109 protein-coding genes, 2 tRNA genes and 1 pseudogene (1 of these 112 cut by a window edge) are annotated in these 115,343 nt (G+C 34.8%); 68 read left to right on the top strand and 44 right to left on the bottom strand.

Annotated elements, in window-relative coordinates; all coding sequences use genetic code 11:
* The 3 genes from ICJ83_RS02580 to ICJ83_RS02570 form a co-directional block, all read right to left on the bottom strand.
* On the bottom strand, positions 1-1,221 hold the start of the coding sequence (locus ICJ83_RS02580; protein ID WP_188228788.1) for a CusA/CzcA family heavy metal efflux RND transporter. It extends 3,096 nt beyond the left edge of the window; the window shows 1,221 of its 4,317 coding nt (coding positions 1-1,221); the start codon lies at positions 1,219-1,221; its stop codon lies off the left edge, out of view.
* Between the two features lie 82 nt (positions 1,222-1,303).
* Positions 1,304-1,696, bottom strand: coding sequence for a hypothetical protein (locus tag ICJ83_RS02575; protein ID WP_188228787.1), 393 nt, complete (start codon positions 1,694-1,696; stop codon positions 1,304-1,306).
* 51 nt (positions 1,697-1,747) lie between these two features.
* Complete coding sequence (locus ICJ83_RS02570; RefSeq protein ID WP_188228786.1) at positions 1,748-5,182, bottom strand: hypothetical protein; 3,435 nt, start codon at positions 5,180-5,182, stop codon at positions 1,748-1,750.
* Between the two features lie 181 nt (positions 5,183-5,363).
* On the opposite strand from ICJ83_RS02570, the gene ICJ83_RS02565 reads away from it, so the two are divergent.
* The 4 genes from ICJ83_RS02565 (at position 5,364) to ypfJ (ending at position 9,296) form a co-directional block, all read left to right on the top strand.
* Positions 5,364-6,125 (top strand): exodeoxyribonuclease III, encoded by a 762-nt coding sequence (locus ICJ83_RS02565; RefSeq protein WP_188228785.1) that lies wholly within the window; start codon positions 5,364-5,366, stop codon positions 6,123-6,125.
* Between the two features lie 30 nt (positions 6,126-6,155).
* Entirely contained in the window at positions 6,156-7,115 is a 960-nt protein-coding gene (locus tag ICJ83_RS02560; RefSeq protein ID WP_188228784.1) for an OmpA family protein, read from the top strand.
* A gap of 113 nt (positions 7,116-7,228) precedes the next feature.
* Positions 7,229-8,269 carry an NADP(H)-dependent aldo-keto reductase gene (locus tag ICJ83_RS02555; protein ID WP_188228783.1) on the top strand — a complete coding sequence of 347 codons (1,041 nt, stop codon included), beginning with the start codon at positions 7,229-7,231 and terminating at the stop codon, positions 8,267-8,269.
* Positions 8,270-8,402: 133 nt separating this feature from the next.
* The gene (gene ypfJ, locus ICJ83_RS02550) at positions 8,403-9,296 is read left to right on the top strand and encodes a KPN_02809 family neutral zinc metallopeptidase (RefSeq protein ID WP_188228782.1); all 894 of its coding nucleotides are present in this window, start codon (positions 8,403-8,405) and stop codon (positions 9,294-9,296) included.
* A gap of 7 nt (positions 9,297-9,303) precedes the next feature.
* Here the strand turns inward: ypfJ and ICJ83_RS02545 are convergent, their stop codons facing one another.
* The 6 genes and pseudogenes from ICJ83_RS02545 to ICJ83_RS02520 all read right to left on the bottom strand — a co-directional run.
* Entirely contained in the window at positions 9,304-10,566 is a 1,263-nt protein-coding gene (locus ICJ83_RS02545) for an NAD(P)/FAD-dependent oxidoreductase (protein WP_188228781.1), read from the bottom strand.
* A 174-nt stretch (positions 10,567-10,740) separates the two neighbouring features.
* The gene (locus ICJ83_RS02540; protein ID WP_188228780.1) at positions 10,741-12,177 is read right to left on the bottom strand and encodes a sulfatase-like hydrolase/transferase; all 1,437 of its coding nucleotides are present in this window, start codon (positions 12,175-12,177) and stop codon (positions 10,741-10,743) included.
* 9 nt (positions 12,178-12,186) lie between these two features.
* Positions 12,187-13,611 carry a sulfatase gene (locus ICJ83_RS02535; protein ID WP_188228779.1) on the bottom strand — a complete coding sequence of 475 codons (1,425 nt, stop codon included), beginning with the start codon at positions 13,609-13,611 and terminating at the stop codon, positions 12,187-12,189.
* A gap of 361 nt (positions 13,612-13,972) precedes the next feature.
* Positions 13,973-16,027 (bottom strand): alpha-galactosidase, encoded by a 2,055-nt coding sequence (locus ICJ83_RS02530; RefSeq protein WP_188228778.1) that lies wholly within the window; start codon positions 16,025-16,027, stop codon positions 13,973-13,975.
* 277 nt (positions 16,028-16,304) lie between these two features.
* Entirely contained in the window at positions 16,305-17,852 is a 1,548-nt protein-coding gene (locus tag ICJ83_RS02525; protein WP_188228777.1) for an Rne/Rng family ribonuclease, read from the bottom strand.
* 418 nt (positions 17,853-18,270) lie between these two features.
* A pseudogene (locus ICJ83_RS02520) lies at positions 18,271-18,570 on the bottom strand (HU family DNA-binding protein); the annotation flags it as partial.
* A 128-nt stretch (positions 18,571-18,698) separates the two neighbouring features.
* Here ICJ83_RS02520 and mutY point away from each other — a divergent pair.
* The 4 genes from mutY (at position 18,699) to gldD (ending at position 22,233) form a co-directional block, all read left to right on the top strand.
* Entirely contained in the window at positions 18,699-19,736 is a 1,038-nt protein-coding gene (gene mutY / locus ICJ83_RS02515; protein WP_188228775.1) for an A/G-specific adenine glycosylase, read from the top strand.
* A gap of 112 nt (positions 19,737-19,848) precedes the next feature.
* Positions 19,849-20,301 (top strand): single-stranded DNA-binding protein, encoded by a 453-nt coding sequence (locus ICJ83_RS02510; RefSeq protein WP_188228774.1) that lies wholly within the window; start codon positions 19,849-19,851, stop codon positions 20,299-20,301.
* 44 nt (positions 20,302-20,345) lie between these two features.
* Positions 20,346-21,659 carry a gliding motility-associated protein GldE gene (locus ICJ83_RS02505; RefSeq protein ID WP_188228773.1) on the top strand — a complete coding sequence of 438 codons (1,314 nt, stop codon included), beginning with the start codon at positions 20,346-20,348 and terminating at the stop codon, positions 21,657-21,659.
* The gene (gldD, locus tag ICJ83_RS02500; RefSeq protein WP_188228772.1) at positions 21,649-22,233 is read left to right on the top strand and encodes a gliding motility lipoprotein GldD; all 585 of its coding nucleotides are present in this window, start codon (positions 21,649-21,651) and stop codon (positions 22,231-22,233) included. The genes ICJ83_RS02505 and gldD overlap by 11 nt, the downstream gene beginning before the upstream one ends.
* A 57-nt stretch (positions 22,234-22,290) precedes the next feature.
* Here the strand turns inward: gldD and ICJ83_RS02495 are convergent, their stop codons facing one another.
* Complete coding sequence (locus ICJ83_RS02495) at positions 22,291-22,776, bottom strand: heavy-metal-associated domain-containing protein (RefSeq protein WP_188228771.1); 486 nt, start codon at positions 22,774-22,776, stop codon at positions 22,291-22,293.
* Positions 22,777-22,877: 101 nt separating this feature from the next.
* Here ICJ83_RS02495 and ICJ83_RS02490 point away from each other — a divergent pair, with 101 nt between their 5' ends.
* The 7 genes from ICJ83_RS02490 (at position 22,878) to ICJ83_RS02460 (ending at position 29,703) form a co-directional block, all read left to right on the top strand.
* The gene (locus tag ICJ83_RS02490; RefSeq protein ID WP_188228770.1) at positions 22,878-23,753 is read left to right on the top strand and encodes a DMT family transporter; all 876 of its coding nucleotides are present in this window, start codon (positions 22,878-22,880) and stop codon (positions 23,751-23,753) included.
* 89 nt (positions 23,754-23,842) lie between these two features.
* A complete protein-coding gene (locus tag ICJ83_RS02485; RefSeq protein ID WP_188228769.1) occupies positions 23,843-24,283 on the top strand; it encodes a DUF4199 domain-containing protein in 441 nt (146 codons plus the stop codon).
* 98 nt (positions 24,284-24,381) lie between these two features.
* Positions 24,382-24,879, top strand: a complete 498-nt coding sequence (gene rplU, locus ICJ83_RS02480; RefSeq protein WP_188228768.1) for a 50S ribosomal protein L21 — start codon at positions 24,382-24,384, stop codon at positions 24,877-24,879.
* Positions 24,880-24,902: 23 nt separating this feature from the next.
* Entirely contained in the window at positions 24,903-25,163 is a 261-nt protein-coding gene (gene rpmA, locus ICJ83_RS02475) for a 50S ribosomal protein L27 (RefSeq protein ID WP_188228767.1), read from the top strand.
* Positions 25,164-25,441: 278 nt separating this feature from the next.
* On the top strand, positions 25,442-28,282 hold the full coding sequence (locus ICJ83_RS02470; protein ID WP_188228766.1) for a TonB-dependent receptor: 2,841 nt from the start codon (positions 25,442-25,444) through the stop codon (positions 28,280-28,282).
* A gap of 15 nt (positions 28,283-28,297) precedes the next feature.
* Positions 28,298-29,317 (top strand): phytase, encoded by a 1,020-nt coding sequence (locus ICJ83_RS02465; protein ID WP_188228765.1) that lies wholly within the window; start codon positions 28,298-28,300, stop codon positions 29,315-29,317.
* 110 nt (positions 29,318-29,427) lie between these two features.
* The gene (locus tag ICJ83_RS02460) at positions 29,428-29,703 is read left to right on the top strand and encodes a hypothetical protein (protein WP_188228764.1); all 276 of its coding nucleotides are present in this window, start codon (positions 29,428-29,430) and stop codon (positions 29,701-29,703) included.
* Between the two features lie 239 nt (positions 29,704-29,942).
* Here the strand turns inward: ICJ83_RS02460 and ahcY are convergent, their stop codons facing one another.
* Entirely contained in the window at positions 29,943-31,259 is a 1,317-nt protein-coding gene (gene ahcY, locus ICJ83_RS02455; RefSeq protein WP_188228763.1) for an adenosylhomocysteinase, read from the bottom strand.
* Between the two features lie 126 nt (positions 31,260-31,385).
* Between ahcY and ICJ83_RS02450 the strand changes: the two genes are divergently transcribed.
* Both ICJ83_RS02450 and ICJ83_RS02445 read left to right on the top strand, forming a co-directional pair.
* On the top strand, positions 31,386-32,012 hold the full coding sequence (locus ICJ83_RS02450; RefSeq protein ID WP_188228762.1) for a 4'-phosphopantetheinyl transferase family protein: 627 nt from the start codon (positions 31,386-31,388) through the stop codon (positions 32,010-32,012).
* Positions 32,013-32,738 (top strand): geranylgeranylglyceryl/heptaprenylglyceryl phosphate synthase, encoded by a 726-nt coding sequence (locus ICJ83_RS02445; protein WP_188228761.1) that lies wholly within the window; start codon positions 32,013-32,015, stop codon positions 32,736-32,738.
* Here ICJ83_RS02445 and ICJ83_RS02440 read toward each other — a convergent pair whose 3' ends face one another.
* The gene (locus ICJ83_RS02440) at positions 32,739-34,541 is read right to left on the bottom strand and encodes a rhamnogalacturonan lyase (protein WP_188228760.1); all 1,803 of its coding nucleotides are present in this window, start codon (positions 34,539-34,541) and stop codon (positions 32,739-32,741) included.
* Between the two features lie 284 nt (positions 34,542-34,825).
* On the opposite strand from ICJ83_RS02440, the gene ICJ83_RS02435 reads away from it, so the two are divergent.
* The 6 genes from ICJ83_RS02435 (at position 34,826) to ICJ83_RS02410 (ending at position 40,711) form a co-directional block, all read left to right on the top strand.
* The gene (locus tag ICJ83_RS02435) at positions 34,826-35,086 is read left to right on the top strand and encodes a thiamine-binding protein (RefSeq protein ID WP_188228759.1); all 261 of its coding nucleotides are present in this window, start codon (positions 34,826-34,828) and stop codon (positions 35,084-35,086) included.
* Positions 35,070-35,702, top strand: coding sequence for a nicotinamide riboside transporter PnuC (gene pnuC, locus ICJ83_RS02430; protein WP_188228758.1), 633 nt, complete (start codon positions 35,070-35,072; stop codon positions 35,700-35,702). Before ICJ83_RS02435 ends, pnuC begins: the two co-directional genes overlap by 17 nt.
* The gene (locus ICJ83_RS02425) at positions 35,663-36,229 is read left to right on the top strand and encodes an AAA family ATPase (protein ID WP_188228757.1); all 567 of its coding nucleotides are present in this window, start codon (positions 35,663-35,665) and stop codon (positions 36,227-36,229) included. Before pnuC ends, ICJ83_RS02425 begins: the two co-directional genes overlap by 40 nt.
* A complete protein-coding gene (locus tag ICJ83_RS02420) occupies positions 36,230-37,783 on the top strand; it encodes a DUF4301 family protein (protein ID WP_223154570.1) in 1,554 nt (517 codons plus the stop codon).
* Positions 37,783-37,935 (top strand): peptide chain release factor-like protein, encoded by a 153-nt coding sequence (locus ICJ83_RS17080; RefSeq protein ID WP_317173248.1) that lies wholly within the window; start codon positions 37,783-37,785, stop codon positions 37,933-37,935. The genes ICJ83_RS02420 and ICJ83_RS17080 overlap by 1 nt, the downstream gene beginning before the upstream one ends.
* Before the next feature lie 520 nt (positions 37,936-38,455).
* A complete protein-coding gene (locus tag ICJ83_RS02410) occupies positions 38,456-40,711 on the top strand; it encodes a TonB-dependent receptor (RefSeq protein WP_188228756.1) in 2,256 nt (751 codons plus the stop codon).
* Between the two features lie 157 nt (positions 40,712-40,868).
* On the opposite strand, the gene ICJ83_RS02405 is transcribed toward ICJ83_RS02410, so the two are convergent.
* Positions 40,869-41,303 carry a hypothetical protein gene (locus ICJ83_RS02405; protein ID WP_188228755.1) on the bottom strand — a complete coding sequence of 145 codons (435 nt, stop codon included), beginning with the start codon at positions 41,301-41,303 and terminating at the stop codon, positions 40,869-40,871.
* A gap of 157 nt (positions 41,304-41,460) precedes the next feature.
* Between ICJ83_RS02405 and greA the strand changes: the two genes are divergently transcribed.
* Both greA and ICJ83_RS02395 read left to right on the top strand, forming a co-directional pair.
* Entirely contained in the window at positions 41,461-41,934 is a 474-nt protein-coding gene (gene greA, locus ICJ83_RS02400; RefSeq protein WP_188228754.1) for a transcription elongation factor GreA, read from the top strand.
* A gap of 159 nt (positions 41,935-42,093) precedes the next feature.
* Positions 42,094-42,483, top strand: coding sequence for an HIT family protein (locus tag ICJ83_RS02395; RefSeq protein ID WP_188228753.1), 390 nt, complete (start codon positions 42,094-42,096; stop codon positions 42,481-42,483).
* Here the strand turns inward: ICJ83_RS02395 and ICJ83_RS02390 are convergent, their stop codons facing one another.
* Both ICJ83_RS02390 and ICJ83_RS02385 read right to left on the bottom strand, forming a co-directional pair.
* Positions 42,484-42,831, bottom strand: coding sequence for a hypothetical protein (locus tag ICJ83_RS02390; RefSeq protein WP_188228752.1), 348 nt, complete (start codon positions 42,829-42,831; stop codon positions 42,484-42,486). It abuts the gene before it with no gap.
* Positions 42,832-42,834: 3 nt separating this feature from the next.
* Complete coding sequence (locus ICJ83_RS02385) at positions 42,835-43,986, bottom strand: sensor histidine kinase (RefSeq protein ID WP_188228751.1); 1,152 nt, start codon at positions 43,984-43,986, stop codon at positions 42,835-42,837.
* A 116-nt stretch (positions 43,987-44,102) separates the two neighbouring features.
* Here ICJ83_RS02385 and ICJ83_RS02380 point away from each other — a divergent pair, with 116 nt between their 5' ends.
* The 3 genes from ICJ83_RS02380 (at position 44,103) to aat (ending at position 46,071) form a co-directional block, all read left to right on the top strand.
* Positions 44,103-44,972 carry a flavin reductase family protein gene (locus ICJ83_RS02380; RefSeq protein ID WP_188228750.1) on the top strand — a complete coding sequence of 290 codons (870 nt, stop codon included), beginning with the start codon at positions 44,103-44,105 and terminating at the stop codon, positions 44,970-44,972.
* Between the two features lie 34 nt (positions 44,973-45,006).
* Entirely contained in the window at positions 45,007-45,381 is a 375-nt protein-coding gene (locus ICJ83_RS02375; RefSeq protein WP_188228749.1) for a DUF3127 domain-containing protein, read from the top strand.
* Between the two features lie 66 nt (positions 45,382-45,447).
* A complete protein-coding gene (gene aat, locus ICJ83_RS02370; RefSeq protein WP_188228748.1) occupies positions 45,448-46,071 on the top strand; it encodes a leucyl/phenylalanyl-tRNA--protein transferase in 624 nt (207 codons plus the stop codon).
* On the opposite strand, the gene ICJ83_RS02365 is transcribed toward aat, so the two are convergent.
* On the bottom strand, positions 46,066-46,746 hold the full coding sequence (locus tag ICJ83_RS02365; RefSeq protein ID WP_188228747.1) for a DUF2490 domain-containing protein: 681 nt from the start codon (positions 46,744-46,746) through the stop codon (positions 46,066-46,068). The two genes, aat and ICJ83_RS02365, sit on opposite strands and share 6 nt — an antisense overlap.
* A 126-nt stretch (positions 46,747-46,872) precedes the next feature.
* Positions 46,873-47,439, bottom strand: a complete 567-nt coding sequence (locus ICJ83_RS02360; protein ID WP_188228746.1) for a DNA-3-methyladenine glycosylase I — start codon at positions 47,437-47,439, stop codon at positions 46,873-46,875.
* 93 nt (positions 47,440-47,532) lie between these two features.
* Between ICJ83_RS02360 and ICJ83_RS02355 the strand changes: the two genes are divergently transcribed.
* A complete protein-coding gene (locus ICJ83_RS02355) occupies positions 47,533-48,150 on the top strand; it encodes a thioredoxin family protein (protein WP_188228745.1) in 618 nt (205 codons plus the stop codon).
* Here the strand turns inward: ICJ83_RS02355 and ICJ83_RS02350 are convergent.
* The 3 genes from ICJ83_RS02350 to ICJ83_RS02340 are packed head-to-tail and all read right to left on the bottom strand — an operon-like array spanning position 48,134 to position 50,404.
* Positions 48,134-48,859 (bottom strand): hypothetical protein, encoded by a 726-nt coding sequence (locus ICJ83_RS02350; RefSeq protein WP_223154569.1) that lies wholly within the window; start codon positions 48,857-48,859, stop codon positions 48,134-48,136. The genes ICJ83_RS02355 and ICJ83_RS02350 overlap by 17 nt on opposite strands.
* Before the next feature lie 44 nt (positions 48,860-48,903).
* The gene (gene truB / locus ICJ83_RS02345) at positions 48,904-49,605 is read right to left on the bottom strand and encodes a tRNA pseudouridine(55) synthase TruB (protein ID WP_188228744.1); all 702 of its coding nucleotides are present in this window, start codon (positions 49,603-49,605) and stop codon (positions 48,904-48,906) included.
* A 1-nt stretch (position 49,606) separates the two neighbouring features.
* Entirely contained in the window at positions 49,607-50,404 is a 798-nt protein-coding gene (locus ICJ83_RS02340; RefSeq protein ID WP_188228743.1) for an undecaprenyl-diphosphate phosphatase, read from the bottom strand.
* 80 nt (positions 50,405-50,484) lie between these two features.
* Between ICJ83_RS02340 and ICJ83_RS02335 the strand changes: the two genes are divergently transcribed.
* On the top strand, positions 50,485-51,612 hold the full coding sequence (locus ICJ83_RS02335) for a glycerate kinase (RefSeq protein ID WP_188228742.1): 1,128 nt from the start codon (positions 50,485-50,487) through the stop codon (positions 51,610-51,612).
* Here ICJ83_RS02335 and ICJ83_RS02330 read toward each other — a convergent pair whose 3' ends face one another.
* Positions 51,613-51,864: a DUF3098 domain-containing protein gene (locus ICJ83_RS02330; RefSeq protein ID WP_188228741.1), complete on the bottom strand. Its 252-nt coding sequence runs from the start codon at positions 51,862-51,864 to the stop codon at positions 51,613-51,615.
* A gap of 70 nt (positions 51,865-51,934) precedes the next feature.
* Positions 51,935-52,813, bottom strand: coding sequence for a cell division protein FtsX (locus ICJ83_RS02325; RefSeq protein WP_188228740.1), 879 nt, complete (start codon positions 52,811-52,813; stop codon positions 51,935-51,937).
* Positions 52,814-53,053: 240 nt separating this feature from the next.
* Between ICJ83_RS02325 and ICJ83_RS02320 the strand changes: the two genes are divergently transcribed.
* The gene (locus ICJ83_RS02320) at positions 53,054-53,647 is read left to right on the top strand and encodes a porin family protein (RefSeq protein WP_188228739.1); all 594 of its coding nucleotides are present in this window, start codon (positions 53,054-53,056) and stop codon (positions 53,645-53,647) included.
* 30 nt (positions 53,648-53,677) lie between these two features.
* Here the strand turns inward: ICJ83_RS02320 and ICJ83_RS02315 are convergent, their stop codons facing one another.
* Complete coding sequence (locus ICJ83_RS02315) at positions 53,678-54,592, bottom strand: DMT family transporter (protein WP_188228738.1); 915 nt, start codon at positions 54,590-54,592, stop codon at positions 53,678-53,680.
* Positions 54,593-54,760: 168 nt separating this feature from the next.
* On the opposite strand from ICJ83_RS02315, the gene leuS reads away from it, so the two are divergent.
* The 6 genes from leuS to ICJ83_RS02285 all read left to right on the top strand — a co-directional run bounded on the left by leuS (position 54,761) and on the right by ICJ83_RS02285 (position 63,367).
* Positions 54,761-57,574, top strand: a complete 2,814-nt coding sequence (leuS, locus tag ICJ83_RS02310) for a leucine--tRNA ligase (protein WP_188228737.1) — start codon at positions 54,761-54,763, stop codon at positions 57,572-57,574.
* 290 nt (positions 57,575-57,864) lie between these two features.
* Complete coding sequence (ald, locus tag ICJ83_RS02305; protein ID WP_188228736.1) at positions 57,865-58,965, top strand: alanine dehydrogenase; 1,101 nt, start codon at positions 57,865-57,867, stop codon at positions 58,963-58,965.
* Positions 58,966-59,115: 150 nt separating this feature from the next.
* Positions 59,116-59,814: a zinc metallopeptidase gene (locus ICJ83_RS02300; RefSeq protein ID WP_188228735.1), complete on the top strand. Its 699-nt coding sequence runs from the start codon at positions 59,116-59,118 to the stop codon at positions 59,812-59,814.
* A 103-nt stretch (positions 59,815-59,917) separates the two neighbouring features.
* Entirely contained in the window at positions 59,918-60,622 is a 705-nt protein-coding gene (locus ICJ83_RS02295; protein WP_188228734.1) for a Bax inhibitor-1/YccA family protein, read from the top strand.
* Positions 60,623-60,739: 117 nt separating this feature from the next.
* Positions 60,740-62,509 carry a MutS-related protein gene (locus ICJ83_RS02290; protein WP_188228733.1) on the top strand — a complete coding sequence of 590 codons (1,770 nt, stop codon included), beginning with the start codon at positions 60,740-60,742 and terminating at the stop codon, positions 62,507-62,509.
* A 78-nt stretch (positions 62,510-62,587) separates the two neighbouring features.
* Entirely contained in the window at positions 62,588-63,367 is a 780-nt protein-coding gene (locus ICJ83_RS02285; RefSeq protein ID WP_188228732.1) for an amidohydrolase, read from the top strand.
* On the opposite strand, the gene ICJ83_RS02280 is transcribed toward ICJ83_RS02285, so the two are convergent.
* Both ICJ83_RS02280 and ICJ83_RS02275 read right to left on the bottom strand, forming a co-directional pair.
* Entirely contained in the window at positions 63,354-64,961 is a 1,608-nt protein-coding gene (locus ICJ83_RS02280; RefSeq protein ID WP_188228731.1) for an Ig-like domain-containing protein, read from the bottom strand. The two genes, ICJ83_RS02285 and ICJ83_RS02280, sit on opposite strands and share 14 nt — an antisense overlap.
* 59 nt (positions 64,962-65,020) lie before the next feature.
* Positions 65,021-65,698, bottom strand: coding sequence for a ComF family protein (locus ICJ83_RS02275; RefSeq protein WP_188228730.1), 678 nt, complete (start codon positions 65,696-65,698; stop codon positions 65,021-65,023).
* A 110-nt stretch (positions 65,699-65,808) separates the two neighbouring features.
* On the opposite strand from ICJ83_RS02275, the gene ICJ83_RS02270 reads away from it, so the two are divergent.
* Positions 65,809-67,353 (top strand): glycine--tRNA ligase, encoded by a 1,545-nt coding sequence (locus ICJ83_RS02270; protein ID WP_188228729.1) that lies wholly within the window; start codon positions 65,809-65,811, stop codon positions 67,351-67,353.
* Between the two features lie 57 nt (positions 67,354-67,410).
* Here ICJ83_RS02270 and ICJ83_RS02265 read toward each other — a convergent pair whose 3' ends face one another.
* Together ICJ83_RS02265 and ICJ83_RS02260 are read right to left on the bottom strand one after the other, a co-directional pair.
* Entirely contained in the window at positions 67,411-67,875 is a 465-nt protein-coding gene (locus ICJ83_RS02265) for an Lrp/AsnC family transcriptional regulator (RefSeq protein WP_188228728.1), read from the bottom strand.
* A 71-nt stretch (positions 67,876-67,946) separates the two neighbouring features.
* Positions 67,947-69,311 carry a saccharopine dehydrogenase family protein gene (locus tag ICJ83_RS02260; protein ID WP_188228727.1) on the bottom strand — a complete coding sequence of 455 codons (1,365 nt, stop codon included), beginning with the start codon at positions 69,309-69,311 and terminating at the stop codon, positions 67,947-67,949.
* Positions 69,312-69,370: 59 nt separating this feature from the next.
* Between ICJ83_RS02260 and ICJ83_RS02255 the strand changes: the two genes are divergently transcribed.
* Together ICJ83_RS02255 and pckA are read left to right on the top strand one after the other, a co-directional pair.
* Complete coding sequence (locus tag ICJ83_RS02255) at positions 69,371-69,757, top strand: DUF423 domain-containing protein (protein ID WP_188228726.1); 387 nt, start codon at positions 69,371-69,373, stop codon at positions 69,755-69,757.
* A gap of 73 nt (positions 69,758-69,830) precedes the next feature.
* Positions 69,831-71,447, top strand: a complete 1,617-nt coding sequence (gene pckA / locus ICJ83_RS02250) for a phosphoenolpyruvate carboxykinase (ATP) (protein ID WP_188228725.1) — start codon at positions 69,831-69,833, stop codon at positions 71,445-71,447.
* Positions 71,448-71,527: 80 nt separating this feature from the next.
* Here the strand turns inward: pckA and ICJ83_RS02245 are convergent, their stop codons facing one another.
* Positions 71,528-72,277, bottom strand: a complete 750-nt coding sequence (locus ICJ83_RS02245; protein ID WP_188228724.1) for a uroporphyrinogen-III synthase — start codon at positions 72,275-72,277, stop codon at positions 71,528-71,530.
* Positions 72,278-72,297: 20 nt separating this feature from the next.
* Positions 72,298-72,945, bottom strand: a complete 648-nt coding sequence (locus ICJ83_RS02240; RefSeq protein WP_188228723.1) for a DUF4271 domain-containing protein — start codon at positions 72,943-72,945, stop codon at positions 72,298-72,300.
* A gap of 123 nt (positions 72,946-73,068) precedes the next feature.
* Here ICJ83_RS02240 and ICJ83_RS02235 point away from each other — a divergent pair, with 123 nt between their 5' ends.
* The 3 genes from ICJ83_RS02235 to ICJ83_RS02225 are packed head-to-tail and all read left to right on the top strand — an operon-like array spanning position 73,069 to position 75,651.
* Positions 73,069-73,791, top strand: a complete 723-nt coding sequence (locus ICJ83_RS02235; RefSeq protein ID WP_188228722.1) for a polyprenol monophosphomannose synthase — start codon at positions 73,069-73,071, stop codon at positions 73,789-73,791.
* 13 nt (positions 73,792-73,804) lie between these two features.
* A complete protein-coding gene (locus ICJ83_RS02230) occupies positions 73,805-75,145 on the top strand; it encodes a dihydroorotase (RefSeq protein WP_188228721.1) in 1,341 nt (446 codons plus the stop codon).
* The gene (locus ICJ83_RS02225; protein ID WP_188228720.1) at positions 75,145-75,651 is read left to right on the top strand and encodes a DUF4296 domain-containing protein; all 507 of its coding nucleotides are present in this window, start codon (positions 75,145-75,147) and stop codon (positions 75,649-75,651) included. The genes ICJ83_RS02230 and ICJ83_RS02225 overlap by 1 nt, the downstream gene beginning before the upstream one ends.
* Here the strand turns inward: ICJ83_RS02225 and ICJ83_RS02220 are convergent.
* Positions 75,614-76,621: an NAD-dependent epimerase/dehydratase family protein gene (locus ICJ83_RS02220; RefSeq protein ID WP_188228719.1), complete on the bottom strand. Its 1,008-nt coding sequence runs from the start codon at positions 76,619-76,621 to the stop codon at positions 75,614-75,616. The two genes, ICJ83_RS02225 and ICJ83_RS02220, sit on opposite strands and share 38 nt — an antisense overlap.
* 88 nt (positions 76,622-76,709) lie before the next feature.
* Here ICJ83_RS02220 and tyrS point away from each other — a divergent pair, with 88 nt between their 5' ends.
* Entirely contained in the window at positions 76,710-78,005 is a 1,296-nt protein-coding gene (gene tyrS / locus ICJ83_RS02215; protein WP_188228718.1) for a tyrosine--tRNA ligase, read from the top strand.
* Positions 78,006-78,126: 121 nt separating this feature from the next.
* Here tyrS and ICJ83_RS02210 read toward each other — a convergent pair whose 3' ends face one another.
* The 3 genes from ICJ83_RS02210 to ICJ83_RS02200 all read right to left on the bottom strand — a co-directional run bounded on the left by ICJ83_RS02210 (position 78,127) and on the right by ICJ83_RS02200 (position 80,532).
* Complete coding sequence (locus ICJ83_RS02210; RefSeq protein ID WP_188228717.1) at positions 78,127-79,107, bottom strand: LuxE/PaaK family acyltransferase; 981 nt, start codon at positions 79,105-79,107, stop codon at positions 78,127-78,129.
* Positions 79,108-79,188: 81 nt separating this feature from the next.
* Positions 79,189-80,106 (bottom strand): T9SS type A sorting domain-containing protein, encoded by a 918-nt coding sequence (locus ICJ83_RS02205; RefSeq protein WP_188228716.1) that lies wholly within the window; start codon positions 80,104-80,106, stop codon positions 79,189-79,191.
* A gap of 84 nt (positions 80,107-80,190) precedes the next feature.
* Positions 80,191-80,532 (bottom strand): T9SS type A sorting domain-containing protein, encoded by a 342-nt coding sequence (locus ICJ83_RS02200; protein WP_188228715.1) that lies wholly within the window; start codon positions 80,530-80,532, stop codon positions 80,191-80,193.
* 206 nt (positions 80,533-80,738) lie between these two features.
* Between ICJ83_RS02200 and ICJ83_RS02195 the strand changes: the two genes are divergently transcribed.
* Both ICJ83_RS02195 and ICJ83_RS02190 read left to right on the top strand, forming a co-directional pair.
* Complete coding sequence (locus ICJ83_RS02195) at positions 80,739-81,419, top strand: response regulator transcription factor (RefSeq protein ID WP_188228714.1); 681 nt, start codon at positions 80,739-80,741, stop codon at positions 81,417-81,419.
* A complete protein-coding gene (locus tag ICJ83_RS02190) occupies positions 81,419-82,462 on the top strand; it encodes a sensor histidine kinase (RefSeq protein ID WP_188228713.1) in 1,044 nt (347 codons plus the stop codon). Before ICJ83_RS02195 ends, ICJ83_RS02190 begins: the two co-directional genes overlap by 1 nt.
* On the opposite strand, the gene ICJ83_RS02185 is transcribed toward ICJ83_RS02190, so the two are convergent.
* Positions 82,436-83,491 carry a glycosyltransferase gene (locus ICJ83_RS02185; RefSeq protein ID WP_188228712.1) on the bottom strand — a complete coding sequence of 352 codons (1,056 nt, stop codon included), beginning with the start codon at positions 83,489-83,491 and terminating at the stop codon, positions 82,436-82,438. The two genes, ICJ83_RS02190 and ICJ83_RS02185, sit on opposite strands and share 27 nt — an antisense overlap.
* A gap of 112 nt (positions 83,492-83,603) precedes the next feature.
* Between ICJ83_RS02185 and trmB the strand changes: the two genes are divergently transcribed.
* The 3 genes from trmB to ICJ83_RS02170 are packed head-to-tail and all read left to right on the top strand — an operon-like array spanning position 83,604 to position 85,241.
* Entirely contained in the window at positions 83,604-84,278 is a 675-nt protein-coding gene (gene trmB, locus ICJ83_RS02180; protein WP_188228711.1) for a tRNA (guanosine(46)-N7)-methyltransferase TrmB, read from the top strand.
* A gap of 2 nt (positions 84,279-84,280) precedes the next feature.
* Complete coding sequence (locus ICJ83_RS02175; protein WP_188228710.1) at positions 84,281-84,910, top strand: LysE family translocator; 630 nt, start codon at positions 84,281-84,283, stop codon at positions 84,908-84,910.
* Position 84,911: 1 nt separating this feature from the next.
* Positions 84,912-85,241, top strand: coding sequence for an MGMT family protein (locus ICJ83_RS02170; RefSeq protein ID WP_188228709.1), 330 nt, complete (start codon positions 84,912-84,914; stop codon positions 85,239-85,241).
* A 15-nt stretch (positions 85,242-85,256) separates the two neighbouring features.
* Here ICJ83_RS02170 and ICJ83_RS02165 read toward each other — a convergent pair whose 3' ends face one another.
* Complete coding sequence (locus ICJ83_RS02165; RefSeq protein WP_188228708.1) at positions 85,257-86,090, bottom strand: hypothetical protein; 834 nt, start codon at positions 86,088-86,090, stop codon at positions 85,257-85,259.
* 149 nt (positions 86,091-86,239) lie between these two features.
* On the opposite strand from ICJ83_RS02165, the gene ICJ83_RS02160 reads away from it, so the two are divergent.
* From ICJ83_RS02160 to ICJ83_RS02140, 5 genes are all read left to right on the top strand, one after another.
* Entirely contained in the window at positions 86,240-87,379 is a 1,140-nt protein-coding gene (locus ICJ83_RS02160) for an Mrp/NBP35 family ATP-binding protein (RefSeq protein ID WP_188228707.1), read from the top strand.
* Positions 87,380-87,625 carry a NifU family protein gene (locus ICJ83_RS02155; RefSeq protein WP_188228706.1) on the top strand — a complete coding sequence of 82 codons (246 nt, stop codon included), beginning with the start codon at positions 87,380-87,382 and terminating at the stop codon, positions 87,623-87,625.
* A 192-nt stretch (positions 87,626-87,817) separates the two neighbouring features.
* Positions 87,818-88,147: a 2Fe-2S iron-sulfur cluster-binding family protein gene (locus tag ICJ83_RS02150; RefSeq protein WP_188228705.1), complete on the top strand. Its 330-nt coding sequence runs from the start codon at positions 87,818-87,820 to the stop codon at positions 88,145-88,147.
* Positions 88,148-88,184: 37 nt separating this feature from the next.
* On the top strand, positions 88,185-88,490 hold the full coding sequence (locus ICJ83_RS02145) for a hypothetical protein (RefSeq protein ID WP_223154568.1): 306 nt from the start codon (positions 88,185-88,187) through the stop codon (positions 88,488-88,490).
* Positions 88,491-88,578: 88 nt separating this feature from the next.
* Positions 88,579-89,085: a ferritin gene (locus tag ICJ83_RS02140; protein WP_188228704.1), complete on the top strand. Its 507-nt coding sequence runs from the start codon at positions 88,579-88,581 to the stop codon at positions 89,083-89,085.
* A gap of 61 nt (positions 89,086-89,146) precedes the next feature.
* On the opposite strand, the gene ICJ83_RS02135 is transcribed toward ICJ83_RS02140, so the two are convergent.
* The 4 genes from ICJ83_RS02135 to ICJ83_RS02120 form a co-directional block, all read right to left on the bottom strand.
* Positions 89,147-89,728, bottom strand: a complete 582-nt coding sequence (locus ICJ83_RS02135; RefSeq protein WP_188228703.1) for a c-type cytochrome — start codon at positions 89,726-89,728, stop codon at positions 89,147-89,149.
* Between the two features lie 99 nt (positions 89,729-89,827).
* Positions 89,828-90,721 (bottom strand): metallophosphoesterase family protein, encoded by an 894-nt coding sequence (locus ICJ83_RS02130; RefSeq protein ID WP_188228702.1) that lies wholly within the window; start codon positions 90,719-90,721, stop codon positions 89,828-89,830.
* 34 nt (positions 90,722-90,755) lie between these two features.
* On the bottom strand, positions 90,756-91,505 hold the full coding sequence (locus tag ICJ83_RS02125) for a GDSL-type esterase/lipase family protein (protein WP_188228701.1): 750 nt from the start codon (positions 91,503-91,505) through the stop codon (positions 90,756-90,758).
* 66 nt (positions 91,506-91,571) lie between these two features.
* Complete coding sequence (locus ICJ83_RS02120; RefSeq protein WP_188228700.1) at positions 91,572-92,750, bottom strand: acyl-CoA dehydrogenase family protein; 1,179 nt, start codon at positions 92,748-92,750, stop codon at positions 91,572-91,574.
* 195 nt (positions 92,751-92,945) lie between these two features.
* Here ICJ83_RS02120 and ICJ83_RS02115 point away from each other — a divergent pair, with 195 nt between their 5' ends.
* From ICJ83_RS02115 to ICJ83_RS02100, 4 genes are read left to right on the top strand one after another with little or no spacing between them, the layout of a single operon-like run.
* Positions 92,946-95,633, top strand: coding sequence for a DUF1553 domain-containing protein (locus ICJ83_RS02115; RefSeq protein ID WP_188228699.1), 2,688 nt, complete (start codon positions 92,946-92,948; stop codon positions 95,631-95,633).
* Positions 95,634-95,637: 4 nt separating this feature from the next.
* The gene (locus ICJ83_RS02110; RefSeq protein ID WP_188228698.1) at positions 95,638-97,107 is read left to right on the top strand and encodes a DUF1501 domain-containing protein; all 1,470 of its coding nucleotides are present in this window, start codon (positions 95,638-95,640) and stop codon (positions 97,105-97,107) included.
* Positions 97,108-97,116: 9 nt separating this feature from the next.
* The gene (locus tag ICJ83_RS02105; RefSeq protein WP_188228697.1) at positions 97,117-98,031 is read left to right on the top strand and encodes a sugar phosphate isomerase/epimerase family protein; all 915 of its coding nucleotides are present in this window, start codon (positions 97,117-97,119) and stop codon (positions 98,029-98,031) included.
* 24 nt (positions 98,032-98,055) lie between these two features.
* A complete protein-coding gene (locus ICJ83_RS02100; RefSeq protein ID WP_188228696.1) occupies positions 98,056-99,435 on the top strand; it encodes a DUF2231 domain-containing protein in 1,380 nt (459 codons plus the stop codon).
* Position 99,436: 1 nt separating this feature from the next.
* On the opposite strand, the gene ICJ83_RS02095 is transcribed toward ICJ83_RS02100, so the two are convergent.
* On the bottom strand, positions 99,437-100,162 hold the full coding sequence (locus ICJ83_RS02095; RefSeq protein WP_188228695.1) for a tRNA1(Val) (adenine(37)-N6)-methyltransferase: 726 nt from the start codon (positions 100,160-100,162) through the stop codon (positions 99,437-99,439).
* Between the two features lie 182 nt (positions 100,163-100,344).
* Here ICJ83_RS02095 and ICJ83_RS02090 point away from each other — a divergent pair, with 182 nt between their 5' ends.
* Positions 100,345-100,791, top strand: coding sequence for a DUF2383 domain-containing protein (locus ICJ83_RS02090; RefSeq protein ID WP_188228694.1), 447 nt, complete (start codon positions 100,345-100,347; stop codon positions 100,789-100,791).
* A 72-nt stretch (positions 100,792-100,863) separates the two neighbouring features.
* Here the strand turns inward: ICJ83_RS02090 and rimM are convergent, their stop codons facing one another.
* The 3 genes from rimM to ICJ83_RS02075 all read right to left on the bottom strand — a co-directional run bounded on the left by rimM (position 100,864) and on the right by ICJ83_RS02075 (position 103,245).
* Positions 100,864-101,388, bottom strand: coding sequence for a ribosome maturation factor RimM (gene rimM / locus ICJ83_RS02085; protein ID WP_188228693.1), 525 nt, complete (start codon positions 101,386-101,388; stop codon positions 100,864-100,866).
* A 164-nt stretch (positions 101,389-101,552) separates the two neighbouring features.
* On the bottom strand, positions 101,553-102,059 hold the full coding sequence (locus tag ICJ83_RS02080) for a 30S ribosomal protein S16 (protein ID WP_188228692.1): 507 nt from the start codon (positions 102,057-102,059) through the stop codon (positions 101,553-101,555).
* A gap of 118 nt (positions 102,060-102,177) precedes the next feature.
* Positions 102,178-103,245: a lactonase family protein gene (locus ICJ83_RS02075; RefSeq protein ID WP_188228691.1), complete on the bottom strand. Its 1,068-nt coding sequence runs from the start codon at positions 103,243-103,245 to the stop codon at positions 102,178-102,180.
* 193 nt (positions 103,246-103,438) lie between these two features.
* Between ICJ83_RS02075 and dnaE the strand changes: the two genes are divergently transcribed.
* The 7 genes from dnaE to ICJ83_RS02040 all read left to right on the top strand — a co-directional run bounded on the left by dnaE (position 103,439) and on the right by ICJ83_RS02040 (position 113,873).
* Complete coding sequence (dnaE, locus tag ICJ83_RS02070) at positions 103,439-107,827, top strand: DNA polymerase III subunit alpha (protein ID WP_188228690.1); 4,389 nt, start codon at positions 103,439-103,441, stop codon at positions 107,825-107,827.
* Between the two features lie 95 nt (positions 107,828-107,922).
* Positions 107,923-108,777 carry a hypothetical protein gene (locus ICJ83_RS02065; protein WP_188228689.1) on the top strand — a complete coding sequence of 285 codons (855 nt, stop codon included), beginning with the start codon at positions 107,923-107,925 and terminating at the stop codon, positions 108,775-108,777.
* Between the two features lie 219 nt (positions 108,778-108,996).
* On the top strand, positions 108,997-109,314 hold the full coding sequence (gene trxA, locus ICJ83_RS02060) for a thioredoxin (protein ID WP_188228688.1): 318 nt from the start codon (positions 108,997-108,999) through the stop codon (positions 109,312-109,314).
* Between the two features lie 96 nt (positions 109,315-109,410).
* Positions 109,411-110,340, top strand: coding sequence for a DUF58 domain-containing protein (locus ICJ83_RS02055; protein ID WP_188228687.1), 930 nt, complete (start codon positions 109,411-109,413; stop codon positions 110,338-110,340).
* 79 nt (positions 110,341-110,419) lie between these two features.
* Positions 110,420-110,493: transfer RNA gene (locus ICJ83_RS02050), tRNA-Asp, on the top strand.
* Positions 110,494-110,719: 226 nt separating this feature from the next.
* Positions 110,720-110,857 (top strand): hypothetical protein, encoded by a 138-nt coding sequence (locus ICJ83_RS02045; protein ID WP_188228686.1) that lies wholly within the window; start codon positions 110,720-110,722, stop codon positions 110,855-110,857.
* Positions 110,858-111,170: 313 nt separating this feature from the next.
* Positions 111,171-113,873 carry a T9SS type B sorting domain-containing protein gene (locus ICJ83_RS02040; protein WP_188228685.1) on the top strand — a complete coding sequence of 901 codons (2,703 nt, stop codon included), beginning with the start codon at positions 111,171-111,173 and terminating at the stop codon, positions 113,871-113,873.
* Here the strand turns inward: ICJ83_RS02040 and ICJ83_RS02035 are convergent.
* Complete coding sequence (locus tag ICJ83_RS02035) at positions 113,870-114,214, bottom strand: hypothetical protein (protein WP_188228684.1); 345 nt, start codon at positions 114,212-114,214, stop codon at positions 113,870-113,872. The genes ICJ83_RS02040 and ICJ83_RS02035 overlap by 4 nt on opposite strands.
* 141 nt (positions 114,215-114,355) lie before the next feature.
* On the opposite strand from ICJ83_RS02035, the gene ICJ83_RS02030 reads away from it, so the two are divergent.
* Together ICJ83_RS02030 and ICJ83_RS02025 are read left to right on the top strand one after the other, a co-directional pair.
* Positions 114,356-115,135, top strand: a complete 780-nt coding sequence (locus tag ICJ83_RS02030) for an SOS response-associated peptidase (RefSeq protein WP_223154567.1) — start codon at positions 114,356-114,358, stop codon at positions 115,133-115,135.
* Positions 115,136-115,265: 130 nt separating this feature from the next.
* A tRNA-Asp gene (locus ICJ83_RS02025) sits at positions 115,266-115,339 on the top strand.
* The last annotated feature ends 4 nt before the right edge of the window (positions 115,340-115,343 follow it).

Below are 115,343 nucleotides of genomic sequence, written 5' to 3'. Positions count from 1 at the left end.
CGCACCATCTATAATAATACCGAAATCTATGGCGCCTAAACTCATTAAATTGGCATCGATTCCGAAAATATTCATTAGCGAAATAGCAAATAATAAGCACAAAGGAATAACGGATGCGACTACTAGTCCGGAACGAAGATTACCTAATAGTAGTACCACTACAAATATGACGATGAGTGAACCTAAAATTAAGTTTTCGGCAATGGTAAAAGTGGTTTTGCCTATAAGTTCACTACGTTCTAAAAATTCATTAATGTATACGCCTTCAGGAAGTGTAGTTTGTATTGAAGCTATACGCTCTTTTACCGCTTCAATAACTTGTTTTGAATTGCCTCCTTTTAGCATCATCACCTGCCCCAGAACTTTTTCGCCTTCACCATTTCCGGTTATAGCTCCAAATCGTGTAGCACTACCATAATTTACCTGGGCAATGTTTTTTATATAAATGGGAACACCAACGTTTTTTACAACAATATTTTCGATATCGGCAATGGAATTAATTAAACCTTCACCTCTAATAAAGTAAGCCTTGTTAGTTTTCTCAATATATCCACCACCCGAAATACTATTGTTTTTTTCTAAGGCATTAAAAATATCGAGGTAGCTAATATTCATAGCTTTTAACTTTTCTGGATTTATGGCTACTTCATATTGTTTTAAGTAACCCCCCCAGGTGTTAATTTCTACAACACCGGGAATACCGGAAAGCTGGCGTTTTACAATCCAATCTTGTATGGTTCTTAAATCGGTTGTACTGTATTTGTCTTTAAACTCTGGTTTTACATCCAAAATATATTGATGTATTTCGCCCAAACCAGTTGTAATGGGTCCCATTTCTGGTGATCCAAAGCCTTTTGGTATTTTTTCGGATGCCGATTTTATTTTCTCGGCAATTAACTGGCGCGGCAAATAAGTACCCATAGCGTCATTGAATACAATTGTAACTACCGATAAACCAAATTTTGAAACCGACCGTATTTCTTCAACACCAGGTAAATTGGCCATTTCCAGTTCTATAGGGTATGTAATAAATTGTTCAACATCTTGAGTAGATAAGTTGCGTGTTGTGGTTATAACCTGCACCTGATTATTAGTAATGTCGGGCACTGCTCCAATAGAAATTTGGGTTAATGAGAACAGACCAAAACCGAATATAAATACGGTAAAAAGTATAACGATTAGCTTATTTTTTAAGCTAAATTTTATAATGTTTTCTAACATAATTTGCTTTAATCAAAATAATTAATGAGGCTATTTTAAAACATTTAAATTTTAAAATAGTTAAGAAAAAATCGAGAAAAAACTAAGCAAATTTTGGCGGTTGAAAAACTGAAGGTTTTTCGAATATAGAAACCGATTCTTTATAGAAGAAATTAACCGGGCTTTCAATAACCTCGGTGTTTTTGATGTTATATGAAAACTGTTGTGTGAGTATTAGTGGCGAGTTTAAATGGCATAACACATGATGATGCTCTTTAAAAGGTAATTTTTTATGCTCGTCAGGTTTATCGTCGTGATTGGCAGCAGTATTGCCATAATGCTCTGCTATGAATTGAAAAAAATTATCGCCATGAACTTGCTTATGGTATTGGGCATGTTCTATTAGTGCATCGAATTTTAATAGGTCATTAAAATTGATATCGATACTCTGTAAAAGAATCAAAAATGAAAATAATATGACGGTTAACCTACTCATAATTAATTACAATACTACAAAAAAATATAAGTAAAAGGTGTTAATTTCAGTTTAAAAGTAGGCTTTTAGTTGTATCGTGCCAGTATGAATAACGTTGCTGGTTTCTGTTTTTCGGCCATAATAACTCAGGTTTAAGTCTAAAAATGTTGTTAACTTTTTTTGAGCCAATAAACTCCATGTGAAGTTTTTACCAGGTTGTAAACCCTCCAGCATCTGATATGCTACAGGCGTGTTTGCGTTACCATTAAAAGCGTTTGAAAAGTAATTGAATTCTCCAATAATTGAGCTTTTATTTGTGTTAGCAAATGTGAAAGATGTACCGTATTTCGATTGCTTTAAGGCTTCAAAATTTCCAATTGTATTCTCCTTATTTGCATATTGGTAGTAGATATCAAACCTTGAGTTGTCGTTAAATAAATACGATATTTTTGGACTTAATCTTGTTTCGTTAAAATTGTAATTTTTACTGAGAAAATTTTCACTTAAACTTTCATTATTTTCAAAGTCAGATTGTAAATTAATAAGCCAGCTTTCAACAATTTTATGATTAAAATTTAATTGATGGCTTTTAAGGGCATTTTCGATAAATCCGGTAGAAAGTAGATTTCGAGATCGGTTTGATAAAAACGTATACGATGTGGTGTAACGTTGTTTACCGCGATTAAAGAATAAAATATTTCTAAAATTAAGTTGAAGCCCAAGTTGATTACTTTCATTAGTTTCAAATGGATTTAAATTAAAGCCATGACCTTCGCGTTTTAACTTTCGGTCTATTAAATAGCTGGTTTGATTATAAAAATGAGACCATAATTTATTTAATCCGCTATCGCTTTGCGACCATTGTGCCGGGTTAATGGTTAATGTCTGACTTATGCGGTTTTGATGTGTTTTGATATATACCCGATTAGGTAATAAAACACGAATGTATTTTCCTTGATCCTGAAATTGAGCAATTTCAAATTCTTCAAGTTCTTGAATGCCATTACCGTTGTAGTCTATCCACGTATAACTTCCTTGTCCAGGTTCTACTTCTACATACGTAAAATCTTGCTGAGGTAAAGTTCCAGAATTAGTTTCAAAAAGAGTGTTCCAATGAATGAGTTGTTTAAATAGTTTTTGACTGAATTGTAGTCTTGAGTTTATAGAGTTTTCATCGGAAATGTTGAGGTCTATGTTTTTTAAGGTGCGGTAATTAGCATATAAAGCAAGCGTGGTATTTTTATTTTGTACTAAACGGGTGTCTAAATATATGGTATTAGATGTGTTTACTTTTTGAATTTCATTATTTCTAATACTATCATTTATTCGGTGTTTAAAGCCTATTTCTGTAAAAATCTTTGTGCTATCGCCCACACCGAAAAAAAGTTCGTAGGATTTAAATTTCTGACTTAAGGGCGTTAGTGAGTCGGTTGTAATGTTACGTTGCTCATTATCTTCAATGGCTAATTTAGTGCCTAACCAACTTTTTCTCATGTTGTAAGTTATGCGATTAAACGACCTTAAAAATGTGGAGGCATTCTGTGTAGAATTTGCGTCTAAATAACTGGAATTGGAATATATACTTAATTTTCCTAGCAATAAATCGGTGTTAATTAAATGCCGGTTACCATTAAAAAAGCCGTTGTAACCCAAATGTTCAAACTTATAACTAAGGTTTCCTTTTTCGGGGTGGTAGGTGTTTATTCCGGTACTCAATAAATTCTGATTATTATAATCGCTAAGAACAGGTTGACCATTTAAAGAGCCTAAGTTCCAATCGCGATTAAATTCGGCGTTGTACAAACGTTGAATTGTATTAAAGTTTTTTTGAATGAAATCGCCATCTGCAAACACATTTATATTCCATAGGCTATCTGTTTTTATAATGTTTTGGGTAATTTTTAGTTTTCCTGCAATGCCATCATTATTGTTGTCGTCCAGATTTGAAAATAGATTTAAATCTTTCTTGCTGACTGCTAATTCAAAAGCCATATGAGTTTTTTCAGTAGGTGTGAAGCTACCATTCACTACTGCTATTTGTAGTTTAGTCGGTGCTATTAATTGAACAACAGGCGCATAATTTCCCTGAGGAACACCAAGTTGAGGTTCTATGTATTCGTAAATATTACTTATAGCGTTAGAGTTGCTCAGGATATAATTACCCTGGTTTGGGCCGACTTGCGAAAATGTTACACGGTATAATTGGTCGTCGGGATTATTTGAGAATACAAAAGCTTCAACCCCGTTAATGAATTCTTTTTTATACAAAATACGGTTTTCATTATAGCTTTCCTGTATTTCCGATGGAGCAACCATAGCGTTTCGGTTATCGCCAGCCTGCGATAAAATTTGTACCTGTTCTTCTGAAAGGTTTTGTTGTAAAGGCTGATTTTTAGCATCGTTTTCAGAATAGACCGAAACACCGATTTTTAGTTTTTTGCTTTCAAAACGTCCGCCTCCATAAGCGACTAAGCGTGAATAATTACGTTCGCTGTATTGATAATCGACAGTAATACGCATTTCTGAAGTTATCGGATAAGTAGAGTTAAAAATGATTTCGCCAGCGTTATAATCTATAATGTAGTCTTCTTTTTCTCCGCGTTTTAAGGGGCTTCCGTTTACATAAACGGTTTCACTTCCGGATACGATTAGTACAAATAATTCTCCATTTTGCCCCTGTAATTTATAAGGGCCTTGGTTCCCTTCCTGAGCTGTAAATTGACTTCTGGTAAACTGTCCGCGAACCAAAGCTCCCGATGCGAATAGATTCGTTTTTTTGTTTTCTTCGCCTAAGTTTGCCCGCACTAATAAACCTTGTACTCGTTTTGAAAAGTTAGCAAAATATGAGTTATTATTTTCTAAGTCGATATCACCGGCACGTACATTCCAGGTGTCACTAAACAATTCAATAAAAATCTGATCAAATTCATCTAGGCGCTGACTGTAGCCACTTTCTTGTAACGGAATATTGGCATCCTGTATGGAGGCACGAAGTGTTATTTTTTCATTTAGTTTTCCTGATATCTGTAAATCCAATTCGCTATTAAGTACCGAATTTTGGTTATTGCCAACCGTTACGCCTCTGGATATACTCCCCGAGGTTGTTAAGCCATCGAAAGGCGTGTAGTTATTGGAAGTATTGGGTTGCTTTAGTTGATAAAGCGTTTGCACATTATTCGTGTTATCAACAATAATGGATTCATCTAATTGCTTATAGGTTTTAGTTAAAAATTCGGGAAAGTTTAGATAATTTATAACAATCGAATCGTGTGCTATACTTTTTTTGAAATACAACATCGCTTTGCTAAAATCCACCGTATAATATGTAGAGTCAATTACGGTATTGTTTAAGGTATTAATTGAAAAATAATTAGAATTAATACTCACCGAATCAATTGCAATAGTATCGCTTACAGCAACCGTCTTTTGTCGGTAATTAGAGGTTTGTTCTTGAGCCACAACCCAAAAACTAATAAAAAACAAAAAAAGGAAAACTGTAAATTTCATTTGATACTTAAACCGTAAAACGTTTAAAATATTTTGTAAATAGTTTTTGTTAAATGAACTGCAAAAATGTAGTGTAAAAGTAACGCATTATTTAATTTAGCAGAAATTAGATGCACTTATTAGCTTTATTATCACCATATTTAGATGCAAATAAGTGGTTTGTAAAACTTTAAATAAAAAAATGAAAATAATATCCTATAACGTAAACGGTATTCGAGCAGCAATTAATAAAGGTTTCTTAGACTGGTTAAAAGGGGCGAATCCCGACGTTATTTGTCTACAGGAAATTAAAGCTTTAAAGGAGCAATTGGATGTTTCGCTTTTTGAAGACCTAGGCTATAAATACCATTATTGGTTTAGCGCACAAAAAAAAGGCTATAGCGGTGTTGCTATTTTAAGTAAAATTGAACCGAATCATGTCGAGTATGGCACGGGAATTGATTCCATGGATGCCGAAGGTAGAAACTTAAGAGCCGATTTCGATGGTCTTTCGGTAATGAGCTTGTATTTGCCTTCAGGAACAAATGATGCGCGATTAGATCATAAATTTGAGTATATGGATATGTTTCAAGACTATATCAATACCTTAAAAAAGGAGATTCCTAATTTAATCATTTGTGGAGATTATAATATTTGTCATGAAGAAATTGATATTCATAACCCTAAAGGATTAAGCAAAGTATCGGGATTCTTGCCAGCAGAGCGCGAATGGATTGGAGGTTTTATTGATAGCGGCTTTATCGATTCGTATAGGTATTTAAATAAAGAACCCGATAATTATACATGGTGGAGTTATCGTGCTAATGCCAGAGCAAATAATAAGGGTTGGCGATTGGATTATGCCATGGTAGCAAAACCATTACAAGAAAAAATAAAAAGAGCCGTTATACTAAAAGAGGCCGTTCATAGCGATCATTGTCCTATTTTAGTTGAAATCGAATAACAACAAACAAAACCCAAAGAGAATTGTAACATGATTAAAAAATTTGTTTTAGCCACACTAAGCTTGTCGTTTTTAGTGTCGTGTGTATCACCTCAGGTGTATAAGGATTTAGAAAAAAAATACGACAGTTTAAAAAAGGAAAACCGTAAACTACTTTTAGACAACGAAACACTTCTCGACGACAAAACTATTTGTCAAAATGAACTTAAAAAGTTAAAAGATTCGTATGCTAGTGCAACCGAGCAGCGCGATCGTTTACAAAGTGATTATAATGCAGCACAGGCCAATTTAGAAAACTTACAGGCTTCATACAAAGCCTTAGAGCAAAACAGTTCTAAAGCCATTGCCGAAAATTCTCAAAAAAACCGTGAATTATTAGCCGAGCTCGATGCCAAGGAGCAAGCCTTAAATGCCGAAATAGCGCGTTTGGCAAAATTAAGAACAGAGTTGGAAGAACGTTCGGAGCGCGTGGTAGAATTGGAACGACTTATTGCTGAAAAAGAAGAAGCAATGACCATTTTAAAAGAAACCATTTCGAAAGCATTAACCGATTTTGAAGGTAAAGGTTTAACCGTAGAACAGCGCGAAGGCAAGGTATATGTGTCTATGGAAAATAAACTTTTATTCAATTCAGGAAGCTGGGCTGTAGGTGCCGAAGGACGCCGTGCTGTACAGCAATTAGGCAGTGTACTAGGGCAAAACCCAGATATAGCCGTTTTAATTGAAGGACATACCGATAATGTGCCTTATTCAGGGAATGGACCACTGATAGATAACTGGGATTTATCCACAAAACGTGCAACAGCCATTGTAAATATTTTAGAAGAAAACGACGATATTTACCCTGATAATTTAACCGCAGCAGGTCGTGGAGAATTTGCTCCAGTAGCAAGTAATGAAACACCAGAAGGGCGTGCCAAAAATCGCAGGATAGAGGTCATTTTAACACCGAAATTAGATGAGTTAACTAAGCTTTTAAACGAAGAGTAGAACGGTACCAAATTAAATCGTAAAATATTAACATCCTTTTAAACCTTTCAGTTAATCTAAAATTGAAAGGTTTTTTATCTTTAACACTTAATTCTTCAAGAAACATATAAGTCATGAAATATACAACCATACCAAAAACCGATATAAAAGTTAGTAAAATTTGTCTGGGCACCATGACCTGGGGTAATCAAAATACCGAGGCCGAAGGTCATGCTCAAATGGATTATGCTTTGGAACAGGGCGTTAATTTTTTCGATACTGCCGAGATGTATCCTGTTCCCGCAAGTCCAGAAAGTCAGGGAGAAACGAGTAGAATTATTGGGTCGTGGTTTAAAAAAACAGGGAATCGTGACAAGGTTATTTTAGCTAGTAAAATAGTTGGAAGACCAAGTGATTATACAGCGCATATAAGAACATCTGGATTGCAAAGTGAATCTATTGCGGAAGCTGTAGATGCCGAATTAAAACGTTTGCAAACCGATTATATCGATATTTATCAAATTCATTGGCCAGAGCGTGAAACAAATACCTTTGGTAAACGCGATTATGTTCATAATCCTGATGATGAATGGAACGATAATTTTAACGAAGTACTCCATAAAATGGAGGAACAAATTAAAGCAGGAAAAGTAAGACATATCGGAATCTCAAATGAAAAAGCCTGGGGAACCATGCGATTTCTCGAAGAATCTAAAACTCATAGCCTACCACGAATGAGAACCATTCAAAACGCTTATTCGTTACTTAATCGAACCTACGAAGGGGATTTGGCAGAGATTTCCATGCGGGAGCAAATAGGTTTGCTAGCATACTCGCCAATGGCATTTGGTGTACTTTCGGGTAAATACATAAAAGGAACAGCAGCAGACAATGCCCGATTAAAATTATTTCCAAGGTTTGCACGTTACAGTAGTGAGCAATGTACTGAGGCTACAAAGCAATATTTAAAAATTGCTGAAAATAATAATATGACTTTAGCACAAATGAGTTTGGCGTTTGTAAATCAGCAACCGTTTGTAACAAGTAATATTATTGGAGCTACGACAATGGAACAATTAAAGGAAAACATCGATTCTGTAAATCTAAATTTAAGTACTGAAGTATTAGATGAAATTAATAAGGTTCATGAAATTATTCCAAATCCTTCAGTATAGTTCTAGTTAAAAGTCATTAGGTTTCGTTAAAAGGAACTTGATTTTGAAAATATCTGCCTCCTCATTAAATTGAATTATAGGAAATATATGTAAATTGCTATTCCTATTACATATATAATTAAATACTATAAGTATGAAATGGCAAGGAAGAAGAAAAAGTTCTAATGTTGATGACCGAAGAGGACAGGGGAGTTCCGGAGGAGGTAGAGGATTTAATCCTTTGTTAATAGGCCCTCTTATTAAACTGTTATTTTCGAAAGTCGGACTTTTTATAGTCGGAGGTTTTTTAGTCATTTCATTTTTAATGGGAAAAAACCCATTAAGTCTCATAGGGCAGCTTTTTGGTGGAGGTATGCCAATGGAATCTTCTGCGCCATATCAACCGAGTGCAGAAGACGAGGAATTGGCTCAATTCAGTGCAACCATTTTGGCTAATACCGAAGACGTTTGGAATGAATTATTGGATAATTACAGAGAGCCGACCTTAGTTCTTTTTACAGGTTCTGTGTCTTCTGCCTGCGGTAATGCATCTAGCGCAACAGGGCCTTTTTATTGTCCGGGTGATGAAAAACTATATATCGATTTAAGTTTTTTTGATGATATGGAACGTCGTTTAAATGCTCCCGGAGATTTTGCCCAAGCCTATGTAATTGCCCATGAGGTGGGGCACCATATTCAAAAAATTATGGGAATTACCGATAAAATGAACCGTCTTCGAAGTCAATTAAGCGAAACCGAATATAATAAGTATTCGGTACGTTTAGAGCTGCAAGCCGATTTTTTAGCCGGCGTATGGGCACACCACTCGCAGGAAATGACCAAAATGATGGAATCCGGAGATTTAGAGGAAGCTTTAAACGCAGCAAATGCTATTGGCGACGACCGCTTACAAAAGAATTCAACAGGACGCGTGGTTCCAGATTCTTTTACTCATGGCACTTCTGCACAGCGAATGCGTTGGTTTAAAAAAGGTTTTGATACAGGCGATTTGGCTCAGGGCGATACTTTTAGTACTAACAATTTATAGTTAGTATTTAAACCTCCTTGCCTTTAAGCATTTTATTCCAGTACAGATACGGAAGTATGTATTTTTTTAGAATCCATAAACGCCAGGATTCTTTATCGGAATTCGAGATAAGCATTAATTTGAGTTTGGGGTCAGGAATAAAATTGCTGTTGTAATCGAATTCCGCTAATACCATTTTTCCATATCCTGTAACCAAAGGGCATGAGGAGTAACCGTTGTATTTATTGTCTCCAATTACTTGACTATCTAAAAGGCGTGAAATATTTTCTACAACAATCGGTACTTGTTTTCGGATAGCAGCTCCTGTTTTAGCTGTTGGTAACCCAGCAACATCACCTAATCCAAATATATTAGTAAAAGTATTGTGTTGCAATGTGCCGTGATCTACATCAAGCCATCCAGCTTCATTCGCGAGTTCACTTTCTTTAATGAATTTAGGAGCGGTTTGTGGTGGAGCCAGATGAAGCATTTCAAAAGGCATTTCAATGGTAGCATTTTCTTTAACTTTTTCATTTAAAGGGCTGCCCTCATTAGAAGCAAATGAATTGGAGTCTGGTGCTATATTTTTAAATGTAATAATACGATTATCGCCGTCAATTTTTATAGGAGCATAAAATGGTTTGAAATGAATATCATAACGCTTAATAACTTCTAATAAAGTTTTAGCAATAGGTTTTACACCAAAAATTACCGACCCAGGCGTGGCAAAAACTACATTAGATTTATTTGAGAGTCCATTTTTTCTTATATAATCGGCCGATAAATACGCAGCTTTCTGCGGGGCTCCTCCACATTTAATTGGTGTGGTCGGTTGCGTAAAAACGGCATTACCTCCTTTAAAATTTTTGAGCACATTCCATGTGTGTTCAGGGTTGGTATAATTGCTACAAACAACACCTTTGTCTAAAGATTCTGTTAATCCTTCAATTAAAGAAGTGTCCATAATTAAGCCTGGTGCGATAACTAGTATATCGTAACTAATATCTCCACTGGATTTTGTTGTAACTGTATTTTGCTTAGGCTTAAATCCTACGGCATAATCTTTAATCCAGTCTGTACCCTTGGGTATAAATTTCTTTTCTTCCCTAACGGTTTTATTGTAGTCGTAAGTGCCAGCGCCAACAAGAGTCCATGCTGGTTGATAATAATGTTTTTCCGAAGGTTCTATAAGACCAACACTTAGTTTAGAATTTCGTTTTAAAGCTTGGGCTGCGGTCATGATGCCCGCCGTGCCGCCTCCAATAATTAACAGCTGATAATGGTTTTTCATTTTTAGATTTTTTAAAATATTCTAAGAGAAAGGGGGAGTTAATTCGTACCATTAAGTTACTAAAATCTATTGAATTACTAGTGAAATAAATAAGGTTTTATTTCTGTTTTTATACTGCTGGGTTTATTTTATAGTTAAGTACTTTATTTAAGTAAATTATTAGGGGATTACGTTTTAATAATCTTCTCCAGCTTTACTTTTTTCTATCGATTTGAGCCATGTATTTAATTCAGTTTCCATTCGTTTTGCAAGGTTTGGATTTCGAGAATATATATTGACGGTTTCAGATGGGTCATGCAACAAATCGTAAAGTTCGAAGTGCTTACCGTTATCCCTACTTATTAATTTAAATTGCTGTGTAACCCAAGACATTTTTTCTTTGTACAAAAAACCCATAGGTTTTTTCCTTTCTTTGGTTTTTCCTTTTAGAACATTTAGAATATTAATTCCGTCAAGAGGGCGTTCGTCGGGATAGGTGTCGCCTAAAATGTTTAAGATGGTAGGAAGATAATCACTTGTATTACACGGAACATCGGTTGTTTTTACGGCATTAAAATGTTCATTCCAAACCGCAAAAGCAGGAACACGAACTCCGCCTTCAGATAGACTGCGTTTAGCGCCTTGATATATTCCTGAGCTTCCAGGCGTATTTAGTTCCGGACCATTGTCGCTACAGAAAAAAAGTATCGTATTTTCAGTAATATTTAGTTCTTCCAGATTTTTCCAAAGTCTTCCAATCTGTTCATCCATAGCTGAAATAGCCCCATAGTATAACTGCTTATCTAGTGGTAGATGATCGTACTTACTCCGGTGTAAACTATCACTTACCACAGGAAGATGTGGTGTATGCAGCCATACTGTGGAGAAAAATGGTATCGAATTTTGATGTGCTTTTTCTATGAACGGGATAAGCCGATCCATGATAATTTTGGAGTCGTCACCTTCAAGGTTATTAATAGCTTTTTTATCTTGCCCTATCCAATAGGCTGTGCCATAATTTTGAACCGAATCCTTGTTTTTTATGGCTTTCCAACCATAACGTTTACTTTCATCTTCAGAAAAATGTGTTGGAAAAAACATGGGGTCAAACGTGGGAACTTTTGATTCTGTACAGAAAAACTCATCATAACCATGTTCGGTGGGTAGACTATAGTCGTTATGAAAGTCTGGGTTTCCGCCACGATTAGCATCGGATACCGATCGTGTTAAGGTACCTAAATGCCATTTCCCAAAATGACCCGTGGCATAATTGTGTTTTTTTAATAATTCAGCTATTGTTATTTCTTCGTGAAGCATATGTCCTGTGTTGGCATCTGGTATATGCATTCTGAATGGATTTCTACCTGTAAGGACACTGGCTCGAGTGGGCGAACAAACAGTTGATGCCGAGTAAAATCTATTCAGAATAATTCCTTTAGCGGCCAGAGCATCTAAATGAGGAGTTTGCAGTTCATTATTTCCGTTAAATCCAGTATCGAACCAACCTAAATCGTCGGCCATAATTAATAAAATATTAGGCTTATTTTTTGAACTTGTCGATTGGCTTTCCTGACAAGAAAAATGAATTAATAATGAATAGGTTAAGAGGTAGAAAAATAGTTTTTTAATCATGAAATGAATTTATTTTAATTTTTCTTTTAAGCTTTGTTTCAGCTGTTGCACAATATAAGGGAATTGTTCAGCAATATTTTTAGTTTCTTTTTCTTCCGATGTTTCATCGTATAGTTCAACAAAACCATCTTTATGTAGTGTTAATCTATGGGTTTTTGTTCTAATCGTAGTGGCATTGCCCGTATATGCAATAGGATAATGTTCGGTTGTGGTTTTATTAGTTAATAGGTCGGTAAGTGATGTTCCCTGAGTAAATTCAGGGACATTAACGCCCGTTAACTCGCAAAGCGTTGGAAATATATCCAAGGTTTCAACTAGAGCATCCGATTTTAGACCTTTGTGTTTCATTTCTGGATATTGAATGATAAGAGGTGAGCGTAAAGACTCTTCAAATAAACTATGTTTGCCCCATATGGCATGTTCTCCCAAATGCCAACCGTGGTCACCCCAAAGTACAATAATGGTGTTTTTATTTGCTCCTGTGTGTTTCAATGCTTCTAGTACTTTACCAACTTGAGCGTCGGCGTAACTCACACATGCGGCATAATGACGACGTACTTCATCTGCAAAATCTTTATCCTGATTGGGGTCTTTTCCCCATCGGTTATATTTCATGAATTCACCAGATGAATGCCAAGTTGTTTTTTCATCTGGTTTTTCGGGGTGCTCAATCTCAGGAAGTTCAAGGTCTTTGTAAGCATCATAGTAAGGTTTTGGAGCGCCAAATGGTAAATGCGGTTTAATTAAACCAACTGCAAGGAAGAAGGGTTTTTCTTTGTTATTAGTAAGGCTATATAATTGTTTTAAAGCCTCATTAGTGATAGCTCCATCTGGATAAATATTGTCGGTCCCTTCAGCACTTTGAAAAACATCCATTTTTCTTTCGGGCATCCTAATTTCACCATGAGCAAGTCCGTGCATTGCTCCTCGTGGGTGTTGCCAATCGGCTACGGGCATAAGATGTTTATCCCATGCCTTAGGTATTTCAATTTTGGTACTGTCGTTCCAATCGGTGCCACCTCGACCACCAGGGTGATGAGACACTTTTCCTACCGAAACAGTGGTGTAGCCATGCATTCGAAACCATTCTGGCATGGTTGGGTTTATGGTTTCAGATTTTTGTTCTAATTTACTTTTACGAACAAAAAAGGCATTATTGCTTGCAGGTCCATACTGTCCAGTTAAAAGGGTATAACGAGATGGTCCGCAACTTGGCGCGTTAACGAAGTGTTTTTGGAAAGACGCACCGTTTTTAGCTAGTTTATCAATATTTGGAGAAATAATATAATCTGCTCCAAAGCTTTTTAATTCTGGGCGAAGATCATCAATACATATTAAGAGAATATTGGGCTTTTGCTTTTTAGTAGAAGGCGTACAACGAATTGAACTTAGTGCATATACTACCAGAACAAGAATTAAAAGTTTAGATTTCATTTTTAGATTTAAATTGAATCGGATGATATTATTGCAAATTAATATAATATCTATAACTTCAATGGAGGTAGGGTAATTGTTTTATACGCTTTCTCTTAGGAATGTGCTTGTGTGGGCACCTCAAACTCTTAGAGCGGTTTTACGCAGTATCAATATATACACACTGCTCAATATGGCTGGAATTTTGAACTTATGTAATATTTTTTCTATTTGTCTGGACAAAGATTCAAATTGCGGCATACGTTGCTCAGCACTTTTTAAGAGAGATTTTTTCTTCTAATACAGTTTTTTTTAAGAATTTTATTGGTAAATGCTAATAAATTGTTACAAAACAACGATAAACTGCGTTGCAAATTAATTGTTAAAGAACTTTATATTTATATAAACAATAACTGTTAATTTGGTCTAGTTTAAATACAATTTTACCTTCGTTATTTGCCATAACTTCAAAATCTTTGCCATTGCCATATACTTTGGTAAGCCTCACTTTTGAATTTGAAGGTATTAAAGTTGAGATATTAAATTCGTTCTTCTCATGACGTTCTCTAAAAACGAGAATATAGCCTTCGGTATCTGAAATCATAAACTGAAATCCGGTGTAACTATTCCCGCTGGGTTCATTGCCGATGGGGAAAATATACGCGTGGTCTAAACCTGATTTAATGGATTTGTAAGTTCTAAAAAGGGGAATGGATGCGTTTGCTTCTTCAGGTAAACCAGTAGTTTCAAAAAAGGCTAGTGGCTGGCTGGGCATGGTAATAGCAAATAAATAATCGAATGAATAGTTATTTGGGCCAAAGGGATCGTTTTTATAGTTGTCGTTATTTCGCCATTTATTTAAAAACTCAATTTGCAGGCGCTGCGATGGTATATATTCGGATAACATCCAAAGGTTTCTAAGGGTTCGATATGGATAGTAGTTTTTCCAATCGGTATAACGATTTTCTAAAAATATATTTCCTAAATAATTATTATAATGATAACCATAACGTTTATCAGCCGTCACATCAATATTAAACACAATCTGATAATTTGAAACTTCAAGAATTTTTTTAAAAAATTTGCTTAGGTTAATATCAGCTTGTTTAGTGGGAAGTTTTACGCCGTCTATTTTAAAATTTGTAATGCCATATTCGATATATAAGGCCAGTACAATGTTGGCGTCTTGTTCCCAGTTTTTATAATCATTTTCATTACTGGGATGAAACCACAAACCTATTTTAATTCCTAAATTTTTGGCACGTTTTATAATTTTTTTAAAACCGTTTGGAAAGCGTTCTTTGTTGGGTTGCCAATCGGCTAAAGTCCATTGGTTCCAAAGGCGTTCGCCGTTAAAAGCTGAATTCATTGATAGGCCTTGTTGCCAGCCATCGTCTATTTGATAATGTGTGAAGCCAAGCTCGTGAGTTTTTTGTAATTCATTAAGTATAAATGCTTCGTTAAGCTTTGAATCTTTATTTCGATCGCCCCAGGTGTTTACCATAATCATAGCATCTCGGTCGGGCTGTAGTATTCTTAAATTATTTTGATAACTTCTCAGCGCTATTTTTTTGTTGAGGTTTTCGTTATTATGAACCCCAATAACGTAACCAAAGGCTTTAACCCATTGGTTTATTTCTAAATCCGAAGGTTTTAAGCCTAGTCCGTCAGATTGAATTTTAAGCTTGTTATCATTAACTTTAGATTTAAAATCGTAACCTGGATAATTAAGTTGAATTTTAGAAACCGGGGCTTCTTTTAAAATGTATAATCCCTTATTCTCAATTAAATTTGATAGATACAAAAGGTTTCCAACATAGGTGTTGGTATGATATGGAATGCTATTTTTTTTAGATACATAGTTGTCGTTTTTATCCGTTTGATCTATAAACTCTATAGCCTCTGCGTTCCAATGGATGGTGTTTAAATTTAATTGTTCTATATTAATTTGTTCTGGTGTAAATGCTAAATTATGCTCCGTTTTTTTTAAAAAATAATCGCAGGCAATACCCATAGACGATGGGAAAATTTTAAATAATTGTTTTACTTGTAAACCCTCATAAACTGTAATAATTTGAACTTCAATATGTGCCGGAACGATGGGGTTTTTATCGATTTTATTTATGTTAAACGTATGTTGTTGTTTTATAGGATTGAAGCCTTCAATATTAAAATCAGGTGTATGACCATTGAATATATCAATAGTTTTACCAGTAGTTTTGTTTTTTATTTTGGTACTTATAAGGTTTCCGTTATTAAATAAAAATTGCCTTTCAATAAATGCATTACCAATAGTTAAAGTGTCGATTCCTAGTCTAGCATAGCAATTTTTAAGTTGTTCTTTTTCTGAATTTAGTTTTGAAATGAGGCCTGTGTTTTGAGAATAGCCAGTTAAAAAAAGACTTAAAAATAAAATACTACTTATTATGTTTTTCATGGTTTGGGTATGCCAGGATTTTCTGTTATTATTTGAGGGATGAAATAACTAAAAAAAATAGTAATGGGTTTAATAAACTTTGATTTTTTCGGTGAAATGCGAAAATAGGAAATGGAAAAATAATTTCAGAAAATTTAGTTGCGTTAGGGATAGAAGCGGCATCCTTTTTAGAGTTACGAGAAAAAGATATAGCGTATAGCCCGACCCTGAGTATGCCGAAGGGTAGCGCCATAAAAAAGAAAAACCCCTAACTAAAACTAGCAGGGGTTTTTAATAGTTATTTTACCTGTTTACCATCTTTATCGAAAAAGTGGTATTCTAGGTATGTGTAAGCGTCTCTTGGTAAAATTTTAACCCATTTTTTGTGTTCAAAAAACCATTTTGAACGTATAGATGGAAAACCTTTTGTTAAGAAGGCTGCTATAAAAGGATGTGTGTTTAAAGTCAACTTTTTATAGTCTTTTTTTAATAGTCTTTCAAGATCGTGAGTAATTTTTTGCACAATTCCAATAGGTGCTTCAACTTCAGAACCATTCATTATTTCGTCGGGGTTTTCTTCCCGAGTTTTAATGTTCATTTCTGGTCTTACTCGCTGTCTTGTTATTTGTATCAATCCAAATTTACTTGGCGGCAGTATTTTGTGTTTCGCTCGGTCGTCTTTCATTTCGTCACGGAAATGATTAAAGAGCTTCTGCCTGTTTTCAGCATTGGTCATGTCAATAAAGTCGACTACAATAATACCTCCCATGTCGCGTAAACGCAGCTGTCGGGCAATTTCTGTTGCGGCTATTAAGTTAACCTCTAATGCAGTTTCCTCTTGGTTGTTGGCTTTGTTAGAGCGGTTTCCGCTATTTACATCTACAACATGCAGGGCTTCGGTATGTTCTATTACCAGATAGGCGCCTTTAGCCATAGAAACGGTTTTGCCAAACGAGGTTTTAATTTGTCGTTCTATTCCAAATTTTTCAAAAATTGGAACATTAGATTGATAAAGTTTAACTATTGATTCTTTGTTAGGTGCAATTTCATGCACATAATCTTTAATTTGAAAATAAAGCTCTTCATCATCAACATGAATGCTTGTAAAGGTGTCGTTAAAAATGTCTCGTAAAATTGACGAGGCTTTGTTCATTTCACCTAATACTTTACTCGGATGATGGGCTTTGTGTAGCTTTTTACACATTGCGGTCCAACGACTCAGCAAATTTTGTAAATCTTTGTCTAGTTCAGCTACTTTTTTGCCTTGTGCTACGGTACGTACAATAATACCAAATCCTGGAGGTGTAATACTTTTTACCAGGCGTTTTAGTCGGTCTTTTTCATCTTTATCTTCTATTTTTTGCGAAATAGAGATGCGGCTAGAAAAAGGTACTAAAACAATATATCTACCGGCAATTGAAAGCTCTGAGCTTATCCTTGGGCCTTTTGTAGATATAGGTTCTTTTACTATTTGTACTAATAGCGACTGATTTGATTTTAAGACATCGGCAATTTTGCCGTCTTTATCAATATCTTTTTCAAATGGGAAATTTTTTAAAGAGAAATCTTTTAGTTTACCTGTGCTTACACTTTTAGTGAATTTTAAAAGGGAAGGTAGTTTAGGTCCTAAATCATGATAATGCAAAAAGGCATCTTTTTCATAACCTACATTAACAAATGCAGCATTTAAACCAGGAACAGCTTTTCTTATTTTGGCTATAAACACATCACCAACCGAAAAGTTGTTCCCACCTTCATCTTTCTGTAATTCAATTAATTTTCCATCTTTTAATAAGGCAAAATCAACGTCATCGGAACTAGATCTAATGATCAATTCTTTATCCATTTAGTTAATTTTTATCCATACGTTTTAGTTGAAAAGTTTATCGTTTAATATTAAAAGCTTTTTTGCTTAAAACATAAAAACCTAAACCTAAAACCTAAATGGTACAGATGGATTATACATTGTTTTTTAATCTGATGTCAGTAATAACAACAGATTTCACAGGATTTTTTAAATCCGTGGAGTTCAGGAAAGGCAAAATTTATGCCCACATTCTCTTGAACTCATTTCAAAGAACGTTTGTTTTTTTAAAACCAAAAAAAGTAGCTGTTAACTACTTTTCTTGATTATTTTTTCTTTTTGTGACGGTTAGCGCGTCTACGTTTCTTACGCTTGTGCGTAGCAACCTTATGTCTCTTACGTTTTTTACCACTTGGCATAAATAGTGTTTTTTAAATTAATATTTCTTTTAAATGTTTCGTTATTTAACCTCTACATTAGTTTTAACGCCTTCAACAAATATTTTTGCTGGCTTAAATGCAGGAATGTTGTGAGATGGTATTTTAATAGTAGTATTTTTAGAGATATTTCTACCTGTTTTCTCCGCTCTAGTTTTGATGATAAAACTACCAAAACCTCTAAGGTATACGTTATCTCCTGCCTCTAAAGATGATTTTACTTCTTCCATGAAAGTTTCAACTGTTGCTTGTACATCACCTTTTTCAATTCCTAATTTCTCAGAAATTTTCGCTACTAAATCAGCCTTCGTCATTTTAATATATTTTTTTAGATTACTATAATTTTAAAAGGGATGCAAATATAGGAATTAAATATTCAATATTTCAAACCTAATTCATTAAAATTTAAGATTATAAACGTTTATTTTTGTTGGCTGAATTTATTTGGTTAATGATATTTAATGAAATTTTAATTAGTTGGTATTCAGTCAACAAGAGAGATCTGCCTTGGCGAAACACTAGCGAACCTTACTATATTTGGTTGTCGGAAATCATTTTGCAGCAGACACAAGTTAAGCAAGGTATGCCATATTATGAAGCATTTGTGGCCGAATTTCCGTCTGTTTTTGATCTGGCAAATGCCGATGAAAGTCATGTGTTAAAATTGTGGCAAGGTTTAGGGTATTACTCCCGAGCTAGGAATTTACACGCAACTGCCAAGTATGTCGCCAACGAACTAAACGGGAAGTTTCCTGGCACATATAAAGAACTTTTAAAGTTAAAAGGAGTTGGCGATTACACCGCCAGTGCAATAGCTTCTATATGTTTTAATGCACCAACTGCCGTAGTGGATGGTAATGTATATCGAGTGTTATCTCGTGTTTTTGGTATCGATACACCTATAAATACTACTGCTGGCAATAAAGAGTTTAAAGCTTTGGCTCAAGAACTTATCGACGTTAAAAACCCAGCCAATTTTAATCAGGCTATTATGGAATTTGGAGCGACGCATTGTACACCTAAAAATCCCGATTGCCCAACATGCCCGTTTATAAATAAATGTGTAGCTTATAATGATCGAAAGATTTCGTTATATCCTGTAAAACTCAAGGCTAACAAAGCGAAAAGGAAATTTTTCAATTTTCTGGTGCTGTTATCTTCTAATAATCAAACCATATTGGAACAACGCTTGGGGAAAGGTATTTGGCAAAATCTATATCAGTTTCCATTAATTGAAACCAAAAGTAGTATGGGTTTTAATGATATGGAAGCCTTATTAAAACGTCATGATTTACTCAGGAACAGATCCTTCGAGTTATCGTTATATAACCGAGATGAAGTCATTCATAAATTATCACATCAGCATTTGTATACTAAATTCTGGATTGTAAAATTAGATTCCAGCATTAATGGTATAGATTATAACGATGTAAAACAATATGCCGTGCCTATTTTAATAGATAAGTTTATTGAAGCGTTTAATTTTTAAATACGTTTTTATTGCCAGTCGTAATTTTTTATTAATTTTAAAAAAATGGAATGCAAATCTATGTAATGAATAGCAATTCTTTAATTTTGCTTTTAAATAACAAATAATAATTATGTCTGGAACTTTAAATAAAGTTATGCTAATAGGCCATTTAGGCGATGAAGTAAAAATGCACTATTTTGAAGGAGGAGGGTGCATAGGTCGATTCCCTTTAGCTACAAACGAAACCTACGTTAGTAAACAAACTAACGAACGGGTAACAAATACCGAATGGCATAATATAGTGGTTAGAAATAAAGGAGCCGAAATATGCGAAAAGTATTTAAGTAAAGGCGACAAGGTATATATAGAAGGTCGATTAAAAACTAGAAAATGGACTGACGATTCGGGGAGCGAACGTTATTCAACCGAAATTCAATGTACAGATTTTACTTTTTTAACAACGAAAAAGGAAAGTGAAGCGCAACAGGCGACAAGTTCACAGCAGGCAACGCCTGAATCAAAGGCAGTTGATAGTAAACCTGTATCCAATGAACCTGTAGAAGACGACGATCTTCCTTTTTAATACAACACGTATACCGTGTTTATGTTTAACTTAAATTTTAATATTTGGACCCTGAGCCCGCCAGTTTTAGTAGTTTAATAACCACAGTTGATTATTCCGTGGTTTTTGGTTTTGTGTTATTATTTGTTCTGCTATGTTGTTCAGCGCTAATTTCCGGTGCCGAAGTAGCCTTGTTTTCACTCTCACGTAGCGATATAGAAAAAGGATTAGAAGAAAAATCTAGGCGTATTCAAATAATTTCCGATTTGTTAGAGCGACCCAAAAAGTTGTTGGCAACTATTTTGGTAGCTAATAATTTTATAAATATAGCAGTCGTTATATTATTTGCTTATTTGGGAGGATTCTTGTTCGAAAGTATTAGCTCTCCTGTGGTTCAGTTTCTCATAGAGGTGGTTATTGTTACCTTTTTAATTTTACTGTTTGGAGAAATTCTACCTAAAATATATGCCAGTCGTAATAATTTAAAATTTGCCGTGTTTATGGCATATCCGCTAAGGGTTTTAGATGTTGTTTTATCGCCGTTAAGCTTGCCAATGCGCAGTGTTACTTTGGCTATACATAATAAATTAGGTAAACAAAAATCCAATTTAAGCGTCGATCAATTATCTCAGGCTTTAGAATTAACCAGCGAAGAAGATACCACAACCGAAGAACATAAAATTTTACAAGGGATAGTGCAATTTGGTAATACCGATACCAAGCAAGTTATGCGGCCGCGTATCGATATTTTTGCATTAAACATTGAGCAGAAGTATACCGATGTTTTGTCTGAAATTATTGAAAATGGCTATTCGCGTATTCCTGTTTATCAGGAAAATATTGATACCATTAAAGGGATACTATACGTGAAGGATTTATTGCCTTACATCGATAGGAAACAATTCGACTGGACCAGTTTAATTCGAGAACCATTTTTTGTGCCAGAAAACAAAAAGCTCGACGATTTAATGACAGAATTTCAAGATAAAAAAGTACATCTTGCCGTTGTTGTTGATGAATACGGAGGAACCTCAGGACTAATTTCTTTGGAAGATATTATTGAAGAAATTGTGGGTGACATTAGCGACGAGTTTGATGATGAAGATTTAACTTATTCGAAACTCGACGATCATAATTATGTGTTCGAAGGTAAAACGGCTCTGAAAGATTTTTATAAAATCATTAAAGTTGAAGATGATACCGTTTTTGAAGATAATAAAGGGGAAGCCGAAACCATTGCAGGTTTTGTGTTAGAAATATCTAAAAGTTTTCCGAAGTTAAATAGTAAAATAAATTTCAAAAATTACGTTTTTAAAATTGAAGCTTTAGATAAAAAACGAATAAAGCTTGTTAAATTTACCATTCTTGATGAAGTATAATTTACTCTTAATATGTGTTGTTTTGCTTTGCATATCTTGTGGTCAGGATTATGTGCCTAAACCTAAAGCTTATTTAAGGTTAGATTATCCGGCGCCTAAATACCAAACTTTAGATATTAATGCACCGTTTTCATTTGAAACTAATATTCTTGCTACAGATGTAAAATTGAAAAAGTTGCCAGCAAAGCATGAAAGCTATGGGGTTAATATCGAATATCCATCGCTAAAGGGGACCATATTTTTAACCTACAAGGCGGTGAATAATAGCGATACCACATTGAAACAATATTTGCGTGACGCTGAAAAATTGACTTTAGAACACATGATAAAGGCCGATGAAGTACCTCCAATGTTTCCTTTTAAAAATGAATTAGAAAAGGTTTATGGGGTGTTTTCTGAAGTTAGGGGTAATGTGGCTTCTCCTGCTCAATTTTATGTTACCGATAGCGTGAATCACTTTTTAACGGGGTCTTTGTACTTTTATGCGAAACCTAATTACGATTCTATATTGCCAGCAGCCAATTATATGCAAAAAGATATTAAGCATATTATGGAAACCTTAAAATGGAAATAAAAAAAAAGACCCTCTCATTGAAGGTCTAATTTATAAAGCGTTTTTTTTGTTAGGTTATTAAGCTTTTTCAGCACAACAGGCTTTTTTGCAATCTACCCCACAAGCTGTTTGTTCGGCTTCTGTTTTGTTTGCGCAGCAGGCTTTTTTACAGTCTGGATCACAATCTTTTTTAGAAGAAAAATTGTCTACAGTTTTCATGTCGCTAACAGAATAGCTGTCACTTACATTGGTAACCGTAGTTGTAAGGTTCTCAGGTGTAACGGTAGCTACATCATATTCTACCATCGCTAATTTTTTATCGAAATCAACCTTTGCCGATTTTACGCCGTCCATTTTTGTTAGTTTATTTTCAATAGTTTTAGCGCATCCCATCATACAGGTCATGCCTTCTACCGTAAATTCGGCTTTCGCAAATGTTGCATCTGGGTTAACTTTATTTGTACTGTTGGAAGCTATTTCAACAGTTTTTATTTCGGCCTCAGTTTTCTGCTTACAGTTAAACGCAAATAGTGCTATTAGCGCAACGAAAATTATATTTTTCATATTAATGGGTTTTTAAGAAAATAATAGAATACAAATCTACTAAATAATAGTATGAAATGGTTTTAGAAACTCTAATTTTGTGCCGTTTAAAAAATTAAGGGTTGAAAACAAATAACATAAAATGGGTTTATCTTTTTACATTGTCAATAATTTGGGGGAGCTCATTTATTTTAATTAAAAAATCACTTTTAGGTTTAACCCCAATGCAACTTGGCGTGCTAAGAAATTTGATAACCTCCTTAATATTGTTATCGTTAGGGTTTCGAGGTTTAAAATCGGTGCGTATTAACGAGTGGAAATGGTTGGCTGTTTCTGGTCTGGTAGGTTCGTTTGTTCCTGCATTTTTATTTGCTATTGCTGAAACAGAAATTGATAGTGCAGTAACCTCGGTGTTAAATTCTTTGGTGCCTATGCATACATTCTGGTTAGGACTAACATTGTTTAATATACCTTCATCAAAACGTCAATTTTTAGGTTTAATCATTGCATTTGTAGGGTCTTGTATTTTAATGTTAAATGGCGCTGAAATTAATCCAAATCAAAATTACTGGTATGCTGGATTTATTCTGTTGTCAGGAATTATGTATGGACTAAATGTGAATATAATTAAGCGCTATCTTTATGATATAAAACCCTTAACAATAGCTGCTGGAAATTACTTTGTAATATTTTTTCCAGCTGTTGTTATGTTATTTTTTGTTGATTTTTTTTCACATGAAACTTTCAATAACCCAGAATTTGGAATGGCTTTGGTATACGTTACCACCTTATCATTTTTCGGTACGGCCATGGCTAAAATATTATTCAATAAATTAGTTAAAATTAGTGCGCCGGTATTTGCATCGTCGGTTACGTATGTTATGCCAATAGTTGCTTTGATGTGGGGGTTTTTAGATGGTGAAAAATTTAGTTTTACCCAGGGAGTGGCCAGTTTTATAATACTTTTAGGAGTTTTTTTGGTTCATAGACGGCGATAAATACCAGGTTGTTAACCGATAATATTTGATTATAAATTATTATTATTCAGGATTTTTTACGAAATTTAAGAGAATTAATTTTAGTAAAAATGAAAAAAATAACGCTTCCTATTCGATTTGGTTTAGTAACAAGTGCTGTATTAATTGCTTATTTTTTAATATTGGCACTTTTTCATAAGCACATTTATCCTGGTTTTAGTTTTTTTAATGCTGTAATTACAACATTTGGTATTTACGAGGCTATTAAGCTAACAAAGCTAGAAAAGCCTGAAGCGTTTTCTTACGGCGAAGGGTTTAAAACAGGGCTTATCACAGGGTTTATAGCAGCTATTTTATTCACATTTTTCTTTCTCTTTTACATTACCGAAATTAATAATGGTTTCTTATCCGAATTGTATAACGTTATAAACGGAGGTTTAAACGCTGATACAGGGCTGGTAACTTTTGTGGTTTTAATCATGGGCTTTGCCACCACAGTCATTGCTACTCTGGTAGTTATGCAATATTTAAAAAATAGTTCGCAAACTTAATAAAACGTTTGTAAATTAATTAATTAGCAGTATATTTGCACCCGCCTTATATAAGGTTAGTAGTATTTATAACAAATTTAATTAATAAACGTTACGCTATGTACGCAATTGTAGAGATAGCAGGGCAACAATTTAAAGTTGAAAAAGACCAAAAAGTTTTTGTTAATCGTTTAGCAACAGAAGAAGGTGAAGCAGTATCTTTTGATAATGTACTTCTTTTAAGCGACGGAGACAATGTAACTGTTGGCGCCCCGGCTATAAACGGAGCTCAAGTAGGAGCAAAAGTTTTAAAGCACCTTAAAGGTGATAAAGTTATCGTTTTCAAGAAAAAACGTAGAAAAGGTTACCGTGTAAAAAACGGTCACAGACAAGCATTAACAGAAATTGTTATTGAAAGTATTGTTGCTTCAGGTGCAAAACCAGCCGCTAAAGCTGAGAAAAAAGCAGCAGCTCCAAAAGCTGAAGCTCCTAAGGCTGAAGCTTCTCAAGATTTAAGCAGTTTAACTGTTGCTGAATTAAAAGAAATGGCAAAAGCAAAAGAGATTTCAGGATATTCTTCAATGAAGAAAGCTGAATTAATCGCTGCTTTAAGTTAATAACAAAATAAAATCGAAATAAAATGGCACATAAAAAAGGAGTCGGAAGTTCGAAAAACGGTAGAGAATCAGAATCGAAACGATTAGGTGTTAAGATTTTTGGTGGTCAAGCTGCAATAGCAGGTAATATTATCGTTAGACAAAGAGGTAATACACATCACCCAGGTGAAAACGTATACCAAGGTAAAGATCATACTTTACACGCTCAAGTTGATGGCGTTGTAAAATTTACTAAAAAGAAAGACAATAAGTCTTATGTTTCTATAGAGCCTTTCGAAGCTTAAGAAACTATACTTTTTAATATAAGTTAACCCTTTCTGTTTTCAGAAAGGGTTTTTGTGTTTATTTATAATACACATGTCTTTGTAAAAACTGATTGCGAATCTGAGTTTATACATTTATTCATGGAATTTTAAAGTAATGTTACCTCAATGTAATGAAGTTATAAAATGCTATTGCCAGAGGTATAATCTTTCATGATTTGTTAACTTTTAATTCAGGTACGTACGTTAATAGCTAGGTAGTTTTGCTGCAGAAAAAAACAAACAAAATTAACTTAGTAATGAAACACATTTATACATGCATGCTGCTGTCTCTTTTCTGTATCAGCAGTTTTTCACAAACAGGAAATATAAAGGGTATTATTACCGACGAGAACGGGGTTACGGTACCTGGGGCTACTGTTGCTTTACAAGGGCTTAACAAAGGAGCGGTATCCGATTTCGATGGGTCTTATACTATCGTCGATATAAAAGAGGGGGCTTACAAATTAATCGTAAGTTTTATTGGTTACTCCAATATCGAAAAAGAAGTTGCAGTTCGGGCTGGTCAAACCACGACTTTGAATTTTACAATGAATGGAAGTTCGACCGAATTAGACGAAGTATTAATTACGGGTTACGGTCTTGGAGGGCAAGCCAGAGCATTGAACACGCAAAAAAACAAACAGAATATTACCAACATTGTATCGACCGATCAAATAGGTAAATTTCCAGACGCTAACATTGGTGATGCGGTGAAACGGATTCCTGGAATTACCATGCAAGTAGATCAAGGGGAAGCTAGAAATATTATTATTCGCGGTTTGTCGCCTCAATTAAATTCGGTAACATTAAACGGAAGCCGTATCCCTTCAGCCGAGGGCGATAACCGTAACGTACAAATGGATTTAATTCCATCGGATATGATTCAAACCATTGAAGTTAATAAAGCGGTCACACCAGATATGGATGCCGATGCCCTTGGTGGTTCTGTAAATTTAATAACAAAAACATCACCACAAGGTTTCCGTTTATCCGCTACTGCTGGTTCTGGTATAAATTTTATTACCGATAAACGTATTTTAAACGGGTCGTTTTTGGTTGGAAACCGTTCTAAAAACGATAAATTCGGTTGGATGGTTTCTGCTTCCATAAACGATAACGACTTTGGAAGCGATAACGTTGAAGCTGAATGGGAAGATGAATTTGAGTATAATGCAAATAACGATGAAGATAATTTAGTGCCAATTGATGTCAATCCATATGCCAAAGTTTTCGAAATAAGAGAGTATTTAGTTCAGCGCGTTCGAAGAAGTTTTTCGGCTAATTTCGATTATAAATTAGACCAGAATAACAGTTTGTATTTTAAATCGATTTACAACTGGCGCGACGATCGTGAAAACCGCTTCCGCTTAGAGAATGAAATTTTAGACGGTGAAGATATTGAACCCGGAGATTTTTCGGTAGATGCAAACGGAAATTTAACAGGGTTTCCTGTTGAAGCAAAGCGCCAAACAAAAGGAGGTATCGACAGTAACCGTAATAAAAACAGACGTCTCGAAGATCAGCGTATGCAAAACTACAGCTTGGGTGGAGACCACCTACTTGGAAGCGTTAAGTTAGACTGGATGGCATCCTTCTCTAAAGCATCTGAAGAACGTTTAAATGAGCGTTATCTGGAGTACGAAAGCGCATATGGAATAAACTATAATAATAATTCCAAAAAGCCTTTATTTACACCTGTAAATGCATCAGAAGCCGATTTTAGCTTATTCGAATTAGATGAAATTTCAGAAGAAAATCAATATACCGAAGAGCAGGATGTTAACTTTTTCGTTAATGTAAAAGCGCCTTTAACCTTAGTAGAAAATCAAGAAGGGTTTTTGAAATTCGGATTTAAAAGTCGTTTGAAAAATAAAAACAGAGATAATGATTTTATGGAGTACAGCGATGAAACAGGTGCTTTAGAATTCTTAGGTGATGTTCCTACTAAAAATTATTCTGATAACGATTACCTTGCTGGAAGTCAGTATCAGGTTGGTACCTTCGCATCAGAAGAATATTTAGGAGGATTGGATTTATACAATACCAATCTATTTTCGGGCGAAGATCTTCCCGATGAGTATTTAACGGCCAATTTTGATGTTAATGAATATGTTTATGCCGGATACGCCATGTTGAATCAGCAGTTTTCAGATAAATTTTCGGTGTTGGCTGGTGTGCGCTTAGAGCATACAGTTATTAACAGTGAGGGTAATACGTTAGTTTTTAATGTCGATGGCGATTACGATGGAACTCAGATAGTTAAAGACAAGGCAAACTATACCAATATTTTACCAGGTTTGCACTTAAAATATAATGTGGCCGAAAATACTATTTTGCGTTTTGCTTGGACGAATACTTTGGCACGACCAAATTATGTCGATTTAGTGCCATATCAGGAGATTAATAATGAAGATGAAGAAATTTATTTTGGTAATTCCGATTTAAATCCAACCACCTCGATGAACTTCGATATAATGGCAGAACAGTATTTTAAATCTGTTGGATTGCTGTCGGGAGGAGTGTTCTATAAAGACATTCAAGATTTTATATATACAAATGTTTCAGAAGACAACAACGGTTACGAGATTTACAAACCTTTAAATGGAAATGGAGCTACCGTTTTTGGAGCCGAAGTTTCGTTACAACGTCGTTTAGATTTTTTACCTGGTTTTGCTAAAAACTTTAGTGTTTATCTAAACTACACGTATTTAACATCTAATACCGATGGTATTTATAATGAAGATGGTGACGAGCGTACCGATTTAGATTTGCCAAATACAGCACCTAATATGTTTAATGGTTCATTAGGATATGCAGATAAGCATTTTAGTGTACGTTTATCAGGAAATTTCTCCGATGCATATGTTGATGAAATTGGTGGTCGTCCTTTTGAAGACCGTTATTATGATAAGCAGTTTTTCTTAGACTTTAACGCTAATGTAGCATTATCAAAACAGTTGAGTTTGTATGTAAATGTAAACAACATTACCAACCAACCGTTACGTTATTATCAGGGGGTATCTTCCAGAACCATGCAGATGGAATATTACGAAAAGCGCTTGAATTTCGGGTTGAAATACGATTTGTTTAAAAAATAGATAGCAGAGAATTTAATGAAGAAATTAAAAGTAAATTTAATTTTTGGAACGACTGTTTTATTAATGGCCTGCATGGCTAAATTACCTGAAATAGTGGCAACAACGGTTACCGAAACCACACCCCATGATACCGACGACCCCGCTATCTGGGTTAATAAAACAAATCCAGAACAAAGTATTGTTTTTGGCACCGATAAAGATGAGGTTAATGGAGGCGTTTATGCGTTCAATCTTGACGGAAAAATAATTCCAAGTAAGAGTTTAACAGGCGTAAGTTATCCAAATAATGTCGATATTGAATATGGTTTTAAATTGAATGATTCAACAGAGACGGACATTATGGTGTTTTCTGAGCGGGAAAAACATCAAATACGTGTGTATTCTGTTCCAGATATGACACCTTTAGATCATGGCGGATTCAAAGTGTTTGAAGATGAAACTACAGTTGAAATGAAACGCCCTATGGGAGTTTCAATTTATAAAAACCCTGTAAACGGAAAAGTGTCTGTTTTTGTTAGTAGAAAAAAAGGACCGAAAGAAGGGTATTTATATCAATATGAATTAGTAGCCGATTCTTTAGGCGTTCATGCTAATTTACTCAGAAAAATGGGGCAGTTTAGCGGGCAAAAGGAAATTGAAGCTATTGCAGTTGATGATGCTTCTGGGTATGTGTATTATTCCGATGAAGGTGTTGGTATTAGAAAATATCATGCAAACCCAGCACGAGGAAATGATGAAGTGAGTCTTTTTGGAGGCGAACATTTTAAAGACGATATTGAAGGTATTGCCATTGCTAATTACGCTGATTATGGATTTTTGGTTGTATCTAATCAGCAGGCACACACCTTTAATATATTTGATTTAAAAACGAATGCCTTTATTAAGGAAATAAATTTAGGAACTAATGAGACCGATGGTTGTGATGTAACAACGACGGCATTAGGTAAAAAATTTCCAAATGGACTATTTGTTTCTATGTGTGATAATAAAACCTTTTTCTATCACGACTTAGACTTATTAAAACTTAAGGAATAAACATAGTTTTAAAGTGTTTTAAAAAGCCTTTCCGATTTCGGGAAGGTTTTTTTATTGACTTTAACAAAATAATTGATTAATTTAATACCAACTATCTAAACCATAAGACTATGCAACTTCCTTTTAGATCAGAAATTAGAAATTCACCAAGCCAGCAGACTATTAAAATTTACTTAGGTGATGAAACGTTAGATGCGCGAATAAAAATGCACCTGGAACGCTTCAAAGAAATAGAACTTGTAGAAATTCAGGATACTGTTGGGCAAAATAGGGCTAACGAAAACTTAACTGTTTTTTTAAAAGATGATGTAGATATCAACAAGATGAAATCTACCATAGACTCGAGCCTTTGGTGGTATTTTGAAGAAGATATGGTGGAGGAGTAACCTTTTCTAAACAATTATATTCAAATTAAAGTAGGTTTCGCAATAACGATTGCAGCGGCATGCTTTTTATGTCAGTTCGAGTGGTTTTTTGAGGAACGAAAAAGTTGCATAGCCAACATGTAAAAAGATATAGCGGAAAGCGTGATGATTTAGCAAATGCCCAAATAAAAAAATCCTAAGCCATGTAGCTCAGGATTTTTATAAGTTGATATTCTGAAATATGTTCAGTAATACTAATTTTAATATCTGTAGTGTTCTGGTTTGTATGGACCATTAACTGTTACGCCAATATATTTGGCTTGCTCGTCGCTAAGCTCGGTAAGCTCAACGCCAATTTTTGCCAAGTGTAATTTAGCAACCTTTTCATCTAAATGTTTAGGTAACATATAAACTTGGTTTTCGTAAGCTTCAGAATTGTTCCAAAGTTCGATTTGAGCTAAAGTCTGGTTTGTAAACGAGTTACTCATTACAAAACTAGGGTGACCTGTTGCGCATCCTAAGTTCACTAAACGACCTTCGGCTAAAACAATAACGTCGTTTCCATCGATTGTATATTTATCAACCTGAGGTTTAATTTCAACTTTAGTGTTTCCATAGTTTTGGTTTAACCAAGCCATTTGGATTTCGTTATCGAAATGCCCAATGTTACAAACAATGGTTTTGTCTTTCATGGCCTTGAAGTGCTCACCACGAACAATATCTTTGTTTCCTGTAGTTGTAATTACAATATCGGCATTACCAACAACGGTTTCTAATTTTTTAACTTCGTAGCCGTCCATCGCAGCTTGTAACGCACAAATAGGGTCTATTTCAGTTACCGTAACAATACTTCCGGCACCTTTAAACGACGCTGCTGTACCTTTACCAACATCGCCATAACCACAAACTACAACGCGTTTTCCGGCAAGCATCACATCGGTAGCACGACGAATGGCGTCTACAGCACTTTCTTTGCAGCCGTATTTGTTATCGAATTTCGATTTAGTCACAGAATCATTAACGTTAATAGCTGGCATTGGTAATGTTCCGTTTTGCACGCGCTCGTAAAGTCTGTGAACACCTGTAGTGGTTTCTTCAGATAAACCTTTAATTCCTGCAGCTAATTCTGGGTATTTATCCAAAACCATGTTAGTCAAATCACCACCATCGTCAAGAATCATGTTTAATGGTTTTCTATCTTCACCAAAGAAAAGTGTTTGCTCGATACACCAATCGAATTCTTCTTCATTCATGCCTTTCCAAGCGTAAACAGCAGTTCCGGCAGCAGCAATAGCTGCAGCAGCCTGATCTTGTGTTGAGAAAATGTTACAAGAACTCCAAGTTACCTCGGCACCTAAAGCTTGTAAGGTTTCAATTAACACTGCCGTTTGAATGGTCATGTGTAAACAACCAGCAATACGAGCGCCTTTTAAAGGTTGAGAGTCTTTATATTCTTCACGTAAAGACATTAATCCCGGCATTTCAGCTTCGGCTAATTCTATTTCTTTTCTACCCCAGTCTGCAAGCGACATGTCTTTAACTTTATTCGCTACGTAAGGAATTGTTTTTGTACTCATTATATCTTTATTTTGTTTTTACACTAAACATTCTTGCAGTTAAAGCGTAAATAGTTAAATTCGCTTGTCAAGAATGAAAATTTGCCTTAGGCGGTGCAAAGATAACTATAACTTTTAGAATATTAAATGCCTCTTTATAAAACCATTACTCCAAATTCACAAACTACTGTTAAAATCTGGAAAATAACAGAGTCGTTTGATGATTTAATGCATGGATTAGCCTTAAAACCAGAAAGTTTGAATCGGGTTTTAGGAATGAAAAGCGAAATGCATCAGCGTGGGTTTTTAAGTGTCCGTCATCTTTTAAAGGCTTTTGGGTATGAAGATTCTGATTTGTTTTATGATGATAACGGTAAGCCGCATTTAAAAGATGGAAAGCAAATTTCAATTACGCATTCGTTTCAATTTTCGGCAGTAATTATTAGCGAAGGTATCATTGGAATTGATATTGAAAAGCAGCGTGAAAAAATTACTGTAATAGCGCATAAGTTTATTGATTATGAAAATCAATACCTTGATAAAAATGCAGACGATTACATAAATAAACTCTCCATTATTTGGTGTGTAAAAGAATCACTTTATAAGCTTTTTGCTACCCCGGGCTTAAGTTTTAAGCAGCATTGCTTAGTTATCCCAGCTTCTGATAATGAGGAAGAAACTATAGCGTGGATTGATTACGAGGACAAAAAATACAGATATAATGTTCAGTTTTTAGAGTTTGAAGGTTTTACTTGTGCGTTTGCAATAGCTTAAATGAAAGGGGTTTATCAAGATATACAGGATGCAGCCTCTACAGGTAAACCATTGTTAGCCGTATTAATAGATCCCGATAAATTTCCGTTAGAAAACGTTTCAAATTTTATAAAGAAAGTAAACACATCAATAGCAACCCATATTTTTGTGGGCGGGAGCACTGTGGCTGATGAGGTTACCGAAATTTTAGTTGAAAACATAAAACGATATACAAGTTTACCTGTAGTTTTGTTTCCTGGCGATGTAACTCAAATTACAAATAGGGTAGATGCGCTGTTATTTTTAAGTTTAATTTCGGGTAGAAACCCGGAATATCTTATTGGTAAGCATATTAATTCTGTTTCAAAATTAAGAGGTTCAGGCTTAGAAATCATTCCAACAGGTTATCTTCTTATTGAAAACGGCAAAGAAACGGCTGTCCAACGCGTTACCAAAACCAAGCCTTTGCCTATAGGTAATATTCAAAACATAGTTGATACTGCCAAAGCAGGAGAACTACTGGGCATGAAATTAATCTACCTGGAAGCAGGAAGTGGAGCGATTCATCCTGTAACTTCAGAAATAATAAAGGCGGTTAAAACCGAATTAAGTGTTCCATTGATTGTCGGTGGTGGCATTAAGACCATACAACAACTGGAAACTGCATATTCGGCAGGAGCTGATATGGTGGTTATAGGTACAGCTTTCGAGCAAGACGAATCGTTTTTTAGTAAATTAAGCCAATAATTATTTTTTAGGTTGCTTAACAAGTTCAATATTTGGTGTTTCTGGTGTTTTCATACCATGCCCCAAATAAAATCCTGTGTGAGCAGGTTGATTGTAACCTACATTTTGCCAAGCAATACTAACACGGTAGAGGGGATCGTGCATTAAGGTAAAAATACGGTGGTCGGTAGGGTATGGCGTGGCAAAAATAACAAGCTCGGTATTGTCCTCATTATGCCAAATAATTTCTTCTCGCCAGTCGCCTAAAATATCGGCGATTAAACACGGATTTGATTTGGTCCAGTTGTTACTTCTTAATGCCATACCATCATAATCGTAGGCGCGAAGTAGCATGTCGGTAGATTTTATTTTATAATTCCATTTGGTAATTACAGTTTTATCAACAATTTCACGAAGTAAATCGCCATCCCACCAAGCAAACATATTCCAACTGGCACCACGCCGACCAGCCGTAGGGTAAACATTTGAAATAACTTCGCCTTTAACATTGTGAATTCCCGTTCCGTTAGATGCCCAACTTTCGGCGCCTAGAAAATTAGGGTCTATATCTGCGGTAACACCACGGCCAAAATCGCCTTTCCCTTTCACGCTCCAAATGACGTTTCCGTTTTTCGGGTCTCTAAAATCGATAGCTGGAATCTTTGTCCCATTCGCTTCTTCATGACACATAAAATATTCCAGTCCTTCTCGGGTAGGATCAAAGTCGCCTAAATGTGCCGCATCTCCATGACCAAATTCGGTAGAATACAAGCCTGTTCCATCGTGGTCTATTGCACAAGAACCAAACTGAATTTCATCGAAGCCATCGCCATCTAAATCCCCCACGGCTATGTTATGGTTGCCTTGTCCAAAATAGGCATCGTTGCCTTTGGTGTTCGTGTCGAAAACCCAACGTGTCTTTAATTTTTTGTTTTTAAAATCGAAGGCTGCTATAACGGTTCGGGTATAATAACCTCTGGTAAAAATCAAACTAGGGTGTTTCCCATCTAGGTAAGCCACACAAGCTAAAAAGCGGTCGACACGGTTACCATAGTTGTCGCCCCAATCGGAAACATTTCCTCGTGCAGGAATATAGGATTCGGTAGTGATACATGCACCCGTTTTTCCAGAAAACACGCTTAAATACTCTGGGCCTTCTAAAATATAACCTCTGTTGTTTCGGTAATCTGCTTCAGCATCTCCAATAACTTTTCCTTTTCCATCGGTTGTACCATCGGCTGTTTTACAGGCAATTTCTGCAATCCCATCACTATTAAAGTCATAGACTAAAAATTGTGTGTAATGCGCCCCCGACCGGATATTTTTTCCTAAATCGATAGTCCATAAGATGGTACCATCTAGTTCTAAACCTTGAAGAAAAGTAGTTCCTGTATAGCCGCGATGCGAATTATCATGCGAATTTGTAGGTTCCCATTTTAAAACCAATTCGTATTGTCCGTCTCCATCCAAGTCCCCAACAGAAGCATCATTAGCGGTATATTTATATTCACGACCATCTGGCGAAATGCCGCCCTTCGGGGCAGTAATTGGAATCGTTTTATAAATGTTTTTCCAAACGGATACTGGTTTTGAAGGTTTTTGTTCCGTTCCATTAATAATTACAGAAACACTATAATTATTATCATTCTCCGTTTTATCGATAAAATTACTCGCCCCAGTAATTGGGGTTTTATTTAATTTTTTATTACCGCTGTAAATATTGTAGGATGCGTTATCAAATTCAGAAGCAAAGATGCGCCAACTAATTAGAACTTCTTTTTTATCGGTTCTCACAGCTACAACACCACGATCTAAAGTTTCCATGTGGTTTTGTGGGAAAATAAAACAGCTAGAGAAAATAATAAAACCATAGATGAAATTTAGAGTAAAAGTTTTAATCGTGACCATTTATTTCGTTGGATTACAATTTAGAATAGGATTGAAAAAAATGTTGAAAGTTAAATTATAAGTGGTGATAATAAGTGTGTATAGAATGTTATCATTCAAATGTAAAATTTGAAACGGAATATTCCATCCTGTACCATCCTGACTAATTAATTTTGCTCTTGAATTAAAAGAAGTATCTTTATTCCTTTAATAAAAAAAATATGAAAATTTCAGTAGAATTAACACTTACGCCACTTCAAAACGACTTTGAACCTAGTATTATAGAATTTATAAAAAAGTTAAGAGCTTCAGGTTTAAAGGTTTTAGAAAATCCTTTAAGTACTCAGGTTTATGGAGAATACGACACAGTGATGAAGGTGTTAACTTCAGAAATAAAAGAGGCATTTGAGTTAATAGAACGCGGATTATTATATATGAAAATTGTAAAATCCGATAGACACGATTATGAGCCACATTTTTAATTGGATATTTTCGCAATATCAGGGTGTAGATATGCATCTTGTTATTTTAGAAATAATAGGAGTTTTATTTGGGTTTTTAAGTGTCTGGTATTCTAAACAGGAAAATATTCTTGTTTATCCTACCGGTATTATAAGTACAGCAATTTTTGTTTATATTTTGTGGTTTTATGGTTTATTGGGCGATATGCTAATTAATGCTTATTATTTTATTATGAGCATTTTTGGATGGTATTATTGGACAAGAAAAGATGAAAACGACCATGTAGTACCTGTAACGAAAACCACTAAAAAGGAACATATATGGAGTGCGGTTATTTTTTTACTAACTGTGCTATTCGTTATATTAGTTTATATAATAAATGGCAAGTTTAATAACTGGACCGCATATATAGATACATTTACAACCGCTATATTTTTTGTTGGGATGTGGTTAATGGCCAAAAAGAAATTAGAAAACTGGACGTATTGGATAATTGGAGATATAATTTCAGTTCCTCTTTATTTTTATAAAGGATTGATTTTTACCTCATTTCAATACTTATTGTTTACTGTAATTGCCATTTATGGATATAAAGCATGGAAGAAGACTTTAAACAAGAACCGAGTAACTGCATAAAGGTGGTGCTTTTTGGACCTGAATCTACAGGAAAAACAACCTTGTCAAGGCAATTGGCAAGGTATTATAATTCGGTGTGGGTGCCAGAGTATGCAAGGGAGTATTTGCAAAATAAATGGAATATTGAGCGAAAAACATGCGAACCTCATGATTTAATTCCAATTGCTAAAGGACAAATAAAATTAGAAAACGAATTGGCAAAAAAAGCTGAAGATGTATTAATTTGTGATACTGATTTGCTGGAAACAAAAGTGTATTCAGAAGCTTATTATTTGGGCTATTGTGATCCAATTCTAGAAAAATATGCGCTAGAAAATACTTACAATTTGTATTTTTTAACTAATATTGACATTCCGTGGGAGGCCGACGACTTAAGGGATAAACCTAATAATCGGGAAGAGATGTTCGACGCCTTTCGCAATGCTTTAATCGTAAATAAACGGCCATTTGTTTTACTAGAAGGAAGTAAAAAGGAGCGTTTGGATACAGCCGTTAAGCATATTGATAAATTATTGAAGAGTATTTAAATGATTGCAGAGAAAGAACTTATGTTTACCGATAAAGACGTTAAACAAATTGAAAATTTAGGGTTAACCACAGAAGCGGTTAAGGCGCAAGTAGAACGCATAAAATCAGGTATGGATTATGCTAAATTGGAGGAAGCAGCAACAGTAGGTAATGGGATATTAAGATTTAATAAGGTCGAAATTGAAAAATACGTTAAGTTGTATGAGAAAGCTTGTAATCAATTAAATATTGTCAAGTTTGTACCTGCATCGGGGGCCGCAACTCGTATGTTTAAGTTTGTTTATCAGTTTTTAAAGGAATATCATGACGATGAAGAGCGTTTGGGGCATTATTTAAAAACTCATAAAAATTTCTGGGTGTTTGTTAATGGTTTAGAAAAATTACCATTTTTTGAATTGGTTAAAAATGAAATACCAAATTTTCAGAATTTACCAATTGAAGAACGGTACACGGCATTTGTGAAAACTATGCTTAATAAAAGCGGATTGAATTTTGGGCAATATCCTAAAGGGCTACTACCTTTTCATAATTACAAATTGGAAGTTTTAACTGCGTTTCATGAACATTTGCTTGAGGCTACGTTTTACGCGTCAACTAATAATACTGCTAAATTACATTTTACCATTTCAGAGGAACATACCGAGCACTTTAAAAGTGAATTAGAAAAAATAAAACCAACATTAGAAACACAAACAAATACTGAATTTGAAGTTACTTTTTCATACCAAAATAAGTCTACAAATACTATAGCTTTGAAAACTAATAATGAACCTTACAGGACTCCCAATGGGAATTTGGTTTTCAGACCTGCTGGTCACGGAGCTTTGCTTGATAATTTAAATAATGTTAAATCAGATATTATATTCATTAAAAATGTTGATAATATTGTTGTTCAGGAGCAAAACAAGTTACAATCCGATTATAAAAAATTATTAGCAGGTATACTGTTGGATGCTCAGGGAAAGACTTTTAATTATTTAAAAGTACTTGAAAACGAGCAGTTGTCTGAGCAGAAACTTTTGGAAATTGCTATGTTTTTAACACACAGAATGAATGTGAAATTACATGCAGATTTTGATGATTTCGATTTGAATAGAAAGGCCTCGTATTTGTTCAACAAATTAAACAGGCCTATTCGTGTGTGTGGAATGGTTAAAAACGAAGGAGAACCGGGAGGCGGACCGTTTTGGGTTAAGCATAAAGATGGGGAGACCTCGCTTCAAATTATTGAGTTTGCTCAAATAAATGTGGAAGACAAATCTCAAAAAGCGATTGTAAAACATGCTACACATTTTAATCCTACCGATTTAGTTTGTGGAACAAAGGATTTTAAAGGCAATCCATTCAATCTTCATAATTATGTGGATCATAATGCCACATTTATAACGATTAAATCTCAAGATGGCACCGAAATTAAAGCGTTAGAATTACCTGGCTTATGGAATGGAAGTATGGCCGATTGGAATACTATTTTTGTTGAAGTTCCTGTTTCGACTTTTAACCCCGTAAAAACGGTAATCGATTTATTAAAACCAGCACATCAGGTTTCTTAATGTTTGACAAAGAGCGGTTAATTAATGAATTAAATTTTAAAGCCGTAAGAAGTTCGGGTTCTGGAGGTCAACACGTTAATAAGGTAGCATCGAAAGTTGAGTTGTATTTCGATTTGAAGAATTCGGAAGTTTTTAACGACCATTTAAAGTAAACTCTTTTAAACCGCCTTAAAAATAGACTAACAATAGAAGGTGTTCTCATATTGCAATGTAGTGATAGCCGCAGTCAGCATAAAAATAAAACGTTGGTTATAAATCGGTTATTTGAACTTTTAGATCAAGCTTTAGCTCCCAGAAAAAAGCGCATATCTACAAAAATTCCAAAATCAGTTATAAAAAAGCGATTGAAAAGCAAGAAAAACCAATCTGTAAAAAAGAAAAATAGAAAAAAGCCCGATTTAGATTAAAAAAATGCTTCAGTGTTAAAATTGGTTCTTAACTTTGCGGCGTTCTCATAAAGGGGTGCTTTTTCATATATTAGATGATTTTTAATAATTTATCTTTTAGCGCGTAAAAGGCTGAGATCATACCCATCGAACCTAGAACAGGTAATGCTGTTTAGGGAGGCAAACAAATTGCCGTTTGGATAAATGTATTTATCAATTTATTTAATCAGATTTTTTTAAGAATAATTACCTCTTTTTATTCGATTTAAATATTATTTAATTCGAAATGAAAAACCGTATTCTTTTATTAACATTATTTGTGTTATCTGTGTTTGTACAGGCTCAGCAAAAACAAGTTCAACAAGATTCTACCGAGGTAGAACGTTTAGATGAAGTTTTATTATCGGCTACAAGAGCAAAAGATAAAACACCTGTTGCTTTTTCAAATATTTCAAAAGAAGAATTAGAGTCTACTAATTTAGGGCAGGATTTACCAATATTATTAGATCAAATGCCTTCAGTAGTAACAACTTCTGATGCAGGAGCAGGGGTGGGCTATACAGGAATAAGAGTTCGTGGAACCGATGCGACTCGCGTTAATGTAACCATAAATGGAATCCCGTATAATGATGCCGAAAGTCAAGGGACATTTTGGGTTAATATGCCTGATTTTGTGAGTTCGGTTGAAGATATTCAGTTGCAGCGTGGTGTAGGTACCAGTACCAATGGGTCTGGGGCTTTTGGAGCAAGTTTAAATATTAAAACCTTACAACCTTCAAGTTCCGGATACGCAACAACCACCAATGTTATTGGTTCTTACGGCACGAGAAAACACAACTTAAGTTTGGGGTCTGGTTTAAAGAATAATTTTTATGCCGAAGCGAGATTGTCTAAAATAATGAGTGATGGCTATATCGATAGAGCATCGTCTGATTTATCTTCATATTATGTTGAAGGAGGTTACCTGGATGATAATACGTCTTTGAAAGCCATGGTTTTTGGAGGTAAAGAAAAAACCTATCAATCGTGGTATGGAACTCCAGAAGCTGTAGTAAAAGGAGATCTGCAAGGTATTCAGGATTTTATAGATAGAAATTATTTGTCCCAGAGCGAGGCAGATAATCTTTTGAATTCTGGTCGTACATATAACTATTATACCTATGATAATGAGGTTGATAATTATGAGCAAACACATTATCAATTACATTTTTCACATCAATTTAATAAGCAATTTTCAGCTAACCTTTCGGGAAATTACACAAGAGGTAAAGGCTATTTTGAACAGTATAAAAATGATGAAACCGTAGGCGATTATTTTCCGAATGATCTGGATGCTGATGCTACAGGTGATGCCATAAGAAGACGTTGGTTGGACAATGACTTTTATGCAATTGTTTCTTCTTTTAATTATAAAAAAGAACATTTAAATCTATATGTAGGAGGGGGTTATAATAAATATGATGGTGATCATTTTGGTGAACTAATTTGGGATTCATACCCGGTTACTGTACCTATTAGAACTAATTATTATTTTAGTGTAGGCGAAAAGAGCGATTATAATGCCTATGTAAAGGCAGAGTATACTTTAAATTATTCATGGTTTTTGTTTGCCGATGTACAGTATAGACATGTGGATTATAAATCGGATGGTTTAAGTTCAGATTTACTACCAATTAATGTATCTGAAAAATATAATTTTTTTAATCCAAAGGCTGGTTTAACTTATACAATAGATAATTATAATTCGGTTTATGGTTCGTTGGCGGTAGCGAATCGAGAGCCAAACCGTGATGATTTAACTAAAAATCCTGTGCTTCCAAACCCGGAGCGCCTTGTAGATTATGAGTTAGGCTATAAATTAAAGACCCTAAAATATTATGCGACTGCGAATTTGTACTATATGGATTATAAAGATCAGTTAGTACTAACAGGTGATTTAGATAATGTTGGTGGGCCAATTCGTGAAAATGTTAAAGACAGTTACCGCGCAGGGGTAGAATTGCAGGCTGGATACAAGTTTTCAGATAAATTACGATTAGATGCTAATGCAACTTTCAGTAAAAATAAAATCAAAGCTTTTGATTATGTAGTTTACGATACGCAATACGACCCAAATACTTGGGAAACGGTTGCTTATGAGCCAGTAGTAACATCCTATGAAAATACCGATATTTCATTTTCGCCAAATATTATTGCTGGCGGAACTTTACGATTCACACCTTTAGAAAGTTTAAATCTGGCTTTTATTTCTAAATATGTGGGCAAGCAATATTTAGATAATACGTCGAGTGCGAGTAAAAGTATGGATGCCTATTTTGTGAATAATTTTAATGCGTCGTATAAAATTCAACCAAAGTGGATTAAAGAAATTGCTTTTAATTTATTAGTGAACAATATTTTCGATAACGAATACGTGTCAAATGGATATACTTACAGCTATTATTACAGGCCACAAGGCTCAAATGATGATGCTATAACTGAAAATTTTTATTATCCACAAGCTAAAATTAATTTCTTGCTGGGTATGACATTAAAGTTTTAAGCGGGAAGAAATTGTTATGAAAAGGAAGCGGTTGCTTGTAAACTTGTTAAAAATTTTAAGTTTGAAAATCGCTTAAAGTTTCAGCTTGTATTGAATATTACAAGTTAAAGAAGTCAATTCAATTTGGCTAAAAATATAGTTTGTCAGGCAGTCGCTTTTAATTATTGAACACCCGAATAATAGAGCCAGTAACCTCCACGTTATATCTTAGCAACGGATATTGTCCTGAAGTACCTTCTTGCATATTTCCGGTAAGGATTTCGTAACTATTATTGTCGTTACAACTACACGAGGCAATAACACCATCAACTGTTAATTTTGAACAACTGGTAACTTCGTGATTCGGATCCGATAATTCAAAAGCATTATAATTGTCTCCTCCTGCATAAAATATAACAATGCCATTAATACCATAATCCGTTAATATTACCGAATTACCGGGTAATTGAAGTTTGTTATATTGCGGCAGTCTCGTATCAATGAAATTATTTGTGTTGAATTTATAGTTAGGTAAGTAAGGATTTTTAATCACGTCGTCACTACTACATGAGAAAATAAAAAGTAGGATTATAGTTTGCAAAATTAGCTTCATGGCAATGTTGAAATACTCTTTTGCAATTTACAACAAAAACGAAATTGAGTTAAATATTTTGTATATTTGTTACTCAATCTCGTGTAAACGGGATTTTTTTATGCTGGAAACCGATATAAATAGTTTCAGTATTTATTAATTTAAAAATGATGAAGTTATGAGTAAAGTTTCGTACTATACACCAGAAGGATTAAAAAAACTAAGAGACGAGTTAAGACAACTAAAAGATATAGAACGCCCAAAGGCTTCACAGGCTATTGCTGAGGCAAGAGATAAAGGAGATTTAAGTGAGAATGCCGAGTATGATGCTGCTAAAGAAGCACAGGGACTTTTAGAAATGAAGATTTCTAAATTAGAAGAGGTGTTATCGAATGCACGTATTATAGACGAGTCTCAATTAGATACTTCAAAGGTTTTGGTATTATCCAAAGTTAAAATTAAAAACCAGACTAATGGTATGGAAGTGGTTTATACCTTGGTTGCAGAAAGCGAAGCAAATTTAGCAGCAGGAAAAATTTCTGTAAACTCACCTATAGGAAAAGGATTGTTAGGAAAATCGGTTGGTGATGTTGCAGAAATACAGGTGCCTAATGGCGTTATGAAATTTGATATTATAGAAATTTCAAGATAAGAAACTTATTATCATTGTTATAAAAAAGATTCCTTGCTTTTATTAGTTAGGAATCTTTTAAATTTAAAAGATAAACGTTATTTTTCAAAAGGATTTATTGAGCATATATATTTCCGAAGTAATATAAATCCACAACATATTTTCCTTAAACTTTTAATTATGGCTTCTATATTCACAAAAATTGTAAACGGAGAGATTCCTTGCTATAAAATAGCTGAAACCGATGAGTTTTTAGCTTTTTTAGATGTAAACCCTAACAGTTCGGGGCATACCCTTTGTATTCCTAAAAAAGAGGTTGATAAGATTTTTGATTTGGATGAAGCGACTTACACTGGGTTAATGCAGTTTTCCAGGAAAGTAGCTATCGCCATTGAAAAGGCTATACCATGTAAGCGCGTAGGTATTTCTGTAATCGGATTAGAAGTACCTCATGTGCATGTTCATTTAATTCCACTTTCGACTATGGAGGATGCGAGATTTATTAAGAAAACACCACACGCAAAAGAAGATTTTGAAGCTGTAGCCGAAAAGATTAAAGCGCAGTTGTAATTATGCAATATATAACACGGTTGCAAACCCCACTAAAACTAAAATAATGCCTAATGAAATGGCTAGCCACGACGACTTTTTTAAATGTCGGGAGGCTTGTTTTGGGGTAAATGCCCGTTTATGATATTCAAAAACGCGCTCAATATCATCGGTCCATTTTACAGGGTAAATATGAGAATTGCACGTGCTACAGTCCATTTCATATTTAATTTCGGGGGTAATCGATTTATAAAAACTGGTTTCAACAAAACGCTGTTTAAAAGTTAGTTTTAAGCCTTTGTTACTGTAACATTCCGGGCAGTTATTGTTTAGTCCAACTGATTTAATTGTAATATATTGCTCCGCCATGACTTATGCGCATTTAAGGGTTATTTGAAACGTTGTACCTTTGTCTTTTTCTGAATGTAATACCTTTATTTTACCATTGTGAAAGTCTTCAATAATGCGTTTGGTTAAGGATAGTCCTAATCCCCAGCCACGTTTTTTTGTGGTATAACCAGGCTCAAATATTTTATTAAAGTCCTTTCTTGCAATGCCTTTACCGGTATCGCTTATTTTGATTTTAACTGTAGTTTCGATTTGAACAATTTCAATGGTTATTTTTCCTCGACCTTTCATGGCATCAATCGCATTTTTAACCAGATTTTCTATAGTCCAACTATACAGTTGCTTGTTCAAATTTACTAAAATGTTTTCTTTAGGCATAACTATTTCAAAGTCAATGAGATTGGATGCTCTTGCTTTTAAATAATCGTAAGATTCTAGGGTTTCTTTTTTAATATTTGCTAATTCTAAGGCGGGTAAAGAGCCAATTTTGCTAAAGCGTTCGGTTATGGTTTGTAGGCGATCTATATCTTTTTCAATTTCAGAGATATAGGTTGGGTTTACATTTTCAGATTTCAAAATCTCGGTCCAGCCAATTAACGATGAAAGCGGTGTGCCAATTTGATGGGCGGTTTCTTTAGCCATACCAGACCATAATTTATTTTGAGTAGCATTTTTATTGCTTCGGTAGAAAAAGAAAATTACTGCTCCAAATAGAAAGACAATAAGTAATAATGCCAGTGGGTAATATTTTAATTTGTTCAAAAGGGGCGAATTGCCATAATATAAAGTGCTGTACAATTTACCATCAAATTTTATTTCAATAGGGCGGTTTTCCTCAGCAAAGGATTTAATAAGTTTTTGTACGTATAAAGAGTCTTTTATTTTTGATTCATCTAAATTATTAAAACTACTTAAGCTGCCATCTTCATTTATAACCAGCATTGGTGTTGTTTTATTACTGCTTAAAATTTGCAGTGTAAGATCGAGATTGGTTGCGTTTTCTTCCGAGTTTATTAAATCGGTTTGTGCAAAAGACCAATTCTCCATTTTAGAGCGTTCTTCTTCTTTAAAATGCTGAAAAAATTCGTATGTTTTCCATAAAATTAAGGATACGATAATAAAAGAAGCCGCTATAATCACCCATCGTAAGGTGTTACTATGTTTGGTAAAAATCATGCGTTATTAGTTAGTATCTAATATAATGCAAATCTGTTAATATTATTGTTTAACTTGTTAGTAAAATGGTTTTTAGAAACAATTTAGATTAGTTACATTTGTTGAAATTAAAGGTAATGCTGTCAATAGATCCTAAAGAAATAAAAACCAGTTTGTTACATGCCTATTTGTTGAGTGCTGTAGCTCCAAGGCCAATTGCATTTGCAAGTACTGTAGATGCCGAAGGACGCGTAAATTTGTCGCCTTTTAGTTTTTTTAATGTTTTCAGCTCCAATCCTCCAATATTAGTTTTTTCGCCTTCAAGACGTGTAAAAGACAATACAATAAAACACACATTAAAAAATATTGAAGCGACCAAAGAAGTGGTTATTAACAGCGTGAATTTTGATATGGTGCATCAAATGTCTTTATCGAGTTCAAATTTTCCCGAAGGCGTGAACGAATTTGAAAAATCGGGATTAACCATGTTAGAATCGGATATCGTAAAACCGTTTCGTGTTGCCGAATCGCCTGTTCAAATGGAGTGTAAGGTAAATGATATCATTAAACTCGGTACCGAAGGTGGCGCTGGTAATTTAATTATTTGTGAAGTGGTTAAATTTCATATTGATAATAACGTTCTGGACGATAATGGTAACGTTATTCAGGAAAAATTGGATTTGGTAGCTCGTGCCGGTGGAAGTTATTACACGCGGGCGAACAAAGGTTTTTTTGAAATACCGAAACCTATATCGACTGTTGGAATAGGGGTAGATAATTTTCCGGATGAAATAAAAAACAGTATGATCTTAACAGGTAACGATTTAGGTATGTTAGGTAATGTTGAAGCTTTGCCAACAAAAGAAGATGTGTCTGTGTTTGTAGATGAAGTTAGTAAGCGCTATCCAAACATAAAATCGGCTTCACATAGAGAAAAGCACAAATTGGCTCGCAACTATTTAAGTTTTGGTGATGTAGATAGTGCATGGAAAATATTATTGAGTTAAGTAAAATTGTATAAATAAGTATAAATAGAAATAAATGGAAGTTCAAGGAAGAATTAAAATGATTGGTGAAACTCAATCTTTTGGAAGTAACGGATTTAGAAAAAGAGAAATTGTAGTCACTACTGAAGAGCAGTACCCACAACATATTATGGTTGAGTTCGTGCAGGATAAAACCGACTTATTGAATACTTACCAAGTAGGGCAACAAGTTAAAATAAGCATAAATTTAAGAGGAAGAGAATGGGTAAACCCACAAGGAGAAACCAAATACTTTAACTCTATTCAAGGTTGGAGAATTGAAGCTTTACAAGCGGATGCTTCGGGAGGAATGCCTCCAGTACCGCCAGCTGATGCATTTGAACCTGCTGGAAATTTAAACGAAGAAGATCACGACGATTTACCGTTCTAGTAAACATTTAAAATAGAAAAACCTCAATATAACATATGTTGAGGTTTTTTGTTTAAAATAAACGTCATGCATTTATTAACACAAGAGTTATGGTTTCCCGATTATAGCGAAGCCAGCGCCGATGGTTTGCTGGCTATTGGTGGCGATTTAACTGTAGAACGTTTATTATTTGCCTATCAAAATGGAATTTTTCCATGGTATAGCCACGATGAGCCTATATTGTGGTGGTCGCCAGATCCGAGATTTGTGTTGTTTCCAGATAAACTTAAGGTGTCCAAAAGTATGCGACAGGTCTTACGTCGGAATCCGTTTAAAGTCACCATTAATCAAAATTTTAATGAAGTGGTGTGCTCTTGTTCAAAGATAAAACGCATGGGGCAGGAAGATACCTGGATTACCCCTGAAATGATTGAGGCATACACAAAACTTCATATGTTAGGATATGCAAAATCGGTTGAGGTGTGGCAAGAAGGAGCGCTTGTTGGCGGATTGTATGGTGTCGATTTGGGTAATGGTGTGTTTTGTGGCGAAAGTATGTTTTCTAAAGTAAGTAACGCGAGCAAAGTTGGTTTTATAAATCTTATTCAAGAATCCAACTATAAACTTATAGATTGTCAGGTGCATACTAATCATTTGGAGAGTTTGGGAGCAGAAGATATTTCAAGATCTGAGTTCCTTAAGTATTTATAAGGTAAAAGATAGTGTGCTGAGGAAAAACATGTAGTTTTCAGTTTTATTACTGAAGTTTTCCAAACGGTACTCAAAGCCTGTTTTAAACAGCGAATGGTTGCCAATGTGCCAGGCTAACATAGCAGTCGTACGTTGTCCAAATTCTGGTTTGCTTGTATCAGTTAAACTTAATAAGCCTTCTGCAGCAGCAAAAATATATGGCGCTTCGGTATTGCTATCGTTTGAGTTTAATGGAAAGTTTAGTGCAAAACGATATCGTGATCTAAAAATGGTTCTAGTATCAAAAATGCGTTGTTCAAATCGAAAACGGTGCCCTAAACTAATTTGCCTTTTGTGCTTTTTGTAACTGTATTGTTGCATTATGCGAATTTCATCGCTTCCGGTTTCAAAAAGATCACGATTTCTGTAATAAAGGCCTAAGCCAATTCTATTGGACTTTTTTATTTTAAATGTTGAAAAATGAAAAATATCAAACTGCTGCTGCGTATATATTAGTTTTTTGTTTTCAAATAAAAAGTAACGCGAACGAGCTGTAAAATTTATTCGATACGTTTCAGAAACATTATAATTTACATTCACTGAGGTTTCTCCTAATATATTTCCTTCTTCTTGAGCATTTAATTTAAATACTGAGTTTATGATAAAAAAAATAAGGAAAGTGGTTCTGAATTTCATTGCCTTTGGAAACTAATTAAAAGGACGCCGTAGTTAAGTGATTTTTATTTACTGTATTTCTAATAATTCAAATTCTATATAAATTATAGTTGTAAATATACTATACTTAGTTTATGTTTTATGGCATCATACCTCATGATATCTAAAGCAATTAACCTCATGATCATTTACCATTCCAGTAGCCTGCATATGCGCATACATTACTGTAGAGCCCACAAATTTAAATCCTCGCTTTTTTAAATCTTTACTTAATTGGTCGCTTATAGCAGTAGTTGCCGGAGCATTTTTATAATTCTGAATTTTATTTTTTATTGGAGTGCCATCAACAAATTTCCAGATGTATTGACTAAAACTACCAAATTCTTCCTGAATTTTTATAAAGGCTTGAGCATTGGTTACAGTAGCTTTAATCTTTAATTTATTTCTAATAATTCCAGAATCTTCTAATAAGCTATTTATTTTGTCTTCTTTGTAAAGGGCAATGGTTTTATAATTAAAGTTGTCAAAAGCTTTTCTGAAATTCTCACGTTTGCGCAATACGGTAATCCAGCTTAATCCAGCCTGAAAGGTTTCTAAAATTAAAAACTCGAAAAGGGTTGCATCGTCATAAACAGGAACACCCCATTCTTCATCGTGATAGGCTTCATAAAGTGGGTCACCTACACACCAACCACATTTGTGTTTATCGGACATATGAAATTTTGTAAGGAATTAAGTAAAAGTATGACAAATATCATTTTAAAAGAAGAGCTTTGCTTATAAATTTACCCCATTAATGCATAAACCATGAAGTCAGTTATAAAGTCTAGTTTATCTAATGGTATGACCTATGAGGCATACCGAGATTTAATGGCGCGTTTAGTAGAAACACATGCAACTACTGGTTTAGAACAAACCGAGGCCTACAAAAATTTCACCAAACTTAATGATAGGCGTATGAAGCGTTGGGAAAAAACCATTAAAATTTCCGACGGTTTAAAAAAACGAATAAAAGCATTTAATTTAGATATTACCTGGTTGGTTATTTCGGAAAGCTGGTGTGGTGATGCAGCGCATGTTTTGCCTGTACTAAAACATATAGCAAATCTTAACAAACATATTACTTATAAAATTGTACTTCGCGATGAAAACCCCGAATTAATGAATGCGTTTTTAACCCACGGAACACGTTCAATTCCAAAGGTGATTTTTATAGATAATAATACAAATGAAATTCTTGAAACCTATGGGCCTAGGCCTAGTGAAGCTACAACTTATGTGCAACGTTTTAAGGCGAAAAATGGTAAATTAACACCAGAATTTAAAGAAGATTTACAGTATTGGTATAACAATGATAAAGGGCAGAATGTTCTTAATGATGTTACCGAATTACTATGTCAGATTAAATCTAAGGTTTGCCTATAAAATTAAATGTAATGGTGCCAATTTGAGTTGGTTTTGAAGCGTCTTTGCTAAATTTTGCTTCTTTAGCGTATTCCAAGGCGTGGTCTATTAGGCATTTATTACTAGAACTGGAAGACGAATTAATGTCACTTTCTACAACATCGCCGTTCGCGTTTACCGTAATGTTTACAACAATTTTTCCGCCTTCCTCACACAAATATATAGGAGTTGGCATGAAATGATGAGAGCGATCCTTAAGAGAATAACTCATGGTGCTTTTTTTATTGACACCTTCACTTTTTTGTTTTTTTAATAGTTCGCTTACTTTATTAAAAGCAGATATTTCTTCTTCTTTTATAGCCGCGTCTTCAGCAATATTTTCACCAAATGCATTGGTGTTTTCATTGGTGCCGTTATCGGAACTGGTGTTAGTTTTTGGTACATAATCCTCAGGTGGAGCAATGGTTTTAAAGGCTTGGGAAAAATGTTTACTATTATCAGTTTCATTAAAAGCTTGGTTGGTTTCGGCCTTACTGCCTTGTAATTGTTCTAAAGCTTCAAGCATTTTAACTTCTTCCTCCGTGAGGGGTTCCTCTGGTTCCATTTCATAATAACTTTCAGCAATTTGTTCTGTTTGCTGCTTTAAATGTAAGTTGAAGACAAACAAGAGTACTGTTCCCGTTATTAGAAGCGTTATGAGTAGGGCTTTATGTTGATCTGTAAGGCGCAAATCTTGGTTGTTTTTGGGTAATTATTAACGAAATATACGTAAAATTACTCAATTTGGTTGTTTAGCGTGCTAATGAAGTCCTGTATTGTAATACCATTTTTCACGTTAAAATCACCAATTTTTGTGCGTCTTAATGCGGACAGATGTCCGCCACAATTTAGTGCTTTTCCAAAATCATGTGCTAAAGATCGAATGTAAGTACCTTTGCTACAAACGACTCTAAAATCCACTTCCAAGCCTCGAATATTTGTTATTTCGAATTCAGCTATATGTATGTTTCTTGGTTTAATTTCGACAGCCTCCCCAGCTCTGGCAAATTCATACAAACGCTTGCCATCTTTTTTTAACGCCGAAAACACAGGAGGGTATTGCTCGATATCGCCAACAAATTCTTCTGTGGTTTTGTGAATTAAAGCTTCGGTTATGTGGTCGGTTGGAAAAGTTTCGTTTATTTCTGTTTCTAAATCGTAAGAAGGCGTGGTGCTGCCTAAAACAATTGTGCCAGTGTATTCTTTTATTTGCGCTTGAAAAGAATCAATTTGTTTTGTCATTTTACCCGTGCAAATCAACAACAAACCAGTGGCAAGTGGGTCTAAAGTTCCTGCATGGCCAACTTTTATTTTTTTCAATTTAAAAGCCTGTTTTATTTCCCATCGTAACTTGTTAACCACTTGAAATGAGGTCCATTCCAAAGGTTTGTCGATGAGTAAAATTTTACCCGCCAGAAATTCGTCTTTTAAGCTCATGTTAATTGTGTAAAATTGAAAAGAGAATTGCTATAATTCCAACAATTGCGCAATACATAGCGAAGTAAGTGAGTTTACTTTTTTTAACTAAACTTATCATCCAGGTACAAGCAAACAGACCAGCGAAAAACGCCGCAATAAATCCTATGGAAAGCGAGGTAAAATTAGTGCTCTCGTACGTTAAATCGCCGCTCAAAATATCTTTGGCGATTTTGCCAAAAATTAAAGGAACGACCATTAAAAATGAAAAGCGTGCTGCTTTGGTTTTATCATTTCCCAACAATACAGAAGTAGATATGGTAGCACCCGAACGCGAAATTCCAGGAAGCATCGCAATGGCTTGAGAAATTCCAATTACAAATGCATTGGAAAACGATACTTTTTTGTTTGTGTCCTTAGCTTTATCGGCAAAATATAGTAGCATCGCAGTAATAATTAGCATACTGCCAACTAATAAGATATTGCCTCCAAAAAGAGCTTCTAGTTGTTCTTCAAAAAATAACCCTACAATTACCGCAGGAAGCATAGAAACTACAATTTTAGCTATAAATTGTAAATTGTCATTCCATTTAAATTGTAACGCCCCTTTAATTAATTCCAGAATGTCTTTTCTAAAAACAACAATGGTACTTAGTGCTGTTGCGAAATGTAATACAACAGTAAAAAGCAGACTTTCCTCAGGCACAGATTGGTCGCCTAAAATCGCTTTTCCAATTTCTAAATGTCCACTTGACGATACAGGTAAAAATTCGGTAAGCCCCTGAATGATACCAAGAATGATAGCGTTTATAATATCCATGCGGCAAAAATATTAAATTAGGGTTATAAATGGTTGTATTAATTATTAAATTCGGAGATACACGTTGTAATATGTTTTAGATGAAAATAATAATAGCCCCCGATAAGTTTAAAAACTCGCTAACAGGAATGGAATTTTGTAATGCGGTTGAAGCAGGAGTTTTATCTGAAATTCCAGATGCTGAAATTTTAAAATTACCACTTGCCGATGGTGGTGACGGCACTATTGAAATTGTTAATTATTATTTAGAAGGTAAAACAGAAAAACTAACAGTTAATAATCCGTTTTTTGAACCTGTTGAAGCTTCATATTTGTTTTCAGATTCATCTAAAACAGCCTTTATAGAAATGGCTGAAGCTTCGGGATATAAACTTTTAAAGCAAGAAGAACTAGATTGTAAAAACGCAACAACTTTTGGAACCGGAGAACTTATTTTAAATGCAATAAATAACGGCGCAAAAACCATTATTTTGGGTGTTGGAGGCAGTGCGACCAACGATTGCGGCATAGGTATGGCTACTGCTTTAGGGTTTCGGTTTTTAGATGAAAACAAAAAAGAAGTTAAACCTATTGGAGCAAATTTAGAAAAAATAGAAGCTATCGATTGTTCAAACGTTAATCCTAAATTGAAAGAAGTAGATATTAAAGTGGCTGTTGATGTTTCGAATCCTTTGTACGGTGAAAACGGCGCCGCTAAAATTTATGCTAAACAAAAAGGCGCTTCAAATGAAGATATAGATATGCTGGATAAAGGCTTGGAGTCTTTTGCTACTATAATTGAGTCGACGTTTAAAGTTAATCCACAAACGGTAAAAGGCGCTGGAGCAGCGGGCGGTATGGGAATTGCTTCAAAAGTATTTCTAAAAGGGGAATTAAAACCGGGTGTTGAATTAATTAAGGAATTAGCTGGTTTTGAAGAAAAAATTCGTGAAGCCGATTGGATTATAACAGGCGAAGGTTGTATGGATTCTCAAACATTGTCCGGAAAAACGATTCAAGGGGTATTATCTTCCGCGAAAGCGAAACATATAAAAGTAGCAGCGTTTTGTGGGGACATTCAAATGAATGAAAAGGAAATAAAAGGTTTAGGAATAGATTATTCCGATAAGGTGATAAACTATAGTAAAAATAATAAAGATGCCATGTTGCAAGCTAAATACTACGTGAGTGAGATGGCCAAGGCTTTTGCAAAAACGTTTGAGAAATAGTTATTTTTCCGGATTAAGCAAAATGGCATACATTTCAATACCAAAACCTAAAAGAACTAGCATTGGTGCTAATCGAATACGACGGAAACTAAAAATATCTGGATTAAAAACATTAGGGTCATCACTACCACCACCAGACATTAAAATAAAGCCTAAAGCGATACAGGCTAAACCAATAAACATGAATTTATAATTCTTTTTGCCGAAAATAAATTTACTTTTATTAGCCTCTTTTTGTTTTTGATCTCCCATAATGTTTTAAAAAGTGTATCGCAAATTAACGTAATTATTTAAAAAGATTGTGTTAATAGATTTAGAAATTCTAGTAATATAACTCGTCGGTTTTTAAATTTAAAAAGCGTTGTGTTGCAAAATGTGTACTTATCCATGTTATTATAATGCCTAAACCAAAAACAAAGGCAAATAACAAAACAATTAAAGCAGGAGCGTTTAGCAATTCTAATTCTGGGAACGTTTTATTTACATAATATAATACGATTCCCATACCTATTAAGGCTAAAATAGCACCTATGACACCTAGTCGCACACTTTTCCAAACAAATGGGCGACGAATAAATTGTTTCGTGGCACCCACCATTTGCATGGTTTTTATTGTAAATCGTTTTGAATAAACCGAGAGCCTGATAGAACTGTTAATTAAAAGAACTGCTATTAAAGTAAATATACTGCTCAGAACTAGTACCCAGAAACTTATTTTTTTAACGTTGTCGTTCATTAAGTTTACCAGGTCGTTATCGTAAGAGACTTCGTCAACAAAGTTTTTTGATGAGGCTTCAGCTGAAATTTTTTCTAAATGTTCTGAAGTTACATAGTCGGCTTTTAGGTGCACATCAATAGAGTTTTGTAACGGATTGTAACCCACAAAATCCATAAAGTCCTCTCCGTTTTCGGCTTTCATGAATTCGGCAGCCTGTTCTTTTGAAACGTATTCGGTAGATTTAACATAATCGGCCATGGCCAGACTTTTCTCAAGCTGTTTCGTTTCAACCTCTTTCGCCGAATCTTTCAGATAAATGGTAACAACCACCTGTTCTTTAAAATGATCGGAAACTTTCTTGGCATTAAGCACTAGTAAACCTAATAAGCCTAATAAAAATAACACCAAAGCAATGCTTAAAACAACTGAAAAGTATGAGGATATAAGTCGGCGTTTTTGGTGTTTCTCGAAAGATGAACTCATAAAATGTGGGATTAACGAGGTAAAAATACTAAAAGAAAAAGGAAAACTATAATAAATTATTAGTGATACAAATTCTTGGTATAGGTATAACTTTTAATTAAAAAAAATGTTGTTCTAAATAACTAATCTTTACCATTTATTCTGAGTTAGTTATGATGTATCTCTATACACTTAAAAGTGAATACTAACTTGTAATGGCATGGTTGTTGGATTCTGATGATAAAATTGAAAAAACACACTATGAAAAACAACATTTTAATTTTAGCCTTTGTTGCAATAACCGGATTTTTTAGTAAAACTGAAGCGCAAAATTACAGATTTAATAACCCCTATAATTTTGGAATTAAGGCAGGTCTAAATGTGTCGTCGTTTCAAGGTCGGCAGGACGGAATTAGTAGAAATAGTCTGTTGGGGTATCATGTTGGATTAGTTGCCGAAAATAGAATTAATCGGGGCTTTGCCATTCAACCTGAATTTTTATACTCTCGTGTTGGTGCTGAAGAGAGTTATTCCGATGGTGTTCAGGGGCGTTATTTTCTCGATTATATCTCCGTTCCTGTGATGGCTAAATTATATCTTGGCGACCAGTTTAGTCTGGATTTCGGTCCTCAATTAGGGTTTTTGGTGAGAGATATTGCGCGTTACAGTGATGATTATTACGATTATGATGCCGGCGCAAATACGTTCGATTTTGCATTTAATTTTGGTTTAAGCATGCAACTTGATCGTTATTGGTTTGCACAGGTGCGCTATAGCGTAGGTGTAACCACTGTGCTGGAAAATCCAGATGTTCAAAACGGGGTGTTTCAGTTGTCTGTAGGGCACCGTTTCTAGATATAAAAATTAATAAAATAAGATCTTTTTTTAGATCTTATTTTTTTTCGGTCTGCTAACCAGGTAAACACCAACGGCAACAACCACACAGCTTAATATTTTTACCAGACTTATGTCTTTCTCATAAGGGCTATTTACCAGAAAATAGGCCATGATACTAACCAGAACAAAATTAATAGCTGGTTGCAAGTAAATATAGCTACTTGTTACCGATGGCGCTAAATGGTTAAGGGCATAAATATTAAATAGATAAGCAAAAAATGTAGTAAAAACAATAACGTAGCCGATGGTTAAGTAAGTGCTTGTGGTAAAGGCAGCAAAGTCAGTGTTTAAAACTGGGTTTATACCAAAAGGGAATACATAAATGAATCCAAATAAAAAGATCCAACTAATAACTGTTATTGCATGATATTTATGCATAAGTGTTTTAGCTAGAACTAGGTAAAAACCATAGCTAAGCGCATTTATTAAAACAAATAAATTTCCTAGAACCGAGCTTGTTCCTAAAGCTTTATTACCGTATAAAATTAAAAATACAGCGCCCGAACCACCTAAAATAATACCCAATATCTTGTTTTTTGTAATGCGTTCTTTTAATATGAAGTAGCTAAACATTAAAACAATTACAGGGGTGATGGTCATAATAATGGAGGCATCAATAGGGGAGGTTAAATTAATACCATGGAAAAAGAACAACTGGTTGGCTGCACCACCGAAAAGACCACAAACGGCTAGTCTTAAAATGTCTTTAGGTGCTACTTTTTCCTTTATAAATAAAAACTTAATGCCCCAAAACAAAAGAACACAAAAGGCTAAGCGTAAAAATACAAAGGCAGTTGGACCAATTTTATTAGGCATCACACCTTTGGCAATAATGTAATTCGCTCCGTAAATAAGGTTTGCACCCAATAATGCTAAATGGGCTTTGGTGGTATCTTTAATCAAGGCTTAAAAAATTTAAGCTGCAAAATTAATCATTGTTATGAAAACTACTGTTCCTTAATCCCATTATAATTTAAACGCTGTATTCAATTTTATTAATTGTCTGTAAAGGCTTTTTGTTTTATGAATAAACCGTAAATTTGCGCTTTTAAAAAGCAGAATTACAATAGGATGAAGTACGATTTCAATCAAATCGAGAAGAAATGGCAAGAGTATTGGGCCAAAAATGAAACGTTTAAGGCTGAAAATCATTCAGATAAACCTAAATATTATGTGTTAGACATGTTTCCTTACCCTAGTGGAGCTGGGTTACATGTTGGGCATCCGCTGGGCTATATCGCCTCCGATATTTATGCGCGTTACAAGCGCCATCAAGGGTTTAATGTATTGCATCCTCAAGGGTATGATAGTTTTGGTTTACCTGCAGAACAGTATGCTATTCAAACCGGGCAGCACCCGGCGATTACTACCGAAACAAATATTGCAACCTATCGTCGTCAGTTAGATCAAATAGGATTTTCATTCGATTGGTCTCGCGAAGTTAGAACTTCCGATCCTAATTATTATAAATGGACGCAATGGATTTTTATTCAGTTATTCAATTCGTGGTATAATGTTGATGCCGATAAAGCTCAGGATATTTCAGAATTAATCAAAATTTTTGAAACTGAAGGAAATGCAAAGGTTAATGCTGTTTGTGATGATGGCGTTGAAACCTTTACCGCTGAAGATTGGAAAGCATTTTCATCAAAAGAACAACAGGAAATTTTATTACAATATAGATTAACCTATTTAGCAGAAACCGAAGTAAATTGGTGTCCTGCTTTAGGAACTGTTCTTGCCAACGACGAGATTGTTAATGGCGTATCCGAACGTGGGGGACATCCGGTGGTTAGAAAAAAGATGACGCAATGGAGCATGCGAATTTCTGCGTATGCCGAGCGTTTACTTCAAGGACTTAATACGATAGATTGGACTGATTCTTTAAAGGAAAGTCAGCGTAACTGGATTGGGAAATCGGTTGGGGCCGAAGTGCAATTCAGAATTCAGAATTCAGAATTCAGAATTTCTGTGTTCACAACCCGCCCTGATACCATTTTCGGAGTGAGTTTCATGACCTTAGCACCAGAACACGAATTAGTATCTCAAATTACAACTGCCGAACAAAAAGCCGAAGTTGAAGCTTATATCGAGGCAACTGCAAAAAGAAGTGAACGCGAACGTATGGCCGATGTGAAAACGATTACAGGAGCTTTTACCGGAGCGTATGCCGAGCATCCATTTACTAAAGAACCTATCCCAATTTGGATTGGTGATTACGTGTTAGCCGGCTACGGAACAGGAGCGGTGATGTCGGTGCCTTGTGGGGATCAACGTGATTACGATTTTGCCAAGCATTTTAATATTGAGATTCCTAATATTTTTGAAGGTGTCGATATTTCCAAAGAAGCTTTTGCTGATAAAGATAAGACCGTTATTGCCAACAGCGATTTCTTAAATGGTCTAAATTATAAAGAAGCGACTAAAAAAGTCATTTCAGAATTAGAAAACCTTGGTTGTGGCGAAGGAAAAACAAATTACCGATTACGCGATGCGGTCTTTAGTCGCCAGCGTTATTGGGGAGAACCATTTCCAGTGTATTATGTAGATGGTATGCCACAAATGATTGATGCGGCACATTTACCAATTCAATTACCCGAAGTAGAAAAATATTTACCAACCGAAACTGGTGAGCCACCATTAGGCAATGCTAGTGTGTGGGCCTGGAATACCGAAACGAACAAGGTCGTTTCAAATGATTTAATAGATCATAAAACTGTTTTTCCATTAGAATTAAATACTATGCCAGGCTGGGCCGGAAGTTCGTGGTATTTTAACCGTTATATGGATGCCAACAACAATGAAGCTTTTGCTAGTCAGGAGGCATTAAATTACTGGAAAGACGTCGATTTATACATCGGCGGAAGCGAGCATGCCACAGGGCACTTGTTATACGCTCGTTTCTGGCAAAAATTCTTATTCGATAAAGGGGTTGTGCCTGTTGATGAGTTTGCTAAAAAACTGATTAATCAAGGGATGATTCTAGGGACAAGTGCTTTTGTTTATCGTGTTGAAGGAGAAAATAAATTCTTATCGAAGGGACTTATCGAAGGTAAAAATGTTCAGCCAATTCACGCTGATGTGTCTTTTGTAAATGCGTCGGATGAATTAGATATCGAAGCATTTAAAAACTGGAGAGAAGAATTTAAAGATGCTGAATTTGTTTTAGAAGATGGTATTTATAAAGTAGGTCGGGAAGTTGAAAAAATGTCGAAATCGAAATACAATGTGGTAAACCCAGATAGTATTTGTGAGGATTACGGCGCCGATTCATTACGTCTTTACGAAATGTTCTTAGGGCCATTAGAACAATACAAACCTTGGAATACTGCCGGTATTACTGGTGTTCACGGTTTCCTTAAAAAACTTTGGAAACTTTATAACGACGACAACGGATTTAAAGTTACAGATAGCGAGCCAAGTGCAGACAGTTTAAAAACGCTTCATAAAACCATTAAGAAAGTACAGGAAGATATCGAGAATTTCTCATTTAACACTTCGGTATCTACGTTCATGATTGCCGTTAACGAATTAACGGCTCAAAAATGTACGTCTAAAACAATTTTGGAGCCGTTATTGGTGTTAATATCTCCCTATGCACCGCATATAGCTGAAGAATTATGGAGTCAGTTAGGTCATAATGCATCGATTTCAAGAGCTGCTTTTCCTAAATTCGACGAAAGGCATTTGGTAGAGAGTAGCAAAAATTATCCGATTTCGTTTAACGGTAAAATGCGTTTTACGTTAGAGTTACCTTTAGATATGAGTAAGGAAGATATCGAGAAAACGGTTTTAGCAAACGAAAAAACACAAGAACAATTACAAGGCAGAACACCTAAAAAAGTGATTGTTGTGCCAGGTAAAATAGTAAATATTGTAGGCTAAATCTTCAGCAGAATTTTTAGTGTAGAAAGTAAAGCATTACCCCGTTTTATATTGGGTAATGCTTTTTTTGTATGTGTCTTTATATGAAATACTTAGGTCTTGTGGCTGTTTTTAAATCCTAATGTGAAATTTTCAATTTAAGTCTACTAAATCGATAGTATTTATTTAATTCATAATTTATTGTTAAAACGGTTAGTAAAAATGTATTTAAAACAGACATTTGCTGAATATTACCAAAAAGCGTTATTTGGTGTAAATATTTTATAACTAACTTTTTAAATAGATTCAAAATGAAAATTGGTGTTCCTATAGAAATTAAAAACAATGAGAACCGAGTAGGGATGACACCTTCAGGTGTGTTCGAATTAACCAAAAGAAACCACGAAGTATTTGTTCAAAAAAATGCAGGTTTTGGTAGTGGTTTTTTTGATAAAGATTATATCGAAGCAGGTGCTACTATTCTTGATACCATTGAGGAGGTTTATGCCGTAGCAGAAATGATTGTTAAGGTTAAAGAACCTATTGAACAGGAATATAGCTTAATTAGAGAAGATCAGGTTGTATTTACATATTTTCATTTTGCATCGAGTGAAGCACTTACAAGAGCTATGATTGATAGCAAATCAGTATGTATTGCTTACGAAACTGTAGAAGATGCCGATGGTTCTTTACCATTATTAATACCAATGTCTGAAGTTGCTGGTAGAATGTCTATCCAACAAGGAGCTAAATACTTAGAAAAGCCAATTAGAGGTCGAGGTGTTTTACTAGGTGGCGTACCAGGAGTGCCTCCAGGAAAAGTATTAGTATTAGGAGCTGGTGTTGTAGGTGTTCAAGCCGCAAAAATGGCAGCTGGTTTAGGTGCTAATGTAACTATTTTGGATATCAACATGAAACAATTACGTCATGTATGTGATATCATGCCTAAAAATGTTGTAACCGAATTCTCTAGTGAATATAACATTAGAAAACATATAAAAGATGCCGATTTAATTATTGGTGGCGTATTAATTAAAGGTGCTAAAGCTCCAAAATTAATCACCAGAGATATGCTTAAAGATATGCGTCCTGGAACAGTAATAGTTGATGTTGCTGTAGATCAAGGCGGATGTTTTGAAACTACAAAAGCAACAACGCATCAAGATCCGACTTACATTATTGATGATGTAGTGCATTACTGTGTGGCTAACATGCCAGGAGCTGTACCTTACACATCTACTGTAGCATTAACAAACGTAACTTTACCTTACGTAATTAAATTAGCTAATGAAGGTTGGGAAGATGCTTGTGCTAATAATGCGTCTTTAGCAAAAGGATTAAATGTTGTTAAAGGAGATGTCGTTTATAAAGAAATAGCTGAGGCTTTCGATTTAGAGTATACAGCATCATAAATATTATTTTTTAATAAAGCATAAAGCGGGGTATCTAAAACTAGATACCCCGCTTTTTTTTAACATTATTTTACCAGCTGACAGAATATCATATCATTAAAATTGGCTCTATTTTTGTTATATTTAAGATGAAAATTTAAAAAGAAAACAATGTTAGGATATTATATATTAATAGGTGCTATCGCTCTAGTAAGCTGGCTGGTAAGTAATACTTTAAAGCGAAAATTTGAACAATACTCTAAAGTGCATTTGGGCAATGGTATGACTGGAGCGCAAATTGCAGAGAAAATGCTGGCCGACCATGGTATTAGAGATGTTCAGGTTATTTCAACACCAGGTCGTTTAACCGATCATTATAATCCCAAAAACAAAACAGTTAATTTAAGTGAAGCCGTATATCACGAGCGTAATGCAGCTGCAGCAGCTGTGGCAGCTCACGAATGTGGTCATGCGGTACAACATGCTCAGGCTTATGAGTGGTTAAAAATGCGTTCGGCTTTAGTGCCCGTGGTTAGTGTAACTTCAGGAATGTCGCAATGGCTGGTTATTGGTGGTTTAATTTTAGGGGCAGCAGAAAGTGCTGGTATGGGGTTCTATATTGCTGTACTTGGTTTGGTGTTTATGGCAGCAGCAACTTTATTTAGTTTTATAACGTTGCCTGTAGAATATGATGCCAGTAACAGAGCGTTAGCTTGGCTTAAGAATAAAAATATGGTCTCACAAGAAGAGTATAAAGGTTCGGAAGATGCATTGAAATGGGCGGCTAGAACCTATCTTGTCGCTGCTATTGGAGCCTTAGCTAACTTATTGTATTGGGGATTACGAGTTTTAGGCGGCTCAAGAGATTAATGATTAATTCACAATCTACAAGACATCGAATTTTTACTTTATCGTAAGAATTCGATTTCTTTTTTTATTACATTTATTCTCTAACAAATATTAAACATATTCTATGGAAGACATGGTTCAAAACAAAGTTATGGTAGCCGATTTAACCGAAGCAGACAAAGTTGCTTTTTATAAGAAAACCTATTCGCATGTTGCTGGTGGTGTTTTGGTATTCGTATTATTTGAGTATTTATTACTTCAAAGTGATGCAATAGTTGAGTTTATGCTCTCTATGGCACAAGGATGGCGATGGTTATTAATGTTGGGTGGTTTTATGGTGGTTACCAATTACGCCGAGAGTATGGCTCTTAAAACAGCAGATAAGAACACACAGTATTTAGCTTATGGTGTCTATATTTTGGCTCAGGCACTCCTTTTTGTTCCTTTAATTTACATTGCAGCTTTTTATATGGATTCTGGTACAGAAATTTTAAATCAAGCGGCGATCGTTACCTTGTGTTTATTTACCGGTTTATCAGCAATAGTTTTTGTAACCAAAAGAGATTTTTCATTTTTAAAAGCGGGTTTAACCGTTGGTTTTTTTATCGCTATTGGTTTAATTATCGCTGGGACTTTATTCGGATTTAATTTAGGACTATGGTTTTCAGTAGGTATGTGTCTATTGGCAGCAGGGTCTATTTTGTATCAAACATCAAATTTGGTAAACAACTATTCTAACGACCAGTACATCCCTGCAGCTTTGGGCTTATTTGCATCGCTTATGTTACTGTTTTGGTACGTTCTTCGAATATTTATGTCGAGAGATTAAATACTCTGCAAACAATATATTAAACAAGGCTCTGAAGAAATTCAGAGCTTTTTTGTTTCTTTACGCAAGAATCTTTTTAGTCGTTGAGGTTCTTTTTTTTATTTAAAGAAAATTGAAATGAAATCTCCTATCACATACTATAAAAAACACGCAGATTTATATGCAGCGAAGGCTCAAAAACATTACCGACAAATGACGGGTTTGAGCACCTTACGGTTACTGGTTTTTATTTTGTCGGCAATGCTTATTTATTTTACGTTTTCGATGTGGCAGCTTGCAGTTATGATAGGGATTTTAGGAATAGCCGTGTTTTTATATTTGTTAACCCGATATAATACTGTAAAACAAAAGCGTCAATTTAATCTTGCCCTGACCGAAATAAACAATGAAGAAATTAAGATTTTGTCAGGAGATTTTTATGATAGAGACCAGGGTTTGCAATTTCAGGAGGCTAAACATGCCTATAGTTTAGATATCGATTTATTTGGTCGAGGCTCTTTTTTTCAATTTATCAACCGAACAACAAACCAAGAAGGAACAACAACTCTGGCAAACTTGTTAAAGGCTAATAGTGTCGATGACATTATGAAACGTCAAGAGGCGATACAAGAGTTAAGTGATAAACCTGAATGGCGACAGTTTTATTCAGCCACATCGCGTTTAGTGTTTATTGAAACTCCCGCAACACAAATTATTTCATGGTTAAATCAATACCAAACCTTTTTACCAAAATTTATTAAATGGTTGCCTGTAGGGTTTTCAGTGGTAACCATAGGTTTAGTAATAGCTTCATTTTTCAATTTTGAATTAACCGCCTATTTAGGATACTGGTTATTAATTGGGTTAGCTATTAGTGGAAAGTATTTAAAAAAAATAAATAGTCTTGCTGTAAATACGGATAAAGTAAAGGATACTTTTAGACAATATGCGTTACTTTTAAAGTATATTGAAAATGAAACATTTACTTCAGAATTATTAAAAGAAAAGCAGCAAAAAATTCAATTAGCAGAAGAGAAAGCTTCTACTATTTTTAAGACTTTTTCTCGTTCTCTGGATGCTCTCGATAATCGCAATAATTTAATAGGAGCTATTTTTGGTAATGGCTACTTTTTAACCGATTTAAAAAATAGTTATCGCATAGAAAAATGGATCGAAACCTATGGGCATAAAGTGGCCGATTGGTTTGAGGTAGTTACTTTTTTTGATGCCTATAATACATTAGGTAACTTTACTTATAATCATCCAGATTTTGTTTTTCCTGATATTGTAAAACATGGTCCAACAATTAAAGCAAAAAAATTAGGTCATCCATTACTACATAAAGATAAACGCGTTACCAGTGATTTAACTATTGATAATGAACAGTTTTTTATTGTTACAGGAGCTAATATGGCAGGAAAAAGCACCTTTTTACGAACCGTATCCTTGCATATTGTAATGGCTAATGTGGGCCTGCCAGTTTGCGCCTCGTCAAGTGAATATGCGCCAATAAAATTAATTACCAGTATGCGTACCAGCGATTCTTTAACCGACGATAGTTCGTATTTCTTTTCAGAATTAACCCGATTAAAATTTATTGTCGATACCATTAAAACAGAACCGTATTTTATTGTTTTAGATGAAATTTTAAAAGGTACTAATAGCACAGATAAAGCCATTGGTTCGAAAAAATTTGTCGAGAAACTAGTGGCTTCAAAAGCCACCGGAATTATAGCAACTCACGATTTAAGTTTATGTGAAATCGAAAAAGAACTCCCGGCGGTAAAAAACTATTATTTTGACGCCGAAATAATTAATGACGAGCTGTATTTCGATTATAAATTAAAAGAAGGTGTTTGTCAGAACATGAACGCTTCTTTTTTACTGAAAAAAATGAATATCGTTTAAATAAAAATTATAAACTTTAAAGTGGTGCTAAGTATTAATAAGTTAGTATATTTAGTTTGACAAATTGTTGGTTAAACTATGCAAGATCAATTAAGGCTAGCTCTAATTCAAAGTGATTTAGTTTGGGAGAACCCAAAGGCGAATCGTAAACAATTCAAAGAAAAAATTGAAAGTATAAAAGGCGAAGTAGATGTGATTGTGCTTCCTGAGATGTTTACATCGGCATTTACTATGAATGCTACTGCTGTGGCAGAAACCATGGATGGAAAAACGATGGCTTGGCTGAAAGAAATTTCAAAAAGTACGAATGCCGCTATTATGGGTAGTTTAATTATTAAGGAAAACAGCAATTATTTTAATCGGTTAGTATTTGTTGAGCCATCGGGAGAGGTTGCCTATTATAATAAACGACATACTTTTACTTTAGCTGGAGAAGACAAGGTGTTTTCAAAGGGAAACAAAAAGATAATTATAGATTATAAAGGCTGGAAAATTTGTCCGCAGGTTTGTTACGATTTAAGGTTTCCTGTTTGGGCAAGAAATGTAGAAGAATACGATGTTTTAATTTATGTGGCGAATTGGCCTAAACCCCGAATTTATGCCTGGGATACCTTGTTAAAGGCTCGAGCTATCGAAAATATGTGTTACTGCATTGGTGTAAATCGAGTAGGACTCGACGATAAACAAAATGAATATTGCGGCCATACGGCTATTTACGATGTGTTAGGAAGTCCGTTAACACCATTTAAACCCAATAAAGAATTTATTGAAGTAGTAAGCCTTGAGCGGAACCATATTAATTATTATCGCAATAAACTTAATTTTTTAGATGACAAAGATGCGTTTAATCTTCATTAAAAATTAATGTTTCAATATTTCCCCAGTCGGCTCTTACATCATCCGATAATTTAAAATGACTTACACGTTCTGGTTGGCTTTTATTTATATAACTACCCGTGTCAAAAATACCATTTCCGTTCGCATCATGAATAACTCTCACATTATATTTTCCGCTAGGTAAATTTTCAAAATCTATTGGGCCTTCTTTCGTAACTGTGTGTTCGAATTTAACCTCACCTTTTTCGGTTGTTAATTGAATAATGATAGGCAGTTTGGCATTCACTAAATTAAATCGGACATAACCAAAATCTGAAGATTTTTTAGTCCGCACAGAATAGACTAATGTGTCAGCATTTTTATTATCAAAAAAGTCGGTAAATGCCTCTGGAAGAATTTTAATATTATAACTGTTATCTTCGGTTTTTTTAAAGTCGAATACGTATTCATTTTTCAGGCTATCCAATTTTGTGGTGAAAGCTACTTTAACCGAATCTTTGTCCATTAACGTAACTTTTGATTTGTCTAAATTCACAAACGGAATGTTTCCTTTTACTTTAAACGGTTCAGATATGTTATTAGGTGAAATGCTTTTAATAATTAAAGAATCGACGTCTTGTGGCCTAATTCTAACCTTATAATCTTTTGAAACATCAGGATGTGTTACAACAAACAACAAAGAGTCTACCTCAATTTTAGGTTTGTACCAATAATTAAGTGTGTCTTTGTTTTCCTCTTTTGTAATTCGATGTTCAAAGGCTTCTGGTACCTCAGAAATTAAGTTAATATCCATGGCTTCAACAGGTCCTTCATAACCAAAAGCTATTTTTTGTTGTGCCGCTAAAAACGGTCTTGAAGGTCTAAAATCTAATGTTTCTGAAAATAGTTTTATGGTATATGATGAATCCGTTGGCACTGTAATGATATGGTCGTAATACCCAATCTGATCTGTTTTTTGCTGAAATTTATTATCGCCATTATTGTCTTTTAAAGCCACTAAAAGGTATTTGCCGGCTTTAATGTTTTCAATATTAAACGTGGTAACGCTATCTAAGGTATTTGTTATGTACGTCGGTACTTTATTATATACAATAGAATCATTAAACGTAGAATCTACTTCATACAGTCCAACATTTACAAAGGTTTCGGGTTGTGGTAGTAAGGCATCTATTATATTTCCTTTTACCGACAGCGAATCGATATAATCTCCCGTTGAAAATACATACCGGTAATACGGATATGGGTTTCCTTCGTTATTATCGGTAATACTGTTGCCAAAATTAAAGGCATAAGTGGTGTTTGGTTTTAAGGTGTCTTTAATTTTTATGGTAATAAATTTACTCGCACCTCCTAATGGAGAAACCTCTGGTTGAGTTTCCATTGGTGGCGATATAATAAGCTGCTTTTGTAAATCTTTTATTTTAATGTACTCGTCGAAATAAATTTTAATTTCATCACCTTTAAAATTGGTGGTGAAATTTTCAGGTAAAGACTTAATTATTTGCGGTGGAGTAACATCTTTTGGACCGCCATCTGGATTGCCTCGATTGGCACAGTTGGCTAAAACCAAGGCTATTAAAGCTATTAAAATAACATTTGAAAGCGTTTTATTCATTACCTGTTTTTAAATTTTTAGCAAACCTACATAATTTTAAAGATATAACGACGAACAGTTTAGGCTATTGCCATAGTTGCAATGCTAATTTTTACATTTTTACCTGAATTTAAAACCTGAATACAAGCTTCCAAAGTGGCCCCAGTAGTAATAAGGTCATCTACTAATAAAATATGTTTATTTTCTATGTCACTTTTATTCTTCAATTTAAATAGTTCGTCATTATTATTCCAGCGGGAAAACCGTATTTTATTTACTTGAGAGCTTCTATCGGTTACCTTTATTAGAATATCTTCTTTATAACTCGCATTTAAGGCGTTCGCAATTTGTTTGCCGAATTTTGCGACCTGGTTATAACCACGTTTTTTCAATTTTCGTTTATGAAGCGGAACAGGAATAACCATATCGATTTTTCGATATTCTTGTAATGTTTTTAGCTCGCCTCCTAACCAGTTTCCTAATGAAGTACCAATGGATTCATAACCTCTGTATTTTAGCCCGTGTATAAGTTTTTGAACAAGTCCCTTTTTTTCAAATCGAAATAAAGCGGTCGCATGTTCTATTTTTGCACGACCGTATAATACTTTTTTAACGGTTTCGTCCTGATTGAAATGAAAATTGGTAACGGGTAAATCGTGCCTGCAACTTGTACAAATCGTATCTTCATTATCCTTTAAAATATTTGAGCAAGCATAACACACTTTTGGGAATAATAAATTGATAACAGATTGAAGCATTGATTACGAAAAATGTAGATATGTAAACTTAATCAAAAAATTAATGAATTACACACTTAATTTTTAATCAAGAACTCTAATAGTTTCGGGCGGTTTTTTATTTTTGCAGCATGGCAAATCAAGACGATCAATTTAAAAAGGTAATCTCTCACGCTAAGGAGTATGGTTACGTGTTTCAGAGTAGTGAAATCTACGACGGATTAAGTGCAGTTTACGACTACGCACAAAATGGTGCAGAATTAAAAAAGAACATTCGCGATTACTGGTGGAAAGCCATGGTGCAGATGAATGAAAACATAGTTGGTATCGATGCCGCTATTTTTATGCATCCAACAACATGGAAAGCGTCTGGTCACGTCGATGCCTTTAATGATCCTTTAATTGATAATAAGGATTCTAAAAAACGTTATCGCGCCGATGTATTAATTGAAGATTATTGTGCGAAAATTGAAGCTAAAATAGATAAAGAAGTTGCTAAAGCAGAAAAACGTTTTGGCGATGCGTTTAATAAAGAAGAGTTTGTAACTACAAACCCTCGCGTTTTAGGTTATCAGGAAAAAATAAATAATACGCTTTCTCGCATGGCAAAATCTTTAGAAAATGAAGATTTAGCCGATGTAAAAGCTTTAATTGAAGAGCTGGAAATTGCCGATCCTTTAACGGGTAGTAAAAACTGGACCGATGTTAAGCAGTTTAACTTAATGTTTGGAACCAAGTTGGGAGCATCGGCTGAGAATGCAATGGATTTATACTTGCGTCCGGAAACAGCACAGGGTATTTTCGTGAATTTTTTAAACGTTCAGAAAACAGGACGTATGAAAATTCCGTTCGGTATTGCACAAACCGGAAAAGCCTTTAGAAACGAGATTGTAGCCAGACAATTTATTTTTAGAATGCGTGAATTCGAGCAAATGGAGATGCAATTTTTCATAAAGCCAGGAACGCAACAAGAATGGTACGAGCACTGGAAAGAAACCCGTTTAAAGTGGCACTTAAGTTTAGGAATGGGTGAAGATAATTACCGTTTCCACGACCATGAAAAATTAGCACATTATGCCGATGCTGCTGCCGATATCGAGTTTAAATTTCCATTCGGATTTAAAGAATTAGAAGGTATTCATTCGCGTACCGATTTCGATTTAAGTCAGCATGAAAAGTTTTCAGGTAAAAAATTACAATATTTCGATCCTGAAGAAAATAAAAGTTATGTACCCTACGTGCTAGAAACCTCTATTGGTTTAGACCGTATGTTCTTGGCGGTATTCTCAAACTCGTTACAAGAGGAAGCGTTAGAAAACGGAACAACAAGAACCGTATTAAAATTGCCAAGTGTATTAGCGCCTATAAAAGCGGCGGTTTTACCATTGGTTAAAAAGGACGGATTACCAGATGTAGCTCGAAATATTATTGAAGACCTTAAATGGGATTTTAATGTTGTTTACGATGAAAAAGATGCCGTAGGGCGTCGTTACCGTAGACAAGATGCTAACGGAACACCGTTTTGTATTACGGTAGATCACGATACTTTAGAAGATAACACAGTAACCATTCGACATAGAGATTCTATGGAGCAGGAGCGTGTTAAAATTGAAGATTTACGAGATATCATCAAGAAGGAAGTTGATGTACGTAACTGGTTGTTAAAAATGAAATAATCTGAAAAATTTTCAAAACGTATAAATCAAAATCCCGAGTTAGAATTCGGGATTTTTTTATATCTGTATTTGTCGGTCTATTTGCTGGTCTAGCGATATAACCGATTCGGTTCTTATGATGCCTGGTATGGTTTGAATTTTTGTGTTAAGCAAATGCATAAGATGCGCATTGTCTATACAAAGTAGTTTTATAAAAATATTATAATGCCCAGTAGTATAATGACATTCTAAAACTTCAGGAATGCGTTTTAATGCTTTTACAATAGTTTCGGAGTTGGTAGCATGTTCTAAATATATGCCAACAAAAGCAAGTGTGTTGTAACCAAAAACTTTGGGATTTAAAATAAACTTTGATCCAGAAATAAGTTTCGATTTTTCAAGTTTGCGCAATCGCTGATGTATTGCCGCTCCGGAAATACCAACATTACGAGCGATCTCTAAAATAGGTGTTCTGGCATCGGCAGTTAGAGCTTTTAATATTTTTTTATCTATGCCGTCTAGAATAATAGTTTTCGATTTCAAAGTATTTTATTTCAAATTAAAACATAAATGTAGCTAATTTGTTCGAAAATGAAATATAGATTAGATCTTAATTAAATATTTAAAGGGTTGTACCCAAAATACGGCACATTATGTTCTTTAAATTGTATGCCATAGGTTTCTAACTCCGTTAAAATTGGTGTGTATACTTCTTTGGTAATAGGTAGCTGAACGCCTGGAGTTTTTATTTTTCCGTTTAGAATAGCCAAAGCGGCTATGGCTACAGGCAAACCAACGGTTTTCGCCATCGCAGTATAGGTTTGGTTTTCACCTAAAACTACCATGTTAGAATCTATTTGATAATTTTTACCTTCAAGTTCGTAACCAAACTTATGGTACATAACAATCATGTCTCTGTCATTTTCATGTAGTGTCCAACTATCCATAAGTATTTTTTGAAGGATCTGAGCTGGTGTTGCGTTTTTCAATTCTACGCGTTTATTACTATTAAAAATGTCGAGCTCTACTAATTTGTCCCACATAATGTCGTCCTGGTCAATTTTTAATTGATGTCTAAGTTTTAATTCTACCGAGTCAGTTGGACTGTAGGGTAAAAACGCATTAATAAAATCGCGGTAACTCATGTTTTCACTATCTTCAATCGTGTAACTATCGTCGGTCATGCCTAATGCTACAAAAATATTCCAGGCACGACTAAATCCCACCCGTCTAATAGTGCCTCGGTATAGTGTTTTGATATCATTTAAGCCGTAAACACTTTGGTATTTTAAGGAATCCCTGTTGGCATAAATTTCAAAACGGCCATAATTTTCAATGTCTATAAATTCGGTGCGTCTGAATAGGCGATTGTAAGGTATGTATTTATAAGTCCCTTCCTGTAAAAATTTAGCGGCACCACCTTGCCCTGCAATAACCACATTTCTGGGATTCCAGGTAAATTTATAATTCCAAAGGTTATTATCGCATTCAGGGGCTACTAATCCACCGGTAAAGGACTCGAATAAAATCATTTTACCGCCATTATTGCGAATGCGGTCTATTACCTGCATGGCACTCATGTGGTCTATGCCAGGGTCAACACCAATTTCATTCATAAATACTAAGCCTTTCTGTTTCACCTGTGCGTCTAAATCTTGCATTTCTGGACTTATATACGATGCGGTTACCATGTTTTTATTAAGTCTGACACAGTCTTTCGCGACTTCAATATGAAAGCGAGCAGGTAACATTGAAATAACAATATCGGCTTGTTGTATGGCATTTTTGCGAGAAACGTCATTGAACACATCTAGCTCAATAATGTTAACGCGTTCGTGCTGGCGAACCAGTTTTTTAGCGTTTTCAATGTTTAAATCGCCTATTGTAATATGAAGTTGTTCAATATCTATTTTATCCAATAAATATTTGATTAAATACGTTGAAGATTTGCCTAAACCAATAATTAATATGTTTCGCATAATGAGTTTAGTTGAGTAATTTTGTACCTAATGTAATTAATTAAAATTTGAATATTAATATGAACAAACAATTAATGGTTGTTGGAGCCGTTTTGGGTGTAACAAGTGTACTTTTAGGGGCTTTTGGAGCTCATGGTTTAAAAACATTAATTCCGGCAGATGCCATTAATATTTTTGAAACAGGTGTTCGATATCAAATGTACCATGCTTTGTTTTTAATGGTTGTTGGATTAATTCCTTTAATGGCTAATAAATCGAAGAAAATCATCTTATATCTGGTGCTTGCAGGAGTGATTTTATTTTCTGGTTCGATTTATGGATTAGCGACAAATACATTAACGAGTTTCGATTTTAAAAACATTGGATTTATAACTCCAATTGGAGGTTTGTTCTTAATTGTTTCATGGGTGTATTTAATTGTTAATATCATAAAATATAAATCTTAAAACATCATAAAATTAAGAATAATTAAAAATTAATATAGTAGTTTTGTCAAGTAAATAATATTTAACTAAAACTATGGAAAACTATAGTCAAATTACGAAAACGATTGAGTTGGAACAATACGGGATTAAAAATGCCGATGTTAGGTATCAATTATCACCGGAAGAGTTGCATAAAATAGCTATTGAAAAAGGCCAGGCAGTAGAAGCTTCGTCGGGGGCTTTAGCGGTGAATACCGGAGAATTTACAGGGCGCTCTCCAAAAGACAGATTTATAGTAAAAGACGATGTTACTCGCGATCGTGTTTGGTGGGGCGATATCAATATTCCGTTTGATACTGATAAGTTCGATGCGTTGTACAAGAAGGTAACCGATTATTTATCAAACAAAGAAGTTTTTGTTAGAGATAGCTTTGCCTGTGCAGACGAGGATTATAGGTTAAATATTCGTGTTATCAACGAGTACCCTTGGAGTAATCAGTTTGCGTATAATATGTTTTTACGTCCAACAAAAGAAGAATTGGTTGGTTTCGATCCAGAATGGACTGTGGTTAATGCTCCTGGTTTTATGGCCAACCCAGAGGAGGATGGTACCCGACAGCATAATTTTGCGATTTTAAATTTTACAAGAAAAATTGCATTAATAGGAGGAACAGGATATACAGGAGAAATTAAAAAGGGCATTTTTTCTGCTTTGAATTTTTTACTGCCTGTTTATAAAAATACTTTGCCTATGCACTGTAGTGCTAATGTTGGTGAAGAAGGAGATACGGCGATTTTCTTTGGGTTGTCAGGTACTGGAAAAACCACCCTTTCAACCGATCCGAATCGTAGTTTAATTGGCGATGACGAACATGGTTGGACAGCCGAAAATTCGGTGTTTAATTTTGAAGGGGGTTGTTATGCAAAAGTGATAAATCTTTCAAGGGACAACGAACCAGAAATTTACGATGCCATTAAAAAAGGAGCTATCCTTGAGAATGTGATTCTTGATGCTGATAAAAATGTAAAGTTCGAAGATACTTCAATTACACAGAATACTAGAGTAAGTTATCCGATTCATCATATAGAGAATATTCAGGTGCCATCCACCGGAAAAAATGTAAAAAATATTTTCTTTTTAACAGCTGATGCTTTCGGTGTTTTGCCTCCAATTTCTAAATTAACACCCGCACAAGCCGCCTACCATTTTATATCGGGCTATACCGCAAAAGTAGCGGGTACTGAAGCTGGTGTTGTAGAACCTGTGCCATCATTTTCAGCTTGTTTTGGAGCGCCTTTTATGCCTTTACATCCGGCAAAATATGCCGAAATGTTAAGTGCCAAAATGATAGAATCAGGTGTTAATGTTTGGTTGGTAAATACAGGTTGGACCGGTGGACCTTACGGTGTAGGAACACGAATGAAATTGAAATATACTAGGGCCATGATTAATGCCGTGTTAAATGGTGATTTAGGGTTGTATAATTACGACGATTATCATATCCACTCGGTATTTGGGGTGGCTCAACCAAGATCTTGTCCGGGAGTACCAACTTCAGTCTTAAGTCCGAGAGCAACCTGGAATGACGATGAAAAATATTATACTACGGCTTTTAAGTTAAGTAATGCCTTCCGTGAAAACTTCAAAAAGTTCGAAATGCACTGTAGTGAAGAAATTCGTCGTGGTGGTCCGCAACGCTATGCGTTTTAGTTATAAAACGCGGTAAAATAAGGTAATAAAAAAGGGCTAATGTTAAGAATTAGCCCTTTTTGTTTTTTGTGTATCAAGGATTACTTACCCTTGTTTACTTTTTCAATATATTTTTCTAAAGCCATGGTCATTGAGGGTGTTTCTGGTGTTGGTGCAGCAATATCTACACGTAAACCTTTTTCCTCTACTGCTTTAATTGTGGTATTTCCAAATACGGCAATTCGGGTGTTATTTTGTTTAAATTCTGGAAAATTATGAAATAACGATTCAATACCAGAAGGGCTGAAAAATACTAAAACATCGTAAGTTACATGTTCTAAATCAGATAAATCGCTGATGACTGTTTTATAAAAAATAGCTTGTTTCCAATCTACACCTAATGCATTTAATGTATTTGGAACCTCGTCTTTAACTTTATCGGTGTTAGGTAATAGGAATTTTTCGTCTTTGTACTTCTTAATTAATGGAGAAAGTTCTGAAAAAGTACGTTTACCTACATAAATTTTACGTTTTCTGTACACCACATATTTTTGAAGATAGTAAGCTACAGCTTCCGACTGACAGAAATATTTCATTGTGTCAGGTACCTTAAAGCGCATTTCTTCAGCAACTCTAAAGAAATGATCAACAGCATTTCTACTTGTTAAAATAATTGCTGTATATTTAGTTAAATCAACTTTTTGCTGTCTTACCTCCTTGGCAGGTACGCCTTCTACGTGAATAAACGGACGAAAGTCAATTTTTACTTTTTGCTTATCAATTAAATCGAAATAAGGGGAGTTTTCTATTTTAGGTTCCGGCTGAGATACTAAAATGGTTTTCACTTTCATGGGCGCAAGTTGTTTGATTGTCAGTTAAAAATAAACACCTTGTATAAAAATACGTAAGGTGCGATTTCAAGTGTGCAAAGATACAAAATAAAATAAAACAAGTTGTTTTTTATTAAAGATTGATGTGCTTTAAAGGATGTTATAAGTCCTATAATATTAATTATTAACAAAAAAATAATTATAACGTAAATAAGGTTTAACGATGCAGGAAAGCTATATAGTAATAAAGCATTAATTGGAATTAATAATAAACCCAGATAGTTTTTATAAGTAATTTTTTGAAACAGATATAAGTCGGTTAGTTTTTCTATTTCAAAAATACTGGCTATGAGTCGCTCTAAAATAACCTTCACTAATATAAAAATAGCTATTCCCAGCGCTAACTTTAAAATAGCATCGAGGTAAATGGTTGTGGTATTTGTAGTTTTTAGATAAATAATATAAATGAATACCGATGCCGAAAGAATTAAATTTAAAAAGAGTAATGCCTCAAACTTGTCAAGAAATTTTTGGTCGCGGGCATAAATTTTTAAATACTTAGAATTACCTAAAACATAAGCGAAGTCTGCGAAACGTTTGGGTGCAACAAGCTTAGTTATAGCAATAGTAAGTATGCCAATAACTAAAAATATAGTGAATAAATCGTTTGATAGCGTTTCCCTGAGCATGTTGTAAAATTATTATAAATATTTTAGAAGAAAATGGAATTATTAAGGAATATTTAAAATAAATGAACGCGTAATAGTGTACATTTGCTGAAATTAATTTTAAAGTATCATCAACGCCTAAGAATGACAAATTCTATTGTAATTATTCCCACTTACAACGAAATTGAAAATATCGAAGCGATTATTAGAGCAGTGTTTTCTCATTCGAAAGACGTTCATATACTTATAGTTGATGATAATTCACCAGATTTAACAGCTTCAAAAGTTAAAGAACTGCAAAGTGAATTCCCCGAACGTTTGTTTATAGAGGAACGAAAGGAAAAATCGGGATTGGGTACGGCTTATATTCATGGATTTAAATGGTGTTTACAAAAAACATACGAATATATTATTGAAATGGATGCCGATTTTTCACATAATCCTAAAGATTTACCAAGGCTTTACGAAGCTTGCCACAAACAAGGTGCCGATTTAGCTATTGGCTCACGTTACGTGACAGGTGTAAATGTGGTTAATTGGCCAATGAGTCGCGTACTCATGTCATATTTTGCATCAAAATATGTGCGTATTATAACTGGCATGAAAATACACGATACAACTGCTGGATTTGTTTGCTATAAACGCAACGTTCTGGAATCTATTAATTTAGATACCATTAAATTTATAGGATACGCTTTTCAAATAGAAATGAAATTTAAAGCCTATTTAAAAGCATTTAAAATTGTTGAAGTTCCTGTAATTTTTACCGATAGAACACGAGGTGAATCAAAATTGAGCTCGGGAATTATTTCTGAAGCTATTTTTGGTGTCATATCCATGAAAATGAAAAGCTTATTTAAGAAGTAAATAAACAATGAAAATGAAACAGACATTAATTAAAAACGCCCATATTGTAAACGAAGGTTCCATTTTTAATGGCGATATATTAATTGAAGGCGATTATATAAAAGAAATAAGCGATTCAATTAGTGCAAAATCGTCGGATGTACATGTTATTGACGCCGAAGGTAAATACCTTTTGCCTGGTGCCATCGATGATCAGGTGCATTTTAGAGAGCCTGGGTTAACCCATAAGGCAAATATTGAAACAGAATCTAGGGCAGCAATAGCAGGAGGGATTACCTCGTTTGTAGAAATGCCAAACACTAATCCTCAAACAACGACTGTTGAAAAGTTGGAAGAAAAATTTGCTATTGCAGCAAAAACATCATCAGCTAATTATTCGTTTATGTTTGGTGGAACTAACGATAATTTAGATGAAATTTTAAAAGTAGACCCAAAAAGTGTTGCGGGATTAAAATTGTTTTTAGGGTCATCAACAGGAAATATGTTGGTAGATAACCCAGAAGTGCTTGAGAAAATTTTTAAAAGCACCAACATGGTGATTTCTGTACATTGTGAAGACGAAGCTACAATTAAAAAGAATTTTCAGGAGCATTTAGATAATTATGGCGAAGATATTCCTATTAAATGTCATCCTGTAATTAGAAGTGAAGACGCCTGTTATATATCGTCTTCCAAAGCAATTGAATTAGCTAAGAAAACCGGGGCTCGTTTACATGTTTTTCATCTTTCTACAGGAAAGGAAACAAGTTTATTTAGTAATAAGCAAGACTTAAAAGATAAAAAAATAACAGCAGAGGTTTGTATTCATCACCTTTGGTTCTCTGATGAAGATTACGATAAGAAAGGGACACTAATTAAATGGAATCCAGCTGTAAAAACAAAAAAAGATCAAGACCTTTTATGGGAAGCTTTACTCGATGATAGAATTGATGTTATTGCAACCGACCATGCGCCACATACTATAGACGAGAAGAAAAACGTTTATACAAAAGCACCATCTGGCGGGCCATTGGTTCAGCATGCCTTGCCTGCTATGCTGGAAATGCATCACAGAGGGAAAATTTCAATTGAAAAAGTCGTTGAAAAAATGTGTCATAATCCTGCTATTTTATTCGAAGTTGAAAAGCGTGGTTATGTAAAAGAAGGTTATTTTGCCGATTTAGTGTTGGTAGATTTAAATAATCCTTGGACCGTTAACAAAGACAATATTCTGTATAAATGTGGCTGGTCTCCTTTCGAAGGAACGACATTTAGGTCCAGAGTAACGCATACTTTTGTTAATGGGGTTCTTGTTTACAATAATGCTAAATTTAACAATGTTAAAGCGGCTAAACGTTTAACTTTTAATAGATAATGTTAAAAAAACTAGTTACCTATTTCGCGTTAAGTATTTTATTTGTTGCCTGCGGAAATTTAGACGGTCCTAAAAAACCTGATAATTTAATTTCGAAGAGCAAAATGGTCGATATTATTATCGATGCACGTTTAGTGGGGTCCATTAACGGAATGAATAAAAGGGATCTTGAAGACATGGGGTACAATCTTAAAACCTATGTTTTTGAAAAGCATGGTACAGATAGTTTGCAGTTTGCCCAAAGCAATAGTTATTATGCTTATCATATAAAGGATTATCAGTCTATATTTGACAAGGCTATTGATAGCCTGGAAAGGTTAAAAACAGTCTTAGAGGTTGAAAAACAAAAGGAAGAACAGAGGAAGAGAGCGCATGAAATGGATTCCATTCAGCATATTAATAAAATAAGAGATTCAGTTATCAATAGGCAATTAGAAATAAACGAACGTAGGGAGGCTGGGACTTTAGCTAAGCCCGCTTCAAGTAAAGACTCCCTATTTCTGTAATAGTATCGTTTACAGCTCTGAAATTATAGTTCAGGGCTGTTTTTATTTTGGCATTACTGTAGGCCCGTTTAGAACAAAGAGTATTGGTTAAATGTCTTGTTAATTGGCGCCGTTTACCTGTAATTTTATGCACGAACCAGTCTAATCGCCATAAGATATCCAAAAGGAATTTTGAGGCTTCCTTTTTAGGGATTTTTCCGTTTACCGAAATAGCCAATTTTTCAAGAAAATCTTTAAAACTCCAGGTTTCTGCAACTAAAATAAAGCGTTCGTTTATAATGTTGCTTTCCATAAGTTTTATCATAATTTCAACAACGTCGTGTACATCGACCAAGCCAACACTTCCCGAGGTGTAAAACGGATTCCCTTTACTGGCTTTTTTAAACAGGCTTCCTGTGCCGTATTTCCAAATTCCGGCACCTAAAATAACCCCAGGATTGACAATGACAGCATTTAGCCCTTCTTGTGTAGCTCGCCAAACTTCCATTTCAGCGCCATATTTTGTAATGGCGTATACCGTATTTTTATCTTCTGGATTCCAAACGGTTTCTTCATTAATATCTAGTGAGTTTGTTGGCTTACCCAAAGTAGCTATAGAACTCACATAACATAATTTTTTTATGTTTTTTGATAAACAAATATTAACAAGATTGCTAGTGCCCTCAATATTGGTTTTTCTTAAAAGATGATATTTATCTGGTTCGAAAGAGACAAATGCGGCGCAGTGATAAACAATATCAATATTACTAAGAGCTAATTCTAAAGCAGTAATATCCAGTAGGTCGGCTTGTACCCATTCAATTTTATTAAACAATGCTTCAAAATCGTTGGTATAGGTAGCAAATACATCTTTAACTTGAGCAAGTTTATGTTCAGTTCGGTAAATTGCTCTAACCGAATTATTCGTACTTGTTAGTTTATAAAGTAGGTGTGAGCCTACTAAACCTGTGCCTCCCGTTACTAAAATCATGCAACTAATGTAAAGAATTATTCATTATACTAAAGTAATTATACATTGATTTTTATCTTTGCCATACTTTTATAAAAATTAACGAGTAATGATAAAGAATTTTGTTGAAGAATTAACTTGGCGTGGAATGATACAAGACATTATGCCAGGTACTGAAGAACACTTAATGGAAGCGATGCGTTTGGCTTATGTGGGAATTGACCCTACAGCCGATTCGTTACATATCGGACATTTAGTGGGGGTTATGGGACTTAAACATTTTCAATTATCAGGACACAAACCAGTAGCGCTAGTTGGTGGTGCAACAGGTATGATTGGTGACCCTTCGGGTAAATCTGCAGAACGTAATTTGCTTAATGAAGAAACATTGAGACATAATCAAAATGCTATAAAAGAACAATTGTCGCGATTTTTAGATTTTGACAGCGATGCAGAGAATGCTGCAGTTATTGTGAATAATTACGATTGGATGAAAGACTTTTCGTTTTTAGAGTTTATTCGCGATGTCGGTAAACATATCACTGTAAATTATATGATGGCTAAGGATTCAGTAAAAAAACGATTGTCTTCCGAATCATCCGTTGGTATGAGTTTTACGGAGTTTACTTATCAGCTAGTACAAGGTTATGATTTTCTTCATTTATTCCGTGAAAAACAATGTACCTTACAAATGGGCGGTAGCGACCAGTGGGGGAATATTACCACAGGTACAGAGCTAATTCGTCGTGTAGACGCAGGAAAAGGATATGCTTTAACATGGCCTTTAATAACAAAAGCCGATGGCACTAAATTTGGTAAAACAGAAGGAGGGAATATCTGGTTAGATGCCGAACGTACATCTCCTTATAAGTTCTACCAATATTGGTTAAATACGAGTGATATAGACGCTGAAAAATATATTAAAATTTTCACCTTCTTAACTCGTGAAGAAATTGAAAGCATTATCGAAGAACATAAAGAAGCACCACATTTACGCGTGTTGCAACGCCGTTTGGCCGAAGAAATTACAACGATGGTTCATTCCAAAGAAGAATTGGATAATGCTATAAAAGCTAGTGAAATTTTGTTTGGTAAATCTACAAGTGAAGATTTAAAAGGACTTACAGCAAAAACCTTTTTAGAAGTATTTGAAGGTGTGCCTTTAACAGAAGTCTCTAAACAAGATATTGAAAACGGATTGGATATTATTGGTGCTTTAGCTGAAAAAGGAGGCTTTTTAAAATCAAATAGTGAAGCCAGACGTGCTTTAAAAGAAAATTCAATTTCTGTTAACAAAGAAAAAGTCAAAGAAGACTACAGTATTACAACTAAAGACTTGATTAACGATAAGTTTGTCTTATTACAACGAGGTAAAAAGAATTACTTTGTATTAAGCATTGTATAAAGAAAAAAGCCTGATTTATTTAAATCAGGCTTTTTAATTAACCAACCTAAAAATTATTAATTTTTAAATTTGCTATTCTTAGCGAATATTTAGTCGCAAGTTTTATAATTAACTTACACGTTTATAAGACCAAAAGATTACATCCTCTTATATCGGAATGGTCAAAACGTCCAATAACCTCAAAAGTGTTATTATCATGCGCTTTTCCGAGATCCTGTGTGGCGATAAAAGAGCACGAATTTATATTAGCTAAATCTATAACATTAATGCCGCCTGCCTTACCTTTAGGTAAAATGGTTAAAGCATCTTCGGTATCTCTGGTTAAAATGCGCATCCAACTTGGGCAATTAAAAATACCATGACCTTTCGAATACGCCTGACTTAAAAGTTCGGTCATGCCGTATTCACTGTGTATAACATCAACTCCAAAACCTTGTTTTAAAATGTTGTGAAGTTCGGCGCGAATGAGTTCTTTTCGACGGCCTTTCATACCACCGGTTTCCATAATTATGGTGTTTTTAAGCTGAAATTGATGTGTTTCAACCAAATCGAGCAAAGCAAAAGAAACTCCAATTAACAATACCTTTTTTCCTGAATTATCAAGGGCAATTAATTTGTTTTTTAACTCAGAAAGGTTATTTAAATAAAAACCGCTTTCAGGATGATTTGATTGTTTTATCATATCATCGACCATAAAAATTAGCGATGATCCTTTCCGTTCTAAATAAGATGGTAATAAAGCTAAAACAACATAATCTTTAACGCTTCCATAAAATGATTCAAATCCTTTTCGAAAACTTTTCATATAGATATTTAAATCGGTAATATGGTGTTTGCTTGTTAAGCTACCTGTTGTGCCTGAACTGGTAAAAGTGGATTGTACTTTTGACTCTGAACTTAATACGTTATGGGACTTAAAAAACTGTATGGGTAAAAAGGGGATTTCAGAAATAGACTTTACGTCATCAGGATGAATGTATAACAAATCACAAAACGACCGGTATACACGGTTGTTTTCGAATTGATGTTTGAATACCTGATAAGTGAGGTTTTCAAATTCGTTGTCATTCTTAATATTAAATATGGAAGCGGTGTTTATCATAATGTATTGCTCCGCAAAAGTAGATAAAATAAAAAAGCGTTACCAAACGGTAGCGCTTTTTTTAATGTGATGCTATGTGTATTATTTAACTATCAATTTTTTAGTAATTGATTTATTGTTTTGCGTTGCTTTTATAATATAAACACCTTGATTTAATCCTGAAACATCAAGTTTATTAGTCACGGATTGCTTTAAAATCTGTTTTCCTAAAAGGCTAAAAACTGAAACTTCTATTTTGGAATTATTTTTAGAGTTGATATTTACAAAGCCAATGGTTGTTGGGTTAGGGTAAATTTTAAAACCTGCTATGTTATTTTCTTTTACAGAAAGCGGCGTTGTATTAATGACTCTAATGTTGTCAATGGCTAAATCTTCATCTGCAGCGTTTAAATCATATTCAATAGTAAATTGAATTGTTGAGTTACTGCTTAAAGTTATAATTTTTGAATATTCAGTAAAAGTTGATGTTATTTCTGCGCCATCGCCTGTGCCGTCAAAATTTGTATCGATTCTTGGGGTGTTATTTGTGGATCCTCCAGAGGAGTTGTCGCCTTCAATCCATAATAAATTTTCAGGTGCACCAGAATCTAAAGCATAGGTGATGTGAACATAATCGGGATTGTCCCAGTTTTCATTGGTTTCATTATCATCTTCTGCGATTAAAATCGAAAATTCGATGGTTGACATCGATGAAACGTCTATGGGTTTTGTAGACAAAGTAACAGGGAGTGTTGCTCCTTCACCATCAATGTCTTGCGCTCCAAAAAAATAGGAATTGTTGATGTTTGATATTTCGTATGCTGAACCTATATCACTCCCGTCGGTTCTTTTAAAAAAATCATAACCTGTTGATGTAGATTTATCTGTAAACTCACTAATGCTTGTAAAATAGTTTGTGCCATTCGTGTCGGTTTCAAAATCTTCTTGGTAAATTACAACTTGGCTGTGTAAAAGTGAAACTACCAAAAAGTTAAAAATAGTAAAGTATTGTTTTTTCATAATAAAAGTGATTTGTTAATATAAATTAAAGGTAATCACTTTATTTTAAAAATGTAAGAAAAAACTTATTATATGTAGGAAAAACTATCTTATAACCAGTTTTCTGGTTTCACTCATGTTGTTTTCAGTTACTTTAATAATATAAACCCCTTTGTTAAAGTTTGAAATATTTAACTCTTTTCCAGTTAACATAGTAGTGAAAATGCGTTTGCCTAAAACATCGAAAAACTCAATTTTTTTGGTTAAATTGTGTTTAGTAGTAATATAAATGTAAGTTTTACCGTTTGTAACTGGGTTAGGGTAAATAGATAATTGTTCTATGGTTTCTTGAATAGGATTCCTGTTAACACCATCTTGTCCAAATGTAAAAGAGGAGAATGACAATGCTAAAAAAAGAAATAATGCTATCAAGTAGTTTTTTCTCATAGAACCTATTAGTTATTCAAATTTAGTAAATTATAACAAAAGTAATGCCAAGAAAAAAGTTAAAGAAATCTGCGGTTTATCGAAAAATTAACAATTTGTAACGTATTTGTTATCTTAGTGTTATTAAATTAGCAATTAGATATGATATATTTTATTAGTTTTATCTTTAGACCGACAAATAAAATTATTTTTATTGAGGACATAAAATGAAGAAAAAAGACATTAAAATATTATTGGTAGATGATGAGCCGGATATCCTAGAGATTGTGGGATATAATTTATCAAGCGAAGGCTATCAGGTTATAACAGCCGAAAATGGAAATGAAGGAGTTAAAAAAGCTAAAAAAGAACTCCCACATTTGATAATCTTGGATGTTATGATGCCAGAAATGGATGGAATTGAGGCTTGCGAACTAATAAGAAAACATCCGGATTTACAAAATACATTAGTTGTATTTTTAACCGCACGAGGCGAAGATTATTCTCAAGTCGCAGGTTTCGATGCTGGCGCCGACGATTATATAACAAAGCCAATAAAACCCAAAGTTTTAGTTAGTAAAGTTAAAGCGCTTTTGCGTCGATTTAAAGAGGAGGATTCAGCCGATATGGTTAAATTAGGAAGCTTAACAATAAATCGCGATGAATATAAAATCACCTCGAAAGGTAAGGAAATTGTATTGCCAAGAAAAGAGTTTGAATTACTCTCTTTATTAGCCTCTAAGCCAGGAAAAGTTTTTAAGCGAGATGAGATTTTAGATACAGTTTGGGGTAATGAGGTTGTAGTTGGTGGTAGAACAATCGATGTTCATATTCGTAAACTACGAGAAAAAATTGGAGACGAAAGTTTTAAAACCATAAAAGGAGTAGGCTATAAGTTTGTAGATTAATGCAGCAAAAATTTAAAAAATCATATAAGTTTGCGATTAAAACGTCGCTTTATATATCCATTTTTATAACGCTCTTAACGAGTGTTTTTTTATTCCTGTCGTTTACTTTAAGTTTCTGGTATATAGGTATATTGTTCTTGTCAACTTATTCGTTTTCATTTTTAATTATTCAGTTTAGTGTTGAAAGGTTTATTTATAAACGCGTAAAGAAAATTTACGACGATTTAACTTTATTGGAATCCACCAATTTAGCTAAAGGAACGATAACAACCGATATGAAAACTCTAACGAAGGAAATTGATAAATACGCCAGAGATAAAAAAATTGAAATTGAATCGCTTAGAGTAAGGGAAAATTACCGAAAGGAGTATCTGGGTAATGTTTCACACGAATTAAAAACCCCACTCTTCACCGTTCAAGGATATATATTAACCTTATTAGATGGCGCTATGGATAATAAAGAATTACGTGAAAAGTATTTAGAGCGTGCCAGTAAAGGGATAGAACGATTAGGTTATATTGTAAAAGATTTAGACATGATTACCAAATTAGAGGTTGGTGATTTGAGTTTAAATGTTGAGGTTTTCGATATTGTAGAACTGGTAAAAAATGTGTTCGACATGCTCGAAATGAAGGCTTCTAAAAAGAAAATTACACTTACTTTTGATAGAGCCTATAATGAATCGATTTTGGTTCGAGCGGATAAAGAACGTATTCAGCAAGTTATGGCTAATTTGGTGGTAAATTCTATTAAGTACGGTAGAATTAAAGGTACCACAGAGATTAGTATTGAAAACCTGATTAAAAATAAAATAATTGTAAGGGTAACAGATAACGGTGAGGGGATTGCTAAAATGCATTTGCCACGACTTTTTGAACGTTTTTATCGTGTAGATAAAAGCGGCTCACGTAAGGAAGGTGGTTCTGGTCTTGGATTATCTATTGTGAAACACATTATTGAAGCGCACGACGAAAAGATTTATGTGGAAAGTGAATTTGGTGTAGGAAGCGAGTTTTCATTCACCCTCGAAAAGGTAGAATAGCTTCTTAAAATCAACCTCGAAGTCAAATGCTGAAAGCCCGTTATATTGGTCTATTATATCAAGTTTACTTAAAGTGAATTGATCTTGTTTGCAACTAGGTACTATGGTTTGTTCAGATAAGCGCGTTGCTAAATATTCCTGTTCAAACTGTCCTGGTGTAGGTATAAAAAAAGCTTTCTTATTTAATTTGGCTAAATCCATTAAGGTAGTATATCCGGAGCGTGAAATTACCATGGTACTTTCATTAATGGTCTGTTCCAACATTTGGGAAGTCATGAAATTATAAATGGTAAAATTATTGCAACGTTCTACTGTTTGCTCAGGTTGTATAATCCCTTTAACAAAGACAACGTCTCCTTTATAATGTTTTAGTTCGGTTATTAATTTGTCTTCCAATAATGTACGCTGAGGTTCAGGACCCGATAATAAAACCATTAAATCGTAACGATGGGGTAAAGGTTTGTTTTCAAATCTACTTAAAGGACCAATATATTTCGTTGGGATTCCAAAAGTGTCTACATGACCTAATTTGCCACTTAAATTAAGCGAATTGTTGGTGTCAGGTACCCAACACTCAACGAAATTTTTAATGAATTTTTCATGCATTTTTGTGCTCAGCCAGGTCGTGGTTCCGCTTAAGACTTTTAGTTGGTGGGTAATAAAAACAGAAGGCACAGATTTATGATAAACCCCGAGTCGGTTATCGGAAATGATACCTGAAATACCATATTTGTCAATAATTCCTGCTATCGCTTTTTTTTCGTTATAAATAGCTTGAAGTAATCTTGGTGAATCTTTTAAAAGTTTTAATTTAAAAAACTTTCCGTTTCTCGCATAAGTCACGTTATACGCGGGAAGTTCAATGTGATTGAGATTAGGGAATTCCTTTTTTAACAGAGAAAGCGCAACGCCATCACTGGCTATTACAGGTTCAAAATTATTTTCTATTAATGCCTTTATTATAGGTATGCATCTAGTAGCATGCCCTAAACCCCAGTTTAGGGGTGCAACTAAAATCCGTTTTTTCATTAAAATCAAAGGTAAGCATATATACACTTTCGTATATTTCCTTAATTTTACCAAATATTTATTTTGTCCTTAACTAGAGGATAAAAGATAATCATTTAAATTAAAACTATAGGTGGGAAGCAAGAATAAATTAAAGCGCTTTAGAGAGAATGAAACTTTTTCCAATGTATATCAACCAACACGAGATCAATTGGTTAATGAAGATTATGATAATAAAGGTAAATGGAACGAAAAGGTTTTTAAAAATGAAAACCCTTTAGTATTGGAGCTGGGTTGTGGAAAGGGTGAGTATTCTGTGGCTTTAGCCAAAAAATATCCGAATAAAAATTTTATTGGTATCGATATAAAAGGCGCTCGTTTTTGGAGAGGGGCAAAAACGGCTATAGAAGAAAATATTCCGAATGTTGCTTTTTTACGTACCCAGATAGAGTTAATAGATCATGCTTTTGGTAAAAATGAAGTCGATGAAATATGGATTACATTTCCAGATCCTCAAATAAAATACAAGCGAACTAAACACCGTATGACTAATGCTGAATTTTTAGCTCGTTATAAAATTATTTTAAAGGAAGATGGGGTTGTAAATTTAAAAACCGATAGCGAATTTATGCATGGTTACACATTAGGTTTGCTTCATGGTGCCGGACATGAAGTATTGTATGCTAATCATAATGTATACAAGCAAGAGGGAAGTCCAGAAGAAGTAACAAGTATCCAAACGTTTTATGAATCGCAATATTTAGAGCAAAATAAAGCAATTACGTATATTCGATTTAAAATTAAGTAGTTGTGAATATTACGGTGGTCTTTTTTTTAGGGTTAATTATATCGCTTGTTGGGGTAATTCCGCCTGGTTTGTTGAACATGACCGCGGCTAAAATAAGTTTAAAAGAAGGACATACGAGAGGGATTATGTTTTCGATAGGGGTTTGTGTGGTTGTTTTAGTACAGACTTATGTAGCATCGGTATTTGCTAGTTATTTAACAAAGCATAATGAGGTTGTCGATATTCTGCAACGCGTTGCCTTCGTTATTTTTGTTTTAATAACTGTTTATTTTCTTTTCATAGCAAAATCTAAACCCAAAGAGGTTTTAGAACCAGAAATGAGAAGCAAACGTAGCCGGTTTTTTCAAGGCATGTTTATGTCGGTCATTAATGTGTTTCCTATTCCATACCAAGCTTATATGACCATTACTTTGGCATCTATTGGTTGGTTGAGTTTTGATCAAACCACTATTTTAACTTACGTAACAGGAACGGCAATGGGGACATTTGTTATGCTTTATATTTACATGTTTTTCTTCGATAAAATAAAAGACAAGACTATTGCCTCTCAAAAAAGCATGAATTACCTTATTGGTACCATTACAGGAGTTATATCTATCATCACTTTAATAAATATTATTAAAGAGTTGTAGAATGAAAGAAAACACTTTAGGTTTTTTCGATAAAGTTTACGAGGTGGTTAAGCAAATTCCGTATGGAAGAGTAACAAGTTATGGTGCTATAGCTAAATATTTAGGTGCTTCAAGAAGCTCTCGATTAGTGGGGTATGCCATGAATAATTCGCATGGTAAAGATGTGCCGGCACACCGGGTTGTAAACAGTTTAGGGTTGTTAACTGGAAAGCATCATTTTGAAGGAACTAATTTAATGCAGCAATTGTTAGAGAATGAAGGTATTACAGTAGTTGATAATCAAATTAAAGATTTTAAATCGGTATTCTGGAATCCTGTAGAGGAGTTGTAGTTAACAAGTAAAGCATTAAAACGATATTCCCAAGCCAAGTTGTATGGTTGAGAAGGTTTCTGAGCCAATTTTTAGATGCTCAAAACCACTGCTAACAGTAAAACGCGTCACATGGTAATTTAATGTAGCGTTGAGTTTATTTATGCTTTGATTGTTTACCCAAGTTTGATGAAAACCACCATCAAAACTAATTGGTTGTAAAATAAATAGTTCGAAACCCAAGCCGTAATTAAAGCCCCATTCGTTAACGCTGCCATCAACATAAGTAGCTCCTAGCCCCCACCAAAAGTCAAATGGTTCAGTTCTTACCCTGTAATATTTAGCAGTAAAGGAATAAAGCGCTAAATGCTGTTTGCCAAAATTGGTGCTATTTTCCCATAATTGTAAATAATCCGTTTCTAGGCCTATTCTGTTTAAAAATCTAAGATTAACGTTTAAATGATTGCCTTGAATTTTAGAGTTTTCAAAAATATAGGTTGAAGTAATAGAGGTTCGAAAACTATTTGAACTTTCATCCGGTATATACGTGTAATTTCCTCTGTTTTTTTGGTGGTATGGATGTTTTGTTAGTGCAGCAAAATGGCTTTTGTTTTCATATTCAAAAGGAGATTCAATTAAGATCGAATAAGCCGTGTAGGCGAAAGCATCAATAATTAATTTTCCAAATGTATCGATGAAAAAATTACCACTAGAGTTAGTATCATCGGTGTTACTATTTCGCGACTTTTCCGTTCGAAAAGTATTATCGCCTTCTTTTAAACTTTCTTGCGACTTTTCAAGTTTACTTTGACCGTTACATATTGTGTAAGATAACAAGTAAGATATTACTATGAAAAGTTTGCCAATCATTGATGTTTAGTTAAATAGCAATGAAAAATGCACATAAATCATGCCATTTTTCTCCTAAATTTATTAAACTTAAACTAATAACTAAATTTTAGGATTTGTTCAATCTTTAATGTTTATATTTGTACCCTTAGAATAAATCTAAATAGAGCATGAAGCTTAACAAAAAAGACATACTTAAAGCGTTAGAATCAATAACCGTACCTGGAGAAGGACAGAACATGGTAGAAAGTGGAGCCGTAACAAATGTTGTGGTTTTTGGCGATGAGGTTATTGTGGATATCACTATAAAAAATCCAAGTTTACAAGCTAAAAAGCGTACCGAAGTTGATATTTTAAAAACCATTCATGAAAAGGTATACGAAAAAGCTAAAATTAAAGTAAACTTAAAAGTTGAAGCGCCAGAAAAACCAAAAGCAAATGTGATAAAAGGAAAACCAATTCCCGGAATTCAAAATATAATTGCAGTGGCTTCAGGTAAAGGAGGGGTAGGTAAATCTACGGTAACGGCTAATTTAGCGGTAACGTTATCAAAGATGGGATTCAATGTAGGTATACTTGATGCCGATATTTACGGACCTTCGATTCCTATTATGTTTGATGTTGAAATGGGACGACCATTAGCGGTAACCGTAGATGGTAAGTCGAAAATGAAACCTATTGAGAATTATGGGGTTAAAGTGTTGTCAATTGGCTTTTTTACACAACCTAATCAGGCTGTTGTTTGGCGTGGTCCAATGGCGGCAAAAGCATTAAATCAAATGATTTTTGATGCACATTGGGGTGAATTAGACTTTTTATTAATTGATTTACCTCCTGGAACAGGGGATATTCATTTAAGTATTATGCAATCCCTTCCAATTACAGGTGCCGTAGTGGTTAGTACACCACAAAATATAGCCTTGGCCGATGCAAAAAAAGGTGTTGCAATGTTTCAACAGGATAGTATTCAAGTACCAGTTTTAGGAATTATAGAAAACATGGCTTATTTTACACCTGAAGAACTTCCAGATAACAAATATTATATTTTTGGAAAGCAAGGTGCAAAAAACTTAGCCGAAGATTTAAAAGTGCCTTTTATTGGTGAATTGCCTTTAGTTCAAAGCATTAGAGAAGCAGGAGACGTAGGGCGTCCAGCAGCACTTCAAACAGCTACACCTTTAGAAAAAGCCTTTGAAAAAATTACGCAAAATGTGGTTCAGGAGGTTGTAAAACGAAATGATAATTTACCACCTACAGAGGCAATTAAAATAACAACTATGGCTGGGTGCTCAGCAGTTAAAACTAAATAAATGACAGCAGAAGAAATAAGACTTAATGTCGAGAAAGCATTAGAAGAAATTCGTCCGTTTTTGCAAAGTGATGGAGGCGATATTTCTTTATTGTCTATAGAGGATAATAATACACTGGTAAAGGTACAGTTGCAGGGTGCTTGTGTTGGTTGTAGTGTGAATCAAATGACTTTAAAATCGGGTGTTGAAATGACCATAAAAAAGCATGCGCCGCAGATTGAAAAAGTTATAAATATTGAAATTTAACAGGTAGGTGTTCTGAAAAAATTTCAATTAAATCCCATAAATTTTTTTAAAGGTATAGTTAAAATAAAGAATTTTATGAATTCTTTATTTTTTTCTTTTTCCTATTAAATTGATAGGAAAAAGAATTGTAAATAAATTTTAAGCATTAAATTTGCGTAAATATTCTAATGCCTTTACAAAAAGACAAATAATATGAGCGACATAAACATAAAAATAACAGATAGAGATGGTGTTACGCACGATGTTGTTGCGCCTACCGATATGGCAATGAATTTAATGGAAGTGGTTCGTAGTTATGAACTTGCTCCTGAAGGTACTATTGGTGTTTGTGGAGGTATGGCAATGTGTGCTTCATGCCAATGTTACGTAATAAGCGATACCGATTTACCAGAAATGAGTGATGATGAGGAAGCAATGCTATCTGAAGCTTTTGATGTGAAAGATAATAGCCGTTTAGGTTGTCAAATACAAATGACACCAGAAATGGATGGTTTGGAAGTTGAATTAGCTCCAGAAAGTTAATTTTAAATTATTCTAAATAAAAGCTATATTTGTCGACGTGAAAAATACAATTGAAACAACAAGCGATAGCTACCATATTGAGTACCTTAGGTTTTGTAAATATGTTTTACATACCCCTACAAAGGCCATACAATTAAGTTTTCCGCAAATGCTCGAACTAAGACGAAAAATTAACGCAAAAACGACTTATAAGTCGCTTAACGCTATTGTTAATAACGAGAATTTTGTTTTACTTTTCGTTGCCGATAAGCAGCATCTACTTTTCTTAGAAATACCTCAATTGATTAAATTAAAAGAAGAAATTGCAGTTTTCTTTGAGACACCAGATTTCATTTTAGCATAGTTTAAAGTCTTTATTTAGACTTTTTTTAAATTTTGTCAGAACGCTATAGTGCCCTTATTTTATTGTAACTTTGTGTAAAAGCGCAATTATGAACACAATAGTTAGAAAACAAATGTCTATTCATCCAGATGTGATGGATTTACTTAACAATCAAATAGCAATGGAAATGAAAGCATCGGCGTCATACTTAGCTATGGCTTCTTGGTGTGATCAGCGCGAATTGTTAAATAGTAAAGCTTTTTTTTATAAGCAAGCCGAAGAAGAAAGAGAGCACGCAATGAAAATCTTTGAATTTATTAACGATAATGGTGGTGCAGCTATATCACCTAATGTTAATGGAGTAAACAACGATTTTGAAAGTTTACTTTCTATATTCGAATTAGGTTTGGAGCAAGAAATTAGTGTTACACAATCAATTTATAAAATATTTAAGGCAGCTAGAAAAAACGATGACTTCATTACCGAGGTTTTTTTACAATGGTTTATTAATGAGCAATCGGAAGAAGAAGATGCTTTTAGAAGTATAATTGATATTTTCAATCTTATGGAAGGCATGCCTTTAAAAATGATTGATGAGCGAATTCCAACGGAATAGAAGAATAACTTAGATACATAAAAAACGCTCCTTTAAAAGGAGCGTTTTTTATGTTATTATTTTACATGGCAGGTGGTATTGCAGAAGGAACCACATTATCAATTGGAGTTAAGTTTTTTAAATACGCAAAAATAGCATTAAGATCATCGTCTGTAAGTTTAGCAAAATCCTGCCAAGGCATAGGGGGTAGTAGGTAACGACCACCATCTTGACCTTTGTATTTTCCTTCTTTAATAGATTTTTTAAATTGTTCTGCAGTCCAGCTGCCAATACCACTATCATCGGGAGTAATGTTTGCTGCAAAAGATGTGCCCCAAGGCCCTGTAAAAGCTGTAAATCCCATAGAGAAAAGAGCATAGCCTTTCGCGGTTTCTTTATCGTATGGAGGTAGAGTTTCATCTGCAGGGTGACCTGATAATAGTCGTTTCGGATCTGGAATAGGTCCTTGTTCTGTTATAATTTTTGGAGAATGGCAGTGGTGACATCCCCCTAAATCTACAAGGTACTCTCCTCGTTGAATAGGATTTAGTGGTTCTTGTTCTACCAAGTCTTCTTCAGCTTTAGAAGTTTTTTTCTCTGAATGAGAATTGCAGGAATAAGCCAACATGCTTACTGCGGCAAGAAGTAAAATTATAGGTTTCATCTTAAATAATTGGTTGGTGATTCTAGAAAAGTTAGTGATTTTAAGGTTACAATAATTAAAAATGATGCAAGAAATACAGTGTAAATTACTGGTTATTATCTAGTTGTATTGCGAAAGCTGTTCAGGGCCTTCCAGTATGACACGTTCTATTTTAAGAAACCCATCTTCATTTGTAACTATAACCCATTTAATTAGGGTAATTTCACCATTTTCAATTTCAATGCCGGTTATACACCTGGGGTGCACACAACTACCATCATTAAAAAACGGGATGTCTCCTGGTTCTGGAAATCTGGGGCGATGTGTATGTCCTGCTATGGTAACAATATTGTTTTTTGAAGTAATCCATTTTTTTGTTCGGCGCTCAACTTTTATGAGTTCCTTATTGTTTTTGGCTGGTCGAGTTGGATCTGATATGCCCATAACATTAAGAGGTTTCCAGAGGATCCTTACCAAAAACCTGCTCCATTTCCAAAAGGTATAATTCCAGGTGTCCGCCTGGTGGCCATGGGTTAAAAATAATTCTTGCCCCGTATCCCTGTGTTTTAAAATTAGTCCTTCGTGGTATTTTAATTTTTTAAATAACGCGGCATCCTTGCCTTCAATAGGATCAAAGTAGGTCTCTAAATGTTTTTTAACATAATTAGGATTTTTATATACCATATCGTGGTTTCCCCAAATCATGTGTAGACGTTCATGTTTATGAAAGTCTTTCATAAGCATGTATACATTTTTATGAGCTTCAAAAATGGGCTCGAACGATAGGTTTTCCCATAGTTCATCACCATCTCCTAATTCACAATAATGAAAACCTTCTGTATAATAGTGCTTTAAGGCGTGGAAATATATATTACGGTTGTTTGCAAAATCGTCGGCAAAACTATTGTCGCCTCTATGGCAATCGCTAAAAAGAATGAATTTACTGCTGTTATCGAAATGGATAACTTTAGCTGTTTTAAAGGCGTTATCGAACCGTTTTTTAGAAGAGAACATGTTTGTAAAAGGCTTTTAGCTAATATAGAGATTATTAGTTGATATTGTAACCTAATTTTTTTAGCGCCTCAGGAAGTATGCGTTCTACAAATTTAGAATATGCTAGTGATGAAGGGTGCAAGCCATCATTGGCAACAAGGTTTGTTTCTGTAAGTCCTTTTCTAGTTATATCTGTAACATAAATGTAAGTGATGTTATTTTGCTCACAATAATTTTTTATGAAATTGTTATACTTATCAATTTCTACTGAAATTGATGTATTACCTTTTCCAAAAGGCGTAAATGCATAATCTGGAATTGAAATAACCAAAAGTTTTTGTTTAACACCACCCGCAAATGAAATAGCTTTATCTACAAGTATTGGAAATTCATTCTCAAAAACTGAAAAGTTTAAGTTTTGATATTGATTGTTAACACCTATAAGAAGCGTAGCTAAGTTGTAGTTATTTGCTATATCTTCCTGTTCAATGACGTTTAACAAATTGCTTGTAGTCCATCCTGTTTTGGCAATAACCTTTAAATTTAGCGCTTTCACTTGTGTTGTTTCAATTATGCTATCTTTTAACTGTTCGGGGAATCTGCAGGTTGCGCAAACACTTGCTCCAATAGTATAACTGTCTCCTAAAGAGATGATGTTAATTTCTGAAAATTCAGGAGTGTTTTCCGGTATGGTTTCTGTAGACTCTACAACCTGGTCCTCTACATTCGTAGGACGGTCATTTGAGCTGCAAAATGAACACAACATGGTAATCCCAAGTAGGAGTACGTTTGTTTTCAGTCTCATATATTCTTTATTGTAAAGATAATGAAATGAAATTATAAACTATTTAGCTAAAAAGGCAAGGGTTGTTTATTTGAAGGCGTTCAAGCCTGTAATATCCAGTCCCGTAATTAGAAGGTGAATATCGTGTGTGCCTTCATATGTAATCACGCTTTCTAGGTTCATGGCATGACGCATAATGGAATATTCTCCAGTAATCCCCATGCCTCCTAGTATTTGTCTGGCTTCTCGCGCAATGTTAATAGCCATTTCAACATTGTTCCTTTTGGCCATTGAAATTTGTGCAGAGGTGGCTTCATTATCGTTTCTTAATACCCCCAATCGCCAGGTTAATAATTGGGCTTTCGTGATTTCAGTTATCATTTCTGCCAATTTTTTTTGTTGTAATTGGAACTGTCCTATGGGTTTACCGAATTGCATACGTTCTTTGCTGTATCGGAGCGCAGTATCGTAGCAATCCATGGCCGCTCCAATTGCACCCCAGGCAATGCCGTATCGCGCAGAATCCAGACATCCTAATGGTGCGCCAAGGCCAGACTTATTTGGTAATATATTTTCTTTCGGTATTTTAACGTTATCAAAAATAAGTTCGCCTGTTGCACTGGCTCGTAGAGACCATTTATTATGGGTTTCTGGAGTAGAAAATCCTTCCATACCGCGTTCTAAAATTAAACCGTGAATACGGTTGTTTTCGTCTTTCGCCCATACCACTGCAATTTGTGCAAACGGGGCATTGCTAATCCACATTTTAGCACCATTCAATAAATAGTGGTCTCCCATATCTTTAAAATGCGTAACCATGCCCCCAGGGTTACTGCCATGATCGGGTTCTGTTAACCCGAAGCAACCTATCCATTCGCCAGTAGCTAATTTTGGTAAGTACTTTTGGCGTTGCGCTTCGGTGCCATATTTCCAAATAGGATACATAACCAAACTGGATTGTACCGAAGCCGTACTGCGAATACCAGAATCGCCACGTTCTATTTCCTGCATAATTAAGCCATAAGAAATCTGATCTAAACCAGCTCCACCGTATTCCATGGGAATATAGGGGCCAAAAGCGCCTATTTCGGCTAAACCCTTTATGATTTGTTGCGGAAATTCTGCTTTTTGCGCGTAGTCTTCAATAATTGGAGATACTTCTCGTTTTACCCACGACCTGGCTGCTGCTCTAACCAATTTATGTTCTTCTGTCAGTAATTTGTCCAGATTATAATAATCGGGAGCTTCAAATAAATCGGGCTTCATGGTTGAATTTTTTTAATAATTAGCTGTGAAAAATCTGTAATAAAAATACGTTATTTCTAAGAAATTATTATTATTTAATTCAATATTTGGCTTTTACTTGGATAATATTAAAAATTTCCATGTTTTTAAATGAAATTTACATGTTAAATTCATGATAATTTGTTAAAATTGTTCAACATCTAAAATATAAATTACTTGAAATCTCATTATTGTTATTTTTTATTAATTCTTATCTTTTTTACATCTTGTAAAGAGGATAAAGTAAACTTTAATGCTTCAGTAAGACCCATTTTAAATAAAAAGTGTATTAGTTGTCATGGCGGTGTAAAACAGTCTGGAGGCTTCGGACTTGTGTTTAGGGAAAATGCCTTGGGTAAAACGGCTAACGGAAAAATTGGTATCCTACCAGGTCATCCCGAAAAAAGTGAAATGTTTGCCAGAATCATAGAAAAGGACCCGGAATTGCGAATGCCATTGGAATCTGATCCTTTATCGAAGAAGGAAATTGAAATCATAAAGAAATGGATTCAACAAGGTGCCGAATGGGAGGAACACTGGGCTTATTTACCGCCAAAATTACCTGAAGTAGATCAAGAAGATATGGATTGGGGGAACAGTGCTATTGATTATTTTATATTTAATAAAATGGAATCCCATGATTTGAGCCCTAATGAAGAAGCTAATGCTTACGATTTAGTACGGAGATTGTATCTCGATATTACAGGCATTCCTCCAACTAAATCTCAAGTTGAAGCTTTTGTTTCAAATCCTTCGGAACAGGCTTATGAGGCTTTGGTTGATACTTTATTGCAGTCGCCTAAATATGGCGAACATTGGGCAAGCATGTGGCTGGATTTGGCAAGGTATGCCGATTCGAGAGGCTATGAAAAGGATGGAAAACGAGAAATCTGGAAATATCGGGATTGGGTAATTAAAGCATTCAATGATGACATGCCTTTTAATCAGTTTACTATAGAGCAATTAGCAGGAGATTTACTTCCAAATCCAACAGAAGATCAATATATCGCTACGGCTTTTCATAGAAATACACTCAACAATTCTGAAGGCGGTACAGAGAATGAAGAATACCGTGTGTCTTCAACCATAGATCGGGTGAATACAACTTGGGAAGTCTGGCAATCGACTACCATGTCCTGTGTACAGTGTCATAGCCATCCTTACGATCCGATTCGGCATGAAGAGTTTTACACCTCGTATGCCTTTTTTAATAATACTTCAGATTGGGATGGTCCCAGAGATTATCCAGTTTATCGCGATTTCGATAGTTTAAACACTGAAAAATTAGAAGCAGTAAAACAATGGATTTCAAAAGTGTCTTCGGAAACCGAGGCAGATAAATGGGAGAAATTTGTTCGAATTCAGGAGCCGAAAATCAGACCAGAAGATTTTAATCAATCCCAAAATACAACACATTATAATAGAGGCGATCAGGATTATATGATGGTTTATAATGAAGCCAGCATTCAACTAAAAAATGTAAGTCTGAGTAATGTCGATAGAATTTATATAAATTATAATCAACGAAACAATAAAACGGCAAACTTCATTGTAAGACAAGATAGTCTTGATGGTGCAATCATCGGAAAAACAGTTTTAAATAAAACTCGAGGCTTTATGAATAAGCCCGTGTCGATTAAAACTACAGCTAAAAAAGCCGATTTGTTTTTTGAGATAGATAGTAGCTCTGAAGATTATATGTTCTATTTGGATGGGTTTTTATTGGGGCCAAAAATTGTTGATGAAGATCAAGAAATAGTCCATGAAATCTATAATAAAATAGATACCCTGTTAAATACCCGTTATGTGCATTCAACACCAGTTATGGTCGATAAATCTGGTGATTTTAGTAGGCAAACTCAGGTTTTCGATCGTGGAAATTGGCTAGTTTTGGGAGATACGGTTCAAACGGATATTCCAAAGTTATTTAATACAAATCAAAAAGAATTTAAAAACCGATTAGATTTAGCAGAATGGTTGGTGAGCGAAGATAATTGTTTAACGGGACGAGTTATAGTAAATCGTTTTTGGGCCAATATTTTTGGAAGAGGAATTGTATTAACTTCAGAAGATTTTGGGACTTTGGGTGAAAAACCTACGCACCCGGAATTATTAGATTGGTTAGCACTTAAATTTACTCACGAGTGGAACTGGAGTATGAAAACTTTGGTAAAGAACATCGTATTGTCGGCAACATACAAACAAAGTGCTGTTGTGTCTAATGAAGCAAAAGAAAAAGACCCAATGAATAAATGGTTGGCTAGACATCCTAGAGTTAGGCTTTCAGCAGAGCAGATTCGTGATCAGGCCTTGGCTGTTTCAGGCTTGTTAAGCGACAAAATGTATGGGCCAAGTGTAATGCCTTATCAGCCTGAAGGTATTTGGTCTGTAGTTTATAATAACGAAAGTTGGAATACCAGTGAAGGTGAAGATGCTTACAGAAGAGGTGTTTATACCTATTTACGTCGATCAAGCCCTTATCCTTCCTTTATTAGTTTTGATGCGTCAGAACGCGAATTTTGTTTATCCAGAAGAATCAATACCAATTCGCCAATACAGGCTTTGGTAACATTAAACGATCCTGTTTATTTTGAAGCAGCGACAAATTTGGCAAAACAAATTGAAAGTATGGAAGGTGATGATAAAAAGAAAGTTGAAACTGCTTATCAAAAAGTGGTAGGAAAACCAATTGCTTCTGAAAAAAGCAAGGTGTTACTAAATTTATTAAACGATACGCAGAACTACTATTTAGAACATAAAGAAGAAGCTTATAATTTGGTAAATGCTGATAATTTAGAGTTAGCATCGCTAACAGTTATGGTAAATGCCTTGATGAATCTCGATGAATTTATCGTTAAAAATTAATACTATGGATTTATTTAACGAAGCAAGAAAAAGACAGTTAGAATATACAACCAGAAGACATTTTTTAAAAAAATGCACTACAGGTTTAGGCGGTATTGCCTTAGCTTCCTTAATGGGGCCTCAGTATATGTTTGGAAGCAATAATACTCAAGTAAATGTTAACCCATTAAATTTGCCGCATTTTTTACCAAAAGCCAAGCGGGTTATTTATTTACATATGGCAGGAGCGCCATCGCAGCTTGAAATGTTCGATTATAAACCAACGCTTCAAAAACTAAATGGATTAGATTGTCCGCAGTCGTTTTTAGAAGGTAAACGTTTTGCCTTTATACAGGGAACACCAAAAATGTTGGGGCCACAATTCAATTTTAAGAAATATGGGCAATCAGGAACTTATTTGTCAAGTTTGCTGCCTCATTTTAGCGAAGTTGTTGATGATGTAGCCATTGTAAAATCGATGCATACCGATCAATTTAACCATGCGCCTGCACAACTTTTGGTACAAACCGGAAGTGCCAGAGCTGGAAGACCAAGTATAGGCGCTTGGGTAACCTATGGGCTAGGATCTGAAAATGAAAATTTACCAGGCTATATGGTGTTGATTTCTGGAGGTAAAAACCCAAGTGCCGGGAAAAATGCCTGGGGTAGTGGATTTTTGCCTTCAGAATATCAAGGGGTACAATGCCGAAATTCGGGAGATCCGATTTTATATGTATCTAATCCAAATGGGATGAGCCGTGATATTCGTCAGAAATCGTTGAAAGCGATTAATGATATTAATGAAAGTGAATACAAAGAATTTAATGACGACGAAACGTTGTCGCGTATTTCACAATACGAAATGGCGTTTAAAATGCAACTTTCTGTACCCGAAGTTACCGATATCTCAAAAGAACCCGATTATATTCGCGAGATGTACGGCGCTAAACAAGGAGAAGCATCATTTGCTAATAATTGTTTGTTGGCACGACGTCTTGTAGAACAGGGCGTTAGGTTTGTTCAGCTTTACGATTGGGGTTGGGATATGCATGGAACCAATAAAGCAAGTTCATTAAATGAAGGTTTGCAGGCTAAGTGTGATCAAATTGATAAACCTATGACGGCTTTAATAAAAGACCTGAAACAACGCGGACTATTAGAAGATACCCTAGTGGTATGGGGTGGCGAGTTTGGAAGAACTCCAATGCGGGAAAATCGTGGTGGTATCGAAATGCCCTTTTACGGTCGAGATCATCATACCGAAGCCTATACGATTTGGATGGCGGGCGGCGGTATTAAAGGCGGGATTACCTATGGTGAAACCGATGAAATTGGTTATTACGGTATCAAAGATAAAGTGCATGTACACGATTTACAGGCCACGATTTTAAATCAATTAGGAATCAATCACGAAAAATTTACTTATAATTTCCAAGGAAGAGATTTTAGACTTACCGATGTTAGTGGGCATGTGGTAAAAGATTTACTCATCTAAACAAACTCAATGAAACAAACAAGACGTCAGTTTTTAACAACAGCAAGTACGGCTGGAGCAGGTATTTTACTTCATGGTATGACTTTGCCAGAATCTAATAATGTAAAAGCTAAAGAAGGATTTTCTCTAAACATTTTTGCCACAAGATGGGGTTTTAAAGGTTCTATAGACGATTATTGTAAGCAAGTTAAAAAGGAAGGTTACGATGGTATTGAAGAATGGTTTCCCAGAAATGAAGTCGATGAAAATGCTTTATATGAGGCCTTAGATAAGTACAACCTAAAACTTGGTGTGTTAGCAGGTAGTGGAGGAAATACATTTGATGCGCATCAAAAGAGTTACGCTGAAAACTTGCAGAAGGTGATTTCTAAAAAACCAGAATTTATTAACTGCCACGCCGGAAAAGACTACCTGTCGTTTCAGCAAAAAAAGTTGCTTATAGAGTTTGCGGTAAACGCTTCAAAAGAATCGGGTATACCAATTTATCAGGAAACGCACCGTGGGCGTATGTTGTATGCGGCACATGTTTGCGAGGAATTTATTGATGTGGTTCCCGACCTAAAATTAACATTAGATATTTCACATTGGTGTGCCGTATCCGAAAGTTTGTTAGCAGATCAAAAGCAAGCTGTCGAAAAGGCCTTAAAGCGCGTGGGGCATGTGCATTCCAGAATTGGGCATGAAGAAGGGCCTCAAGTTAGTGAACCCCGTGCGCCTGAATGGCAAAGGGCGGTTAATGCACATTATGCCTGGTGGGATACCATAGTTAATTACAAAAAGCAAGCCGGGGAGCCTTTAACCATGACGACCGAATTTGGTCCTGCTAACTATATGTGGAGTATGCCGTATACAAAACAACCATTAGCCGACCAATGGGCAATTAATGTACATATGATGAATGAATGGCGTAAACGTTATTTATAAAATGCCTGTAAATTGTATTTTTCAATGACCTTTTTATTAGAATCTAATTTATATCAGTTTTTCGGCAGATTTCACGCCATGATAGTCCATTTGCCTATTGGTTTTATCAGTTTGGCTCTATTGTTTGAAATCGTTTCATTAAAACAAAAAGTTGAATTAAAACCTGCTATTTCTTACGCTTATTTTGCAGGAGCTATATCAGGAATTGTAGCCATAATTTTAGGATTAATGCTGGCATCTGGTGGCGGATATAACGAATCTACTTTAAATATTCATAAGTGGACAGCTATTGCCATGACATGTATATCGTTGCTGCTGTTTTTTATAAAACGTTATCAAGGTAAGGTTTACTGGGTAAAAAGAAGCTATTTGTTTTTTGTAATTGCAGTAACGAGCCTTATGTTTATTGCAGGTCATAATGGAGGTAATTTAACACATGGCTCTACGTATTTGTTGGAATATGCACCAACTCCAATTCGTACGTTAGCCGGATTGAAACCTGAACGTAAACGTATTACCAATTTAGATTCAGCATTAGTATATCAGGATGTTATAAGTGTAGTTTTTGATGCCAAATGTAATGTGTGTCATAACGCCGATAAATCTAAAGGTGACTTATTGCTTACTACGCCCGAAAATATTTTAAAAGGAGGAAAGAATGGCATTGTACTCGTAGCTGGAGATGCTGAAAATAGCGAATTATTCAGGCGTATAACTCTAGATCCAGAACATAAAGAATTTATGCCAACCGAAGGCCGAACGCCGCTTACCAAGGAAGAAGTACAGTTGGTAGCATGGTGGATAAATGAAGGTTTAAGTTTTGATAAGAAATTAACCGATTTAAACCTTACCGACAGAATTAAATCCAGTTTGCAAACGGTAGGTATCGGGTTAAAAAAGTCTTTTGTAGAAAGTTTAGATTTGGCTGAAATCGATAATAAAATTATTGAAGACATAAGAGCAGCAGGTTTCAAAATAAAAACCGTTGCTAATAATAGTAACTTACTAGAGGTTAGTTATTCGGTGTATAACCCTGAACCCATTTCTGAAGAAAAGATGAATCAACTATTACATGCAAGGTCTAATATCATCTGGATAAATTTTTCAAATATAGATTTGTCACCACAGGTAGTGTCTAAATTGGGTCAATTTGAAAATCTTACACAGTTAAAAATTCAGAATACAAACTTGGATGATGAAGGGTTAAAAGCCTTAGAATCCTTAAAGCATCTTGAGTATCTTAACGTATATGGAGATGCGATAACTGATGCGGGTATTGAAAGTATTAAAAGGTTGCCAGCACTTAAAAAATTATACGTATGGAAAACGAAACTTACACCGAAAGGGATAAATAGGTTGACCAACGAATTAAATGGAGTTGAGGTGTTTTCTGGCCTTGAATAAGCTACATCTTTAAATAGAAATCTTTCGTAAGATTGATATAATCTTCGGTATATTGGTGGCGTTGTGTTTCAATAATCAATTCAGATTTTTCGATAGGTTCAGCTATACTTTCGCCGAAAGAGAAATTCAAAAGGCTACGTTTAATTGCTGAATTAGCTGTGCCTTTTACATGCAATATTTTTTTTGGATGTAAGTTTACTTTTGAGGCCAGATCGATGAAACTGTTTTCTTCTTTATAAGGAATAACAACGCAAAATTTACCTGTTTCAGATAGTAGTTTCGATACACTTTCAATTAAATGCTGAAATGGCATGGCATCGCTGAATCTTGCTAAATCCCGTTGTTCGTTATCCGATTTATAATCTTCAGAATAAAATGGCGGGTTAGAAACTATTAAATCGTATTTATCGTCTATTTCTTCGGCAAATTCCTCTAACGAAGCATGATAACAAAACAGGCGGTCTCCCCAGGGTGATTGTTCAAAATTATCAACACATTGCTCATAAGCGTCATCATCAATTTCAAGGGCATCAATGAGTTCTGCATGGCTTCGCTGAGCTAACATAAGCGCAATAATTCCTGTGCCAGCACCAATATCTAATATTGAAAAAGGATGTTTTTCAACAGGAGCCCAAGCACCTAAAAGCACGCCGTCGGTGCCCACTTTCATGGCGCAGCGATCTTGATTAATAGTGAACTCTTTAAATTGGAATGGTTTATTTGACATGTTGAAATTGTTAAAAAAAATAAAAGAGCGCATTGAATTATCGATAAAATGCACGCAAAAATACTAAACTGTGTTAAAAAAATAAGCTGTTTTTTAATAAGTCGTAATTTTGTACGTTATGAATAGTATGGAACGATTTTCTTTAATCGCTCTAAAAAAATGAAAAAGAAAAAGATTTTAGTATGAATGCAGGTAGAATATTTTATAAAGTCAAGGAGCTTTTAGTTTTTAACGATGGTGTTGAAAAGGTATATCTAGAAGCGATGGAAGCGATCGATAACGAAGATTTAAAACGTTTTTTTAAAGAACGTAGTGAGGAGCGTCAAAAGTTTTCACTTGATCTTAAGGCCGAAATGGATATAATTGAAGAGAAAAGTGATCAGCCAGCGGGATTAAGTTCTAATTTTTATGAAATCTGGAGAAATTTTAGAAACTTAGTCGCGTTTAAAGATGAAACCGGATTGTTAAGTGAAATTTATAGATTAAAGCTAGAAAGTGTCGATATGTATAATCAATTGTTAATGGAGCCTAATTTAGACTTGTCGACCTGTAAATTATTAGAAAAACAGCGTGACGATATTCAAAGTTCAATTCAGGCATTAACACGTGAATTAGATTTGGCTTACTAAGGACAAAAAACATATAAAAAAAAGCGAGACTCGTTAAAGTCTCGCTTTTTTTATGGGGTAAATAAAAATAGATTAAAGATATAAGTCTATTAAACCTTCAGGGGTTTCTACAATAATGGTTTTATTGTCTCTATCCACTTTTACAATAAATTCATCATTCATTGGAATTAAAACGTCTTTCCCATTACTCTCTATTTCGAAAAGGGATTGCGCTGTAGAATCGTTAATAGAAACAATTTTACCGACAGTTCCGTAATTTTTGTCTTCTATAGTAAACCCAATAACCTCATGAAAATAAAATTTATTGCCTTCTAGCTTTGGTAAAAGGTCTAAAGGTAAATACACTTCGGTTTTTATCAGTGCTTCGGCGTCGGCTTCAGTTTCAACATCTTCAAACCGAATTCTTAATAAATCCGATTTATGAAGCTGAGAAGATTCGATGAAGAACGGAATTAATGTATGGTTTATGTCTAGAAACATAGCATCTAGATCCGAATATAATTCTGGTTGGTCGGTATCTAATTTTATGAGTAATTCTCCTTTGAAACTGTATTTTTTTACAATTTTACCTAAATAAAAGCAGTCTTCTTTTTTCATGACAATTAGTTTTTGTCCTCCTGAATGTTATTCAGGATTTTAATATGGGTTCAAGTTTAATATCTGCCTAGAACACTCGGCATCTCGCAAAAAAGGTAAAGCTTTTTGCATAAAAAACTCCGATAGAAGCTATCGGAGTTTTAAAAGTATAAAAAAATAGTTTTTTATTCTTCTTCGTTTGAAGCTTCTACTTCTTCAGCAGGCGCTTCAGTTTCTTCAACTACAGGAGCTTGAGCAGCAATACGTGCTTCGTTTACAGCTTTTTCAGCTTCTAATGCTTTAGCTTTAGCTTCAGCTTCAGCTTTGGCTAATCCTTCAGTTTTAGAACCAACTTTTGCAGCTTTAGCTTCAACCCATTCTTGGAATTTTGCTTCAGCTTGCTCTTCGGTAAGAGCACCTTTTCTAACACCGCCAGCTAAATGGTTTTTTAGTAAAGCACCTTTATAAGATAAAATAGCTTTAGCAGTATCGGTTGGTTGTGCACCATTTTGTAACCAAGTTACAGCACCGTCAACATTTAACTCGATTGTTGCTGGGTTAGTGTTTGGATTGTAGATTCCTAATTTTTCTAAGTATCTACCATCTCTTTTTGCACGCGAATCAGCGGCTACGATCCAGTAAAATGGTTTTCCTTTTTTACCGTGTCTTTGTAATCTAATTTTTACAGGCATAATAATTAATTATTTGAGGTTCTCGACCTCGGTTATTAATGAGGGTGCAAAGATACTACATTTTTTTAAATTCCAATACTAAAAGGTGTTTTTTAAACTGTTGTTTTTCAGTGTGTTTTTAGAATAATAAACAAACAGGGCTCGGAGCGTTAAAGCTATTTAAAAACTTTAGCTTGCCGTTTCTTTTGTTGATTGAAAAAACACTTATGTTGTTGGTTCTTCTGTTGCCAACCAGTAAAAAGTTTCCCGTGGGGTCTATAGAGAAGTTTCTGGGCCAGTCGCCTTCAACGGATATGGTCTGAATTTTTTTAAGTCTACCATTATGGAGTTGCCTTTTAAAAACTACAATCGAATTTTCACCTCGGTTGGAGCCGTATAAATACTGTTCGTTTGGACTTAAATGAATATCCGCACAATAACTCTCGCCTTTAAATTCGTCATCAAGGGTAGATTGGTGTTCAATGAGTTTAAAGCCATCTTTGGTGTTTTTGGCAACAGTAACACTGCTGTTAAGTTCATTGATTATATAAAAGAATTTGTGGTCTTTTGTAAAGGTGAAATGACGAGGCCCTGCTCCTGTTTGCATGGAAACGATTGATTCTGTTTTTAGTTTGTAGCCATCGCTTACATCGCTTTTTTCATATTGAAATACCGAATTTCTTCCTAAGTCGGCTACAAATAAATCATTGTTAATAAAATGGGCTGAATGGGCATGAGAAGGTTCTATATCAGTACTTTGTTTGAATACTTGTAAAGCTTCGGTAAGACTTCCGTCTGAGTTTATATCAAATAAAGCCATGGTTCCACCTGTATAATTAGACACAGCAAGTTTGTTTCCTCTGTCATTAATAGCGACATGGCAAGGGCTTGCTCCATGACTATCAACAGAATTTATAAGTTCTAAACTATCGTTATCTTTTATTTTATAAGCTGAGATGATGCCGTTTGAGTCTCGGCAAGTAGCATATAAAAATTTTCTATCTGGTGAAAATGCTAAAAACGATGGGCTTTCGGCCTTAGCAATGAGTTTTAAATTACTTAAAGTCCCTTGTATGGTGTCAAATTGTAGTTTGTAAATGCCTTTGCTGTCACCATCGGTAAAAGTGCCTAAATACATATCTATATTTTGGCAGAGTGCTAAAGGCGCAAATGAGATCGCAAAAATCAGGCTAATAAAAAGTTTCATGGTTAGGGGTTTAATTCAAAAATAGGGTTTAATTTAAGTGTATTCAAATGTAAATTTATTAAATAAGTTTTAGCTGATTTTTGTTTAAAAGTCTTTATAACTTTACTTCATAGAATTTTATTTTCTGTGTATTTTTATACACTCCATTTATACGTTACATCGTATAACTAAATCAACAGATAGACAGATATTTATGTACTTAATTTTCGATACAGAAACTACAGGTTTACCTAAACGATGGGATGCTCCCATAACAGATACCGACAATTGGCCACGTTGTATACAAATTGCATGGCAGTTGCACGATGCTATGGGTAACTGTATCGATCATCAAGATTATTTGGTGCAACCCGAAGGATTTAATATTCCGTATGATGCTGAAAAAATACATGGTATTTCAACAGAACTGGCTCAGGAGCAAGGTGTACCCTTAGTTGAGGTTTTAGAAAAGTTTAACGAGGTGCTTGGTAAAACCAAATTTATAGTCGGACAAAACGTAAAGTTCGATTTGAATATTATGGGAGCCGAATTTGTTCGTGGCGAGATGGCTAATATGTTGCAAGAACTTCCGGTTTTAGACACCTGTACAGAACATACTGCCGAATTATGTAAAATTCCTGGTGGCCGTGGTGGTAAATTCAAATTACCAACATTAACCGAATTACACGAATATTTATTTAACGAACCTTTTGCCGAAGCGCATAATGCCACAGCCGATGTGGAGGCAACGACACGTTGTTTTCTGGAGTTAATTCGTTTAGAAGAATTTACCAAGGAAGCTCTCGATGTTGAAGAAGACTACTTTCAGAATTTTAAGGAAGCTAATCCTAAGGAAATTGATCTTATTGGATTAAAGCATATTAACCTTAAGCAGGAAAGTGCTAAAATTCGTGAGCGTTTAAAAAAGGCTGAAGGCACGCAGATTTCTTCGGAAGAAATAAAACAAAACATTTCCGAATTAAAGGAAGTGGAATTTGCTCATCTGCACAATCACTCGCAGTTTTCAATATTACAATCTACGATCAGTGTTTCGGCGCTGGTTTCGGCGGCAGCCAAACATAATATGCCAGCTGTGGCATTAACCGATCATGGTAATATGATGGGCGCTTTTCACTTTGTAAAAGCGGTAAGTGCACATAATAAAGCAGCTAAAGCTAAAATAGCCGAAGCTCTTGAGAATGGCGAAGACACTGAAGTAAAAGAAATAAAACCAATTATTGGTTGCGAATTTTTTGTTTGCGAAGATCATAAAGATAAAACCAGAAAGGATAACGGTTATCAAGTCGTATTGTTAGCTAAAAATAAAAATGGCTACCATAATATGGCGAAACTGTCGTCGCATGCGTTTGTCGATGGGTTTTACTATGTGCCGCGTATCGATAAAAAACTTATTGAACAGTATAAAGAAGATATTATTGTGCTTACGGGTAACCTTTACGGTGAGGTGCCGAGTAAGGTGTTAAATATAGGCGAAAATCAGGCCGAAGAGGCTTTATTGTGGTGGAAGGAACAGTTTGGCGATGATTTGTATATCGAAATTATGCGGCATAATCAGGAAGATGAAAATCGTGTGAACACGGTTTTAATTGATTTTGCAAAAAAGCATGATGTGAAGCTTATCGCTACTAATAATACGTATTATTGCGAAAAGGATGATGCCAATGCACACGACATTTTATTGTGTGTAAAGGATGGTGAAAAGCAGGCAACCCCTATTGGCCGTGGTCGTGGTTATCGTTACGGTCTGCCTAATCAAGAATATTATTTTAAGTCTTCAGAAGAGATGAAGACTTTATTTAAAGACGTGCCTGATGCTATAAGTAATATTCAAGAGGTTATTGATAAAGTGGAGCCTTTTGAATTGGCACGAGATGTTTTACTTCCGGCTTTCGGTATTCCAGACGAATTTAAACATGAAGAAGATTTAGTTGATGGCGGAAAACGCGGAGAAAACGCGTATTTACGTCATTTAACGTACGAAGGCGCTAAAAAGCGTTACGGCGAACCATTGAGTGAAGAAGTAACCGAGCGTCTAGATTTCGAATTGTCGGTTATTGAAAATACAGGGTATCCAGGATATTTCTTAATTGTAGAAGATTTTATTCGTGAGGCCCGAAATATGGATGTGTCGGTGGGGCCGGGGCGTGGATCGGCAGCAGGTTCGGTAGTGGCATATTGTTTATGGATTACCAATATAGACCCCATGAAGTACGATTTGCTTTTTGAGCGTTTTCTTAATCCAGATCGTATTAGTATGCCCGATATCGATATCGATTTTGATGATGAAGGTCGAAGCCGGGTGATGGATTATGTAATTCAAAAATATGGTGCCAATCAAGTGGCTCAGATTATTACCTACGGAACCATGGCGGCAAAGTCGTCGATTAGAGATACGGCTCGTGTTCTCGATTTACCTTTGTTTGATGCCGATCGCATTGCGAAGCTAATTCCGAATATGTCTAAGCTGAATAAAATTTTCGCTTTAGATGAAAAAGGCCTAGCCGATAAATTCCGTGCCGAAGAGCTTGAAAAAGTAAATGAGCTTTTAAATATTGCCGATGGCGAAGGTCTCGATTCCGAAACGGTTAATCTGGCGAAAGTCTTGGAAGGTTCGGTGCGTAATACGGGTATTCACGCCTGTGGGGTTATCATCACGCCCGACGATATTACCAAGTTCGTTCCAGTTTCGGTAGCCAAAGATTCCGATTTATATGTAACGCAGTTCGACAACTCGGTAGTAGAGGAAGCTGGGCTACTAAAAATGGATTTCCTGGGGTTAAAAACTTTAACCTTGATTAAAGATACGGTTAAGATTGTAAAAGCAAAGCACGGTATTCAATTAGACCCTGAGACTTTTCCGTTAGATGATGAAGAAACCTATGCATTATTCCAACGTGGAGAAACGGTAGGGGTGTTCCAATACGAATCGCCCGGTATGCAAAAACACCTTCGCGATTTAAAGCCAACGGTATTCGAAGATTTAATTGCCATGAATGCCTTGTATCGTCCGGGACCCATGGAATATATTCCGTCTTTCGTTCGCAGAAAACACGGTGACGAGGAGATTGAGTACGATTTACCTGCCATGGAAGAGTATCTTCAAGAAACCTATGGTATTACGGTATATCAAGAGCAGGTAATGTTGCTGTCGCAAAAGTTAGCAGGGTTTACTAAAGGTGAGGCCGACGTATTGCGTAAGGCGATGGGTAAAAAACAAATTGCCGTACTTGATAAAATGAAACCTAAGTTTATCGATCAGGCGAGTGCTAATGGTCACGATGCTAAGGTTCTCGAAAAAGTATGGAAAGACTGGGAAGCTTTTGCGAGTTACGCCTTCAATAAATCGCATTCCACCTGTTATGCCTGGATTGCTTACCAAACAGCGTATTTAAAAGCGCATTACCCAGCTGAATACATGGCGGCGGTACTGTCTAATAACATGAACGATATTAAGCAGGTAACCTTTTTTATGGAAGAGTGTAAGCGTATGAAGCTGGATGTGCTTGGTCCCGATGTTAACGAATCGTTTTATAAATTCTCAGTAAATAAAGACAATGCGGTGCGCTTTGGTATGGGAGCCATTAAAGGTGTTGGACATGGCGCGGTAATGACTATTGTTGAAAATCGTAAAAAAGACGGACATTATAAATCTATTTTTGATTTTGCGAAACGCATCGACTTGCGAGCTGCCAATAAAAAAGCTTTTGAAAACTTAGCCCTGGCAGGAGGTTTCGACTGTTTTGGAAATACCCATAGGGCACAATATTTTCATGATGAAGGCGATGGTATCACTTTCTTGGAAAAGGCCATTAAATACGGAAATAAACATCAGGAAAATGAAAATTCGGCTCAAGTAAGTTTGTTTGGTGAAGCGAGCGAAGTTCAAATTGAAGAGCCTCAGGTACCGCCATGTGAAGAATGGGGAACCATGGAAAAACTAGCCAAAGAACGGGAGGTCGTTGGTATTTATATATCGGGTCATCCGCTTGACGATTTCAAAATAGAACTGCGAACGTTTTGTAATGCCAATTTAAGTTTCTTTAATACGCTGGAACCTTATGTAAATCGCGAATTGGTTTTTGGTGGCGTAGTTACCGATGTGCAACACCGCGTTAGTAAACAAGGAAAAGGCTGGGCCATGTTTACCATTGAGGACTATAACGATAGTTTCGAATTCAGGATTTTTGGGGAAGAATATTTAAAATTCAGGCACTTTTTAATGCATAACAATTTTGTGTTTGTAAAAACTTTTGTTCGCGAAGGCTGGATCAATAAAGATACCGGGAAGCGAAGCGATCCACGTTTGCAGTTTAATAATTTTCAGTTGTTACACGATGTCATGGAGAGTTATGCTAAAAAACTATCCATACAATTGGCAATCGAGGATCTAAAAGAAAGTAAAATTTTAAGGCTTAAAGAGCTCATTGATATGCATCCGGGGAATCAGTCGTTAAATTTTGTTGTTTACGATAACGTCGAAAAAATAAAACTTAATATGTTAAGTCGCCGGCAAAAAATAAAAGTATGTCAGGAATTGATTAGCGAACTTGAAAGTGAGCACGTAAAATTTAAATTAAATTAAACAGGTTTTTTTACAATTCATGGTAGGAAATTTTATTTCAAGACTGTTATAATATATATCACCCTTTGGTGTTATACTTAACAAAAATGTCTATTATGAAAACAGTAAAAATTTTGTTTGCACTAGCGTGCTTAGGTGTCGTTGCCTGTAACAACGAAGATGTAACTCCAGAAGAAAACCTTTCGACTTTAGAAAGTGTTAATTCTGCAATTATTATTGAAGATGTAGAATCGGTTTTAGATGATATTACCCTGTATTCGGATGCTTCATTCGGCATTTCATTAGCGTCTAAAACAAGTGAATTTAGTAAGGAATCTCATCGTGGAGAATCTGAGTTTTTTAACGATTGTGTCGACTTTTCAATTGAAATTATCGATAATGTTGTTACAACAACCATTGTATTTAACGGTGGATGCGAAGACCATAACGGAAATATCATTTCCGGAACCATTATTAAAGTACGTTCACTCACCGATTTAGCAAAAGATAAAACCATAACATTTCAAGATTTAACTGTTAACGGTTATGTTGTTAATGGAACGCGAGCCTTTAGTTATATATCTGAAAACGATAACGGAAATCCGGAATTTAATAGTACCTCCGATATTAGTATAGTTACCGATGAAGGTACATTCACTAAAGTTGGTTCAAAAACTGTTGAAATTACCGCAGGAGGAGATACTTTTTCTTGTTTTGACGACGAAAAAACCATAACAGGTTCTTCAACTTTTACAGATGCCACAGGAGCTACATTTACAGTTGAAATTACCAAACCACTTGTTAAACTGGCCGATTGTAGATTTATAGCTTCAGGTGCTAAAACCTATACAACCTCAGAAGGTGCTGTTACCGTAGATTACGGCGATGGGACTTGTGATAATATCGCAACAAAAACTGATGCTGAAGGTGTTGTTACCGAAATAACCATTGGAAGAAAAAGACCTCATTAAGTTTCCAACATAATTATATATTAGACTAAAATCTTCGTTACCTACCAAAGCTTTTTTGTACGATTTTAATTCGTTGCTGTTTATGTGTTCTAAAAAAATCTTAAAATAAGCTTAAACAATTCAATTATAAATAAAACAAATTGTTACTTTGTAAGCTTTAGGAGTTTTTTTGACTAATTTTGTACAATTAAAAAGTATTACAATTAAAACATAAATATTATGGCATTAGAAATAACAGATGCAACGTTTGAAGAAACGGTATTAAAAAGTGATAAACCAGTTATGGTTGATTTTTGGGCTGCTTGGTGTGGACCTTGTAGAATGGTTGGACCAATCATCGAACAAATTAGTGAAGAGTACGAAGGGAAAGCGGTAGTAGGAAAAGTAGATGTTGATGCTAACCAAGAATTTGCTGCTAAATATGGGGTACGTAATATTCCAACTGTATTGGTTTTTCAAAACGGAGAAGTAGTAGGAAGACAAGTTGGTGTAGCGCCTAAAAACGCTTACACTGAAGCGATTGATTCGCTTTTATAGTCTGAAAAATATAAAGATTATTTAAAAAGGTTTGCTGTTAATGGCAAACCTTTTTTATTTTAGGTCTATCTTTTCTAAAGAAAGCATAAAAAGCATATGAATTTACAAAACGAACTTAATAAAGCAGATGGTTTTAAAAACCTGGAATTGCTGGCGAAGCAGGTTGTTGAAGGGTTTATTGCCGGAATGCATAAAAGTCCGTTTCATGGATTTTCCGCAGAGTTTGCAGAACATAAAATTTATAATCAGGGAGAAAGTACCCGACACATCGATTGGAAACTTTATGCTAAAACCGATAAATTATATACCAAACGTTACGACGACGAAACAAATTTAAGATGTCATATCATTTTGGATAATAGTAGTTCTATGCATTATCCTAACATGTCTAAATTTTCTATAAATAATTTAAATAAAATAGCATATTCGGCTTTAGCATCGGCTGCTTTAATGGAAATATTAAAAAAGCAACGCGATGCAGTAGGTTTAAGTATTTATAGTGATGCTTACGATTATTATGCGCCAGAAAAGGGCAGTGAGCGACATCACCAAATGTTATTGAACCAATTATCTGATGTAGTAATAAATAAACCGATAAAAAGAACTACCGATACTTACACCTTTTTACATCAAATAGCCGAAAAGATTCACAGACGATCCTTAATATTTCTATTTACCGATATGTTACAGGCCGCCGAGAATCCTTCAAAGTTATTTGAAGCACTTCGTCATTTAAAATATAATAAACACGAAGTAATTTTGTTTCATGTTTTCGATAAGCAAAAAGAGTTACTTTTTAATTTTGATAATAAACCAAAGCGCTTCGTAGATGTTGAAACAGGTGAGTTTATTAATCTGTACGCCGACACCATAAAAAATAATTACAACGAAGCTGTATCTTCATTTTTTAAGGAAGTTCAGTATAATTGTTTGAAATATAATATAAAATATGTTGAAGTAGATGTTAATAACGATTTCAACCAAGTGCTTTTAACGTATTTGGTGGAACGTAAAAAATTCGCTTAGCAGATTTTTTTAAAAAAAATTAAAAAATTGTTTGTGGTAAATAAAAAGGAGTGTATATTTGCAACCGCAATACAGCAACGGTCTGGTAGTTCAGTTGGTTAGAATGTCGCCCTGTCACGGCGAAGGTCGCGGGTTCGAGTCCCGTCCAGACCGCAAGATTGCAGAAGCTCTAAGAGATTAGGGCTTTTTTTGGCAATATAAAGAAGTTGTGTTGTTCCCAACATTCGTTGGGAGTAGTAGTGAAAACCAAAATTATTTGGTGTTCCAATGAAAGGCTTTCCTTTTTTCTTAACAGAAAATCGGGATGCTTTTTTGTTTTTAAAGCAAACCTTTCCAAATTTTAAATCTCTTTCTAAGCTTTTTGGGTAAACATAGGTAAATGAATATAGGCGAAGCTATTATTACAGGTTTGATTACGTTCTCAAATATTATTTTAAAAGGATTATTTGTCCATTTAGAGATTATTATTGAAAGTCCTGTTCCTATTGCGCAGAATAGGATTAGAAAGGCCATGTAGAATAATAGTATTTTAAATAATTCCGTCATTTGTAATTATTGAGAATACAATTTAAAAGCTTGGTTTCTTAACTAAAAAGAACATCCTTTTGTTTTGTGGTGTATTCCAATTATAAACGAATTAGGTTATTGTCTGTTATAAATGGGTTAAATAGTCCTCCAATGAAAGGCTTTCATCGATTATTTAATTTAATAACCTTATCAACGGCGACAACGTTTATTGTTTCTAGGTTTATCAATAATGCGTCTTTTTTTCGTATCTTCAATAACCCGTTTCTTACCTAATCCAACCTAAAAAAATTGCTAAAAAGGTTATGAGTGGTTGTTTTAAAATAAAACTTCTTATTGGTTTTCTTTTATTCCTGAATCTTATTCACGGTCAGGGAGAGGGTAATATTTGGTATTTTGGAAATCAGGCAGGTGTCGATTTTAACGATGGGAGACCTGTGGCTTTATTTGATAGTAGATTAGTAACTGGAGAGGGTTGTGCAACGATTTGTTCGCAAAATGGCGCGGTACTTTTTTATACCGATGGAAGAACGGTATGGAACAAAAATCATAAAATTATGTTGAATGGTACGGGGTTACATGGGCATGAATCCAGTGCCAATTCGGCTATTATAATTCCTAAGCCAGGGTTCCCTAACGAGTATTACATATTTACAACAGATGCTATTGAATCTGACCGATATGGACTCGAATATTCGGAAGTAGATATGACACTGGATAATGGTTTGGGAGCTGTGACTGAGAATAAAAATATTCCGTTAGCAAAAACGGCTTTTGAAGGTTTATCTGCATTGATAAATGTAAACGCGAATCAGGTTTGGGTCGTAACAAAAGCGTATAATTCAAATAAAGTACTTGCTTTTAATGTTTCTACAGATGGGGTTAATGCCTCACCAGTGGTAAGTAATTTGAGTGGTGCGAATAATTATACCGGAAGTTACTGTATCAAGTTTTCACCCAATGGAGAAAAAATGGCAATTTCGGGAGTTGCTTCGGGTACTTTTTTATGCGATTTCGATATCTACACGGGAACAGTTTCAAACACCGTAATGTTGGATTTGGAATCGTATGGTGTCGAGTTTTCGCCTGATAGCAATCTGTTATATGTGACCTACAAGAATTTTTTATGGTTTGGAGATATTTACCAATATGATATTACAGAACAGAATATAACGGCAATTAATGAAAGCAAAACTCTGGTTTTTGATAATTCCTTGAATCAATATGAAACGCAACTTACAGCATTACAGTTGGCTCCAGATCGTAAAATTTATGCGGCAAATGTAGATACAGAATATTTGTCGGTTATTCATAATCCTAATGTTAAAGGCATAGGTTGTAATTTTGAAAGAGTAGGTTTTTCATTAGAAGGAAAACGAAGTGAAGCTGGTTTACCGCAATATATACATGCTATTGATAATACCATTTTTATAAGTTACTCTGGAGGTTGTTTTGGCACGGATACAAATTTTTATTTAAAAGGAAGTGTGGATGCGATAACTTGGGATTTTGGAGATGCAAATTCGGGAGATGAAAATACGTCGGCAGAGTTAAATCCTACACATGTATTTTCTGGCTCAGGTATCTATGAAGTTAAAGCTTTGGCAACTATAGATTCAAAACAGGTAGAATTGATACTTTCTGTTGAGATTTATCAACCTCCGAATGTGACTTCTAATGTCGAATTGGTGCAATGCGATAAGGATTTAGATGGCATTAGTTTCTTTAATTTGAATCAAGTCATAGATAAGATTTTACCAAATCAAACAGATGAAATAATTTCTTTTTATGAAACTCAGGATGAAGCAGTCTTAGGTATAAACTCCATAATATCTGCCACGGCATATTTGAATCAGGTTGTTGGAGCTGATGTGGTGTGGGCTAGGGTCGAAAATCAATATCAATGTTACGGTCTTACACAAGTTAATTTAATTGTTACAACCTCTCAAATTCCGGATACGTTTTTGAAGGAATTACGCGTTTGTGATGATGTTTTGGATGGAACAGGGTACGATGGAATTGCAACTTTTAATTTAAGTCCGGTTTTGGATGAAATAAGAATGCTTCTGCCCCAAGGAAACGACGTAGATATAAGTTTTTATAGAAGTGAGCTTGACGCGCTATCTGAAGTGAATCCGATTACAGATTTTATCAATTATCAAAATGAAGCGCATCCTTACAGAGAGGAAATTTATGTTAGAGTAGAGAATAAAATAAACAATAATTGTATAGGGCTTGGTAAATATTTGGTGTTAGAAGTAGAGTCTCCTCCAGAGTATATTTTGGAATCTCCCCAAATAGTTTGCTCATCTAGTTCTACGTTTGCTTTGCTTTTAGATCCTGAAGAGCTTAATGCGAATGAAGGATATGATTACCAATGGACTCATGAAGACGGTTCTTTAATCTCAAGTGAACCAACAATAACGGTAACAGAGCCAGGGACTTATTTTTTAACAATATCAAATACAAGTGGTTTACAGTGTTCAAGAACCAGCGAAATAATTGTGAAAAAATCGCAGCAGGCCATAATTGATATAAATGATGTCTCGGTAATAGATGTTTCCAATAATAATTCTATAACCATTAACACGAGTAAACTGGGGCTTGGAGTTTATGAATTTGCTCTAAATGATGCTGAAACATATCAAGATTATCCGGTTTTTGAAAATGTTAAACCCGGAATTCATACGGTTTATATCAGAGACAAAATAGGGTGCGGAATAAGTATAGTAAAAGTTTCGGTTATTGGTTTTCCAAAGTATTTTACTCCAAATGGCGATGGGTTGCATGATACTTGGAAAATAGAAGGTGCAAATGGTCAATTTCAAGCCAAAAGTGATGTTATGATTTACGACAGGTACGGTCGGGTTTTAAAACAATTACGACCGGAATCAGTAGGATGGGATGGAACTTTTAATGGGATGTTACTTCCTGCAGACGATTATTGGTTTAGTGTAGTTTTAGAAGATGGAAGAATTTTTAAAGGGCACTTTACGCTTAAACATTAGAAAAACGAGTGGCAATAATCAACAAAAGGGATTTGTGCGAAACCGCTAAATTTATCACCTTTAAAATCTGTTCCCGAGATTTCTATACAAGTTTGGTCGCTTTCGTCAAAAATACTTTTTATACGTTGGTATTCCTCTTCTTTAAGTGTAAAAATCGTAGTAGAGCAATTGGTTTCAAGATTAGCTAAACAATCACAATTATCGGCTATCTCAATATATGAATAAAAGCCGCATCCATCCAGATTTAAATCAAGCCAGTCGTCGCCGGTACAGTTAACTAAAACAAATCCTAACATGGTTATCACCAAATTTTTTATTCGGAAAAAATTTATAGTTTTCATTTCATAACGTTTTAATATAAGATGGTTAAATTTAAATCATTATTTGAAGTTTATAGTCCAATAATATCTTTTTAAGATTTTTTTGGATACCTTTTAATTCTTTATGAATGTGGTGGTTAGGGTGTAGTGGTTATATTTTAAATGAATAAAGTAACTGTAATTATGTGTTACGATATAAAAGCATCTTTAGAATCTCAGTTAAAACGAGCAAAACGCAAGGGGGATTTGCAAGCGGTCGAAGAAATTATTGAAAAGTTAGTACCACTAACAGATTTGCCAATCTATCATGCTTCAGGGTTTAGTCACCCCGAAATGTTTATTTATACTAGTGAAAATCCAGACTTTCCTTTGGTTGCTACATGGGGTTTGATTCCAGATTGGGTGCGTGATGAAGAAGATGTAAAGCAAATTTGGAATAAAACCTTAAATGCAAGAGGAGAAACAATTTTTGAAAAACCAGCGTTTAAAAATTCGGCCGAACATCACAGGTGTCTCATTTATGTTGATGGTTTTTATGAGCATCATCATTTAGGTAATAAAACTTATCCATATTTCATTTATCGAAAAGATATGAAACCATTGGCTCTTGCAGGGTTGTATACGATTATGCAAAATAAAATGGGTGGACAATGGCATAGTTTTACCATAGTCACGACTCAGGCTAACAGGCTATTGGAAAAAATTCATAATAACCCGAAATTAAAGGGGCCTCGAATGCCTGTAATTTTAGAAGAAGAAAAAGAAGACCTTTGGATTGATATAAACCTAGATAAGGAAAAGATTGAACAACTCGTTCAGCCTTTTCCAGAAGATAAACTAACTTCACATACAGTGGCTAAATTACGAGGTAAAGCGTATGTTGGCAACACAAAAGATGTTTCTAAATTGGTATATTACCCTGAGTTAGATACCTTGTTTTAAACCACTTTTAAAGCATAAAAAATGAGAGAATAGTTAGAGAAAATTTGGACCATAAAAAGTCTTTTATAAAAATTAAAAAAAATTATAATTATTTAAAAAGTATTGTATATTTGCACCCGCAATAAGCAACGGTCTGGTAGTTCAGTTGGTTAGAATGTCGCCCTGTCACGGCGAAGGTCGCGGGTTCGAGTCCCGTCCAGACCGCAAG

The sequence above is a fragment of the Aestuariibaculum sediminum genome (genome assembly GCF_014596945.1).
Classification (GTDB): domain Bacteria; phylum Bacteroidota; class Bacteroidia; order Flavobacteriales; family Flavobacteriaceae; genus Aestuariibaculum; species Aestuariibaculum sediminum.
This window is presented reverse-complemented; position numbering and strand designations above follow the sequence as displayed.

Excerpts from the sequence above, each read along its gene's own strand:
- ICJ83_RS02530 (WP_188228778.1), bottom strand. The coding sequence starts at position 16,027 with ATGAAAAACATAATAAGTAGTATTTTATTTTTAAGTCTTTTTTTAACT.
- ICJ83_RS02030 (WP_223154567.1), top strand. The coding sequence starts at position 114,356 with ATGAATAAAGTAACTGTAATTATGTGTTACGATATAAAAGCATCTTTA.
- ICJ83_RS02245 (WP_188228724.1), bottom strand. The coding sequence starts at position 72,277 with ATGAAAGTGAAAACCATTTTAGTATCTCAGCCGGAACCTAAAATAGAA.
- ICJ83_RS02320 (WP_188228739.1), top strand. The coding sequence starts at position 53,054 with ATGAAAAACAACATTTTAATTTTAGCCTTTGTTGCAATAACCGGATTT.
- ICJ83_RS02160 (WP_188228707.1), top strand. The coding sequence starts at position 86,240 with ATGAAGCTTAACAAAAAAGACATACTTAAAGCGTTAGAATCAATAACC.
- trxA (WP_188228688.1), top strand. The coding sequence starts at position 108,997 with ATGGCATTAGAAATAACAGATGCAACGTTTGAAGAAACGGTATTAAAA.
- ICJ83_RS02150 (WP_188228705.1), top strand. The coding sequence starts at position 87,818 with ATGAGCGACATAAACATAAAAATAACAGATAGAGATGGTGTTACGCAC.
- ICJ83_RS02535 (WP_188228779.1), bottom strand. The coding sequence starts at position 13,611 with ATGAAATCTAAACTTTTAATTCTTGTTCTGGTAGTATATGCACTAAGT.
- ICJ83_RS02120 (WP_188228700.1), bottom strand. The coding sequence starts at position 92,750 with ATGAAGCCCGATTTATTTGAAGCTCCCGATTATTATAATCTGGACAAA.
- ICJ83_RS02135 (WP_188228703.1), bottom strand. The coding sequence starts at position 89,728 with ATGAAACCTATAATTTTACTTCTTGCCGCAGTAAGCATGTTGGCTTAT.
- pnuC (WP_188228758.1), top strand. The coding sequence starts at position 35,070 with ATGAGCCACATTTTTAATTGGATATTTTCGCAATATCAGGGTGTAGAT.
- ICJ83_RS02545 (WP_188228781.1), bottom strand. The coding sequence starts at position 10,566 with ATGAAAAACCATTATCAGCTGTTAATTATTGGAGGCGGCACGGCGGGC.
- aat (WP_188228748.1), top strand. The coding sequence starts at position 45,448 with ATGCATTTATTAACACAAGAGTTATGGTTTCCCGATTATAGCGAAGCC.
- ICJ83_RS02080 (WP_188228692.1), bottom strand. The coding sequence starts at position 102,059 with ATGCCTGTAAAAATTAGATTACAAAGACACGGTAAAAAAGGAAAACCA.
- ICJ83_RS02485 (WP_188228769.1), top strand. The coding sequence starts at position 23,843 with ATGAAAAAAATAACGCTTCCTATTCGATTTGGTTTAGTAACAAGTGCT.
- dnaE (WP_188228690.1), top strand. The coding sequence starts at position 103,439 with ATGTACTTAATTTTCGATACAGAAACTACAGGTTTACCTAAACGATGG.
- ICJ83_RS02510 (WP_188228774.1), top strand. The coding sequence starts at position 19,849 with ATGTCTGGAACTTTAAATAAAGTTATGCTAATAGGCCATTTAGGCGAT.
- ICJ83_RS02040 (WP_188228685.1), top strand. The coding sequence starts at position 111,171 with ATGAGTGGTTGTTTTAAAATAAAACTTCTTATTGGTTTTCTTTTATTC.
- ICJ83_RS02460 (WP_188228764.1), top strand. The coding sequence starts at position 29,428 with ATGCAACTTCCTTTTAGATCAGAAATTAGAAATTCACCAAGCCAGCAG.
- ICJ83_RS02410 (WP_188228756.1), top strand. The coding sequence starts at position 38,456 with ATGAAAAACCGTATTCTTTTATTAACATTATTTGTGTTATCTGTGTTT.
- ICJ83_RS17080 (WP_317173248.1), top strand. The coding sequence starts at position 37,783 with ATGTTTGACAAAGAGCGGTTAATTAATGAATTAAATTTTAAAGCCGTA.
- ICJ83_RS02525 (WP_188228777.1), bottom strand. The coding sequence starts at position 17,852 with ATGGATAAAGAATTGATCATTAGATCTAGTTCCGATGACGTTGATTTT.
- ICJ83_RS02205 (WP_188228716.1), bottom strand. The coding sequence starts at position 80,106 with ATGAAAAAACAATACTTTACTATTTTTAACTTTTTGGTAGTTTCACTT.
- ICJ83_RS02450 (WP_188228762.1), top strand. The coding sequence starts at position 31,386 with ATGCCTCTTTATAAAACCATTACTCCAAATTCACAAACTACTGTTAAA.
- ICJ83_RS02155 (WP_188228706.1), top strand. The coding sequence starts at position 87,380 with ATGACAGCAGAAGAAATAAGACTTAATGTCGAGAAAGCATTAGAAGAA.
- ICJ83_RS02230 (WP_188228721.1), top strand. The coding sequence starts at position 73,805 with ATGAAACAGACATTAATTAAAAACGCCCATATTGTAAACGAAGGTTCC.
- rpmA (WP_188228767.1), top strand. The coding sequence starts at position 24,903 with ATGGCACATAAAAAAGGAGTCGGAAGTTCGAAAAACGGTAGAGAATCA.
- ICJ83_RS02220 (WP_188228719.1), bottom strand. The coding sequence starts at position 76,621 with ATGATTTTAGTAACGGGAGGCACAGGTTTAGTAGGCTCACACCTACTT.
- ICJ83_RS02280 (WP_188228731.1), bottom strand. The coding sequence starts at position 64,961 with ATGAATAAAACGCTTTCAAATGTTATTTTAATAGCTTTAATAGCCTTG.
- ICJ83_RS02195 (WP_188228714.1), top strand. The coding sequence starts at position 80,739 with ATGAAGAAAAAAGACATTAAAATATTATTGGTAGATGATGAGCCGGAT.
- ICJ83_RS02380 (WP_188228750.1), top strand. The coding sequence starts at position 44,103 with ATGCTGTCAATAGATCCTAAAGAAATAAAAACCAGTTTGTTACATGCC.
- rimM (WP_188228693.1), bottom strand. The coding sequence starts at position 101,388 with ATGAAAAAAGAAGACTGCTTTTATTTAGGTAAAATTGTAAAAAAATAC.
- ICJ83_RS02130 (WP_188228702.1), bottom strand. The coding sequence starts at position 90,721 with ATGTTCTCTTCTAAAAAACGGTTCGATAACGCCTTTAAAACAGCTAAA.
- ICJ83_RS02390 (WP_188228752.1), bottom strand. The coding sequence starts at position 42,831 with ATGGCGGAGCAATATATTACAATTAAATCAGTTGGACTAAACAATAAC.
- ICJ83_RS02190 (WP_188228713.1), top strand. The coding sequence starts at position 81,419 with ATGCAGCAAAAATTTAAAAAATCATATAAGTTTGCGATTAAAACGTCG.
- ICJ83_RS02340 (WP_188228743.1), bottom strand. The coding sequence starts at position 50,404 with ATGGATATTATAAACGCTATCATTCTTGGTATCATTCAGGGGCTTACC.
- ICJ83_RS02065 (WP_188228689.1), top strand. The coding sequence starts at position 107,923 with ATGAAAACAGTAAAAATTTTGTTTGCACTAGCGTGCTTAGGTGTCGTT.
- ICJ83_RS02420 (WP_223154570.1), top strand. The coding sequence starts at position 36,230 with ATGATTGCAGAGAAAGAACTTATGTTTACCGATAAAGACGTTAAACAA.
- ICJ83_RS02445 (WP_188228761.1), top strand. The coding sequence starts at position 32,013 with ATGAAAGGGGTTTATCAAGATATACAGGATGCAGCCTCTACAGGTAAA.
- ICJ83_RS02495 (WP_188228771.1), bottom strand. The coding sequence starts at position 22,776 with ATGAAAAATATAATTTTCGTTGCGCTAATAGCACTATTTGCGTTTAAC.
- ICJ83_RS02165 (WP_188228708.1), bottom strand. The coding sequence starts at position 86,090 with ATGATTGGCAAACTTTTCATAGTAATATCTTACTTGTTATCTTACACA.
- ICJ83_RS02100 (WP_188228696.1), top strand. The coding sequence starts at position 98,056 with ATGACCTTTTTATTAGAATCTAATTTATATCAGTTTTTCGGCAGATTT.
- ICJ83_RS02290 (WP_188228733.1), top strand. The coding sequence starts at position 60,740 with ATGAAATCTCCTATCACATACTATAAAAAACACGCAGATTTATATGCA.
- ICJ83_RS02075 (WP_188228691.1), bottom strand. The coding sequence starts at position 103,245 with ATGAAACTTTTTATTAGCCTGATTTTTGCGATCTCATTTGCGCCTTTA.
- ICJ83_RS02355 (WP_188228745.1), top strand. The coding sequence starts at position 47,533 with ATGAAGTCAGTTATAAAGTCTAGTTTATCTAATGGTATGACCTATGAG.
- ICJ83_RS02435 (WP_188228759.1), top strand. The coding sequence starts at position 34,826 with ATGAAAATTTCAGTAGAATTAACACTTACGCCACTTCAAAACGACTTT.
- ICJ83_RS02090 (WP_188228694.1), top strand. The coding sequence starts at position 100,345 with ATGAATGCAGGTAGAATATTTTATAAAGTCAAGGAGCTTTTAGTTTTT.
- ICJ83_RS02140 (WP_188228704.1), top strand. The coding sequence starts at position 88,579 with ATGAACACAATAGTTAGAAAACAAATGTCTATTCATCCAGATGTGATG.
- greA (WP_188228754.1), top strand. The coding sequence starts at position 41,461 with ATGAGTAAAGTTTCGTACTATACACCAGAAGGATTAAAAAAACTAAGA.
- ICJ83_RS02260 (WP_188228727.1), bottom strand. The coding sequence starts at position 69,311 with ATGCGAAACATATTAATTATTGGTTTAGGCAAATCTTCAACGTATTTA.
- ICJ83_RS02105 (WP_188228697.1), top strand. The coding sequence starts at position 97,117 with ATGAAACAAACAAGACGTCAGTTTTTAACAACAGCAAGTACGGCTGGA.
- ICJ83_RS02200 (WP_188228715.1), bottom strand. The coding sequence starts at position 80,532 with ATGAGAAAAAACTACTTGATAGCATTATTTCTTTTTTTAGCATTGTCA.
- gldD (WP_188228772.1), top strand. The coding sequence starts at position 21,649 with ATGAAGTATAATTTACTCTTAATATGTGTTGTTTTGCTTTGCATATCT.
- ICJ83_RS02470 (WP_188228766.1), top strand. The coding sequence starts at position 25,442 with ATGAAACACATTTATACATGCATGCTGCTGTCTCTTTTCTGTATCAGC.
- ICJ83_RS02440 (WP_188228760.1), bottom strand. The coding sequence starts at position 34,541 with ATGGAAACTTTAGATCGTGGTGTTGTAGCTGTGAGAACCGATAAAAAA.
- ICJ83_RS02555 (WP_188228783.1), top strand. The coding sequence starts at position 7,229 with ATGAAATATACAACCATACCAAAAACCGATATAAAAGTTAGTAAAATT.
- ICJ83_RS02110 (WP_188228698.1), top strand. The coding sequence starts at position 95,638 with ATGGATTTATTTAACGAAGCAAGAAAAAGACAGTTAGAATATACAACC.
- ald (WP_188228736.1), top strand. The coding sequence starts at position 57,865 with ATGAAAATTGGTGTTCCTATAGAAATTAAAAACAATGAGAACCGAGTA.
- ICJ83_RS02405 (WP_188228755.1), bottom strand. The coding sequence starts at position 41,303 with ATGAAGCTAATTTTGCAAACTATAATCCTACTTTTTATTTTCTCATGT.
- truB (WP_188228744.1), bottom strand. The coding sequence starts at position 49,605 with ATGAGCTTAAAAGACGAATTTCTGGCGGGTAAAATTTTACTCATCGAC.
- ICJ83_RS02170 (WP_188228709.1), top strand. The coding sequence starts at position 84,912 with ATGAAAGAAAACACTTTAGGTTTTTTCGATAAAGTTTACGAGGTGGTT.
- ICJ83_RS02385 (WP_188228751.1), bottom strand. The coding sequence starts at position 43,986 with ATGATTTTTACCAAACATAGTAACACCTTACGATGGGTGATTATAGCG.
- ICJ83_RS02335 (WP_188228742.1), top strand. The coding sequence starts at position 50,485 with ATGAAAATAATAATAGCCCCCGATAAGTTTAAAAACTCGCTAACAGGA.
- mutY (WP_188228775.1), top strand. The coding sequence starts at position 18,699 with ATGATATTTAATGAAATTTTAATTAGTTGGTATTCAGTCAACAAGAGA.
- ICJ83_RS02365 (WP_188228747.1), bottom strand. The coding sequence starts at position 46,746 with ATGAAATTCAGAACCACTTTCCTTATTTTTTTTATCATAAACTCAGTA.
- ICJ83_RS02575 (WP_188228787.1), bottom strand. The coding sequence starts at position 1,696 with ATGAGTAGGTTAACCGTCATATTATTTTCATTTTTGATTCTTTTACAG.
- ICJ83_RS02210 (WP_188228717.1), bottom strand. The coding sequence starts at position 79,107 with ATGATAAACACCGCTTCCATATTTAATATTAAGAATGACAACGAATTT.
- ICJ83_RS02045 (WP_188228686.1), top strand. The coding sequence starts at position 110,720 with ATGAATATAGGCGAAGCTATTATTACAGGTTTGATTACGTTCTCAAAT.
- tyrS (WP_188228718.1), top strand. The coding sequence starts at position 76,710 with ATGATAAAGAATTTTGTTGAAGAATTAACTTGGCGTGGAATGATACAA.
- ICJ83_RS02255 (WP_188228726.1), top strand. The coding sequence starts at position 69,371 with ATGAACAAACAATTAATGGTTGTTGGAGCCGTTTTGGGTGTAACAAGT.
- ICJ83_RS02325 (WP_188228740.1), bottom strand. The coding sequence starts at position 52,813 with ATGAGTTCATCTTTCGAGAAACACCAAAAACGCCGACTTATATCCTCA.
- ICJ83_RS02540 (WP_188228780.1), bottom strand. The coding sequence starts at position 12,177 with ATGATTAAAAAACTATTTTTCTACCTCTTAACCTATTCATTATTAATT.
- ICJ83_RS02125 (WP_188228701.1), bottom strand. The coding sequence starts at position 91,505 with ATGAGACTGAAAACAAACGTACTCCTACTTGGGATTACCATGTTGTGT.
- ICJ83_RS02235 (WP_188228722.1), top strand. The coding sequence starts at position 73,069 with ATGACAAATTCTATTGTAATTATTCCCACTTACAACGAAATTGAAAAT.
- ICJ83_RS02295 (WP_188228734.1), top strand. The coding sequence starts at position 59,918 with ATGGAAGACATGGTTCAAAACAAAGTTATGGTAGCCGATTTAACCGAA.
- ICJ83_RS02330 (WP_188228741.1), bottom strand. The coding sequence starts at position 51,864 with ATGGGAGATCAAAAACAAAAAGAGGCTAATAAAAGTAAATTTATTTTC.
- ICJ83_RS02095 (WP_188228695.1), bottom strand. The coding sequence starts at position 100,162 with ATGTCAAATAAACCATTCCAATTTAAAGAGTTCACTATTAATCAAGAT.
- pckA (WP_188228725.1), top strand. The coding sequence starts at position 69,831 with ATGGAAAACTATAGTCAAATTACGAAAACGATTGAGTTGGAACAATAC.
- ICJ83_RS02565 (WP_188228785.1), top strand. The coding sequence starts at position 5,364 with ATGAAAATAATATCCTATAACGTAAACGGTATTCGAGCAGCAATTAAT.
- ICJ83_RS02375 (WP_188228749.1), top strand. The coding sequence starts at position 45,007 with ATGGAAGTTCAAGGAAGAATTAAAATGATTGGTGAAACTCAATCTTTT.
- ICJ83_RS02560 (WP_188228784.1), top strand. The coding sequence starts at position 6,156 with ATGATTAAAAAATTTGTTTTAGCCACACTAAGCTTGTCGTTTTTAGTG.
- rplU (WP_188228768.1), top strand. The coding sequence starts at position 24,382 with ATGTACGCAATTGTAGAGATAGCAGGGCAACAATTTAAAGTTGAAAAA.
- ypfJ (WP_188228782.1), top strand. The coding sequence starts at position 8,403 with ATGAAATGGCAAGGAAGAAGAAAAAGTTCTAATGTTGATGACCGAAGA.
- ahcY (WP_188228763.1), bottom strand. The coding sequence starts at position 31,259 with ATGAGTACAAAAACAATTCCTTACGTAGCGAATAAAGTTAAAGACATG.
- ICJ83_RS02360 (WP_188228746.1), bottom strand. The coding sequence starts at position 47,439 with ATGTCCGATAAACACAAATGTGGTTGGTGTGTAGGTGACCCACTTTAT.
- ICJ83_RS02270 (WP_188228729.1), top strand. The coding sequence starts at position 65,809 with ATGGCAAATCAAGACGATCAATTTAAAAAGGTAATCTCTCACGCTAAG.
- ICJ83_RS02225 (WP_188228720.1), top strand. The coding sequence starts at position 75,145 with ATGTTAAAAAAACTAGTTACCTATTTCGCGTTAAGTATTTTATTTGTT.
- ICJ83_RS02035 (WP_188228684.1), bottom strand. The coding sequence starts at position 114,214 with ATGAAAACTATAAATTTTTTCCGAATAAAAAATTTGGTGATAACCATG.
- ICJ83_RS02240 (WP_188228723.1), bottom strand. The coding sequence starts at position 72,945 with ATGCTCAGGGAAACGCTATCAAACGATTTATTCACTATATTTTTAGTT.
- ICJ83_RS02185 (WP_188228712.1), bottom strand. The coding sequence starts at position 83,491 with ATGAAAAAACGGATTTTAGTTGCACCCCTAAACTGGGGTTTAGGGCAT.
- ICJ83_RS02275 (WP_188228730.1), bottom strand. The coding sequence starts at position 65,698 with ATGCTTCAATCTGTTATCAATTTATTATTCCCAAAAGTGTGTTATGCT.
- ICJ83_RS02055 (WP_188228687.1), top strand. The coding sequence starts at position 109,411 with ATGAATTTACAAAACGAACTTAATAAAGCAGATGGTTTTAAAAACCTG.
- leuS (WP_188228737.1), top strand. The coding sequence starts at position 54,761 with ATGAAGTACGATTTCAATCAAATCGAGAAGAAATGGCAAGAGTATTGG.
- ICJ83_RS02465 (WP_188228765.1), top strand. The coding sequence starts at position 28,298 with ATGAAGAAATTAAAAGTAAATTTAATTTTTGGAACGACTGTTTTATTA.
- ICJ83_RS02300 (WP_188228735.1), top strand. The coding sequence starts at position 59,116 with ATGTTAGGATATTATATATTAATAGGTGCTATCGCTCTAGTAAGCTGG.
- ICJ83_RS02395 (WP_188228753.1), top strand. The coding sequence starts at position 42,094 with ATGGCTTCTATATTCACAAAAATTGTAAACGGAGAGATTCCTTGCTAT.
- ICJ83_RS02425 (WP_188228757.1), top strand. The coding sequence starts at position 35,663 with ATGGAAGAAGACTTTAAACAAGAACCGAGTAACTGCATAAAGGTGGTG.
- ICJ83_RS02570 (WP_188228786.1), bottom strand. The coding sequence starts at position 5,182 with ATGAAATTTACAGTTTTCCTTTTTTTGTTTTTTATTAGTTTTTGGGTT.
- ICJ83_RS02285 (WP_188228732.1), top strand. The coding sequence starts at position 62,588 with ATGCAAGATCAATTAAGGCTAGCTCTAATTCAAAGTGATTTAGTTTGG.